We start from the raw sequence: 115,343 nt of genomic DNA, 5'->3' as shown, positions 1-115,343 counted from the left end.
CCTGCGCTTCCCACGAGACGACCTCTACCGGATAAACCGCCTTGAACGGGAACCCAAAGTCAACAGCCCCGTTGCTGCGGTCGACGATCGAGCCAATCCCGACCACCACGCCGCCCAACGATTTCACCAGCTCGGCAACCTCTTTGACCGAACCTCCAGTGGTCACAACATCTTCGACGAGCAGGCAGCGCATTCCAGGCGTGACCTCAAACCCGCGGCGCAGTTCCATCTTACCGTCAACCCGCTCGGTGAAGAAATTTTCGCACCCAATCTGCCGGCTGACCTCGTAGGCCATCTGTACTGCTCCCATCGCGGGACCAATCACGACATCAATTTTTTCATCCTGATAAAGCTCTGCAAGCGCACCACAAAGCTCCTCACTATATTTCGTATGCCGGAAGATTTTGGCACACTGCATATATTTGTTGGAATGGCGGCCGGATGTCAGAAGAAAGTGCCCTTCCAGCAGCACACCGGACTCTTTTAAAATCTCTTCTACTCTTTCACGTGTAATCATATATACAACCTCTTTCTGAATTGTTATGGCGGCGCAAACCTTTGCTTCTGCGCATATTATAGCAAATCCTTCGTTTTTTGCCAATAGAATCTACCGTATTTTAAAAAAATATGCTATAATGGCTGTAAAAAGAGCTGGTATCACAATTACGGCCAGAAGATATGCAGGTTTCCGCTCTGGTAGCCAATTCCAGCAAACTGCTGCAAAAGCAGCGTTTCGAATCCTGAGAACGGAGGAACTTATGAAGGAATTCACAATCAATGCCAATGATGCCGGCCAGCGGGTAGATAAATTCCTAACCAAAGCGGTCCCGCTTCTGCCGCAAAATCTGCTTTACAAATATATCCGGCTAAAACGGGTAAAGCTGAATGGCAAGCGCTGCGAAATTTCCACTCGTTTGGCGGAAGGGGACCTCCTTGCCCTCTACATCAACGATGAATTCTTTTCTCCTCCGCAAAAATGTCTGGAATTCTTATCGGCTCCCATGCGGCTTGACATTTTATATGAGGACGACAACCTTCTGCTGGTAGACAAGCGCCCGGGGCTTGTCGTACATGAGGACGACAGCCGCCTTCCTGATACCCTGATTAATCGAATCCTGCACTATCTCTATCAAAAAGGAGAATACCAGCCCGGGCAGGAAAACAGCTTTGTCCCCGCTCTCTGCAACCGGATTGACCGGAACACCGGCGGGATCGTGATTGCGGCAAAAAATGCCGCCTCCCTGCGCGTGCTGAACCAGAAGATCAAAGACCGGGAACTGCAAAAACTCTATCTCTGCATCGTCCATGGAAGGATGCCAAACACTTCCGATACCCTCAAGGGATACCTTGTCAAAAACAGCGAAACCAATACCGTTACGGTTTCAGAGCGCCCGCTCAAAGACGGCCGGACGATCCTCACCCGTTATCGCGTCCTTGCAGAGCATGGCCACCGGTCCCTGCTTGAAGTCGATCTGCTCACCGGCCGTACCCACCAGATTCGGGCACACCTGGCTTCTATCGGGCATCCGCTGCTCGGGGATGCAAAATATGGACATCAACGCGACAATAAGGGAACCGGACACAAGTTTCAGGCGCTTTACTCCTATAAACTAACCTTTCGATTCCGCACTGATGCCGGGATTCTCAACTATCTGGACGGAAAAACATTTACGGTCCCAAAGGTCTGGTTTCAGGACGAATTTAATGATATCGAAAAGACATCCCATCGGATCATATGATCCGATGGGATGTCGCTTTCTTATGCACTGACGGGGATCGACTCACAGCGGGACTCGCAGGTGACGATAGCACCGGTGGGGCATCCTGTGACGCACTTGCCGCAGTTGATGCATTTCTCCGGATCAATCGAAGCGACATTATCTGTCACAGTAATCGCGCCCTGCTCACAGGCTTTCTCGCACTTCTTACAGCCGATGCAGCCATTTTTACAGACCTTGCGTGTTACAGCGCCCTTATCCTTGGAACTGCATCCAACATAGATCGTGTTGGTAGCAGGGATCACCGAGATCAGATGGTTCGGGCACACCTTGGAGCACATTCCGCAGCCGACGCAAACCGACTTATCCACAACCGCGATTCCGTTTACAATCGCAATCGCTCCATACTGGCAGGCGTTCATGCAGTCGCCAAATCCGAGACAGCCGAACTGGCAGCTCCCCTTGCCGTTATAGAACATCTTGCTTGCCGCACAGGTCTGTTTGCCCTGATAATCCATGCTGTCCTCGGTAACATTACAGTTTCCCGAGCAGTGGACAACCGCGTACTGCGGCTTGACCTCTTCGGCTACAACACCCATTGCAGCGCTGACTGCCGCCGCAGTCCCTGCACCGCCAGGGATACAAAGGTTGGTTTTTGCACCGCTGTGCGCGACCGCTTTTGCATAGTCATCGCATCCGGCGTATCCGCACGCACCGCAGTTTGCGCCCGGAAGCTCTGCGCGGATCGCATCAAACAGCTCATCGGCGGGCATTGCCATCACCTTTGCGGCAATCACGAGGATCACAGAGCAGACAAGGCCGATCCCGCCAACAATTACGACTGGTAACAACATCTTTACTACCCCCTATCAATGGAACAGGCCGTCAACGATGCCGCTGAAGCCCATAAAGCTGACCGAGCAGATCGCTGCCGCAGTCAGGGTGATCGGGATTCCCTGATATGCCTTCGGGATCGTCCTGGCTGCGTCAACACGGGAACGGACGCCCGAAAAAAGCACCATCGCCAGCATGAAGCCCAGACCGGAACCGACCGCATTGACCATCGACTCGGCAAAATTGTAGCCTTCATCCAGATTGAGGATGGTAACGCCGAGCACCGCACAGTTGGTGGTAATCAGCGGAAGATAGATTCCCAGTGCAGCATGCAGGGATGGGATGTACTTTTTCAGCGCAATCTCGATGAACTGCACTAACGCCGCAATAATCAGGATGAATGCGATCGTCTGGAGGTAGGCCAGCCCATTTGGGAGCAGAATGTATGTGTAGATCGGCCAGGTTGCAGCAGTGGCCAGCGCCATGACAAAAGTTACCGCAACGCTCATGCCGAAAGCGGAATCCAGCTTTTTGCTGACGCCCAGAAACGGGCAGATTCCAAGGAACCGGGAGAGCACGTAGTTATTGAGCAGTACCGCGCTGATCAGAATAATTGCAAATTGTTTCATGCGTTACAGCCTCCTTTTTGGGCAGCTTTGCAGGCCGCAGCCGACGGGCAGCCTTCACAGCCAAACTCTTTTTTCTTGATCGCTTTGCCTTTGGTCAGGAAGTTGACCAGCGCAACCAGCGCTCCAAAGACCATGAAACCGCCGGGAGCGAGCAGGAATACGATGATCGGATTTTCCCAGTGGAGGTTGATGCCATTCTGAATGCCGATCCAGGAAGCACCGGACATCCAGGTCCCGTTGCCGAGGATCTCACGGACAGAACCCATGCAGAAAAGCGCAAGCGTAAAGCCGATGCCCATGCCAAGGCCATCCAGTGCAGAGGAGATTACGTCGTTTTTGTTTGCGAACATCTCGGCGCGGCCGAGGATGATGCAGTTTACAACGATGAGCGGCAGGAATACGCCGAGCGCGCTGTCAAGCGCCGGGGCATATGCCTTGACCAGGAACTGGACGATGGTCACAAACGCCGCAATGACAACGATATAGCAAGGGATGCGGACGGTGTCCGGGATCACCTTTTTGAGCAGAGAGATTACGATGTTGGAGCAGATCAGAACAACGGTAGCCGCAAGGCCCATGCCAAGCCCATTGATCGCCATGGTGGTGACCGCAAGGGTCGGACAGGTACCGAGGATCAACACCAGAACAGGGTTTTCTTTGATAATACCATTGGTCAATGTTGCCAGATAACTTGGTTTCGCCTTTGTAGAATTAGCCATTATACACCCTCCCCTACGCGTTTACGCTGTCGAACGCGGTATAAGCAGTCTGTACGCATCTTTTAAATGCATTGGACGAGATGGTTGCGCCGGTGATCGCCTGCACGCCCTCAACACCGCTGGATTCCACCCCAACAAACCGCTGGATGAAATCCGCCGAACCGGTTTTGGAACCAAGTCCCGGGGTTTCACTGTTGTCAAGCAGCTTTGCGCCCGTGACCTTTCCATCAGAGCTGATGCCGACCATAATCGTATATGCACCGCCAAACCCCTTGTCCTGCACTTTAAATGCATAACCAAGCCCACTGTCGTCCTTGGCCACAGTAAGCACGCCTTCCAGTTCAACTGGAATCTCGGTAAACGATGCCGCACCCGGCAGCACCTCGATCATCGCCGCATCCGAAGCTGCTTTTTCAGAAGCCGCAATCAGAGGAGCTGTCGCGGTATAGGTTGCGCCGAGCAGCGCCGAGCAGACAATACAGATAACCGTCAGAACAATTACAGGTTTTGTCATATTCATAAATCGCACGCCTCCCCTTATTTGTTTTTCTCTGCAAAGACAGCGCCAAACGGTTTGGTCATCGTGAGGCTGTCGATGTGCGGAGTCAGAATGTTCATCAGAAGGATCGCAAAGGACATTCCTTCCGGATAGGAACAGAATGTGCGGATCACCATCGTGATGAAGCCGATACCGATACCAAAAATAATCTGGCCTTTCGGAGTGACCGGGCTGGTCGAATAATCGGTCGCCATGAAGAATGCACCGATCATAACACCGCCGGTGAGGATTGAGAAGATCGGATCCTGTCCAAAGAGAAGCGCGAACACAAAGACGCTGCCGATCACCGAGACCGGGATATGCCAGGTGATGATGCCGCGCCAGATCAGGAATACACCGCCGATGATGAGCGCGATCGCGCAGGTCTCACCCAGCGAACCACCATGCTGCCCGAGCAGAAGCTGCATAAATCCGGGTTTTTCGACAACATGGCTGCTAAGCGGGGTCGCCGCTGCAAGATAATCAACACCCATGACATTGCACATCGCACGACCGGGGGTAGCACTTGCAACGGTATCCGCAACGCCATGCAGGGGCGCAACCCAGTTGGTCATTGCGGTTGCGAACGAAACCAGCAGGAAGATACGGGCAGTAGCCGCCGGGTTTGCGAAGTTGCAGCCGATGCCGCCGAACAGGCATTTGACCACAACGATCGCAATAAACGAACCGACAATGGCCATCCAGAGCGGAAGCGTAACCGGGACATTAAATCCAAGGATCATGCCGGTGACAACTGCGCTGCAATCATGGATACTGCTCTGGGTTTTGGTCACCATACAGAAAAGCTGCTCAAAAACCACACAGGAAATCACACAGGTTGCCACCAGTACGAGTGCAGGAAAGCTGAAATAATAGAGCGCTGCCAGAAGGGACGGAAGCAGGGCGATTGCCACTGTGAGCATGACCTTCTGGGTATTGATCGAATCTTTGACATGTGGGGACGGGGTCATCATCAGCTTGGAGCTGACCGCCGATTCCGTCTGTACCACCTGATTTTCAGTGTTTGTAGCCAAAATAAGCCCTCCTATCTTATTTTTTCGCCGAAGCCGCACGAACCTTCTGTTTTGCCAGTTTGTTTGAGAAGGTCAGGTTCCGTTTGGCGGGGCAGACATACGAACAACAACCGCATTCCATGCAGAGCATGACCTTCAGCCGGTTCAGCATTTCGATATTGTCGTTTTGGGCGGCAAGTTCGATCTGACGCGGCTGGAGCTGGTAGGGGCAGGTGTTCATGCAGCGCCCGCAGCGGATGCAGGGGCTTTCCGGCTCGATAATCGCGCGCTCCGAGCTGAATGCGAGCAGAGCATTGTTGTTTTTGAGTACCGGATAGCTGTCGCTGTAAACGAGAATGCCCATCATCGGACCACCCATAATCAGCTTTTTGGCAGGCTTTTTATAACCGCCGCAGAAAGCGATAACATCCGCATAGCGGGTACCGATCGGGACAACCACATTTTTCGGCTCAGCGATCGCATCCCCATCGACGGTCAGGCATTTGGTGACCAGCGGCATCCCTGTGCGCAGGTACTGCCCGATAAACGCGACCGAAGTCACATTGTCCAGGATGACGCCAGCATCCGCAGGCAGCATCCCCTCTTTGACCACCCGCCCGGTCGTCTCGAAGATCGTGACTTTCTCGGCCCCCTTCGGATAGAGGGATGGCAGACTGCAAACTTCGACGCTGGGATCGTTCGCAGTTTCTTTTTTGAGCAGTTCGATCGCCTTCGGTTTGTTGTTTTCAATGCCGATCTTCACCTGTTTGACCCCGATGAACTTTTTGATTGCCGCAATTCCGTCCAGAATATCCTGCGTACGCTCAAGCATCGTGCGATAGTCGGAAGTAATGTAGGGTTCGCACTCCGCCGCGTTGATGACCAGTGTATCGACCGCATCCAGATTTTTGGGGTTCATCTTGATGTGGGTCGGAAAACCTGCGCCGCCAAGCCCCACCAGACCGGAATTCTTGATCGCCTTGACAAAATCCGCGTGGGTTTCCACAACAGGCGGCTTCACATTTTCATCCACTGTCTGCTCGCCGTCAGCCGCAATGACGACGACCTGGCATTTCGACCCGTTGGCGACCACGATCTCGCTGATCTCCTTGACGGTGCCCGAAACGCTCGAATGGATCGGTGCGGAAAGGAACGCATCACTGTCGCCAACCAGGGTCCCGACCTTTACGGTATCCCCCTTTGCGACGACCGGCTTACACGGCGGTCCCATGTGCTGTGACATCGAAATGCAGACTTCCTGCGGGATCGGCATCACAACACTAGGGCTGTTTTCCGTGTTTTTGAAGTGTCCGATTTTCGCACCCTTCATGGTTTTTTGCAAAAAACTCATTTCCCTTTTCCTCCTTGAGATTTACATTGCAAATTATCATTGAAGCACTTGAAAAGAAGCATTCTGATTCTTTTCAAGCCTGCGGCGAGACTGCCGCAGGCGGCTGCTGACAGCAGCCCTGTTCAGATTACAGAATCATCCAACACGCCCTGCGTGCTTCTGCCTGCCGCTTAAAAACAAGCTCTTCTCTTTCAGTATGTTGACTATATCACAATTCTGGCGTTGGAACATCAAAAAAAGATTCTGTTCAGATGCGGCAGGAGCTGCCGCAAGAGTATGCCGGTCAACAGCCCCATCCCCACTCCGGAGATCATCAAAACCGGCAGGTAATAAAACACCGCGCTGCTTTCAAGGATCAGAGCTGCCACAGAAATCTGCCCGACATTGTGGGACACCCCTCCGGAAATGCTCAAAAAGGTATGGCTCAATCTGTTGCGGCCCAGCTTTTTCAGCAGCAGCATCATCGCCACCGAAAGCAGCCCCCCGGAAAGGCTCAGACACGCACCAACCAGTCCGCGGGTCAGGAGGACAAAAAACGCCTTCAGCCCTGCCAATAAAAAGGCTTCCCGCTTACCCATGCAGAACAGGCAATACATGGTTACGACATTGGAAAGCCCCAGCTTGATCCCCGGAATCGGGACTAGTCCGGAAAATCCGGCTTCTACAAGGTTAAGCACAATCGAAAGCGCGAACAGAAGCCCCAGAAGCGCAGGTCTTGCCGCTTTGTATCTCATGGCGTCCCCTCGAACTGGTAGACACCAGTCTGATCTGCCGGAAAAAATCTGTCTTTCAGATTTTCCGAAACATAAACCCGGTTTTCCAGATCAACCGCCACCAGGCCACAATCAAAGTTATTCAGATTCTCAACCACAAATTCACGCCCCATGATGAACAGCCAGGTTGACATAAAATCGGCGTACGCACCGTCCGGAGAGATTACCGAAACCGACATCAGCCCCTCCTGGGCAGGATAACCGGTTCTCGGGTCAAGGATGTGGTGGTAACGAACCCCACCCTGCTCAAAAAAGCGTTCGTAATCTCCTGACGTAGCGATCGTAAGATCTGGGATCGTGACAACCCCAAAATATTGGTTGGGCGTGCCTCTCGGGTCACGGATGCCAAATTTAAAGGGGGTTTTGTCCGGCTTTTCCCCGATCACCATGATGTTCCCCCCGATCGACAGATATCCGGACTTGACACCGCATTCCTGTGCGATTCTTCTGGCAACATCGCAGGCATACCCTTTGGCGATCCCCCCAACATCCACCGCCTGCCCTTCCCGGGCAAGCCGGACAGATGCAGAATCTGGATCGAGCTGAACGTCCTGATAGCCCACCAACGCGAGCAGTGCATCAATCCGGCTCTGCTCCGGAACCTGCGGATGATCGGAGGTAATCCCCCATGCAGAAGCGAGCGGCGCGATGGTCACATCAAAAATGCCGCTTGTTTGTTCCGCATATGCAACGCTGCGGGAAAGCAATTCATATGTATCTTCCGAAAGCTGGACTGCGTTTTTCCCCGCATTCCGGTTCAACTCGCTGATCTCTGAATCCTCCAAATGCATCGACATCCGGGATTCAATCGAGGAAAGCTCCTGCGCAACCATATCTCTTGCCTCTTGCGCATGCTTCCCATAGAAACTATATTGCACGACAGTGTCCATCACGAATGAGGTTCCTGTTACCAGACGGTTTGCAGACGCCCGTTCCAGCGCTCCAAGCACCAGGGCGATCCCCAAAGCAGAGATCAGGAGTGCAACCCATTTCTTTTTTACCATTCCGTCCCCTCATTCAACTACTTTTTCCCAGCCTGCCCTCACGAAAACACCCCGCGGGCAAGCGGGGTGTTTCCCTAAGATACAAGCCGAACAGCTTATTTATCGCAATCGCAATGATCGTCCCCGCAGTCCTCTTCCAGATCGAACTCGAGCAGTTCACCGCAGTTCGGGCAGGTAGTCTGCCCCTCTTCCAGCATGTCGGAGTCGATGCAGACAGTGTCCCCGCAGGTCGGGCAGCAGACTTCGTAGAGGTCGCCGTCCAGATAATCGTCATCCTCATCGTCCTCACAGCCGCAGCCACACTCATCATCGAGGTCATAGAAATCCTCTTCCAGGCTCCCCAGATCCTCGTCGATCGTTTCCACCTGCTCACTCAGTTCATCAATCTGAGCCTCCAGGTCGGAAATGGTAAGAGACATATCATCTATCGCACCAATCAGCGCATTGATAATCTTCCCCTCTTTGGTAGAATCATCAATGCCCAGCCCCTCGGCCAGTCCCTTGATATAAGCAGCTCTTTCGGTAATTGTCATAGCAGTTACCTCCCTTTTTTATAAAATATCACAATAATCGAAAAAATCTGTAATTATGCGCGCTCCATATATTCACCGGTACGGGTATCCACTTTGATGTGATCCCCTTCCTCGATAAACAGCGGAACCTTGATCTCAGCGCCTGTCTCGAGCTTTGCGGGCTTGGTAGCATTGGTCGCGGTATCGCCTTTAAAGCCGGGATCGGTCTCAACGACCTCCAGCTCTACAAAGAACGGGGGCTCCACACCGAATACATTCCCCTTGTAGGAAAGAACCTTGCAGTCCATATTTTCCTTGACAAACTTGAAGTTGTCCCCAAGGGTATCTGCGGAAATCGGGATGTTCTCATAGGTCTCATTATCCATAAAATAATAGAGATCGCCGTCCTGATACAGGTACTGCATGTCCTTTCTCTCGACAAACGCAGTCGGAAATTTTTCGGTCGGGCTGAAGGTTTTCTCAGTCACCGCACCAGAAATGACATTCCTGATCTTGGTTCTGACAAACGCTGCGCCCTTTCCAGGCTTCACATGCTGGAACTCGATGATCTGGACAACATTTCCATCCATCTCAAAGGTCACGCCATTCCTAAAATCGCCGGCAGAAATCATATTGTTACCTCCAAAAGTTATGATACAATCCTTGATGTTCCCCGATTCCAGGCAGGGCAACGCTGTATCAATGATTAACACTCTAATTTTATAGCAAAATCACAAATATTGCAAGCCCTTTTGCGGGGAATCTGATAATTTATTCTGTATATCCATACAAAATCTTACAGTTTCAGGATGTTGAGAAGATGTCGCAAACCTGATGCGGGCTATTGCCTGTACTCGCCTCAACGGATGGCTATTATGGGAGGACCAGCAGCTTTTTTTCGGATGCGGTCAAATTCTCGCATCCATCCGCCGTAATATGGACGAGGTCCTCAATCCGCACACCAAACTTCCCCTCCAGATAGATGCCAGGTTCCACCGAAAGCACCATGCCTGCCTCGCAGATCGTTTCGTCAGACTTTGAAAAGGCTGGCGGCTCATGGATCTCAATTCCCAGAGAATGCCCGGTCCCATGTCCGAATGCCTCCCCATATCCGGCCGCTGTAATCAGGTCCCGCGCAGCCGCATCGACAGTCTTACAGGAGACTCCCGCGCGCACCGCTGCGATCCCCGCAAGCTGGGCATCCAGCACTGTTTGATAAACCCGGTGCTGCTCATCCGAAAGCGCACCTACTGCGACAGTCCGGGTCATATCCGAGCAGTAGCCGTCGATCATGCAGCCGAAATCCATCGTGATAAAATCTCCTCGCTCTACCGGCTTTTCCCCCGGCACTCCGTGAGGCATGGAGGAATTTTTTCCAGAAACCACGATGTAATCAAAGGAAGGGCGCTCGGAACCATGCCGGTAACAGAAATCCAGCAGCTCGCCGGCGATCTCACGCTCGGTTCGGCCTTCCTTAATATAACCGCAGATGTGGGAAAATGCATCATCGGTGATCTTCTGGGCCGCTCTGACCGAAGCGATCTCCTCCGGCGATTTAATCATCCGCATCCGCCGGATCGCCGAGTCAATCTCCGGCTTCGAAACCAGAGAAACCTTGGGGAGGCCTTCTTTGAATCGGGCGTATTGAGAAAGGTTCAGATAATCCCCTTCGACTGCCGCCGTCCGGACGCCATGTCTCTGGAACCATTCGCTGACCTGCTCAAACAGTTTCTCCTGTAAAACGACCTCGCATCCATGGATGTCTTTTTTTGCACGCTCGTAATAACGCGAATCAATCAAAAAGACCGCTGGCGCCTGTTTGAAAACCAGCAGGGTACCCGCTGACGAACGCAGCCCGGTGAAATACTGCCGGTTGACCGCTTCGCAGATCAGCATTGCATCGACATCATCCGGCAGCTGCTGCGCAAGCCTCTGTAGCCTGTCTTCCATTTGGATATTCCCTCCTCATTCGATCCGCGACAGTGCATCGACTGCCAGCAGATAGCTTCCCTTTCCAAACCCAAAGATACCGCCCTTGCAGACCGGCGCGATCACCGAAACATGCCGGAATTCCTCCCGCGCATGAACGTTTGACAGGTGGACTTCGATCACCGGAATACGGATGGCCGCGATTGCGTCTCGGATCGCGATGCTGTAATGGGTATAAGCGCCTGCATTGAGGATCACCCCGTCGTAAACGCCCCGCGCCGCATGCAGACGGTCGATCAACGCCCCTTCGCTGTTCGATTGGAACACATCACATTCCATCCCCAGACGGTTTGCATATGCGACCGTCTCCTGATTGATCGAATCAAAGCTCTCGGAACCATAAATTCCCGGTTCCCGCTCCCCCACCAGATTGATGTTGGGTCCATGCATCAGCAGTATCTTTTTCATGTGATATTTCCCCCCGCTGTCAGATAAAGCTCCTTCATTGCAGCCGCATCCTCTGCCTGTGTTCCTGCGGATTCGCAGATAATCGTCGGCGTGCAGCCCTTCTTCACGATCAGTTCGGCAACCGGTTCAAACTCCGGTCCGAATTCAGTATCCGCAAAGGTCAGATGGCATTTTTCACCGCCTGGGATGGTGTAGGCAATCTTGCTGAAATGGGAATGGAACATCCGCATCCGGTCGATTCCGATTTCATTTTCCATCTTCTCAAAAATTTCAGCGAATGCCGCCGCCGTGTTCAGGCTGCCAAATGTCCGGGCGTTCAGGTGCCCAAAGTCAATACAGGGCAGGATCCGTTCATCGAGCCTGCAAAGCGCGAGCACCTCTTCCAGCGTGCCAAGCTGGTTGACCTTGCCCATTGTTTCCGGACACATATGGATGTGGGAAAGCCCTTCCCCGTCGAGTGCCGCTATGCATTTTCTGGTGGTGTCAATCGCCAGCTCAAGCGCCTGCTCCCGACTGATTTTTCCACAGGAGCCGGTATGGATAACCACCCGGTCGCCCCCCAGTGCGTCAACCGCCCGCGCTGACTGCAATACATAGTCAACACTCTTGTCCCGCTTTTCAGGGTCGACACTCGACATCGAGATATAGTAGGGGGCATGCAGGCTGAGCTGAATGTCCTGCTCCGCCGCAACCTGCCCGAATGCTCTCGCAGCGGCCTCCGAAATTTTAACACCCCGTCCGCACTGGTATTCGTAGGCATTCAAGCCCCATCTCCCCAGATATTCCGGGATCTGTGTATTTTTTTTATAGCCCAGTTCAGAAAAGCTTTGCGCATTCCCTGCCGGGCCAAACCTGGTTTTCAAATTCATAATTCTTTTCTCCGATCTCTGCGCAGAACCACTCGCTCGGCTGCGCGTTTCAATTTAAAAAACAGGAACCGCTCCAACTCCATTGGCTCAACCAGAATCGAGACGATCCCCGCCAGATTACCGCAAAGTATATCGGTAAAAATCTGATCTCCAATCAACGCCATTTCCCGCTTCTGGACCCCCAGCCGCTCGCCTGCACGCCGCACGCCCCGCGTCAACGGCTTTGCCGCGTTTGCGATGCATCCCAGCCCCAACTTTCTGGCGAACGGCTCTACCCGTTCAGGGCGGTTGTTCGAGAGGATCAGCAGCTTGATTCCCGCCTTTTGCATCTGTGCGATCCATCTCCGGGCCTCATCCGGGACCTCGGGGTTATCATGAGTGGTCAATGTATTGTCCACATCAAGCAAAACCACCGAGATCTGGTGCACCGTAAACCATTCCGGAGCAATCTCCCAAATCCGGCGGAACCTGTAACAGGGGTAAAAAAGCGACATATGCGCCCCTCCATTGTGCTGTTTTGCGCATCCCGGAATAAATCTTCAACGAGTGCTTCACAGCATTTCCATAGCAAAGCTGCTTATAATAATCTTCTTCGAAGATCCCGCCACGGGCTTGAAAAGAAGCACTCTGATCCTTCTCAAGTGCTTCGATTATAGCACAGACGTCCGATTTTTACAACTATGGAAAAGGAAAAACCGGCAGGAGATTCCCGCCGGTTCCTGTTCACAATATGCAATTATTTGAACTTGCGCTTGCGAGCAGCCTCAGATTTCTTTTTGCGCTTGACAGAAGGCTTCTCGTAGTGCTCTCTTTTACGGACCTCAGCGAGAACGCCGGAGCGGGCACAGGAGCGTTTAAATCTACGCAGCGCGCTGTCCAAAGACTCATTGTCTTTAATTCTGATTTCTGACATTTACCAATTCCCTCCCCACGCCTTAAGGCCGGAGTTATCATCCACAGTTTGTGGATAACATAGTTAATTATACAATGCATCTGTGCAATTTGTCAAGCCATTTACTTCCAACCAAAAAAATTTCATGATTTCGCCACAAAACTACGGTTATGCAAGCATCTGGTATATTTTTTATTTGCGGCTGTTTTCCTCAAAATACTGGTCGATCGCTTCACGCAGCCGCTGCCGCGCCTCATCCATCGTGATCCCGGGAGTCTGTGCACCTGCCATCGTGTGATGTCCTCCACCGCCGAGCTTTTCCATAATAATCTGGACATTGAGCTGTCCCATACTGCGGGCGGAGTAGGAAACTCCCTTGCCCTGCTCGAACATCAGGAACGATGCCTGCACACCGCTGATATTGAGCAGTTCGTCAGCGGCCTGTGCCGCTGTGACCTGGATTTCTGTATCGTCCCGTTCGGTCGACCATGCGATCGCACACCCCTTGTAAACCTGCGCATTCGCAACCAGTTTGGCTTTGCGCTGGTAGGCTTCCATCGTTGAGGCGAACAGCTTTCTCACCTCTACTGTATCCGCACCCATCTTACGCAGATAGGCGGCAGCTTCGAAGGTACGCACGCCGGTTTTGATGATAAAATTTTTAGTATCAAGCATGATTCCCGCAAGCAGGGCCTCTGCTTCCGGCCGCCCGATCTTGATCTTTTCATTAAAATACTGCACCAGCTCGGTGACCATCTCGGACGCGCTCGACGCATACGGTTCGTGGTAAAAGATTACAGCATTGTCGATGTGTCCGACCATCTTTCGATGATGGTCGATCACGACAACCGTATGACACGCATTGTACAGATCCACCGACTCGATGATGTTGGTTGTGTGGGTATCGCAAACCACCAAGAGGGTTTTTTTAGTCGCCCGCTGGAGCGCATCCTCGGGTTCAATCAGCAATCCATGGTAGCCGTTCTCGAGCATCCGGTCATAAATCTGGTTGACCAGATTTTTTTCCCGGCGGATCGCGATATATGCTTCTTTGCCCATCATCTTTGCGGCCTTCATGATTCCCACCGACGCCCCAAAACAGTCGAGGTCAGCCATCCGGTGTCCCATAACGATCACATTGTCGCTGACCTTCATCAACTCTTCAAGCGCATTTGCTACAATACGGGTTTTAACTTTGGTGCGCTTCTCAACCCCGCTCGATACGCCTCCAAAGAATTCATAACCGCTCGCCCCGCGCACCGCGGCCTGATCCCCGCCGCGCCCAAGCGCCATGTCCAGAGCCTGCCGCGCAATCTGCTCGCTTTCAGGCAATGTCTCCGCATCCCTTCCGACGCCGATCGAAAGGGTGGCAACCATATGGCGGTCGGTCTCGATCGCCCGGATCTGTTCAAGAATCTGAAACCGTCCCGAGATGATCCCCCGCAGATACCGTTCCTCCAGCACCGCAGTGAACCGGTCCCGTTCTGCCCTGAGCAACAGCCCGCCATTATCGGTGATATACTTGCTCACCGTATACTCGATCTGCCCCATCATCCGGGTGCGCTCATTGTCAGGCAAGCCCTGCTGAATCTCCTCGTAGTTGTCCACAAGGATCAGCATAACCGACGGACGGCTCTCGAAATATTCCTGTGTATACTTTTTCAGCTCGGTGTTTTCATAGAAATACACCATATAAAGCGTATCGCTCTCGCTGACTGCCGGGACAGTATAAACCGCGTAGTTTCTGTCGTGATAGGAAACATCATATCCGCCAATTGGGCAGGGGTGGGTAATCTCGCCGCCCGCAAGGATCGTATAGATGCTGCGGGAACAGGTCTCCTCGCCCTTCAGCACAATTTTTTCCGCCAGAGGATTACACCAGAGGATTTCTCCATCCGCGGCGCAGACAAAAACAGGGATCGGATAATCCCGCAGGGCATCCCGCTGGATCGTATTAAGGGCATGTGCACTCTGCATGAGAAATGTGTTGATCTCCTGCCTCGCGTTACAGATATGCCAATAGGTGAGGCCGACACAGGCACAGGATACAAACGCACAGATGTAGAACAGCCGTACGTCGAAGAATGCCGCCGAAACCGACATCGCGATACAGCAGCCCGCAACAATATATAAAATTGGTTGGATCAGGGTTTTGTTTCTTTTCACAGGGATACCTCGCCCGTCTCTGAGATTGGATTCTGCATAAGCCCAATCTATATTTATGTAGATGGATTCTGTGGAGCCATCCGATCAGCATACGATTTCTCGTCCGCAGACAGCACCCCAACGGCATACTACGATTATGATACCACAATCGCAAAGCGATGCGGTATCATCGTCCAGGCCATAGCTCTGGTATAATAGCCGCTTTGCAGCTATTATACCATGGCTTTTGCAATCTTGCAATCCCTCCGCCCCTCTTATTGGAAAGGGCACCCAGTCTTGAACTGTAAAATCTGTATCGTATTTCTTTCCCTGTAAACAGCAAAAGGGCGGCTGCCTGACTTCGGCAGCCGCCCTGAATCATAAACTGTATTTATTATGCGTAGGTGTCGATTTTTTGCGGTTCTTCCTCTTTCTGAGCCTCTTTGTGCCTGTTTCCACTCGCATCTTCGGCCTTCCCCGGATCTTTCGCTTCCAAACTTTCGTCCTCGGTTTCCTTGCTCTCCTCGAGCAAATCTCCCAAGCGCCCACTAATGTCCATTTCCATCTTGCGCACCTTGCTGTTCAGGCTTTCCAGCTCATCTCGATTGACCTGCAAAGCGCCGCCCCATTTGCCAAAGGTTGCGTCATCTGATTCGATCGTGCGTGCAAGCGTTTTGGCCGCACGCGCAAGACCGTTCTTCACCGAATTCAGCTGTTCGACCGTATCTAGGCTTGTGCTGGAAGAAATCAGGCCATGCACCGTCTTGGTGTCCACATGCCGCGTCTCTTCCGGCGTTTTCTCCGGCTCAGACTTCTGAGACGATTCGGACGATTTTTTGTTCGACTGCTCCTCCCGCAACTCCTGAATTCTCTGCTGCTTCTGCGTGATCTGCTGCTGATAATTTTCAATCTCGCTCTCCAAAAGCTTCTGTTTGGCTTCTCTCTGCGCATCGCTCAATGTCTTGTCTTTGCTCAGCTTGCGTATATCGATCCGCCGCTTTTTCACTTCTTCCTTGAGAGACTGAATCTCTTTATTCAGATTCTGAATGGCATTTCCATTTTTTCCGCCGCGCCCGGCCTGCTGAGCCTGCGCAGTCCCAACTGCCCCAACTGCCCCAACATTCATTGTTTCTCCTCCTTAAACGGTTATATTGAAAACAAGCAGATACCCGCCTGTTATATACGGATGTTCACTGATTTGTTCGAAAAAACGAGCTTATTTCCTGACTTCACAAGTGCATGATCCACAGATTCTCTTGTCACACTGTCCAGAATACTTTTATCAAACGGCTGCCCTGGCTCCCAGTTTGGATTGACGGCCTTAACAGCATCCACAAATGCCCGCGTGTATGCCCTTTCATACTGTCCGAGCGTCCATGTCCCCTTTAGCCTGTCTTCTTTTGGGATACTAAGCTGGAACGCCCGGAACACTTCCGACCGCTTGGTGGTATCCCCATTTGCAACGCCATATTCCTGAAGAAAATGCCGCTTGGTTTCATCGAACATTTTTTGGCGCGCATCCTCCGAAACATTGATAATCTGGTGTCTTTCGGATTCCGGTATCCCAGTTGCAATCATTCCCGGCACGACAATCCCGCCCGGCCCGACATAATCCCCATCGGCGTTATATTGTCTCATCCTGTTTTTGATCGCGCTAACAGTTGTGTACCCGGCCCTTCCGTCGAGCGCACCCATCATATCCTTCATAACAGCCTGATACTGCCTGCTGTTGACATCAATCCCCGCCGCTTTTAGTTGGTTCTGCACCTCGGGCGATGACAGGGACGACACCGAGAGCTTCGACATGGGGGACATCGGTGAGGAAATCCCCAACATCTGCTGTAAAAATGTAATGTTATAGTTGCCGCGGATCATGTTTTGTCCCTCCCCTGCTGACCATTCCTAGCTATGTTCTCTCAATTTTAATGATCGACCGGCAGATTAAAAAGGAAATGCTCCATCAAAAAAAATTTCCGAAGATCAAGCCCGCGTCGCCGTACTGTCAGGTTTTGGAAGGTGCAAAGGCTGTTTGACCGCTTCCTGTGCCACCTGCACACTTTTTGCGACCAGGAGCACGATGTCCTTGTTCTGTTCCGAAAGTGCGTTGAAGATCATCAGCATATCTGATCTCCTGTTTCTTTCCATGTCGAATCCTCCTCCCTGTTTTATCTTTTATTGATTTTATAGTTTTATTTTACATCAATAAGAGTTTAAAGTCAACCCGTACATGCTATTTTTCTTGACTTTTTTATCATTTATTGATATTATGAGATTGGAGGTGCTGCAAATGAATAATCGTATCCGCGAGCTGAGAAAAACACTTGGCCTGCGCCAAAGGGAATTTGCGGAACGGATCGGCTTAAAGCAGAACGCGATCAGCTATATGGAGAAAAATGGTTCTACAGTCACTGAACAGAACATCAAATCCATCTGTTCTCAGTTCAACGTCAATGAACACTGGCTACGCACCGGATTGGGTCAGATGTTTCTTGAAAATGAGAAAAAACAGAAGGAATTTTTTGAGATATTTGATGCACTTCTGCCGGATCTCCAGGATTACCTGATTAAGACCGCCAGAGACCTGCTGGATACCCAATCCCGGCTGCTGCCGGATTTGAACAGAGAAAATTGACTAACATCCTCTCAGGAAATCTGCGTTGTTTTCAGGTCTGCTGACTATACCGGTATTTTCCGGCAACACTATGGTCAGTGATTTGAAAAGGAGTGTTTTTCATGCTGTATCCAATCCTCAACGATGCCCGGGCAGTGATTGATCTTGGCGGCATCTGGCGGTTCCGGCTGGATGACGGGTCCGGTGTCGAACAGGGGTGGCAGGCCCGTCGATTGGAAAACTGTGATACCATCGCCGTTCCCGCTTCCTACAACGATCAAAAGGAAGGAGAAGCCTTTCGAGACCATTATGGACTGGCGTTTTACCAGACAGAATTTTCGGTTCCTTCCCTGCTCACGCAGGAACGGCTGGTACTTCGGTTTGGTGCGGTGACCCATCATGCACAGGTATACCTGAACGGCAACCTGATGATCTCCCACAAAGGAGGATTTCTGCCATTCGAGGTGGAAATTGGCGGGATGGTCCGGGATGGTTCCAATCTGCTGACTGTCGTGGTTGATAACCGGATCGACCACAGTACCCTCCCGGTCGGATGCGAAACGCCCGGGCAGCTCGGCGGTATGATTCCCGCCGACCCGGAAATTACCCTGAAAAAACAGAACTATCCCAACTTTGACTTTTTCAACTATGCCGGGATCGTCCGTCCGGTCAAACTTTACTCGACTCCAAAAGCGTTTATCGAGGACCTGACTGTGGTGCCCTCTGTACACGGAAACGATGCGGAACTTTCTTACGAGGTCAGGACCTGTGGTTCCGGTGAAGTTTCACTCACCGTGACCGACGAGGACGGAATCGAGGTTGCGCAGGCATCCGGCGCATCCGGACAAATCACCATCCGGAATGTGCGGCTCTGGCAGCCGGGAAACGCCTACCTTTATACGGTCTGTGTGCGGTTTGGGACAGACTGCTACACGCTTCCGGTTGGGGTGCGCACTGTCGAACTACGGGGAAACCAGTTCCTCATCAACAGCCGCCCATTCTATTTCAAAGGGTACGGGAAGCATGAGGATTCCTACTTCCGCGGACGGGGGTTGGACGAGGCACTCAATGTCAAAGACCTCGCATTGATGAAATGGCAGGGAGCCAACTCGTTCCGCACCAGCCACTATCCCTATAGCGAAGAGATGCTCCGATTGTGCGACCGGGAGGGGATCGTCGTGCTGGACGAGGCTCCAGCCGTAGGAGTCAACCTCAATTTTGGACTCTCAAACCACGGAAATGCAATCAACACCTATGAGACCATCCGCACGCATGAGCACCACCGGGAGGTGCTCCGCGACCTTGTGGCCCGCGACAAAAACCATGCCTGCGTCGTCATGTGGATCGTTGCCAACGAAGCGGATACAGCTTCCCACCCGGACAGCGCAGTGGACTATTTTCAGCCTCTTCTCTCGCTGGTCCGGGAGTGTGACCCGCAAAAACGGCCGGTCTCCCTCGTCGCAATCCAGAACGATTATCGGAAAGACAAGGCGATGCTGCTTTCGGACGTGGTCTGCCTCAATCGTTACTACGGCTGGTACGTTTACGGCGGTGATCTGGAAGCGGCGAAACAGGCGCTTGCCAAGGAGCTGGATTATTGGGCGCAGACTGGCAAACCGGTCATGTTCACCGAATATGGCGCGGATACAGTAAGCGGCCTGCATTTGGCCACCCCGACCATGTTTACCGAGGAATATCAAGTGGACTACTACCGAGCAAACAACGAAGTTGCTGACCGATATCCCAACTTCATTGGCGAGCAGGTCTGGAACTTCGCTGATTTTGCAACTTCGCAAGGCATCCTGCGGGTGGATGGAAACAAAAAAGGGCTGTTCAGCCGAGATCGCAGACCCAAGCTCGCGGCGCATTATTTCCGCCAACGCTGGCACGAAATCCCCGATTTTGATTATAAGCACTAGGAGCTGCTTGAAAAATCGAAACAGCCGTCTTTTTCTACAAAAATTGGAAGCGGCCGAAACATGGATGTTTCGGCCGCTTCTATTTCATGCCGCTCCTTTCTTCAACGCCGATTTCATAAGAGATTGTTTTGCAGTACATCTCCCATACACTGCGGCAATGATCCAAAAGCAACAGGCCCCCATTCAAAAGCCACACGGCTGGTACTCTGCCTTGTACATAGTACAGAGGGGCATCCTGGAAATCCCATTATTTTCGCAATTTCAAAAGATATTTTCGCAAATATCCCCCAGACAGGGGTTTTCATTTGATATGCTAAATCTATGATATATACTTTAAAATCGCTCGAAAATGCCCCCACTCCGTTTGCACACTATTTGCAAAAAATTCGGGCGTTTCGCATCTTTTCGAACTTTGTAAAGCTCATATAACGGCTTCAGAATCCACTTTGCAAAGGATTCAGTAAAATTAAGTAGTTCTAAAGGTGCGGAACTATTTTTGTATTTTGTGCGCAAAGCTACAGAGGAAAACTTGCTCTTCTTTCAGCGGTAAAAAACAAAGCGGCGGTAAGGAATAATCCACTTCCCTACCGCCGCTTGCTGCGTTTATATGGAATCATCCGGGCGCATTTTTCAGACGATCGAATCCAGTCACACACTGGCACCTGGCAACCTTTTTCAGCGGCGCAGACGATGTAAAATTCTGTCTTTATAGAGAATCCCCACCAGACCAATCGCAGCGGTCAGCAGAAAGATCAAAACTGTCATCTCCCAGTTCCCACTGCTCATCGTCGACCCCATTAGCGTAGAAGTAACCACAGATGGGATGCGCGCAAACGTCGAAAGGAACAGGAAAGATGCTGGTTTTATCCTGCTGATACCTGCCAGATAGGTCAACATATCTTTGGGAGTTCCTGGAATCAAGAAAAGGATAAACGTCACAACCTCAGCCTTTTCCGCGCTGTTGAAAAACTTAAACTCGTCCAGTTTTTCCTTGCCAAAAATTCGTACAACAGCTGGATAACCCAGTTTTCTTACAGCAAAAAAGATCGCTGTAGAAGCCATCAGAATCCCTGTCAGACAGATCATCAGCCCGCCCCATGCACCGTATAACATCCCGGCAAGCAGCTCGACCGGCTCCCCCGGGATAAAGGCAATGATGATCTGGAAAATCTGGATGCCGAGCAGGATCAAGCACCCCTTCCAGCCAAGAGAATAGACCCATTTCTGAAACTGTTGCTGAAACTCTGGCTCCTCAATCTTTGCAAAAAATGGCATACAGAGCAATGCCAACGCGCCAATTACCAATACTGTGCCTGCAACCAGCAATCCCAGTCTAATAAATTGTTTTTTCTCTTGTGAGGACCAATGCCTCATTCCTTCAAATCCTCCTTATTCGGCAGATATCAAGGCCTTCTGTCGGTTCTGCCTCTGAAAGCCACAAAACCGTCCAAAGGAACACGGCTGCAGCGGCTATTCTGTTATTTTTTTTATTAATATCTTCTTTTCAATAGCAGCTCTGAAAACTCAAGAATTTGTTACAACCGAAGCTCCAAACGGCATTAACGCAAGTCTAGCGATCTTAAAACACTGCATTCCGATCGGAATGCCTATAATCGTCAGGCTCCACAGGCATCCGATCAACGCGGCCTCTGCCGCAAGCAGCAAGCCGCTGGCTATCAGCCAGAGGATATTCAGCAGCATCGTCCCCGCTCCCCCGCCATACCGCACCTCTTTCCCAAAGGGAAAAAAACTGAGCTGCGCGAACTTAAAGCACTGTATGCCCACCGGGATTCCCACAATGGTGATGCACCAAAGCACTCCTGCCAAAACCCAGCCGAGCCCGAGCCAAATTCCACCAAATAGAAACCAGATCAAATTTCCAAGACATCCCATTTAGATTTCCCCTTTGTCAATATCATCAGAAGACGGAGCACTTCTGTTGTCTGCGAAAACCATAGAGCGTCGTTCCAAACTCTAGCAGTTTATTCAAGGATAACATATCTCCCGAGAAACACCTGCTTTTTAGCCTTTGGAGAATTCCCTTTCTAACGCAGGAAGTGGCCACTCTAAACATAAAACGAGCAAAAGTCCAAAGAGACTTCAAAATTCGGAAAGATGTACAGAAAGGACGCTCCGATTTCCAGAGCGTCCTTTTGAAAAAGCAACAGCTAAAACTTATTCGTTGATCTTGATAACAACACCCGAACCAACGGTACGACCACCCTCACGAATCGCAAAACGCAGACCTTCTTCGATCGCGATCGGAGTAATCAGCTCAACATCCATCTCAACGTTATCGCCAGGCATACACATCTCAACGCCCTCGGGCAGTGTGATCACGCCGGTAACGTCAGTGGTACGGAAATAGAACTGCGGACGATAGTTGTTGAAGAACGGGGTATGACGGCCGCCCTCATCCTTTTTCAGGATATAAACCTGTCCACGGAATTTGGTGTGGGGATGGATCGAGTTGGGCTTACACAGAACCTGACCACGCTCGATCTCGGTTCTCTGAACGCCGCGGAGCAGTGCACCGATATTGTCGCCTGCCTCAGCATAGTCAAGGATCTTGCGGAACATCTCGATACCGGTAACGACAGTCTTTCTCTTCTCATCGGTCAGACCGACAATCTCAACCTCATCACCAGTGTTCAGCTTACCGCGCTCAACACGACCGGTCGCAACGGTGCCGCGCCCAGTGATGGTGAAGACATCCTCAACCGGCATCAGGAACGGCAGATCAGCCTTACGCTCCGGAGTCGGGATGTAGTCGTCAACTGCCTGCATCAGTTCGAGGATCGGCTTATAAGCGTCATTGCTGATATCATCCGGTGCCTCAAGAGCCTGGAGTGCAGAACCCTTAACGATCGGAATATCATCACCCGGGAACTCGTAGCTCGAAAGCAGCTCACGGATCTCCATTTCGACCAGCTCAAGCAGCTCGGGATCGTCAACCTGATCCGATTTGTTCATAAAAACAACGATATAAGGAACGCCAACCTGACGGGAGAGCAGGATGTGCTCACGGGTCTGGGGCATCGGGCCATCCGCAGCAGAAACAACCAGAATCGCACCATCCATCTGTGCAGCACCGGTGATCATGTTCTTAACATAGTCAGCATGTCCCGGGCAGTCAACGTGCGCATAGTGACGGTTGTCGGTCTCGTACTCAACGTGAGCGGTATTGATCGTGATGCCGCGCTCTCTCTCCTCCGGGGCCTTATCGATCATGTCGTAAGCCTCGTATTTCGCCTGGCCTTTCATTGCCAGCGTCTTGGTGATCGCCGCGGTCAGCGTGGTTTTGCCGTGGTCAACGTGACCGATGGTGCCGATATTTACATGCGGCTTGTTTCTTTCAAAATGTGCCTTTGCCATCGTAAATGTTCCTCCCTTGTAATCCTTATTTTTTATCATAGGTCTCTTGGTCTTATTCTACCAAGTTAAGCTGCAAAATGCAAGCCTAAAAGACAGATTATTCCGCTTTTTTGCCGCGGGAACTCATGATGTCCTCGGCAATCGACTTCGGAACCTCGATATAGTGGCTCGGTTCCATAACATAACTGCCGCGTCCCTGGGTTTTGGAGCGCAGATCGTTGGAATAACCGGCCATCTCGGAGAGCGGCACAAACGCCTTGATCTCCTGCGCACCGAACACCGCTTCCATTCCCTGAATCTGTCCGCGGCGGCTGTTCAGGTCGCCGATAACATCGCCCATATAGTCCTCCGGAGTGTTGACCGCAACCTTCATGATCGGTTCGAGCAAAACAGGGTCAGCTTTCGACATCGCCTGTTTGAACGCCATCGAAGCGGCGATCTTGAACGCCATTTCAGAGGAGTCAACCTCATGGTAAGAACCGTCGTAAAGGGTGACCTTCACGTCAACGACCGGATAGCCGGCGAGCACTCCCGCCTGCATTGCGCCCTGAATACCCTGGTCGATCGGACCAATGTACTCTTTGGGGATCGCACCACCAACGATTGCATTGATAAACTCATATCCCTTGCCGCTCTCGTTCGGCTCGATCTTGATCTTGACGTGACCATACTGGCCTTTACCGCCCGACTGACGTGCATATTTGTGATCGACATCAGCAAGCTTGCGGATGGTCTCCTTATAGGCAACCTGCGGTTTACCGACGTTCGCCTCGACCTTGAACTCACGGAGCAGACGGTCGACAATGATCTCCAGATGGAGCTCGCCCATGCCTGCGATGATCGTCTGACCGGTCTCCTGATCGGTCCAAGTCTTGAAGGTCGGATCCTCCTCGGCGAGCTTACTCAGGCCAATGCCCATCTTTTCCTGACCAGCTTTGGTCTTAGGCTCGATCGCCAGGTTGATAACCGGCTCCGGGAACTCCATCGACTCGAGAATGATCTCGTGTTTCGGGTCGCAAAGGGTATCGCCAGTGGTCGTATTCTTCAGGCCAACTGCCGCAGCAATGTCGCCTGCATAAACCGTATCGATATCCTTGCGGTGATTGGCATGCATCTGAAGGATACGGCCCATACGCTCGGAATTCTGCTTGCTCGAATTATAAACAGTCGCTCCTGCATCGACAGTACCCGAATAGACGCGGAAGAAGCAGAGCTTGCCCACATATGGGTCGGTCGCGATCTTAAACGCCAGAGCCGCAAACGGCTCTTTATCGCTCGCATGGCGAACCTCGGACTCTTCAGTCTCGGGGTTGGTCCCCTTGATCGCCTCAATATCGGTCGGAGCCGGCATAAAGTCGATCACCGCATCGAGCAGCTTCTGGACACCCTTATTTTTATAAGAGGTACCACAGCAGACCGGAACAATGTCGTTATTAATTGTCGCCTTGCGCAGCGCAGCTTTGATCTCTTCGATCGTAATTTCCTCGCCCGCGAGGTATTTCTCCATGATCCCCTCATCGGTTTCGGAGATCGCTTCGAGCATCTGCTCACGATACTCTTCCGCCTTCTCCTTCATCTCCTCGGGAATCTCCTCGACGCGCATATCCTTGCCGAGGTCGTCGTAATAGATGTCCGCCTTCATCTCGATCAGGTCGATGATCCCTTTGAAAAAGGTCTCTGCACCGATCGGGAGCTGGATGGGCACCGCATTACATTTGAGGCGCGCGCGCATCATATCGACGACACGATAGAAATCCGCGCCCATGATGTCCATTTTATTGACATATCCCATACGCGGGACATGGTATTTATTTGCCTGGCGCCAGACGGTTTCCGACTGAGGCTCAACGCCGCCCTTTGCGCAGAATACGGTGACCGAGCCATCGAGCACTTTCAGCGAGCGCTCAACCTCAACCGTGAAATCAACGTGTCCAGGGGTGTCGATGATGTTGATTCTGTGGCCCTTCCAGTAACAGGTGGTCGCAGCGGAGGTGATGGTAATACCACGCTCCTGCTCCTGCGCCATCCAGTCCATTGTCGCCGTACCCTCGTGGGTCTCACCAATCTTGTGGTTGATGCCTGTATAATACAGGATTCGCTCGGTAGTGGTGGTTTTTCCGGCGTCAATGTGGGCCATTATGCCGATATTACGGGTTAATTCCAAAGAGACGTCTCTTGGCATAGTGTCCTCCCTTATTTTTTGCGCACCGACGCCGGTTCAGCAAAAGCTGACCCCGCCGGGTGAAAGATAAAATAGACCTGCGAAAACCCGTAGCGCATTACCAGCGGTAATGTGCAAACGCTTTGTTTGCATCCGCCATCTTGTGGGTATCCTCGCGTTTTTTCACCGCGCCGCCGGTCTGGTTCAGCGCGTCCATGATCTCCCCGGCCAGACGCTCTTTCATCGTCTTTTCGCCGCGGTTTCTGGAATAGTTGGTGATCCAGCGCAGACCGAGGGTCTGACGGCGTTCCGGACGGACCTCCATCGGAACCTGATAGGTGGCGCCGCCGACACGGCGTGCTTTTACCTCCAGCACAGGCATGATGTTTTCCATCGACTGCTCGAAAGCCTCCAGCGGGTCCTTGCCGGTTTTTTCTTTGACAATATCGAATGCACCGTATACAATCTTCTGGGCAACGCCCTTTTTCCCATCATACATGATGTTGTTGATCAGGCGTGTCACCAGCTTGGAATTGTAAACAGGATCAGGCAAAACGTCACGTTTTGCAATGCGACCTCTTCTTGGCACTTCGCTTCCCTCCTTCATAATTGTAATGAATTCATTGGTACTCGAAAGTGACAAAACTTCCGTACGTGCCAGTTTTCAGCCGCTCATCTATTATGATAGCCTGAAAATGGCAAAATACTCGAAAAGTTTTATTACTTCTTGGCACCAGCCTTCGGACGTTTGGCACCGTATTTGGAACGGGCCTGCATCCTCTTCGCAACGCCCTGCGCGTCGAGCGTACCGCGGATGATGTGGTAACGGACACCAGGGAGGTCCTTAACACGACCGCCGCGAATCAGAACCACGCTGTGTTCCTGCAGGTTGTGGCCGATGCCCGGAATATAGGACGTGACCTCAAAACCATTGGACAGCCTGACCCTTGCAACTTTTCTGAGCGCGGAGTTCGGCTTTTTCGGGGTGGAAGTTCTGATAGCAGTGCAGACGCCCCTCTTCTGCGGCGAATTCTGATCGATCGCAACCCGTTTTTTCGAGTTCCATCCTTTCAGGAGCGCAGGCGCAGTGGACTTCTTCACCGTGACCTCTCTACCCTTGCGGACAAGCTGGTTGAAGGTTGGCATATTTGCACCTCCTTAAATAAAAATTTTATTTCAAGGGGCAGAGGAAATCCCCTGCCCCGCTGAAACCAGAACCATGAGTAATCTCACAGTTTTTTATTATATCCTGTGACCGCACCCCTTGTCAATACATACATTTAAATTTTACAATTTTTGTACAGATGCACAACAAACAGGCGCGTATCCACACCGATGCTGGAGAAAATCCGGAAAATCAGACCGTTTGAGCGGCGTCTGAAGGTTCGCCGTCCAGCTCGGTAATGAAGTCATAGTCTCCTTTTTCGGCGTTCGAATCCATGCTGACCAGTTCGAGCGTGTCATAATCGACCGTACCGGTACCAGCCGGCACCAGCTTACCGATGATAACATTTTCTTTAAGGCCAGTCAGCTTGTCGATCTTGCCTTTGATTGCAGCTTCGGTCAGCACACGGGTAGTCTCCTGGAACGAAGCTGCTGACATAAAGCTCTCGGTCGCCAGCGAAGCCTTGGTGATTCCCAACAGGACCGGAATCCCCTCCGCATGACGGCGAATCCCACCGTCCGCCGCGTTCAGCTCGTCGACCTCGCGGTTGACCTGTGCCAGCTCGCTCTTTTCAATATTCGAACCGGAGATCAGCGCGGTGTCGCCGCCGTCTGCAATCTTGACCTTGCGCATCATCTGGCGGACAATGACCTCGATATGCTTGTCGTTGATGTCAACACCCTGTGTACGGTAGGTGCGCTGCACCTCTTTGATCAGATAATCCTGCACTGCGAGATGTCCACTGACCGCAAGGATTTCGTTCGGCTCAATCGCGCCTTCGGTAATCATATCGCCTTTTTTGACACGGTCACCTGCCGAAACACGCAAGGTGGAACCATAGACCACCTGACGCTCGAACCGTTCGCCATCATCCGCAGTGACGACCACAAAGTCGCCGCCCTTGGGATCCTTCTCGAACGAGACTTCCCCATCCAAATGGGAGATAATCGCGCTGTTCTTGGGCTTGCGGGCCTCGAACAGCTCTTCAACGCGCGGAAGACCCTGTGTAATATCCGAGGTGGACGCAATACCGCCTGTGTGGAAGGTACGCATGGTGAGCTGGGTACCCGGCTCACCGATCGACTGTGCCGCTATGATACCGACCGCCTCACCGATCCCAACCGGCTGACCGTTGGCAAGGTTGGATCCATAGCATTTCGCACAGACGCCGATCTTGGACTCGCAGTTGAGCGGGGTCCGGATTTTGATTTCAGTGAAGCCCGCATCACGGATTTTGATTGCATCCGCTTCGGTCATCATCTGGTCGCGGGAGACGATTACCTCGCCGGTGGCCGGGTCTACCACGTCGTCCGCCACGTAGCGGCCAATCAGACGCTCGGTGAAGTCCTCGATGACACGCCCGCTGTCCACGATGTCGCAGACCACAAGCCCCTCATGGGTGCCGCAGTCGTGCTCTCGGATAATGACCTCCTGCGAAACGTCAACCAGACGTCGGGTCAGGTAACCCGAGTCAGCGGTACGCAGCGCGGTATCGGCAAGGCCCTTACGTGCGCCTCGGGAGGAGTTGAAGTATTCGAGGATGTTCAAGCCCTCACGGTAGTTCGCCTTAATTGGGATTTCAATCGCACGTCCGGAGGTATTTGCAATCAGCCCGCGCATACCGGCAAGCTGCTTGATCTGGTCCATTGAACCACGCGCGCCCGAATCTGCCATCATGAAGATCGGGTTGCTTGAGGTGAACGTATCGGTCAGTGCATCCTTAATCTTGGCCGAGCAGTCGTTCCAGGTGGTAACCACCCGCTCGTAACGCACATCGTCCGAGATAAATCCGCGGTCGTACTGCCGTTTGATCGTCTCGACCTTCTTCTCCGCCTCTGCGATATATTCCGCTTTTTCGGGCGGGATCACCGCATCGTAGACCGCAACAGTGATCGCGCCTCTGGTAGAATATTTGAAACCCTGCGCCTTGATCCGGTCGAGCACCTCGGCCGTTTTCGCGGTGCCGTAGGTACGGATACATTTATCAATAATTTTTCCAAGCTCTTTCTTGCGCACCAGAAAGCTGACCTCAAGGTCAAACATCCGCTCAGGGTCATCGCGGTTGACATAACCGAGATCCTGTGGAATCGGATCGTTGAAGATGATGCGCCCGACTGTCGCGTCGATGATTTTGGAAAGGGACCGGTCGCCCACTTCACGGGTCACACGGACTTTGATTGGCGCATGCAGTCCAACCGCACCCGCCTGGTACGCCATCAACGCCTCATCACAGTCACGGAACACCTTGCCCGCGCCCTTTTCATCCTCACGCAGCATGGTGAGGTAGTAGGAGCCAAGCACCATGTCCTGCGTCGGGACCGCAACCGGCTTACCGTCCGACGGTTTGAGCAGGTTGTTGGCCGCGAGCATCAGGAACCGCGCTTCAGCCTGTGCCTCGGCAGAAAGCGGGACATGCACCGCCATCTGGTCGCCATCGAAGTCCGCATTATACGCAGTACAGACCAGCGGATGCAGTTTGAGCGCACGTCCTTCGACGAGCACCGGCTCGAACGCCTGGATTCCTAGGCGGTGAAGGGTCGGTGCGCGGTTGAGAAGAACCGGATGGTCCTTGATAACCACTTCAAGACAGTCCCAAACATCCTTGACAGTGGCGCGCTCGACCATCTTACGCGCATTTTTGATGTTAGTGGCGACCTTGAGATCGACCAGACGCTTCATAACGAACGGCTTGAACAGCTCGAGCGCCATCTCCTTGGGCAGGCCGCACTGGTACATCTTCAGCTCCGGGCCGACGACGATAACCGAACGCCCTGAGTAGTCGACACGTTTGCCGAGCAGGTTCTGGCGGAACCGGCCCTGTTTGCCCTTGAGCATATCCGAGAGGGATTTCAGCGGGCGGTTATTCGGGCCGGTGACCGGGCGGCCGCGGCGGCCGTTGTCGATCAGCGCGTCGACCGCCTCCTGAAGCATCCGCTTTTCGTTGCGCACAATGATATCGGGTGCACCCAGTTCAAGCAGTTTTTTCAGACGGTTATTGCGGTTGATAACCCGGCGGTAGAGGTCGTTCAGGTCGGAGGTGGCGAACCGTCCGCCGTCCAGCTGAACCATCGGACGGATGTCCGGCGGGATAACCGGCACCACATCGAGAATCATCCATTCAGGCCGGTTTTGGCTCTGGCGGAACGCCTCAACCACCTCAAGCCGCTTAATCAGCTTGATCCGTTTCTGTCCGGCAGCGGTTTCGAGGTCGGTTTTCAGCTCTGCAGCTAGCTTGTCGAGATCCAGCTCGGCAAGCAGCTCCTTGATCGCCTCCGCACCCATGCCGGCGCGGAAATCGTCCTCATACGCTTCCTTGAGATCGCGGTATTCCTTTTCAGAAAGCAGGGTATATTTTTTCAGGTTGGTCATGCCGGGATCAATGACCACATAGGATGCGAAATAGAGCACCTTTTCGAGCAGGCGCGGGGACATGTTGAGCAGCAGCCCCATACGGGAACTGGTGCCTTTGAAATACCAGATGTGGGAGACAGGCGCAGCCAGCTCAATATGGCCCATCCGCTCGCGGCGAACCTTGGAGCGGGTGACCTCGACGCCGCAGCGTTCGCAGACTTTTCCCTTGTAGCGGATACGCTTATACCGTCCGCAGTAGCACTCCCAGTCCTTGGTGGGTCCAAATATCTTTTCACAGAAAAGCCCTTCCCGTTCGGGCTTTAACGTGCGGTAGTTGATGGTTTCGGGCTTCTTGACCTCTCCGCTCGACCATTCACGAATCAGGTCGGGCGACGCCAGTCCGATTTTGATTGATTCAAATACGTTAAATTCCAAATGCGAACCCCTCTTTCTTGTTTATGGCAGAATCTTTCCGGCGAGCTGCGCAGGGATTCCCGCGCGATCCTGCCTAGAAATTGTCGTCATTCGGGATGTTGTCCAGCCCGAGTACCTCGAGCGGGTCAAAGCTGTCCTCCAGGTCGAGGTCCGGCTCCATGTCGAGCAGGTCGAGATCCGGTTCCGCATCCGGATCAACGTCGGGATGCTCAATGTCAAACCCGTCCTCAAACTCCCCGGCAACCTCTACCCCTTCCATGAGGGAATCGTCCACCGGTGTGAGGCCCATGTTGTCGTCATCGTCAAACGTCTGCTTGAGATCGATCTCCTGATCGTCCTTATCGAGCACCCGCACATCAAGGCCGAGCGACTGAAGCTCCTTAATCAGAACCTTGAATGACTCGGGAATGCCCGGTTTCGGCACATTCTTGCCCTTGACGATCGACTCGAACGTCTTGACGCGGCCCACCACGTCATCCGACTTGACAGTCAGAATCTCCTGAAGGGTATAAGCGGCGCCGTAGGCTTCCAGCGCCCAGACCTCCATCTCTCCAAACCGCTGTCCGCCGAACTGTGCCTTACCTCCCAGCGGCTGCTGGGTGACCAGCGAGTACGGGCCGGTCGAGCGGGCATGGATCTTATCATCAACAAGATGATGGAGCTTGAGATAATACATATAGCCGACAGTGACCGGGTTGTCAAACAGTTCACCGGTACGCCCATCGCGCAGCCAGGTTTTACCATCTCGGGACAATCCGGCCTGCTCAAGGCAGTCGGCGATGTCCTCTTCGTTCGCACCGTCAAAAACCGGGGTCATGACCTTCCAACCCAGCTCTGCGGCAGCGCGGCCCAGATGCACTTCAAGCACCTGTCCAATGTTCATACGGGACGGAACGCCCAGCGGGTTGAGCAGGATGTCGAGCGGACGCCCATCAGGCAGATAGGGCATATCCTCCTGCGGCAGTACGCGCGAGACAACACCTTTATTGCCGTGGCGGCCCGCCATCTTATCTCCAACGCTTAATTTACGCTTCTGGATAATGTAGCAGCGAACAACCATGTTCACGCCGGGTGACAGCTCGTCACAATTCTCGCGGGTGAATACCTTGACATCGACCACCGTACCATATTCGCCGTGTGGGACGCGGAGTGAGGTGTCGCGCACCTCACGGGCCTTCTCGCCGAAGATCGCACGCAGCAGCCGCTCTTCAGCATTCAGCTCGGTTTCACCCTTGGGTGTGACCTTGCCGACCAGAATATCGCCTGCACGCACCTCCGCACCGATTCGGATAATACCGCGCTCGTCCAGTTCCTTAAGGGCATCGTCACCCACGTTAGGGATATCGCGGGTGATCTCCTCCGGGCCGAGTTTGGTGTCACGGGATTCGGTTTCAAATTCCTCGACGTGAATCGAGGTGTAGATATCATCTTTGACCAGACGCTCGTTGATGAGAACCGCGTCCTCGTAGTTATAGCCCTCCCAAGTCATGAAGCCGATCAGCATGTTGCGTCCAAGACTGATCTCTCCGCCGTCGGTCGAGGGACCGTCGGCAATTACCTGCCCGACCTCTACCCGCTCGCCCTTTGCGACAATCGGACGCTGGTTGATGCAGGTACTCTGGTTGGAGCGCATGAACTTGATGAGGTGATAGGGGTGGCGCTCGCCCTGCGCGTCACGGATAACGATCTCGTTGGCACAGACCGATTCAACTTCGCCGGAATGTTTGGAAACGACCGCAACACCCGAGTCAACTGCGGACTTATACTCCATACCCGTTGCGACAATCGGGGCCTCCGGGATCAGCAGAGGTACCGCCTGACGCTGCATATTCGCGCCCATGAGTGCGCGGTTGGCGTCGTCGTTCTCGAGGAACGGGATCATCGCGGTCGCGACCGACACCACCATTTTAGGCGAAACATCCATATAATCGACTTTTTCGCGTTCGCAGACCATTACCGCATCACGGTAACGGACGCTGACCCGCTCGTTGGCAAAGGCCCCTTCGGACGTAAGCGGCTCGTTCGCCTGTGCAATGACATACATGTCCTCAATATCGGCGGTCATATATTCCACTTCATCGAGCACCCGCCCGGTCGCCTTGTCAACCCGGCGATAAGGCGCTTCGATAAAGCCATATTCATTGATTTTTGCGAAGGTTGCAAGATAGGAGATCAGGCCGATGTTCGGGCCTTCCGGAGTCTCGATCGGGCACATCCGCCCATAGTGGCTGTAGTGGACGTCGCGGACCTCGAATCCGGCGCGGTCACGGGACAGACCACCGGGGCCGAGGGCGGAAAGGCGGCGTTTGTGGGTCAGCTCGGCGAGTGGGTTTGTCTGATCCATGAACTGGGAGAGCGGAGAGGAGCCGAAAAACTCCTTGATCGAAGCGACCACCGGCCGGATATTGATGAGCGCCTGCGGGGTAATGACATCCATATCCTGCGCCTGGGTGGCCATCCGTTCACGGATGACACGCTCCATACGGGAAAAACCGATCCGGAACTGGTTCTGGAGCAGTTCACCGACCGAACGGATGCGGCGGTTGCCCAGATGGTCGATGTCATCGACCGTTCCGACTCCTCTGCCCAGTCCGCAGAGATAGTTGATCGAAGCGAAAATGTCGTCCTTGATGATGTGTTTGGGGATCAGCTCGTCATGACGTGCGACGATCTGCGTTTTTTTCTCATCATCGGTGGCGCAATTCTCAAGGATTTCGCGCAGCACGACAAACCGGACCTTCTCATTGACGCCCAGTTCGGAGCAGTCAAATCCAACGAAGTCGTGGATATCAACCATGCCGTTGGAAAAGACCTTGATTTCACCGTCCGCATCATCCTTGAGGTAAACGGTATCCACGCCCGCTTTTCCAATCCGTTCAGCGAGTTCACGGGCAAAGACATCGCCTGCATCGGCAAGCAGTTCGCCGGTGAGCGGGTCGATAACCGGACGGGCAGCTGTGCGCCCGAGGATGCGCGGCGCGATCGCAAGTTTTTTATTATACTTGTAGCGTCCCACCTTGGAGAGGTCATACCGGCGCGGGTCGAAAAAGAGCGCGTCGATGTGGCTCTGAGCGGACTCAACGGTCGGCGGCTCGCCAGGGCGCAGCTTGCGGTAGACCTCGAGCAGCGCCTCTTCGAGATTGACCGTCGAATCCTTCTCGAGTGTCGAGAGGATCAGCGGGTCGCTGCCGAACATCTCCAGAATCTCGTCATTGGAGGAAAGACCCAGCGCCCGGACAAAGGTGGTCACCGGCAGTTTGCGGTTTTTATCAATACGGACGTTGTAAACGTCGTTGGAATCGGTTTCATATTCGAGCCATGCGCCGCGGTTGGGGATGACCGTGGCAGTAAAAAGCTGCTTTCCGCTCTTGTCGTGCGCCGCACCGTAGTAAACGCCCGGAGAACGCACCAGCTGCGAAACAATAACACGCTCCGCGCCGTTGATGATGAAGGTTCCGCTCTCGGTCATCAGCGGGAAGTCGCCCATGAAAATGTCCTGCTCCTTGACCTCCCCGGTCTCTTTGTTGAGCAGGCTCGCCCGCACCCGAAGAGGGGCCGCATAGGTCGCATCGCGTTCCTTGCACTCCTCAATCGTGTACTTTGGCTTATCGTCGAGGTGATAGTCGATAAAATCCAGAACCAGGTTGTCCTGATAGTCGGAAATGGAGGAAATATCCTTAAAGACTTCCTTCAGCCCTTCATCCAGAAACTGCTTGTACGAATTTTTCTGAACCTCAATCAGGTTCGGCATCTGAAGCACTTCATTGATGCGTGAAAAACTCATACGGGTGGTTTTGCCCTGTGTAACCGGCTTGACATTCACCATAGGCTTTGATCACTCCATTCATCTGATTTGCCCCCGGGCTGGGGGCATGTGTGTCCGCCGCGCCAGAAAGGCGCTGTGAATTCCCCGGCTCCCCTTTCGGCAAACTCTGCGGTGACGCACAGCGAAAATTGCAAAAAAAGGTTGCCAAACCTGTCGAAATCTGTTATAATTGATTACGGCAGATTACAGAAAACGCCATTTTGATACAGTATATTATTTTACCATGGTTGGTCAATCATGTCAAGCGCAATTTTGTAAATAATCCAAAAAACCCTTTTTTTGCAAACGATAATGGAAATTTACGTAAAAGCTCCGGCAGAATCGTCTGTCGGAGCTTTTGTGCTTTTTGAAATAAAGATACCTTTTAACAAGCAGGCGTAGATGCATCTTTGAGTCTGCCTGAAACCAGCCTTCTGTCCGCCCTCATCCCCATCCCTTTGTGCAGGTAAATAGCACTTTTCGCCACAGGCTTTTCCAAAGACTGGCATCACATTGACAAACACTACTCCTTTGAGCGGATGTACGCGTCGATCGCTTCCGCCGCAGTCTTCCCCGCACCCATTGCCAGAATGACAGTAGCAGCTCCGGTGACTGCGTCACCTCCGGCAAAGACCCCTGGTTTGGTGGTCGCGCCGCGCTCGTCTGCGACCAGGCAGCCGCGCCGGTTGGCCTCCAGCCCAGTGGTAGTCGAGCGGATCAACGGGTTGGGGCTGGTTCCGATCGCCATAATCACCGTGTCTACTGGGAGAAAGAAGTTGCTCCCCTCCTTAACGATCGGACGGCGGCGCCCGGACTCATCCGGCTCTCCAAGCTCCATCTCGACACATTCCATGCCGGTCACCCGTCCATCCTGATCCCCGGTGATCCTGACCGGATTGTTGAGCAGCTTAAAGACGATCCCCTCTTCCTTGGCGTGATGGACCTCTTCCGCACGCGCAGGCAGCTCCTCCATCGAACGGCGATAGACGATATAGACCGTCTCGGCACCCATCCGCTTGGCACAGCGTGCCGCATCCATCGCAACATTGCCGCCGCCGACCACCGCGACCGCATGGCTCTTTGCAATCGGGGTATCATATCCCTCCTGGTATGCCTTCATCAGATTGATACGGGTGAGGTATTCATTGGCCGAATAAACGCCGAGCAGGTCCTCCCCCTCGATATGCATAAAACTGGGAAGTCCCGCGCCTGAGCCGATAAAAACCGCCTCATAGCCCTGTTCAAACAGCTCATCCACCGAGTCCACCCGGCCGATCACCATATTGGGGCGGATTTCTACCCCCATCTGCTCGAGCTTGCCGACCTCCTTCGCCACGATCGACTTGGGAAGCCGGAATTCCGGGATTCCGTAAATCAGCACGCCGCCCGCCGCGTGGAACGCTTCATAGACGGTGACCGTATATCCCATTTTGGCGAGATCTCCCGCACAGGTCAGCCCGGCGGGGCCAGCTCCCACAACTGCCACGCGGTGCCCGTTGGGGGCCGGCTTTTCCACCTTGTCCTCCCCATAGGCTAGCTGCCAGTCAGCGACAAACCGTTCGAGCCGGCCAATTCCGACCGGCTCCCCCTTGATTCCGCGCACACATCTGCCCTCGCATTGGGTTTCCTGGGGGCAGACCCGTCCGCAGACCGCCGGAAGCGAGTTTGTCAGCGCAATCTCCTGATAAGCCCCGGCAAAATCCCGGTTGGCAACCTTCTCGATAAAGGTGGGGATATGTACATTGACCGGACATCCCGCAACACACGGCTGATTCTTACAGTGGAGGCAGCGCGCCGCTTCTTCGACCGCCATCTCTTCGGTATAGCCGGTCGCAACCTCAAGGAAGTTATGGTTGCGCACATCCGGCTGCTGTTCCGGCATCGGAACCTTATGAGGTGCCATATTAGCCATTTCGTTTCCCTCCCGTCAGGCGGCAGACATGCGAACGGTCCGCCGCTTCGCGCTCTTTGTAAAAGGTGTTGCGCTTCATCAGCTCATCAAAATCCACCTGATGCCCGTCGAAGTCAGGCCCGTCCACACAGGCAAACTTGGTCTCTCCGCCGACCTTGACCCTGCATCCGCCGCACATACCAGTCCCGTCCACCATGATAGGGTTAAGTGAAACCAGCGTCTTGATTCCATACGGTCTGGTGGTCTCGGCGACAAACTTCATCATGATGACCGGGCCGATCGCGATGACCTCGTCGTACTGCCGGCCTGCCTCAATCAGCTCCTGGAGCTTGTTGGTCACCAGACCCTTCTCGCCATAACTGCCATCATCGGTCATGAGGTAGAGATGGTCGGTGACCGCCTTCATCTCCTCTTCGAGGATCACAATATCTTTGGAACGGAACCCCGCGATCATGTCCACCTGTTTGCCCGCATCATGCAGTGCTTTTGCCTGTGGGTAGGCGATCGCGTTGCCCACGCCGCCGCCGATCACGCAGACCCGCTGCACCTCCGGGGCGATCTCGGTTGCAACACCGAGCGGCCCCACAAAGTCAAGGATCGAATCCCCTTCCTCCAGTGCGTTCAGCAATCTGGTCGAAGCTCCGACCATCTGGAAAATAATCGTCACAGTGCCGCGTTCGCGGTCATAGTCCGCGATGGTCAGCGGGACGCGCTCCCCCTGTTCATCCACGCGGAAGATGATGAACTGTCCGGCCTTTGCCTTGCGGGCAATGTGCGGCGCTTCCACCTCCATCAGTGTCACGGTGGGATTCAGTGCGCGCTTGGTCACAATTTTATACATATAGCCCTTCCCCCCAGCTACAAAATAGTCCAAAAAATAGTCCAAAAAATAGTCCAAAAATAGTCCAAAAATAGTCCAAAATGTTGCTCAATTTTTCAAAAAATCATGGTTTTCACGGCGAGCCGCAGCCCGTCACAGGCGGGATATCAGCACGAGATCCGGCAGAACCCCGCAGGACGCGGAACGCTTTGTCCCATGAGGCACTTTTTGCTCCGGCCTAAAAGGTCAGTTTTCCTATGTAAGCCGGCAGTCGGGTGAATTGCTAGCCAAAGGGCAGCAGGAGGGGACTTTTTGCAAGCGAAAAAGCCCCTGCAAAAGACACTCCAAACAAAGCCGCCTGTCTTTTAGATATTATAGCAACCTTTCAGGCGGACTGCAACAAGGAATTTGTACAGGCCCGCAGCTTCATGGCTGTTCCTCATCCTGCCTCTGGAGCAGACCCGGACGCCCCGCTCACCTCGACCTCACATTCAGCGGTATATCCGCCCTCCTCGGTCGTGACCCGAACCGTCGTCCTTCCCTCCGAAACCGCGGTCACCGTCCCGGACTGGTCGACACTGGCAATCCCTGCATCCGCCGATTCCCAGACCACCTTCTGGTTTTCCGCTTCCGCAGGCTCAATAGCCGCCTCAAGCGCCGCATTCCCTCCCGCTTCCAGATTCAGCTGGCTGGTATCAAGCGATACGCCGGTCACTTCAACCGGTGTATCCGGCTGATCCTCATCATCCCCGCTGCCGGTCCCGCCGCCCGACCAGGCCCCGGCCAGATAGCTGCTGATCCCGCTGGCAATCCCCTGCGCGATCCGGTTCTGATACTTCGAGTTAATCAGTTTGCTGTATTCGGATTCGTTCGAGATAAAGCCTGTTTCGATCAGCACACAGGCGAATTGGGACTCCCGGGTCATGTAGTAAAGCCCGGACTTTGCGCCGCGGTTGACAGTATCGAGCGCAGCGGAAACATTTGCCGAAATCAGCGCTGCAAGCTGTTTCTGGAACGGATAGAAGTAATAGACCTCGCTTCCCTTCGCCTCTGGATTCCAGTTGGTGTTGTTGTGCACACTTACCAGGACCTGCGGATTGAACGCCCGCGCCGATTCCAACCGTGAAGCCATCGTGCTGCCGGGCGTAACCATCAGCACCGACGCACCCTGGCTCTTCAGCTCGTCGGCAAGCCGCTGGGCAATCTCGAGGTTGATATCCGCTTCATCCTTGTCCGGATAGAACCCGAGTGCGCCAGGGTCGTTTCCGCCATGCCCCGGGTCCACGACAATCCGCGCCCCTGAAAGCGAACCGGGAGAATTGTTAAACCGCAGCACCAACCGGGTCTCCTCCTCATAGTACGCCCGGTAACCGATAAATCCGCCCGGCTTCTTGAGATTGAGTGTCAGATCGGAGCCGCTCCATTCAGCGGAGGTAAAGAGCGCGTTGTCGCTGCCCAGCGTCCGGGATTCGGGTACAGAAGCAGTGTAGGCAAACTTGAACACGATCCGGTTTCCGTCGTAAGCGACGGTATAGGGAATCTTGCTTCCAGTCGTGAGCGAAACGGTGGTATACCCTCCCGAAGATTTGATGCTCATACCTGAAATTTTGTTGTTGTCCGGCATCTGTCCGCCGGTCGTGATGTCCTTGGAGTAGACCCGCACGCCTGATTGCAGTTTCCAGTAGCTCTTAGTCGTGTTGCCGTTTTTATAGATGATTTCGCTCCCGTAGGTGCGGTCGACCGTTCCCCGCGGCAGTGGATAATATCCAGAGTGTGAGCTGTCGTCCAGGGACGAGATCGGGAAGGTCTCCGCCTGATCCGCTACCACCTGCACCACGACGCCGTCCCCCATCTTAGCTTTCTTGTTGACCGTCACTGATGCTCCTTCCAAGGTCATCGAATGCCCGTCCGACATGACCGCCGTGACTGAGATCGCGCCGAGCTTTGTCGCCGATTCGGATGCAGAAGGCATGGTGAATACCCCGGTATAGGTACGGTATCCGGAATCGCGGTCGGTGTCGTCCCCCTCGAACTCGGTCTCGATGAGGGTGATCTGCTGCCCGCCAAGCGACGCAGTGACCGATGAACCCTCATAAGCCAGCGCGGTGACAGTCACAGCCATACCGCCATCCACACTGATCGCACCGGTCGGCTGTATATCCTTCAGAACAATGACCTCGCGGGTGATCTGATAGGTGAACGTCTTGTTTTTATGGGAGATTGCAAAGGTGTTCAGGCCCTCCGCCAAATCCTTCCGGACTGTGAAATAGCCGCTCTCATTGCGGGGAATCTCCTCCCCGTTGATCGTGACCTTCTCCCGCGGGTCGGACGCGCCCTGAAAGGTGACAGTCGGTTCCCGCGTCTTATAGACCAGCTCGGCCGGTTTGCTGATCGAAAGCTGCTGGAGAACATAGGTCTCGTCGATCTCGTTGTTCATGTACTGCACCAGCATAGTGGTCGTGCCGCCGGGATTGTCCGCAAGGGCTTTCAGCGAACGGAACGCGCTTCCACTGCCCACACCGATGTCCCGCAGGTCGATCACCTGCTTAGTGAGCTGCTCCATCACCTGCCAGCCATACGGCTCGACACCCAGCCGCTCGTTGGCGTGCATCGTGTAGAGGGTCACACCCGCGCCCTCCGCGACCCCTTTCCACCAGCGTGCAACCGTCCGGAACTCCGCTTTCGGATCGGTGGTTGAATCGAAGTTGCGGACCATCACAAAATCGAACTGTCCACTTTCGACAAACTTTCTGGTATCCGCGTTGCCGGTCCCGAGCGAGGTAGCATCGGCCGCCGTCTCGCTCCCGTCCGGATTGACCGACTGATTTTCCCAGACTGCGTCTACCATCAGGCCCACCTGCGTTCCCGGCGCGGCCTGACGAATCGCATCCGCCGCCGCCAAAACCATCGCCTCCGGAATCTGCCGGAGATAGTTTTGGTAGCCGATTCCGCCGCCGCTTTGCAGATAGGACGCATAACGCTCCGCACCGGATGGGGCGTCATAGTTTTGCAGAAGGATGCCGTCAAACTGGTATTTCCCGGCGAATTCCCCAATGCTGAACCGGATGCTGTCAAGCGTCTCCCCGTCGGCAGAGAATCCCCGCAGAAAATTTCCATCCGCATCCGCGAGGTCGGAGACATCGTAAGTCGCATAGACAAAAAAACCCATTTCCCGCGCCTGCGCCGCGAGGTAGTCTACACAGTCAAGCTCTGTCTGCGCCATCTGGAGCGCCGAGCTGGTGAACAATACGCTGCCCTCCCACTTGGTGTCGATAATGATGCTATTCATCGTCAACTCCTGTGCCTGCTCCAGCGCCTGGTCTATCTGTGCGGCAACTGCGGCGCGCGAGCGGTCCTCTCCGGTCAGGTAGTCCCGCCCTGCGGTGATCTGCACCGCGCGCATCTCCTCCGGAACGTTGAAATAGACCGGTTCTTCCGGCTCCTGCGGCTGTTCAGATGGTTCGGATTCGTCCGATGTCTCGGATTCCGAAGGGATATCCGTTTCCCCTTCCGGCAGGGACGGCGAATCCGGTCCGGACATGGAGGAATCCGGCGTCGGCTCGCCTTGTGAGCTGCTGCTTCCCCCCCGTTCTGGCAGCACCGTCTCAACCGGCGAACTACCGGATGCCTTGCCGTAAGGATTTCCCTGCAACAACGCCAAAACGCCCGTCAGCAGTGTGATCGCAACGAGCACTGCTGACAGGACGATTGCCATTTTCTTCTGATTTGGAGCCGGTTGTTTTGCCATAGGCGCCCTCCGATGCGCGGGAAAAGCCGTTTACAGGATTTTTTTCAGGTTTTCCCGCTCGATGCGCACCTGAGGCGTATCGGTGGAGAAGAGAGAATCGTAACTATAGATCGCGAACCCACCGTAATGGGACGCCTTTCGCGCGGTCTCGACCATCCGGGCGAGGATGTCCTCGGTATTCAGCCATTCCCCGCTGCCCGCGCCTGCCCACTGATCTTCGGTGCCGAGCTTATAGGCTGCGATTCCAACGTAAAGCTTGATGGTCGGGACTTTTATCATTCGGTCCCATTTTTCAACCGTCTGCGCATAGGGATTGGTGCCGTTCTCAAACCCGTAGTAAATCTGCGGGCAGATGTAATCGAGATAGCCGGGATTCGCAAGCCATTTCTCAACATCAATGAACTGGCCGTTGTAGTTGTTCTGGGTGTTTCCCTGCGGGCTGATCCCGAACAGGCAGTTGGGATCTATCGACTTGACCGCCGCATACACCTCCCGCACCAGCTGATTGACATTTTCACGGCGCCAGTCCGCCTGCGGAAGGCTGCTCTTTGCCGCACGCCAGGTCGCCTGATCGAATGCCATATCGGTGGTGGGGTAGAAATAGTCATCAAAGTGAATTCCGTCCACATTATAGTTCGCAACGATCTCCTTCACTCCGTTGACAATCAGTGCCCGCGCCTGTGCACTCCCGGGATTGTAGTAGATGCCGCCATTCCATTCGACCACGCTGTCGCTGCCCGATTTGAGCCATTTCCGGGCCTGATTTTTGCTGGAAAGCGCATCCTTATAGCCACTCAGCCGCACCCGATAGGGATTGATCCACGCTTCGATCCGCAAACCATGTTTATCCGCGATCTCGCACATGATCTCAAGCGGGTCATACCCAGGATTTTCCCCCTCGGTCCCGGTCAGCAGATAGGACCACGGAAAATAATCCGACTGGTAGAGGGCATCTGCAAACGGGCGCACCTGTGCAAATACGGTGTTAAACCCCTCGTCCGCAATCTTGCCGAAAGCGGTGTCGATGTTGCTGGTAAACTCCGCTTGGGTTTTGTTTTCCGCCAGCGGCCCCAGGGTGAGGTAGGAGAACCAGACCCCGCGCGCTTCCCCCTCGACCGGCTGGGCGGGCTGGGTCCGCTTGGCGAGCATTACCGCCTCCCCCTGTTCCGGCATCCCCTGCGAAGCGGCAGATTCCTCCTCCATCTCCGGTTCAGATGGTTCGGACGGTACCTGGTCTATTTCCTGGGAAACGAGCAGGCGCCCATCCTCTGCGGAAGGGGCCTCCACCCCATAAACGCTCCGGCTCTCTGACCGGCTGAGCAGAATTTCAGCATCCTGTGCGTCCGACACTCCAGGCTCTGCGGAGGCGCCCGAAGAGACAGAAGCCCTATCCGGCCCGCTGCATCCGGCGAACGACAGCACCATACAAGCCGCCAACAAAAGCAAGCCGGACAGAAGCAATATACCACACCATTTTCTCACATTTTTCACAGGCAAATCTCCTCCTGCCGCATGACATCATTCAGAATTTATGTTCATTTTACACATTTCGACCGTTTCGGTCAAGTGCAAAAGAATTGACAATTTCAAAAAATCAGATACACTAAAAGAAAGAGCGTTCTATTCCGCACTTGAAAAAACGTTTGAAAATGGAAATGATTGCTTTTGGCAAGGGCGCAGCATCGGCCATGTCCGCCTCCTGCCAAGGCTCCGTCGATCTCTCTATTTCCAAACAATCCCTGGACTGGAGGACACAATATGTTTTTTATAGGTATATTCGGTACAGATGCAAAAGTAGTACCCGTTGGCCAGATTTCAGGCGTCCCCTGCGCTGCCTGCGGCCGTCAGGCAGATTTCAGCGTCTGCCGCCAGTACAGCTATGTCCATGCATTTTTCATCCCGTTGGTCAAATATGGGGCATCTTACCTCGCCACCTGTCCGCATTGCGCCAGCGTCTACGAGCTGAACCCCGAATCCGGTAAACAGATGCTGCGCGGTGAACCAGTGCACCCCTCCCCGTCTGACCTGCACCTTCTAAAAAACAACTGTGTCCCGCGCTGCGCATCCTGTGGCGCTCCACGTCAGCAGGGGGATGTCTTTTGCAGCAAATGCGGCACAAAATTGTGAGTACACATTTTTTTAACGTCATATTTTTAACGTCATAGAAAAACGCATCATCCAGAACTGGATGATGCGTTTTTTATGTTTCGTCGATCATCTTTTCACAAAGCCTGCGCAACAGTGTAGAAGCGGAGGACAGCGCCAGACAGAGCGTCAGAAGCTGTTCCCGGTCGGAGAGATCCGGTTCGGAGCCGAACGTCTCCAGCAGAACCTGTTCCAGCTGTCCACGCAGGTTCTCTTTCAGTGCGAGTGACGCTCCATAGGCGCAGGCAAATCCGGAAAAATCCGCTTCATGGGCAGTAAGGGTGCGAATATCCGACATGGAAAGCGTCTGTTTCAGATTTAACACACAAAGCAGCTGAAAAACCTGCTCCCGAGAATATTTCTTGCCTTTCACAGGCATAATAAGCTGTTCCTTGCTATAATTGTGAATCATCGACTTGGTGAGCAGCTTGTCCTGCGGGCGGCGTTTGTTGGCAGAAAGCCCATCCTCCACCAGCGTCAGAATCTGATCCATATACAGATCGATCGCCGGGATCGACTCCACCGGGAGATTGGCGTCGGAAAATGCCTGTTCCAGCAATTCAGGAAATGATTTCATGATCTTACCTCACTGATTGATCTTTTTTGCCTCTATCATACCTCAAATCAGATTCTTTTTCAATCATATCTTGCAATTTCCTATGATATGCAGTATAATAATCCTATAAAGTAGTTTTAAAAACCATATTATAAAATATCAAAAACGAGGTGATCCTATGCCACACATCTTTTTAAAAGCACGTGACCCTATCAGCAGCTATTCTCATTTTATCGGCGCAGGACTTTCCGTCCTAGGGCTCGCGGTGATGATCCTGCATCTGGCTGTCTCTGGCCCGGTTTCCTTGATGACCGTGATTTCGACCCTGCTTTTCTGCCTCTCTCTGATCGCACTCTACAGCGCAAGCGGATTTTACCATTTTTCCCGGGCTTCTGCCCGTATCATCGCCCTTCTGCGCAAGCTCGATCATGCGATGATCTACGTGCTGATTGCAGGAACCTATACCCCGGTACTGCTCAATCTGCTCCCTCCCACCAAGGCAATCCTTTTTACCAGCGCGATCTGGGCGGTTGCACTCGGCGGGATCGTAATGAAGCTCTGCTGGATCAATGCTCCTCGCTGGCTTGGCACCTCCCTCTATCTATTGCTTGGATGGGCCATTCTGATCGATCTTCCCGCAGTTGGTACCCTGCCCGCCCCAGGGATTGCGCTGCTCCTTGCAGGTGGACTCTGCTACACTTTTGGCGGTGTGATCTATATGCTCAAGCATCCCAATTTTTCAAAAACATTCGGATTCCACGAACTGTTTCATATTTTTGTAATCTTAGGGAGTATGTTTCACTATTTTATGGTGTTGTTTTTTATCGCCTGATGGTATTTCCTCTCCTGATGTGGTATAATTAAGATGCTTGAACCCGATTCTGTTTTCAAGCATTGGGCATATGCTATATGCCCGCTGACTGTACAAGGCGAACCCGATCTGCCTTTGGCGGTTCCCTTCTAGGGGAAGGGTTCGATTCCGGGATGCAAACAGATGAACACAATAACAACATAGGAGACGGCAAAAATATGGATTTCAAACTTGGTTATGGAACGCTCGGATTGATCGCGCTGCTGCTTACCGCAACGCTGATCTGGTATCAGGTCGAAAACGCACCGCTTGAGGTCCCTGCCGTAATCGAGTTTACCCCGCCGCCGGTGCTTGACCCTTATCCTGAACTGGCTGGCGTAAAGATCAATATCAATACTGCCACGGCAGAGGAGCTGGACCGCCTGCCAGGAATCGGCCCGGCAAAAGCGCAGGCAATCCGTGAATATATCGCTTCTCACGGACCGTTTGTCTCTGTGGAGCAGCTCCTTGAGGTCGACGGAATTGGTAAGGAAACGCTTGGGGAAATCCGCAGATATATCACCTTGGAATAGAGCTGATCCATGCCCTGATTACAGCCCCCCCTGCTCCTCGGAGCGGAGGGGATTTTTGCAGCCAGATCTCCGAAAGCCTGTCTTTATCCCTTGTCTTTCCACCCTCAATATGGTACTATTTTCAAAAAAGGGAGATGGTGCGATGGACGTAAAGACCCAAAAACAGCTTTTGGAATATCTTGGCCCCGAATATGAACCCAAAGTGATTGATGGCGAACCCTGCCTGTATAGAAGGCTGAACGAGCTCTATGAGATCGAAATTTCCCGGTCCGAATCTCTGTTCCATACATATGGTGTCTATATCTGGCATCTGCTGCGTGAAGGGCGCTGCCCTGTAGAAATGGTTGACATGAAAAGCGATATTTTCAGCCGCTCCACTCTGAAAAAACATCTTGATGCAATGGTCAGCCAGTATCAGAACCGGGTCTGATACCAAACTGACCGCCCAAATACCAATCCTGGAAACAGGATTGGTATTTTTTATGGAAATAACCGGTTTTCCAAACAAAAAACAGGTTTCCCCTTGAGATTTTCCACCGCCTGTGCTATGCTTAACAGCAATGTGGCTCCAGCCGCAGCCTGGCAACCATGATGCATTCTGTGCATCCGGTGAATTGACTCTACCATGGAGGACGTTGCTATGTCTATTTTTTTTGATGAAAAAAAACAAACATTCCACCTATGCAACAACGAAATCAGCTATATCATGGCTGTCCTTCCAAACGGGCAGATGGGACAGCTCTATTTCGGGAAACACATCCACCCAGAACGGGATTACTCACACCTGCTGGAACTTGCAACCCATCGGCCGGTCACCGCCTATCTTCGGGAGGACGACCGCACCTTCTCGCTGGAACACGTCAAGCAGGAATATGGCGTTTATGGGACAACCGATTTCCGGCAGCCCGCAGTCGAGATTTTGCAGGAAAACGGAAGCCGTCTGTCTGATTTCCGTTACAAAGGGCATCAAATTGCCTCCGGGAAACCCCGTCTTGCCGGACTCCCCGCAACCTATACCGAGCGGGATGACGAGGCCGAAACCCTGACATTGACATTGGAGGACCCTGTTACCGGTATCACGCTCGAACTGCTTTATACCATCTTTTCAGAGGGAGGTGCTGTCGCGCGGAGCGCCCGGTTCACCAATCGTGGTAAAAAGGCGGTCCATCTGCTCACTGCGATGAGCCTCTGTCTTGATCTGCCGGACTGTAATTATGACTGGATGCAGTTTTCCGGTGCATGGGCGCGGGAACGGCATCTCATGACTCGAAAGCTCACGCCGGGAATCCAGTCGGTCGGAAGCCGGCGCGGCCACTCCTCTCCCCATCACAACCCGTTCATCGTTCTAAAACGTCCTACTGCAGATGAATTCCAAGGGGAAACGATCGGTTTCAGCCTAATCTACAGCGGCAACTTTCTGGCACAGGCCGAAGTCGACACCTACAATGTCACCCGTGTGCTGCTCGGCATCCACCCATCCGGGTTCGACTGGAAGCTCGAACCACAGGAGTCGTTCCAGACTCCCGAAGCGGTTATGATCTACTCGGATAAAGGCCTGAACGGCATGAGCCAAAACTTCCACCAGCTCTACCAGACCCGCCTCGCCCGGGGCATCTGGCGTGACCGGGAGCGCCCGATCCTGATTAACAACTGGGAGGCCACCTATTTCGATTTCACCGAGGATCGGTTGGTTGAGATCGCCCAGAAGGCCATGGAATGTGGCGTCGAACTCTTCGTGCTTGATGACGGCTGGTTCGGCAAGCGCTGCAACGACCATGCCGGGCTGGGGGACTGGGTTGCAAACCCTGAGCGGCTCCCAAATGGAATATCAGGGCTTGCACAGCGCATTGAAGCACTTGGGATGCAGTTTGGGCTCTGGTTTGAACCGGAGATGATCAACAAGGACTCGGAGCTCTATCGCGCCCACCCAGACTGGCTGCTGGAAACACCCGAACGCCCCGCCTCCCACGGACGGTTTCAGTATGTTCTGGACTTTTCCCGTAAAGAGGTGGTTGATCACATCTACCACATGATGGCCAAAATTTTGGAAGAAGCGAACCTTTCCTACATTAAATGGGACATGAACCGCAGCATCACCGAATGCTTCTCGAATGCGCTTCCCGCCGACCGCCAGGGCGAGGTCTTTCACCGGTATATTTTGGGCGTTTATGACCTGTATGAGCGTTTGACCTCCCAGTTCCCGGAGGTTCTGTTTGAGTCCTGTGCGAGTGGCGGCGGACGTTTCGATCCCGGTATGCTCTATTACGCGCCGCAGGCTTGGGCCAGCGATGACTCGGATGCGGTCGAGCGGTTGAAAATCCAGTATGGCAGCTCATTCTGCTATCCGATCAGCAGCATCGGCAGCCATGTCTCGGTTGTCCCGAACCATCAGGTATTCCGCATCACCCCGCTGCACACCCGGGCGAATGTCGCCTGCTTTGGTACTTTTGGCTACGAGTTGGACCTCAACCAGCTGACTCTGTCGGAACAGGAAGAGGTTCGCCAGCAGATCAACTTTATGAAAGCACACCGCCGCACCCTTCAGTTTGGCCGGTTCTACCGCTTAAAAAGTCCGTTTGAGGGCAATGTGACCGCATGGATGTCGGTGAACAGGGATCAGTCCGAGGCAGTTGTAGGATGGTACCGGGTGCTTAACGATGTGAATGCACCATTTACCCGGATCCGTTTGCAAGGGCTTGACCCTGACCGCTGCTACCAGATCAATGACAGCGAAAGTTTCTACGGGGATGAGCTGATGTACGCAGGATTGATGATCAGCGACCCCTCTGCCGGAGAGGTTCCGGCTGGCGGGACCCCAAGCTGCGATTTCGATTCGCGTATTTTTGTCCTGAAAGCACTCTGACAGGCAAACGCTGCCTCCAGACAATCCATACCGGGGCAGGGCTTCCGGCAGCCTGCCCCGGCGCCTATCGTCCTACGAGCAGCTTTTGGAGCGATTGGCAGTTATTTTACCCTCTGTTTTAAAGATTCACCCATCTCTTTGATGAAATTTACCGAAAGATGTTGAAATTTTCTATATTTTTTTGTAGAATAGAAGGGGACGTTGTTGAATCCAACTCTTTTTGCTTTCTGTTCGAGGAGAAAATGGTGTTTTTCCCACAGCAATGCCGGCTGGCATTTCCAACGGGGGAAACGTGATTTTTGTTGAATACACCCTTGTTTTCAGCAAGATGGATTCTCTTCCCGGAGAGGTGCAACGCATCGAAAGGATAGGTTATGAAAATGAAAAAAACGATGAACCAGTCTACAAGATCCTATATTCTGAATGGTTTTTCCATTCTTGCCCTGTTGATCACAGCACTCCTGCTGTTGTTTTACAGCAATATGAACAGTAGGCTTTATACTGCAAACCAGGAGCGGTTTGATCTAACCTACAATGCCAACCGGTTCATGAACGGTTCATCTTATCTGACCAACGAGGTACGCGCTTATGCTGCAACCGGGGATACAGTCCACTATGACAACTACTGGAATGAAGTCAACAATCTGAAAAACCGGGATCAGGGCGTCGCGGCGATGCAGGAAATCGGCATTACCAAAGAGGAACAGACGCTGATTGATGCAATGTCCAACCTTTCCCAAGAATTGGTCCCCCTTGAAGAAAATGCGATGGAAAATGTCAAGGCCGGTAACATGAAGGAGGCCGTTGATTATGTTTACGGGAAGGATTACGATGCGGCGATTACACAGATCAACAGTCTGAAATCCCAGTTTCTTGAGACATTAGATTCCCGTACCTTCGCAGAGGTACAGGGACTGCTTCAGCTCTGTAATGTCATCAAGGTTGCCATCTTTCTGGCACTGGCGCTTGTCTGCATCCTTTTGGTGGTAAGCATACGATCCACTCAAAAACGGGTTCTGCGTCCGCTTGTGATTATCCGCGACCAGATGGGGGAAATCTCCAGCGGAAATCTTTCCTCCGAGTTTCCTCTGGAATCTGATACCTCCGAAATCGGGATGCTGGTGAAAGCGATCCACGAAACCAAACGGGATCTGAAGACCTATATCCATGACATTGACTCCAAACTTGCACAAATGGCAGATGGAAAGATGAATCTTGCGATCGATCTGGATTACCATGGGGAATTCCTGCCTATTCAGAAGGCGATGCGCCAAATTCTGGATTCGCTCAACAATGCGCTTGCGCAGATCCATGTGACTGCTGAACGGGTGTCTGCAAGCTCGGAACGGATGGCGTCCGGTGCTCAGGTTCTCTCTCAGGGCGCAATGGAGCAGTCTGCGAGTATTGAAGCGCTTGCATCCAGCATCCAGGAGCTGTCTCACCAGGTAACCAACACCTCCGAAGATGCCGAAACTGCCCATGCCTGTTCGACCCAGGCGGCAGGCGCACTGATGGTCTGTGACCAGAAACTCCGTACCCTGATTTCTGCTATGCAGGACATCTCAAATGCGGCGAGCCAGATCGGCGGGATCATCAAAACCATTGAGGACATCTCGTTCCAGACCAATATTCTGGCACTCAACGCTTCGGTGGAAGCAGCTCGTGCCGGTGAAGCCGGAAAGGGCTTCGCAGTTGTGGCAAACGAGGTGCAGAGCCTGGCAAATAAGAGTGCGGAAGCTGCGCAGAACACCTCCAATCTGATTGAAAATTCGCTGCGCATGATTAAGCAGGGGACCGCTTTGACCACAGATACTGCCAACTCGATGGACGAAGTGATGACAGGGGCGAAAAAAGCAACCGAACTGATCGCGCAGATCGCCGAATCTGCGGTACAGCAGGCGCAGTCGCTCAACCAGCTGACCAGCGGCATGGAGCAGATTTCCAGCGTGATCCAGACCAACAGCACCACCGCTGAAGAATCCGCACAGTCGGCACAGGAGCTTTATGGTCAGGCCGATGAGTTGAAGCGCGCAGTTCAGCATTTCCAGCTCCGGGAACAATCTGCTGTCGGAACCGGGTATCTGCGATGATTCCGGCACATAGCTGAAAACCCAAAACAAACCGAGATGCCGCGCCATCGTTTCAAACGGGTGGCGCGGCATCTCGGTTACACGGGTTCTGCCGGGAAATTCATAGGATTAGTTCGCAGCTTTCAGACGAAGGCGCAGTTTGTCGGCAATCATTGCAACAAATTCCGAATTGGTCGGCTTTCCGCGTCCATTGTGGATCGTATAGCCGAAATAGCTGTTAAGCGTGTCCACATCGCCGCGGTCCCACGCGACCTCGATCGCATGACGGATGGCACGTTCCACGCGCGAAGCGGTCGTATCAAACCGTTTGGCGACGGTCGGATAAAGCAGCTTGGTTACCGAATTGATCATTTCAGGAGATTTGACCGAAAGTATAATCGATTCTCTGACATAGTGGTATCCTTTGATGTGTGCAGGCACACCAATCTGATGGATGATCTCGGTGACCATCAGTTCAAGGTCAGGCTCGCTTGCGGCGGTCGTTTCCGGCAGGCCGCTGGCGGTCGAAATCGTTCCTCCCGCGATCTTGACGATCCGCTCAACCATCTGGTCGACATCGAACGGCATCAAAAAGAAGTAACAAGCTCCGGCGCTCATGACTTCCTGTTCCAGCATAGGAGTGCTAAATGTAGAAGTCACCATGAAGCGCGGCGGATGTAACAGCCCCATCTCTTTGACCGCTTTCATGACGCCGATTGCGTCTAACTGAGGCATAAAAATGTCCATCAATACGACCTGAGGCAACGCCTCTCCAACTACGCGGGTAACAGCAAGCCCGTCACGAGGAGCGGTGATCGTCTCAAATCCATAGGTCCGAAGCGCCAGTGCGCATTTACTGCAATAATCCCCATTACCTTCAACAATCAGCACTTTTGTGTGCTCTTTCATCCAGCTCTCTCCTTAATCTCACGTCCCTGTCGGTATTTTACCATGATTTCCGGCACATTACAACGGCATTTGCAGACGAAAGCTTTATAAATTTTAGATAAAACTTTGTTCAAATTACCGCGTGTTTTTATGACTATTTTCGACTCCCTTTGACATTTTTTCCATATTTTCTGCAAAAATCCCGTATCCTCGAGTAGGATCGTTGACGAAAACGTGCGTAACTGCCCCCACCAGTTTCCCATTTTGCAGGATGGGGCTGCCGCTCATTCCTTGTACAATCCCCCCGGTTTTTGCCAAAAGCTGTGGATCGGTCACCCGAACAATCATGTTTTTTGTCGGATTGTTCTCGGTAATACTCACCTTTTCGATCGAAATGGTGTATTCCCGCGTCTGCCCATCGTCCAGTGTGCAGAGGATTGATGCGGGACCTTCGGTCACCTCATATTTCATCGCCAGCGGAACAGGTTTCGCGTTTCGCAGTGGGCGCTCTCCTACCCCAAAAATTCCAACCTGTGAGTTGATGAGCAGTTCCCCGGTATGCTCCCCGGTGAAGCTGCCGCGCAGCTCGCCTGGTGAACCGCTCTCGCCGCGGTTCACCCCAGTGATCTCTACCCCGACAATTTCACCTGAATGCAGTGGCATAATGTCCCCAGTATCAACATCGCAAATCGCATGTCCCAACCCTGCGAATACGTTGCTGGTCGGGTTATAATAGGTCATGGTGCCAATCCCGGCTGAACTATCCCGCACCCAGATGCCGGCGCGATAAATACCGTCATCCCCCCGGACCGGCTGCAGATGGAGGAGCATCTCCTCCCCTGAGCGCTCCAGTTCGACGCTGATCTTCCCGCCCGAGCAGGAGGAAACCACTGCCCCAACATCCTCATTGGTCTGAACCGACTGCCCATTCATGGAGGTAATGATATCCCCCACCTTAATTCCTGCTTCTTTTGCCGGATTTTGAGAGGTGCCGCCGCTGGCAATGTCGCTCAGACCGACCACAATCACCCCTTCGGTAAACATTTTAATCCCAAATGGGTTCCCTCCCGGAATGACCATCTCGCGATCAACCACCTGCACCTGCACCTGCTTGATTTCTACCCCATACGGCAGTTTAAGGTTCACATTATAGCTGTTGCCCGGGGCAGCATACGCTTCGGCCGGCAAGCTCCCCTGGCTGCTTCGGGTGGTGATCGGAAGGCTGGAACGTATGTTGAGGGTTTCTCCCGCCGCTACATAGTAGTGGTCGGGCAGGACCGCCTGTGTATAGAGAGCGACCGACTGCACCGCGACAATCGCAAGTGACAGCAGCTTCGCAAACCGTTGATATTGCTTTCTCATCGGATGATTCCCCCTACAATTTTTTTGAATGTCTTTCATGCCTTTACTGTTCCACCCCGCACAAATTTTATAGCGGGGAATAACTGCAAGCATTTTCGCCAGAGGGAAAAATGGCTGCTCGCCCCGATCCGAAATTTTCCGTAAAAATTTTGAAAAAGCATGGTGAAACGGTTTATGTTATGTTACAATATTCGAGGACAGCCGACAGAACCCGCTTATCATACAGTTTTGGGGCGAGTCGTCAACGGCAGACCAAAACCGGGCGGAACGTCTGCCAACTTTCCAATATCATTTTCACAGTGCGTGAGCGTTATAATCGAAGCATTTGGTCAGATTCTATAGCCATCGAATCTGCCTGCGGGCTTTTGCCGTATAAAACTCGTACTTATTTTTATCTATTCTGGCTATAAGTACGGAATTGAGAACAGAACTGTAATAGGTTGTCCAGTCAGCATGTGAAAATTCCTATTTTTAAAAATGGGAAGTAAAATTTCCCATTTTATTGCAGAGAGGTGTCGGTAGATGCGGATTGCCATTGTTGGGTCTCGAGATGTAAAAGGGTTCACCCTCGAGCGGATGCTACCGCACATTCCGCCGGAAGCTACTGAACTGGTAAGCGGAGGCGCATATGGGATTGATCAGATGGCAGAGCAGGCTGCTCAGATTCTGGGACTGCCTATCCGGATATTTCGTCCCGACTATAAAACCAACGGACGCCTCGCACCGCTCGTCCGCAACCGACAGATCGTCGAATATGCCGATCAGATTTATGCGTTCTGGGATAATCAATCCCGTGGAACCGCATATACGCTTAAACTCTGTATCGAGCAGGACAAACCGTTTCGGATCATCCCTCTGAAATAATCCGATAGGATGCCCCCAACAAAATCAAAAAGTTCGGCAAAAAAACAACGTCCTCGAAGAGGGACGTTGGATTTGTTATTGGGTGAAACTATGCTGAAGTGTTGGTCGGCCTGCATAACAGGTTTGTTCCCTGGTGTCTTGTTCTGCGAAGCCTAGTCCTCAATTCAATTTGACGTAAGTGCTGTCAAGTGGTATAATAAGCTATCGTACTAATGGTTATGGTCGGACCGGCACATGGGTGCTGCCCTGTTTCCATCCTGGTGGACAAGGATACCGCAATGGAATGTCCAGCAACTTTTGAATATCGGAGGTCACACATAAATGAAGAAACTGCTTTCCACCCTGCTCGCCTGCCTGGTTGTTGCAGGCTCTCTTTCCGCATGTAAACGCACGACTCCCGAGCCGGAGCCTTCCAGTTCTGCCCCGGAGGAACCGCCGGTCGTCAGTTCCATCTATCAGGATGGCGCATATTCGGTTAAATATTCTGTGCCCGCTGGGGACAGCACCCTCGATTACCTGACCATCTCGGTTCTGGACGACGAAATTACCGTCCAGGATTATGGCTTTGAGCCGTACGAGAACCCCGACGCTTCCGAACCGGCGGACGAATCAGAAGCAGCTGTGCAGCCAGAACCGTCTTCTTCATCCGAACCGGAAGGTGAAGATACCGAGCCGGTCGACTACGCTGCCGAGATCAAATCGGCCTATCGGGCGGCAGATGGCGATCTCGATACCATTGAGCCGGTGGAAGGGGCCGAAGAACACAGTTATCGGTTTGTGCGGATGATGCGTACTGCACTCGAATCCGCCAAGGAGGGAAATACCTCCACAGTTACCATCGGCACCCGGTTCCTGGATGGCAACTATGAAGGACGAATGGAGTCCGCTAATCGCGATGGATGGCAGGAATTTGTTACGCTGACCGTCTCAGGCGGCGAAATCACCGAAATCATCTATAATGCATCTGGCGAGGAGGATTCCTCCAAACTGATTACCGAAGATTCCGAATTGAACGCGCAGGCAGACGGCCCTGCTGATTACTACCCGGCGATTGCGCAGAGCTGTCTTGACAATGGTGGAGATTTCTCCAAGGTGACTGCCCCGACCAATGGCGGCGCAGCGACCAAAACGTTTGGAAAACTCATGCGTGCATTGACTGCACAAATGACTTCAGGCGGTGAAAGAAAGATCGCTGTTTCTCGTCTCGCCGATGGCCTTTACACTGCCCGTTTTGCGGACTTTGACGAGAACGGCTGGAAAGAATACGTTGTACTCAAGATCAAAAACGGCAAAGTGACGGTCGATGAGTTTGACGCAATCTCCGAGAAGGATGATGCAGCCAGACGCTCCGCCGATACCGCACTTTCGGATCGGATGCGAGAGGCCACTGGCCTTTCCTACAGCGATGCTGTTTCTGCACTTGTGAATAACTGGGAAAAGGCTGAAAATGATGTTACCCAGGTGGACAATGTCGCAGGTGCTACCGTCTCTTCGAACAGTTTCAAACTGCTGGTTGGCCAGCTCCTCGCCACAGCCGCTGTAGAGGGAAATGCGGAAGTTCCCATTGAAGTCGAGCGTCTTCCGGAAGACGCCGAGGAATAAGAACCTGTATTCATAATCAGAGGATGCCGGATGGGCGAGGGATTTTGCTGCCCTGCAAGGCGAAAAAACGCAGACAATACTTTGTGTATTGCAAGATTTTTCAACGCGGCAGGCTGACAAAAAAACCGCTCAGACGGTGTCGAATGGTTGTGAATACGGGTTCTTAATGCCAGGATGTTGGTCTGGAAAGCAATATCCTTAATTACTCGGGTGATTTTCTCAATCTCAGCAGAGGAGTGGGCGATATTGTCCATAGCACTGGTCAGTCCGCACATTGAAGTGATCCCCAAAAGTTAGACAAAGTTTGAGACAAGAGATTGTTCAAGGAGCCGAAAGGGCTTGTTGTCTGTGAAGCGCAGGCGGCAAGCCCTTCAGCTTTGCCTTGATACGGCAGTTGCTGTAGTAATCAAGATATTCCAAGAGTTTTTCCCAAACATCTTTTCTGTGCCAACGGATGAACCTCTGATGAACACTGCCCCACTTCCCGTAATCGGGAGGCAGGTCACGCCAGGGCGCTCCGGTTCGCAATACCCAAAATATCGCATTGATAAAACGGCGGTTATCCTGAGCAATCCCGCCCCACTGGCCTCGTTGCCCCGGCAAATGTGGTTCGAGCAACTCCCATACTTTATCGTTTATATCATGTCTGTGATAGGATGCATCCATCTTTCTGTCCCCTGTCTTTTTAAAATAGTTCCATTCTATCACAATTCCCCCATCTTATATAGATGCTATCTATAAAAATGCAGAAAATATACAATATAGATTGGGATACTGTTCAAAAAGGCAGTGCTCAATTGAACAAGCCATAGAAAGCGGTATACTGGTATTCAAATGAATCAAAGGCATTATTATGACCATCCTGAAAAAAATGAAGCATTGTTTTCGGGGCAAGCACGCAGCCTCAGCGCTGGAGAAGCATTCTGCCTTGCAGATGGGCGGCTGGAACGATTATAGGCAAATTTTTCCCGGTTGCTGACATTTCCAAAGAAATATGCTATAATATTCGATAAATCTGCTTGGAATGGATTTTGTATACTTGAAAATCGTTGCAAAATTCCTCATTGCATTGATGATGTAATTCTGTAGTCGAAAAGAAAGGATGCTCAACTACTGTGTTCAGAAGAAAACTGCTCTCTTTTATGCTTGCTCTTGCGCTCCTGCTGCCGTTTGAAACACTCCCTGTTCTGGCCGCCGAGCAGCCTGAAGACACACTGAAAATCGAAACCACCGGCGAAACACTGCCAGGAACATCGGTCTACCGTTCCCCTGTAACCCTCACCCTTTCGGCTGAGCCAGGCGTACGGGAGGTTCTGATTAAAGAAGATGGGTTATGGATGTCCCTTTCGCTCGGCGAGGACGGGACATGCACTCTTAACTTCCAGAACGATGGTGTATACCGGTTCCGATTCTGCACCGAGGACGCCGATGGCCTGCGCAGCAAACCGCAGGATGTTTCGTTTATTATTGATGTTCAGCTTGCCGGTGTGCTGGATGCCTGCCGCGCGCTTCCCTCGCTTGACGCCTCGAATGACCAGATGGTTGAAGCCCGGCGTGCGGAGATCATGTCAGTACAGGGACAATTCAGTGACCTGACCGATGTACAGCGCGCCTACTTCCCTGCTGACGAAGAGGAGCACCTTTCTGTGCTTGTGCGGTGGTTGAACCGTATGCGTCCCGGAATCGACGTTTTCCCGCCCGAAACACCGCTGGTAGCAGTTTCGGAAAAGAAAATCGGTGACTCAAACATCTATCCCGAGGGCACACAGATCAAAGTCTACACTGAAATCATGCATGACGTCGACCATATGGCGATCCGTCGCGAAGATGGCGTCTGGCAGCCGATCGAAAAACAGTGGGATTCCTACATAGAAACCTTCAAGGAGCCGGGGGTCTACACCTTCGACATCTGCTCCCAGGATGCCTACGGTAACCACAGCCCTGCCCGCGAATTCACCATGATTATCTCTACCGAGCTTTATGAGTTTATGCAAAAGGCAGAGGTCGCTGTTGAGCTTGACGCAGAACAATCCCTGCTCGACTATTACGCACTGGATATGCGAAAGCGCAGTATGGTTGGGCAAACCATCTGGCGGCGGCTGTCCACCCTTTACGAGATCAACTGCAATGTGACCGGGGTAACCTGGAAGGCTGAAGTGGATGGACAGCCAGTCGATGCGATTGGGATGCTGCGCGGCTTCCCATTAGGCAACGCCGTCTTTTCCATCGACGGCGCAGAGAGCGCACGTACCCTTCCCAATATCACCAAGAAAATCTTTTATGAATATTCGGTCACTTTCCAAGATGCGAAGAATGGAGAAAAAAAAGATCCTGCCCAACCGGTACTAATCCGGCTGGGCATCCCCCCCTTCCTGCGCAGTCACAAGGGGGTTGCGGTCTATGACAGCACAGGCAATGCGGTCGAATCCCGCATTCGTAGCGAGGACAGCGGCCTGGTGCTCGAGTTTTTGGCCGCACGTTCAGGCGCCTATTATTTCGCCGCAGATTCCTGAAGCTCACTGTCATTTTTCCTAAAAATCCGGTTTTCAATTTGTCGAAAGCCGGATTTTTTACACTACTGTTCATACTGTACAAAACTATAGATTGACTGTTTGTAAATTTTGTGATATAATATCTGAAAAATGGATATTAGATTCGAATTATGTTCGGGATGACACGGAAATAGGTTTCGTGTCGCAATCAAACGGTCATTTTTAAGGTTGGATATTTGGATATATTTGGGTTTGTCTGAAAACAGTGAAATGCAAACTATCGGTTTTTAGACGGCTCTCAGGAAAGGGGGCGGGTATGGCATTCAGATCCAGCCTGCATTTTGCAGAAAGGTCGGTGCAGCATGTATCGAAAACAAAGCAATTCAGATTTTTCTATCGTGATTCCAACATTGACGCTCTCGGCTGTGATCGCTGGGACTCTCATCTTTTTTCCAGATACGGCCAGGCGGATCATCTCCATGCTCTATTCCATGGTGGTCGGTCAATTCGGCTGGATGTATATCCTCGCATGCCTCACCTCGTTTGCTTTCCTTGGATGGGTGACCTTCTCCAAGTTCGGGGACATCACCTTTGGCAAACGGGGAGAAAAACCTGTCTATTCCAACTTCGCGTGGGCAGGGATGCTGTTCACCTCCGGTGTTGGATCGAGCGCGGTCATACTCGGGTTCGTCGAACCGCTCTATTACCTCAAAGACCCTGCACTTTCAATCGAGCCGTTCAGCGAGCTGGCGTATGAATACGCCCATATGTATGGACAGTTTCACTGGGGACTGAGCGCCTGGGCGTTCTATATCCCGGCAATTACCGCCATCGGATTGATTGTTTTTAAAGATAACGAGCATCTTCTGCGGCTTTCGGTGGTCAACAACCATCTCCATCCTGGAAGCATCAGCCGATTTCTGGGAAAATGTATCGACGTGCTTGTCATGTTCGCGATTCTTGCAGGAATTTCCACTTCACTGGGGTTAGCTGTCCCGGTCGTCTCCAATCTGATCTCCGGACTGTTCCGCATCCCGAATACCCTGCCCTTGCAGATCGTGATCCTCATGATCTGGATTTCGATTTTCACATTCAGCGTCTTTCGCGGCCTGGACAGAGGGATTAAGCTCCTTAGCGACATCAATGTTGTTCTGTTGATTCTCTTTGGATCTGTCCTGCTGATTCTCGGGCCGACCATCGACATCCTGAAGATGGAGGTCAACAGCATCGGTCTGTATCTACAGGATTTTGTCCGAATCAACACCTGGCTCGACCCATTTGGAAGTGGGGAATTTCAGGAGATGTGGACGATCTTTTACTGGGGCTGGTGGCTGACCTTCATGCCGCTCATGGCGCTTTTTATCGTCCGTACCTCGCGCGGACGCACGCTGCGCAGCGTCGTCTGGCAGCAGATGCTGTGGGGGACCCTCGGCTGCTGGTTCTGTTTCAGCATCTTTGGCGGATTTACGCTCCATCTCCAGCAGACCGGTACCGTCGACTATGCCGCGATGCTTGAAACGCAAGGGCAGGAGGCAGTTGTCGTCTCGCTGCTGCGTGCAATGCCGCTCGCCCCGCTGATGATCCTGCTCTTCTGCCTGTTGGTTTTTATCTTTCTCGCCACAACGATTGACTCCGCCGCCTATATCCTCGCGAGCAGCAGCGCCAAAACCCTTTCGGTTGACAGCCAGCCCAGCCGGCCAATGCGCATCTTCTGGGCCGGAGTGCTTGCGGTCCTCTCGATCGGCCTGCTGGCCATCAATGAGCTGAAAGCGGTTCAGACCATTTCGCTGATCGCCGGACTGCCGATGATCTTTGTCCAGTTTTACATGGTATTCGCGGGATACAAACTGGTCAAGCGGTTCGGTGCGCCAGCAGCGCAAAAACGTGACCGCGCGCGGGAGATGGCCGAATGAATGGGTTCTCCGGCTGGTTCGACCGAACCAGCGGTTATGCGCTTCATCGCATCCATGCTGCCCCCCTCTCAGGCTGCTGTAAAGAAGCCCGTCCGGACGGGCGCGTCGCTCGGATCCCCGGCCTGCCGCAGCCTTGCCCACTCTATCAGTGCGCATTCTGCGGCAGGCTCTACGCCCGCTGCCAAGACGGATTTCTCCCGATCGACCATCCTCTCCGCTACCAGATTTTTTCCCTAAAATAACCAAAAAATCACCCGGCGTTCGGAAATCCCCGAACGCCGGGCTTCGTTCTCTCTCTCCTTTCCCCGGACAGGCAATTTTGTGGGTTCAAACACCGGTTCCCATTCCCGGCTGGGCTGCATAGGATACACCAGGAGCAAACCCAAGCGGTGGCAGTATGGGGGTGGCGACAGCCCTTGAATAGCCTGCGTATGAAGACCTGCCGCTTCAGATAGAATCGGTGCGCGAAACACGCTTCCGACTGTGTCATCCATCCACAGATCGGATGGCATTGCCCCGCTCCGGACATCTCTGTCGGGATTGTCCAGCATCAATCCCGACAGAATCCGGCTTGTCTATCAGCACTGCTTGTGCCGTTTGCAGGGCCGGCAGGTTTGGTGGCTTGTAAATCCGGACAGGTCCCTATCCGCTGAGTTGGGCGCGCAGGGCTGCAAGAATTTTTTTCTCCCTGCGGGAAACCTGCACCTGAGTCATTCCCAGTGCTTGCGCAGTCTGGGTTTGGGTCTTTTCTGAAAAATACCGGAGGACAATTAGTTTGCGATCATTGGGTTCCAATTCTCCGACCACCTGCTTGAGTGCGATGAGATCGGAAAGCAGATCCTCGGGGGACTCGACCGGCAGATCAATCTGCATCCCTCCATCTTCGTCACTCCCAGTCAGCGAAATCGGTGGTGCGGACGCACAGACTGCCTCAACCACCTGTTCCTCGGGCAGATCAAGGGACTGCGCCAGTTCGGAGATGCCCGGCTCCCGCCCCCAAAGGTTGGAGAGCCGTTCCCGTTCCCGATTTACCCGGATGGACAGTTCTTTGAGTGTACGCGAAACCTTGACCGCTCCCCCATCCCGGAAGAGGCGCCGCATCTCTCCGAGGATAACCGGCACTGCATAGGTTGAGAAACGCACCCCGCGCCCCTCGTCGAATGCGTCCGCTGCCTTGCATAACCCCATGCATCCCGCCTGAAACAGATCGTCATACTCGATCCCCCTGCCTTTAAACCTGTGGGCGCAGGAATGCACCAGACCAATGTTGTTGGAAATTGTCTCCTCTCTTTTGGACGCGGATGTCTGGCATTCGATCATCGGCATCATTCCCCCTTACAGCGGATACTCCTTTCCAGCGTCACCGTCGTCCCCTTCCCTTCCTTGGAGATGACCTTTACCCGATCCATCAGGCTTTGCATGACCGCAAAACCGAGACCGGCGCGCTCCTCCTCGGGAACCGAAGTATACATCGGTTCCATCGCCCGCTGGATGTCCGGAATGCCGCAACCCTTGTCACGCACCTTGATCTGGATCCGGCGGTCCGGATAGAGACTGGCGGATATGTAAACGATTCCCAGACGATCACGGTAACCATGTACGATACAGTTGGTCACCGCTTCACTGACCGCTGTTTTGATATCTGCCAGCTCTTCAACTGTTGGGTCCAGCTGCGCCACAAATGCCGCGACTGCCGTACGAGAAAATGATTCATTCACCGACCGCCCTTCGAATTGCAGCTTCATTGTGTTAACCGGTTTCATACTTCCTCCCCCCCAATCCCGAATGGAATTTCCTCCAGTTCTTCCTCAAAGTTCCCGGCTTCCTGCATCTCTTCCGGCGCTTCCTCCGGAACAGGTTCCGCGGGAGGCCTACGTCTGCGCTGTTCCGGCCTGTCCAGAATCGCAAGGCGATCCAGCCCCGCGAGCATCATCACCTTTTTGAGGTGCCCTGCAATATTGATCAGATGCAGGCTTCCGCCCAGCTCCTGCATCAGCTTATATCGTCCCATTACCAAACCAATCCCCGAGGAATCCATAAAGCTGACTTCCCGGAAATCCAAGTCCAGCTCCCGCACCTGCCCGGTCATAACCGCATTGTCGATTGCATCACGGAGTTCCTTCGCGTTGTGATGGTCGATCTCGCCGATCAGCCGCGCAATGCAGTATTCTTCAGCAATCTCAATTTGTACAGACATCGTTTCTACATCCTTTCTATCCTCAAACGGCTGCAAACTGCTTTCTAGCCAAAACACTTCAAAAAAACAGGCGCTTTGTTTTTCAGCAGCGGATAAAGGCCCGCCAGCACAGTTTGTGTGCTGGATGACTATGTAAGGCTACTTGTTGCGGTAGAAATCGCCACAGGCTTGAAAAGGATTATCCCGGTTCTTTTCAAGTGTTTCGATTCTAAAAAACAAAAAGCCCTATCACACAGGATAGAGCTTTTGACATAAAAAAGTTGTCGCAGATGGTCGGGCAGTGCAGATTTTCCGCTGGGAATCTGTTTCTCATGCGGCTGCTGTCCCAAAAGCATACCGAGCCCAAAATTTCGCCAGTCTTAAAGAAAGACTACGAGTCCGGGACGCGAAAAGAGAAGGCTTTTTACGAACAAAAAAGCCTTCTCTTCAAAGATTCTCTAAATACCGCCCATAACCAGCTCGAGCACAAGCGGAGTCAGATATCCTTCTGCCAGTCCCGCAAGAACCAGCAGCGGGGTAACAATCAACAGGAAAAACCGCGCTGTCTCCATCAACAGTTCGGGAAACGTGTGGGTGCAGGGCTTACGAAGGATCCGCCGGATCATCTCGAGGCAGAGCCGCACTCCCATTGCACCCGCAAGCAAAAGCGCTGGCAGTTCGAATATTCCATGCGGCAGGATGCCCGCCAGAATAAAGCGCCAGCCGAGCAGTTGAATGGAATAGGCGCCCAACCCACCGATCACCGCCGCATTGATCGCCAATGTCACAAGCGGCAGAAAAAGGAATGGGATCAATCCGAGCAGCATCCCTTCCGCACTTGCAATCAGATTGTTTGCAAGCAGCAGAAGCGGGCTGATGTGCCCTTCAATTTCAAGATTCTTTCCCTCAAACAGGGTAAAAATCTGTTCTGTGGCCTGTTCAAGCAGCTCTTGATTTTGCTGGAATACCCAACCGCTCAAAAAGACCACTGAAAAGAAAAACAGAGTACAGAAAAGTGTCGGGAATGCGAGTTTCTTCCGAAAAAAGGCACCCGTCTCCCGATATTGGGAACCGATCAGCCGCATCCGTCTGCCTCCTTTTCAAGCAGGAGTTTACGCGCCTGCGCCGCCAGGTAAAGCGACCCGCAGACCACCACCGCTCCCCGTTCGGACTTTGCGACCGCTTGCGCGAGTGCCAGTCCTTCCTCGAGTGTGTGCGCTGCCGACGACTGCAATCCCAGTGCGTCCGCCCGCGCCGCTAGATCGTGTGCATCGAGCGCGCGGGGATTATCCGGCGTGACACAGATCAACCTCCGGAACCGCGGCGCAAGGGCATCGAGCGCACCGGCACTGTCCTTATCGGAGAGCACCCCCATCACCCCGGTGACCGGGGTTTCGTCGAGCATCTCAAGTGCGCAGGCAAGGGTCTGCGCCCCCTGCGGGTTGTGTGCGCCATCCAGGATGGTCAGCGGGTCGGTACAGACCGTCTCGATCCGCACCGGGAACCGCACCGATTCCAAACCGCTCCGGAGTGCGGACGCTTGCGCCGCTTTGGGAAATCCTTTTTTCGACAGCTCGTGCAAAGCGGTAAACGCTGTCCATGCATTCAAAATTTGGTGTTCCCCCGCAAGCGGCAGATGCAGCTTCAAGCCGTTCAAGCTGATCTCACTGCCCGAAATGCGCATTTGGGCGGTCGCAAGCGTTTGTTCCAGCTCGAAGTCGGACACGCTGACCACCACTGCACCATTCCGCCCGACAACATGCTGCCGGATGATCTCGAATGCTTCCGGAGCCTGCCGCGCGCTGACCACCGTACGCACCCCCGGTTTGCAGATTCCGCACTTTTCTGCGGCAATCTGTGCGAGGGTATCCCCAAGAATCTCGGTATGGTCCAGCCCGATCGAGGTAATCACACAGAGCAGCGGATGTTGAATCACGTTGGTGGCGTCCAACCGTCCGCCCAGGCCGGTTTCCAGAACGACAATGCCGCAACCCTGCTCGGCAAACCAGCAAAACGCAAGCGCGGTATTCAGTTCAAACTCGGTGAGTTCCCCCGCCTGTTCGGCAAACGGCTGTATCCGCTCGACCAGTCGCACCAGCGCATCTTGCGGGATCATCTCGCCATTTACCTGTATCCGCTCCCGGTATTCCAGCACGTACGGCGAAATATACATACCGGTTTTATAACCTGCTGCCCGCAGGACGCTTGCAATCATCGCAACGGTCGAGCCTTTGCCGTTGGTGCCCGCTATATGCACGCACGAAAGCTGTTCCTGCGGGTTGCCAAGAAAGGCGAGCAGTTCCCGCATCCGCTCGAGACCGGGTTTCGCGCGGAACCGCTTGTGGGAATGGATGTAATCCAAAGCTTCCTGATAGTCCATAGTAACCCCCTTTAGAAGATGGAGCCTGTCAGCCGGTCTTGTTAAAAAGAACCGTCTGCTCCTTCATCGAGATTTTCCCAACCTGATAACCGTATTCGCTCAGTTCTTTTTTGTAACTTAGGAAAGAGTGGTCCATCCGCACTCCGGCAATCTCCTGTATTTCCGCAAATGTCAATTTCAAAGACGGGCTGCCTGTGCCCTGCACATATTCCCACAATGCCTTATATTTGCTCATTGTTTTCCCCCTAAGAACCTGTTCAAAATCGAAAAATTGCGGGAGCGGGGGCAGAGCCCCCGCCGCCTTTGAAAAGTCTGGCAAAACTTTTTCGTCATGATCTTTTGACTACCGCCGCAACGCGGTCTAAAAACAATCTCAAACGATCTGTTCGATACTGCCGGACTGGATTGCCGCGATATTTTCGGCAATCCGCTCCTCCGGCCAGTCCCACCATTGTAACTGTAACAGTTTCTGTACCGTTGTTTCGGGGAAACGCCGGCGGATCGGTTTCGCCGGGACCCCGCATACAATGGTATATGCTGGTACATCTTTTGTTACAACCGCGCGGGAGCCGATAATCGCGCCATCCCCAATAGTGACTCCCGCCAGAATGACTGCCTGATACCCAATCCAGACATCATTACCAATCACAATGTCCCCCTTGTTGTCCCAGGAATCGGCTACACATTCTTTTTGCAAACCCCATTCTTCGAAAAACAGGGGAAACGGGTAGGTGGATAATGACCGGAGGGTATGGTTGGCACTGTTGAATAAAAATTTCGCACCACAGGCGATTGAGCAGAATTTCCCGATCACCAGCCTATCGTGGTTGATTGGATAATGATAAAGCACATTCTGACATTCAAACCGGGTTGGGTCGTTTTCAAAATCGTTGTAGATGCTGTATTCCCCTACCAGAATGTTGGGCTTGGTAATCACATTTTTCAGATAAACCGTCTGGGTATCCCCTGTTCGAGGATAGATTTTCTGTTCCGGTATCGTCATGGAAAATTCCTCCTGTATTTGTTTCGATGGTTTGTGTGACGACACCGGCTGCCACAATGCAGCGCCTCAACCCTTTTCCTTCCTTTCTTAGAAATAGAGAATCTCCCTTATGCAACAAAGGTTCCGCCCCGCCTTTTTACAGGAGGGCGAAACCCTTGCGGATTGCTTATTGGAATACCGCGATCGACTCTTCGATCCGGGCAAGACGCTCCTTCTGCTGCTGGAGCTTGGCGCGCTCGCCCTCGACAACTGCTGCCGGCGCTTTGGAGACGAAGCCGGGATTATCCAATTTTTTAGAGAGGGCCCCAATCTCCTTCTCCACCTTCTCCTTCTCCTTGTTCAAACGGGCAAGCTCCTTTTCCTTATCGACCAGCTCATCCATCGGGATGAAGATGCGCGCCGCATTGGTGATGACCTGAACCGCACCTTCCATCGAGAAGCTATCCGCCACTGTCACCTCAGAAGCGGACGCCAGCCGCTGGAGGAACGGGCGTCCCTGCTCGAACACCTCCGGTTCCCCGGTGGCGATACAGAGCTGCGCCTTTCTGGAGGGAGGGACATTCATCTCGGCGCGGCGGTTGCGGACTGCGCGGATCGCATCCATGACCTTCTCAAAGTCAGCCTCCTCCTTGGCGAAAGCGAGCGACGGGTCATAGACCGGCCATGCGGAAACCATGATACTCTCCCCTTCGTGCGGGAGCGCCTGCCAGATTTCCTCGGTGATGAACGGCATAAACGGATGCAGCAGCTTGAGAGTGCCCTCCATGACATAGACCAGCACCTGCTGTGCACCAAGCGAAGATGCTCCACCCGCTTGCAGCCGGGATTTGCAGAGCTCTATATACCAGTCGCAGAAGATATCCCAGATGAAGTCATAGAGCTTCTGTACCGCCATCCCCAGTTCAAATTTCTCGAGATTTTCGGTGACATCCTTCACCAGCGTATTGTATTTGGAAAGTACCCACTTGTCCTCAACTGTGAGGGTATCCGGTAACTTGACCACATCCACCTCGTCCGAGAGGTTCATCAGGATAAACCGGCTGGCGTTCCAGAGCTTATTCGCAAAGTTGCGGGAGGCGTTGACCTTCTCGTCCGAGAAACGCATATCATTGCCCGGACTGTTTCCGGTCGCGAGGGTAAAGCGGAGCGCATCCGCGCCATACTGGTCAATAATCTCCAGCGGGTCGATCCCGTTGCCCAGGCTCTTGGACATCTTGCGTCCCTGCGCATCACGCACAAGGCCATGGATCAGCACCGTATCAAACGGAACCTCCCCCATATGTGCAATACCGGAAAAGATCATCCGCGCAACCCAGAAAAAGATGATGTCATAAGCAGTGACCAACGTGTTGGTTGGGTAGAAATATTTCAGCTCTTCGGTTTTGTCCGGCCATCCAAGGGTCGAAAATGGCCAGAGCGCCGAGCTGAACCAGGTGTCAAGGGTGTCGGGGTCCTGATGGACGTTCCCGCTGTGGCAGTGGGCGCACTCGTGAACCTCCTCTTTGGAGACGGTGATCTCCCCGCAGTCGGCACAATGCCATGCTGGAATTCGGTGTCCCCACCAGAGCTGACGGGAGATGCACCAGTCTTTTACGTTGTCCATCCAGTTGAAGTAGATTTTGTCGAACCGCTCGGGGACAAACTTCGTTTTGCCCGCCCGCACAGCTTCGTTAGCGGGCTTGGCAAGCGGCTCCATCCGGACAAACCACTGCTTGGACACGCGCGGCTCGATGATGGTGCTGCACCGATAGCAGCTTCCGACGTTGTGGCTGTAGTCCTCCACCTCTTTGAGGAATCCACCCGCTTCGAGATCAGAGACGATCGCTTTACGGCATTCCTCGCGGGTCATGCCAGCATATTTTCCACCGTTCTCGTTGATGGTCGCATCCTCATTCAGCACATTGATAACCGGCAGGTTGTGTCGCAGGCCAACCTCGAAGTCGTTCGGATCATGCGCCGGGGTAATCTTTACCACACCGGTGCCGAAATCCATCTCGACATAGGTATCAGCGATAATCGGAATTTCCTTGTTCACGATCGGCAGCAGAACCATCTTTCCTATCAGGTCCTTGTACCGCTCGTCATCCGGATGCACTGCGACTGCGGTATCGCCGAGCATCGTCTCCGGGCGGGTGGTCGCGACCTCGAGCATCCGGTCAGTCCCCACAATCGGGTAATTGATATGCCAGAAGTGCCCCGCTTTTTCCTCGTAGGTGACCTCTGCTTCGGAGATCGAGGTTTTGCAGTGGGGGCACCAGTTGATAATCCGTTCGCTGCGGTAGATCAGGCCCTTTTCATAGAGATTGACGAACACCTCCTTGACCGCCTTGTTGCAGCCCTCATCCATCGTGAACCGCTCACGTTCCCAATCGCAGGAGGAACCCAACTTTTTCAGCTGGCTGACAATCCGCCCGCCATACTGTTTTTTCCATTCCCATGCGCGTTCTAAGAACTTCTCCCGGCCAATCCCCTCTTTGGTCAGCCCTTCGGCGCGCATCGCCTCGACGATCTTCGCCTCGGTCGCGATCGAAGCATGGTCGGTCCCCGGCAGCCAGAGCGCACTGCGCCCCTGCATCCTGCGCCAGCGGATCAGGATGTCCTGAAAGGTTTCGTCAAGGGCATGTCCCATGTGGAGCTGTCCAGTAATGTTAGGCGGCGGGATAACGATGGTATACGGCTCCTTTTTGGGGTCCACTTCTGCATGGAAGTAGTTGCCGTCCATCCAAAATTGATAGGTTCTGTCCTCGACCTGTTTGGGATCGTAAACCTTTTCCAGTTGCTTGCGCATGTATCTTTTCCTCCAATATAGGCAGATTTACAGGTTATTTTTCTATTATATCGGAGAGTGCAGGTAAATTCAAGGCGTATTCTCTGTTCAAGCGCTGAATTTCTTTGTTTTTTACCGTATTTTTCTGGCATGGCACAGATGTTACATCCGGTTGCGGGAATGTAAAGTCGATGCGGTAGACAAAATACAGGAAAATGATATAATGAGGGAAATCAGCTCGGAGGTGTTTTGAATGAACTTTGCAGAAAAACTCCTACATCTGCGGAAACGGGAAGGGCTGTCCCAGGAGGATCTGGCCGCACATCTGGAAGTGTCGAGACAGGCTGTCTCCCGTTGGGAGATGGGTACAGCGCTTCCCGACGCGCCGAACCTGCTACGGATCAGCAAACGGTTTGGTGTGACCGTCGATTTCCTGCTGAATGACAGCGAGCCGGAACCCCCGGACGTAGCCGAGGACCAAATCAGCCGGTACACAAAACAGAAACAGCAGGCGGCAGTCCTGCTGCTGGTCGGGATGCAGTCGCTCGCGTGCCTGTGCGGGCTGATAGGACGGTTCATTCAGTCCGAACTGATGGTTTGGATTGGTCTGACGCTGAATCTCGTCGGAGTGATTGCCTTTGAAGCCGGTTTTCTCGCATATTTCGGTACCCGCGCAGTGCAGGACTCCCGCGGACTGTTTTACCGAATTTCAGTCTGGTTTTTCGCCTATTCCCCAGTCCATATGGCTGTGACAGCCCTTTGGCGGCTGTATCCCAGGCCCCACCTGGCCTTCCTGGAGTGGGGAAGCGCCCTGACCGTTTATCTCCTGATCTGCGTTTTCACCTCTGTTCGCCTGACCGCCCCCTCTCCGAAAAAAGACGAAAAAGAAAGCCCTCCTGTCAACCACGCAGAAGGGTAACCGCTAGATAGCCCGCTGTCAGCAGGAGGGTGTAGTTTCCCTGTGCAGCCAGGTAAAATCCATAGGCGAAAAGCGGTGTCAGCACCAGAAATCCAATCCATTTTTGCAGGCGATCGGCGTGTTCGGGAGAGCAGCCCCGTCCCAATGCCAGCCGCAGGAGCTGTCCACCGTCCAGCCGGCCGACCGGAAGCAGATTGAACAGGATCAAGCCCAGGCTCACGATGGTAAACAGATTCCAGCCGCAGAACAGCCAGACGATTCCTCCGGTAAGCAGATTCGCGAGCACGCCTCCGAGATAGACCGCCGCTTCCCGCCCGTCCGGCAAAAGCCCCCAACGCTCGATCTGCACTCCAAACGGGCTGAACCGCATCTCCGGAATCTGATAACCAGTCAACCGCATCAGGACGATATGCCCGCTCTCGTGCAGGACAACCGCTGCAAGTGCAGGAAGCCCAATCCCTTCCCGGTCGACCAGCATATAAACCGCGAGTACCGCGAAAAAACCGAATGAAAAGGACACCCTTGTCCCGCCTGCTCTAAATTCCATAGCCTTCCATCCCATCCACGACCCATGCAGGATTAAAATAAACCCCATTTTTCTGCACCTCAAAATGCAGATGCGGGCCGGTCGAAATTCCCGTACTTCCCACCCGCGCGATCAGCTCCCCCTTGCGCAGGTTGGCCCCCTGCTCCGCGATAATCTCCGCACAGTGGCAGTAGGTGGTCTGGCAGCCATTTCCATGATCCAGCGTGACATAGTTGCCATAGATCGCCGATTCCCCAATCTCGGCCACTCTGCCGGGAAGCGGGGTATGAATCCCTGCGCCAGATGGCGCCGCAATATCCAGCCCCCGATGAAAGTCGTCTGCCGCGGTCAGCGGATGGATGCGGAACCCATAAAACGAGGTCACCCGCCCGCTGACCGGCGGTTCCACCTGTGCGGAACAGAACAGCGGCGCGAGGGAACAGGATGCAGGAAGGTGGGACTGGTCGTCAGTCCCCGTCCAGCCGCCCACGCCGTTCAGCTCCTCCCCGGCTGTCTCCTGTACAGCAGCGGGATGCCGGTTGTCGCGCAGCAGTAGTTCGATCCATCCAAGAACGGTTTCACGGGTGCGGTTCCAAAGCATCTCCCCCTGTTCCTTTGCCGCTATGACCGCCTGTTCCGGCAGTGTGACCTTTTCTGCGGTCATCAGCAGCTGAATCTTTGGAGAAACGGCCGCAGCCTGCATTGGGTTCGCTGTGGATAGCCCCAGTGCCACCGCTACCGCTGCCGCACAGATCACAATCTGCCCCAAAAGCAGCCCTGCTCCTGTATCCTGCTGTCTGTCCCGTCCTGGAATCCTCCGGCGCGCTCTCCGTTCTGCCATCCTGCATACTCCCCTTTTCTTCCCTTTGTTTCAATCTATGCAGAAGGGGGACAAGAAATGCACCCGCCTGTCAGGGTTCTCTGCCTGACAGGCGGGTACTGTTTTCCCGTTAATGGTTGGATTCCGTTGGTTTATGTGGGTGCTTGTCCGGCTTCTGGAAATACATGAAAAGCTGGCAGCGAATCGAACCGTTGTAGAGCTTCCGGCGGCGGGCGGCAGGCCGCCCGAACAGCTCTTCAAACGAGTCGTGCGGGCTGATGATATAGTAACCGGTTCGGTCTCCGGGAACAAAGACCTCCCCCATCGTGCGGCAGATCTGTTCCGCCTCCTGTAAGTCAAGCAGACGCTCCCCATAAGGCGGATTGGTCAGCACAATTCCTGGCCGTTCGGTGTCCAGCGGACGGAAGTCCGAGAGGTCCGCCCGCTTCACCTTGATCCGGGAGGCTACCCCGGCTTTGACGGCGTTCTCCTGCGTCAGACGAACCGATTCTGGATCGTTGTCCGAAGCGTAAGCCAAGAATGCAGCATCCCGCCGCACCTGCGCAACTGCTTCCCGCCGTTCCCGCTCAAAGATGCCATCCTGAAAACACCGCCAGTCCTGCGCGGTGAACCTGCGGCGGATGCCCGGCGCGATGTTCAGCGCCTTCATCGCCGCTTCGATCACCAATGTACCTGAACCACACATCGGATCATAGACCAGCGAATCCCCGCGCACCCGCGCCAGATCGACGATCCCGGCTGCGAGCGTCTCTTTGATCGGCGCTTCATTCGCATTGCTGCGGTAGCCGCGTTTATGCAGGCCCGCACCGGTCGTATCAAGCAGGAGGGTTACCATATCCTTATAGATAGAGCACTGCACCTGATAAAGTGCACCCGTCTCGTTGAACAGGCTTTGGTGATAGACCTGCTCAAACCTCCGCACGATCGCCCGTTTGACAATCTTCTGGCAGTCCGGGACACTGTGCAGTTTGGAATTGAGCGACGAACCTTTCACCGGAAACCGGTCGTCCACACCGATGAACCGTTCCCAAGGGAGGGCCGCAGTCTGGTCGAACAGCTCGGTAAACGATTCCGCGCGGAACCTGCCGATTACAATTCCCACCCGTTCGGCGGTGCGAAGCCAGAGGTTCGCGCGCGCGACCATCGAAAGGTCCCCATCAAAAAAGATGCGGCCATCCGTCACCTCCAAATTTTCTCCGCCGATCTTTTTAATCTCAAACGAAAGTACACTTTCCAGCCCAAACAAACAGGGGCAGCACAATCTGACCTGATTCTCCACGCGAAATCCCCCCACTTTTCCTCCAGCATTACATTTCTTTTTTCTTCATCTGTCCTGTGCTCACGCAGGCTCTTCCTCGAAAAGCGGTTCGATCATCGTCTGATAGACATGGTGGTAGAAGATCAACGAAAGCAGCAGAGAAACCGCCTCCGCGATCGGGAACGACAACCAGACCGCATTCAGGCCAAACTCGCGCGCCATCAGCCACGCCACCGGCAGAATAACGATCAGCTGGCGCGCAACCGAAGTCACCAGACTGAGCACGCCGTTCCCGACCGCCTGGAAAACCGACGAAAAGACGATCGATACGCCCGCCCCCAAAAAGCTGATGCTGATCAGCCGCAGGGCAGGCACACCGATGGCCAGCATCGAATCGGAGGCTTTGAACATCCGCAGGAGCTGCACCGGCATTGTCTGAAAGATCAGCAAACCCAATGCCATGATGCTGAATGCATAGAGCGCCGCATCCTTGACCGCATGAATGATCCGTTCCTTTTTGCGCGCTCCATAGTTATAAGCCACGATCGGCACCAGCCCATTGGTCAGTCCGAACACCGGCATAAAGACAAAGCTCTGCAGCTTGAAATAGACGCCGAACACCGAAACCGCTGTTTCGGTAAAGGGAATCAGGATTTTGTTCATCCCGATTGTCATGACGGTTGCGATCGACTGCATAATGATCGAAGGCACACCGACCTTATAGATTTCCCGGATAATGCGCAGGTTGGGACGGAACCCTTTGAAGCTGATCCTGACGTCATGGTTGAACAGGACGTTGAAGAGCAGACCAAGCACCATCGCCAGAATCTGTCCCACCACGGTTGCGGCCGCCGCACCGTTGACGCCCATCGCGGGCATCCCGTACAGACCAAAAATCAGGATCGGGTCAAGGATAATATTGGTGATCGCGCCGATCCCCTGTGTAATCATATTGTAGATCGTGTTGCCTGTCGACTGCATGATCCGCTCGGCTGTGACCTGTAAAAAAATCCCGAAGGAAAACACTGTGCAGATGGTAAGATAACCGGTCCCCATCTCGACAATCTCCTTGGTCTGGGTAAACAGCCGGAAGAACTGCTCTGAAAACAGCCCGCCAAACAGGGCAAACAATGCCGCGCTGATGACCGCCAGGACAAGCCCATTTTCCGCGGTAGCATTCGCGTCCTCGAAATTGCGTTCCCCCAGCCTGCGGGAGAGCAGCGAGTTGATACCCACACCGGTACCCACCGATACCGCGATCATCAGGTTTTGAACCGGAAATGCCAGAGAAACCGCAGTCAGGGCATTCTCGCTCACCTGCGCCACAAAAATACTGTCTACGATGTTGTACATCGCCTGCACCAGCATCGAAATCATGATTGGGAGCGACATACTGATGAGCAGCCTGCTAACCGGCATAGTGCCCATCTTGTTCTCTTTTCTTGCCTCCATCTTCTCATTCCTTTCTGTCATGGCATGTCTACAGATTTCAAGATTAACTTTTCTATATTAGCACAATCCATCATAAAAGTAAACCCCTGCACCAGAACGATGCAGGGGGTCGAAAGCTCTTATTTTCTCAAATCAGTACATGCCGCCCATGCCGCCAGCAGGCATTGCAGGAGCCGGATTCTCCTCTTTCTCGTCAGCAACCAGCGATTCGGTGGTCAGAACCATCGCTGCAACCGAAGCCGCATTCTGGATTGCGCTTCTGGTAACCTTGGTCGGATCTACGATGCCGAGTTCGATCATATCGCCGTAAGTCTCTTTGTAGAAATCGAAGCCATAGCCAACCTTCTCGGAACGCTTGATCGTGTCAATGATGACCGAACCTTCCATGCCGGCATTCGCAGCGATCTGGCGGACAGGCTCCTCCAGCGCGCGCAGGACGATCTTTGCACCGGTTTTCTCGTCACCGTCGAGGGTCGGGATCAGTTTCTCAACCGCCGCAGTCGCGTTCAGCGGAGCGATACCGCCGCCTGCAACGATGCCTTCCTCTACGGCCGCCTTGGTCGAAGCCAACGCATCCTCAATGCGGAGTTTCTTCTCTTTCATCTCGATCTCAGTCGCTGCACCGACCTTGATAACCGCGACACCGCCCGCCAGTTTTGCCAGGCGCTCCTGCAGCTTCTCTTTGTCGTAATCGCTGGTCGTGGTTTCGATCTGTGCGCGGATCTGGTTGACCCGATCTTTGATCTCCTTGCTGTCGCCTGAGCCATCAACGATGATCGTGTTCTCTTTCTGGATCACGACCTGACGTGCACGTCCGAGCTGGCTGAACTGGGTATCTTTCAGTTCGAGACCCAGCTCCTCGCTGATGACCTCGCCGCCGGTGAGGATCGCAATATCACGGAGCATATCTTTCCGGCGGTCGCCGAAGCCCGGAGCCTTGACTGCAACACAGGTGAAGGTACCGCGCAGGCGGTTAACGATCAGGGTGGAGAGTGCCTCGCCCTCGACATCCTCAGCGATAATCAACAGCTTTTTGCCGCCCTGAACCACCTGCTCGAGCAACGGCAGGATTTCCTGGATGTTGGAAATCTTCTTGTCGGTGATCAGGATGTAAGCGTCATCCAGAACTGCTTCCATCTTCTCGGTATCGGTGACCATATACGGGGTGATGTAGCCGCGGTCGAACTGCATTCCTTCGACTACCTCGGTATAGGTCTCGGCGGTCTTGGACTCTTCAATTGTGATAACGCCATCAGCCGAAACTTTCTCCATCGCTTCCGCAATCAGTTTGCCGATAAACTCGTCACCCGAAGAAACCGAACCAACGCGGGCAATGTCCTCGCTGCCTTTGACCTTCTTGGAATTCTCCTTGATCGCCTCAACCGCAGCATCCACAGCTTTCGCCATGCCTTTTTTTACGATCATCGGGTTTGCACCGGAAGCGACATTCTTCATTCCCTCGCGGACGAGCGCCTGTGCCAGCAGGGTTGCGGTGGTGGTACCGTCGCCGGCTGCGTCGTTAGTCTTGGTTGCAACCTCTTTCACCAGCTGTGCGCCCATATTCTCGAACGCGTCGCCCAGCTCGATCTCTTTCGCGATCGTCACACCGTCATTGGTAATCAGCGGGGCGCCGAACTTCTTATCCAGAACCACGTTGCGCCCTTTGGGGCCAAGGGTAATCTTAACAGTATCCGCGAGTTTATCAATACCGGCCTGAAGCGACTTTCTGGCTTCCTCGCCGTAAGCAATTACTTTTGCCATAATGGTTCATCTTCCTTTCATTCCATAAAAAATTGACTGAGACAGGCTTATTCCACGATCGCGAGGATGTCGCCCTGACGAAGAATGGTATATTCTTCCCCGTCCACCTTGACCTGGCTTCCAGAATATTTGCTCATGAGCACCTTATCGCCCACTTTGACTGTCATGGTGACTTCCTTGCCATCCACCATGCCGCCCGGCCCAACTGCCAGCACTTCCGCGATCTCCGGTTTCTCTTTCGCCGAACCTGCGAGGATGATGCCGCTCTTGGTGGTCTCCTCGGCCTCTACCATCTTCGTGACAACTCTGTCTGCCAATGGTTTGATTGTCATTACAATTCCTCCAATATAAAAATTAAATTGAAAACTCGCTTTAGCACTCATTATTCTCGAGTGCTAATATTATAATAATACAAATTTTCTAAAAATCAACCCCCTTTTTTGATCTTTTCTGAATTTTAACAGTTTTGTTACAATCCCGCTTCCAATTTCCCTGTACATCCTCTGGAAACAGGAGACGATTCTAAAAAGCTACAGATTCTACACTCCATAAAAACCGTATTAACGCAGCCCGCGTCAATACGGTTTTTATCTTCCAAACTTCTATTTTCCGAATTTAAGAACCTGTTTTGTATTTGCTTATGCAGGGGGCTTTTTCTCTTGCAAAAAGCCCCCTCTTGCCGCTTCGCGACAATTCGCCCGAAAAAAGCGCTTCACAGGATAAAGCATTCCGCCACGTGCGCGCGGCGGCAGGGGCTCTGCCCCTCGACCCCGCGATTTTTTGAAAAAAATCGAGTAAAACTTTAGGTGCTAAACAGGTTCTAAGAAGCGCTGTCCCTGCGAGGACGGACCGGACGCCGGGCTGCTGTAATCTGGAGCCTCTGCGGACGCCGGGCCGGATCGAATTCGCAAACCGGCTTCTCTTCTTCGGTCACGCAGTTTTTGGTTATCGTAATCTTTTTAATGGTATGATCCGAAGGTGACTCGTACATCAAATCTCCCAGTACATCCTCCATGATTGCATGCAGGCCGCGTGCTCCAGTTTTCCGTTCGATCGCGCGGTCAGCGACCGCCTCCAACGCTTCCGGTTCAAAAACCAGCTCGATGTTATCCAGCCTGAAGAACTGCTGATACTGCCGGACGATCGAATTTTTGGGCTCGGTGAGGATGCGGACCAACGCTTCCCGGTCGAGTGCTTCGAGGACAGTAATCAGCGGGATGCGCCCGATCATTTCGGGAATCATCCCAAAACGGATCAAATCCTGCGGCGTAACCTGGTGCACCAGCTGGTCGATCGCTTTTGCATCTTTGATGGTCGATCCAAACCCGAGGGAACTCTTATCTGTACGGCGTTCGATGATCTTTTCGATCCCCTCGAACGCGCCGCCGCAGATAAACAGGATGTCCCTTGTGTCAATTTGGATAAATTCCTGCTGAGGGTGCTTCCGCCCTCCTGCGGGCGGGACGTTCGCAACCGTACCTTCCAGGATTTTCAGCAGTGCCTGCTGCACACCTTCACCCGAAACATCACGGGTGATCGAAGGGTTCTCACTCTTGCGGGTGATCTTGTCGATCTCGTCGATGTAGATAATCCCTTTCTGCGCACGCTCCACATCATAATCTGCCGCCTGAAGCAGCCGAAGAAGGATGTTTTCAACATCCTCGCCGACATAGCCCGCTTCGGTCAGGGTGGTTGCATCCGCGATGGCAAACGGAACATTGAGCATCCGCGCGAGGGTCTGCGCCAGCAGGGTTTTGCCCACGCCTGTCGGGCCGAGCAGAAGGATATTCGACTTGTTCAGCTCAACATCCCCCATGTCCCCGAAATAGATGCGCTTATAGTGGTTATAGACCGCGACCGAGAGCGCACGCTTCGCTTGGTCCTGCCCGATCACATATTCATCCAGTTTTTCTTTAATCTCACGCGGCTTATATACAGTAATCTGTTGCTGCTCCGGCCGCTGGTGACGGCTGGAGCGCTGCGGAGGGGCATCGTCATCCAAAACACTCTGGCACAGCTCCACGCATTCGTTGCAGATGCAGACGCCCGGGCCGGCGATCAAACGCTGTACCTGCGCCTGCATCTTACCGCAAAATGAACAGCGCAGTTCCCTTTGATCCTCCATTCTTGCCATGTGACACCTCCTAAAATCGTCGGCTTCACGCAGATGCCAACTTTTAACGATGGTCGATGATCTTATCCACCAGACCGTAATCCACTGCCTGCTGGGCAGTCATAAAATTGTCGCGTTCGGTATCGCGCTCAATCACCTCAAGCGGCTGTCCCGTTTGTTCCGACATAATACGGTTCAGTTTCTCCCGCGTGCGGATCACCCAGTCGGTGCGGATTTTCATGTCGGTCGCCTGCCCCTGTACCCCGCTCGACGGCTGATGGATCATGATTTCGGAGTTGGGCAGGGCGAGACGCTTGCCTTTCGCGCCCGATGAGAGCAGGAATGCACCCATTGAGGCTGCCAGGCCCATGCAGATGGTTGATACATCGCATTTGATATAGTTCATTGTGTCGTAGATCGCCATGCCCGCGGAGATCGACCCGCCCGGGCTGTTGATGTAGAGGCTGATGTCCTTGTCGGGGTCCTGTCCTTCCAGATACAGAAGCTGCGCAACCACCAGGCTTGCAGAAGCATCGTTCACCTCGTCGCAGAGCATGACAATCCGATCATTGAGCAAACGGGAAAAAATATCATACGACCGCTCGCCCCTGTTTGTTTGTTCCACTACCATTGGCACTAAGCCCATATGAATTACCTCCTAGATGGATTGGATCTGCCGCAAAACATCCCTCTACAATCCAAAATGACGGTTTCAGAGCATACTGCCCACACATTTGGACAGCTTGCCGCTAGAATATCAATGCGGCATTACTGCCGCATTGATATGTAACCTGCGCGATCACTCGGCAGGGACTCCCTCTTTGAGTTTGTGGGAGACCGTTTCCGGTCCCTTTCTCTGTCCTCGATAGTGCCTTGCTCAGTCAGCGGTTTTTTCGGGGCTGACTTCGGAAATTTCCGCGCTCTCGCGGATCATGTCGAGCGCCTTGTTCATCGCGATGCCATGAGAAACTTCGGAGGACGGAACGATCTGCTTGACCCGCTCAAGATCGGTGTTGTATCCTTTCGCGATGTCTTTCAGCTCTTCCTCCAGTTCCTCATCCGAAACCTCGATCCCTTCCAGCTCAACAATCTTCTCAAGCGCCAGACGGACCTTTACCTGAGACTCCGCCTCCTGCCGGAACCCATCCCGGAACTCACTCATCTCCTTGCCGGCATACTTCAGATAGGTCGGCAGGTTGAGGCCCTGCGCCTGCAAACGGTAATCGAACTCCTGCACCATATCATCAATGCGGTTCTCGTACATGCACGCCGGGATATCCGCCTCCATGCTGTTCGAAACCATCTCCATCAGCTTGTTTTCAACCTCGGTCTGGCTCTGGTCATCCAGACGCTCCTGCTGTTTCTTCTTGAGGTCTGCTTTCAGCTCGCCGAGTGTGTCAAATTCACTGACATCCTTCGCAAACTCATCATCCAGCTCGGGCAGCTCTTTGGCGCGGATCTCATGCAGCTTACATTTGAACACTGCCGCTTTGCCTTTCAGCTCCTCCGCGTGATAATCCTCCGGGAAGGTGACATTCACATCAAACGCATCACCGGCATTATGGCCCGCGACCTGCTCCTCAAATCCGGGAATAAAGCTGTTGGAGCCGAGCTGGAGCGGGTGGGACTCCCCTTTGCCGCCTTCGAACGCGACACCGTCCAGGAACCCCTCAAAATCAATGACTGCGGTATCGCCGGTCTGAGCTGCGCGGCCTTCAACGGTAATCATCCGGCCGTTCTGCTCCTGCATCCGCTTGATCTCCGCATCGACGTCCTCATCGGTCGCAGTGCGCACAACCTTCTCGACCTTGAGGCCCTTATAATCCGCAACCTTGACTTCCGGCTTGACCGCAACCGTTGCCTTAAAGATATAGCCCTCAGCGGCGGAAGCATCCTCCACCTCAATGTCCGCGCGGTCGACCGGTTTGATACCGGTTTCAATGATTGCCGCCTGATATGCCTTCGGATAGGTGCTGTTAATCGCGTCCTCAAAGAAAACGCCCTCGCCGTACATCTTTTCAATCATCTTGCGGGGGGCCTTTCCTTTCCGGAATCCCGGCACCTGCATCCGTTTGACATTTTTTCTGTAAGCAGCGTCAATCGCCTTGCCGAACTCTTCTGCACCGACCGAAATTGTCAGTTCCACACGTTTGTCATCATTTACTTTCTGGGAAATAACTGCCATTTTATACTTCCTCCTGAAAACGTACTTTAAACTGCTCCTGCCACTTTTCATGGAGGAACGTATTTGGGCTTTTTGCCCACCAATTTAATATTATAGCAAATAGAACCGTCAATGCCAAGAGATTTTTTATGAATTCAGGAAAATTCTTCAGGGAATTCCACCAGAACCGGGGTAAACCTGAGAAAATCACTGCTCACCAGCCGGAAATGGATGCCCAGATACCGCCCTTCGACTGCATAGCGGCAGCCCGCGGCATGGATATGGCCGTAATAGCAGCGGGAAACCCGGTGCCTGCAAAGCACATCCAGAATCTGCGGGGACTCATTTTCTCCATAGACTGGCGGATAGTGCAGGAATACAACCGGCGGCTGCCCTATTTTTTCCGCCTCGGCGAGCGAAAGCTCGAGCCGGATCGCCTCCCGATTGATGATCTTCGCGTCAAACGCCTCGCCTGTCTCGAACAGCCAGCCCCGCGAACCGCAGATCGCCATTCCTTCTACCACAACGCTGTTATTATGGAGAATTTGCAGGGAATTTAATCCATGTTCTGAAAAAAAACGCTCCATCTTGTTTTTTGTGGTCCACCAGTAATCATGGTTCCCCTTGAGCAGGATTTTTTTCCCAGGGAGGCGGTCAATGAAAGCGAAGTCCGCGAGCGACTCCTCCAGGGAAAGCCCCCATGAGGTATCGCCGGGAAGCACCACCGTATCTGCATCCGTGATGTGTTCCCGCCAGTTTTGCTCGATCCGCTCGACATACCCCTGCCATCCCGGAAACACATCCATCGAATGGTCCCCCGAAAGGGAGAGGTGCAGATCGCTGATCGTGTAGACCGCCATTTACATCCCCCCTTCCCAGCGCGCAAAGAAGTCTGCCGCATTGGTAAAGAACAGCTTGTCGGCGATCCCCTGCCCGAACCCGCCGCAGACCTCCCGGTAGAGGTCCGGGAATTTTTCCCCGGAGCCGAGCCAGGAGGGGACATCACATCCATCAAAGTCGGAGCCAAGCGCAACCACATCCTCCCCACCCAGCCGGAGAAACCGCTCCAGATGCGCCGCCAGCCGCGGGAATGCCGGGTCGGGGTCATTCGAGAGGAAACGGACACAGAAGTTCAGCCCTACGAGCCCGCCGATGGAAACGATATGGCGGAACTGGTCGTCGGTCAGGTTGCGGGGATGGTTCTGTACCGACCGGGCGTTGCTGTGGGTCGCGATGAACGGGCGGCGCGCAAACCCCGCCAGCTCTTCAAATCCCCGGTCGTTCAGGTGGGAGACATCCGCGACAATCCCGGCCCGCTCCATCTCAGCCACCGCTTCCCGTCCAAATCCCGAAAATCCATGGGTGGTTGCACTGCCGCTCGCCAGTTCATTCTCGCCGTTCCAGGTCAGCGTCACCACCCGGACCCCGCATTCCGCCAGCCTGCCTATCCGCGAGAGGTCACCGCCCAGAGCGGAACCGCCTTCTACCGTCAGCATGGCGGCAGCTTTGCCGTCCGAAAGCGCGGATTTCAGCTGTCCGACCGTCTGCACCTGCGCCAGCCGGCCGGCATTTTGCGCAAGCTGGGTCTGAAAATACCGGTAACAGCTCTCAAAATAGGCGACCGCGTCCGGGCCCCGGTATTGGTCCGGCATAAAGACCGCAAAACACTGGCACCAGTCGATCCCTGCCATCCGGTCGAGCGCAAGATGCCCGTGGTTGTGCAGCAGCGTGTCCGTTTTGGGGAGACTCCCCTCGGTCAGAAATACCCCTTCAGACAGGAATGAACCCTCCCCCGGTTTGAGACAGATGTTGTCGTGCAGCCGCCCGATCGTGTCACAGTGCAGATCAAATAAAAACATCAAACCCCTCCGTATCATAGGCGGACGTCAGATGACGGTACCGCACCACCTCGGGCGAACCAGCACAGGCGGTCACAACCTCGAACAGGTCGAACCGCGGCTGGAACATCCCTGTATTGTATATGCCCTTTCCCCGCAGATATGCCACCGCCGCCAGTATGATCCGCCGCTGCTGGCTGCGGGTCAGCGCCTGTGACGGTGTGCACCACCCATCCTGAGCGCGGGTCTTTACCTCGATGAATGCAATCACATTCCCTTTCTGGGCGATTAGGTCGATTTCGCTTTTGCCGCTGCGCCAGTTGCGTTCCAGAATACGATATCCGTCCTCAAGCAGGCGCGCACAGGCAAACGCTTCCCCCAGTGCCCCCCGCTGACGCGTTGTCGCCATCCCGCTATCTCCCGGCTTCCCATTTTTTCAGGAACGTCCGGCGGTGGACCGGGGATACCCCATTCTCATCCAACATCTGATAATGGAGCTTTGTTCCATAGCCTTTGTGCTTGGAGAATGCATAGGCGGGATATTTGGCATCCAATGCCTTCATATACCGGTCCCGCGCGACCTTCGCCAGAATCGACGCTGCCGCGATCGAGCCTGATCTGGCATCCCCGTGGACGATCGTCCGGCAGGCAAGCCCGTCCGGGAAGGCCGGGTCCCGGTTCCCGTCAACCAGCGCAAGATCAGGACATATGGAAAGCCCCGCAACCGCCCGGCGCATTGCCAGCATGGATGCTTGCAGGATGTTCAGCCGGTCGATCTCCTCGACGGTCGCCGAGGAGATGCAGTAAGCCGCTGCCTGTGTGCAGATCTGCTCGTAAAGCTGTTCGCGCTTTTTGGCGGAGAGCTTTTTGGAATCGTCAATCCCCGGAATTTCCAACCCCTGCGGCAGGATCACCGCCGCTGCGTAAACGTCGCCCGCCAGCGGGCCGCGGCCTGCCTCATCCACCCCGCAGACCGCCCGAAATCCCTGCGCATAGGCTTCCTGTTCGTATTCGTACATCTCCACACCTTCCATCTGCCCAGAACGGATTTTTCATCGAAACAGTTTCCCCGATTTGCCAGTGCATATCTTTAACAGCGGCAAAAAGTAGGCTTGGCGGGCGCCCCCTGACATCAGAATTCAGGAACGCGGCGGAAGCTCGAGGGTCAGACGGCCCATCTTCCCGCTCCGGAACTCGTCCAGAACAGTGATTGCCGCCCGTTCTGTATTGACCTCGCCGCCCGAAACCAGCATACCGCGCCGGCGTCCAACCAGTTCCAGCAGCGCATATGCATCCAAACCGTCCGCTTCCCCCTCCCGGAATTTATACCGCCGCGCAAGCAGGTCAGGATATTCCTCCTGAAGCAGCAGGAGCAGCCGCATCGCCAACAGTTCGATGTCGAGGACATCGTCCTTGACCGCGCCGGTGAACGCCAGCCGCTCCCCAACCAGCGGGTCCTCGAACTTGGGCCAGAGGATACCCGCCATATCAAGCAGCTCGATCCCGCCCTCGAGCGACACCCACTGCCGGCCCCGTGTCACACCTGGACGATCCTCCACCTTGGTGCGGCGCGAACCCGCCAGACGGTTAATCAGCGAGGACTTGCCCACATTTGGAATCCCGACAATCATCATGCGGATCGGCTGTCCGGCCATCCCGCGGGCGGCGCGGCGCGCGAGCTGCTCCGAAAGGGTCTGCCGGACAAGCGGCAGAAACGCTTTTAATCCCTTGCCGCTGCGGCAATCGGTCGCAATCGCCGGGATGCCCTGCTTCGCATAACAGGCAAGCCATTTTGAGGTTGCAGACTCGTCTGCGGAATCGCACTTGTTAAGCAGAAGCACCCGGGGTTTGTTCCCTACCAGCCGGTCGATCTCCGGATTGCGGCTGGATGCGGGAATCCGCGCATCGGTCAGCTCCACCACCAAGTCCACCAGGCGGAGGCTTTTCTCCATCAGCCGGCGGGTTTTGGTCATATGCCCAGGAAACCACTGGATCGATGGCAACGGCGCCATCGGCTGGTTTGGGGTCTGTTCCAATTCTTCCATGCTAAAACTCCTTCCCAGTATTCAGGACACGCCGCCAATCTTCCCAAATGGGAAAAAACGAAAGACCGCTTTGCCCATCACCCGCCGGACATCCACCATCCCGATCTCGGAGGCGCGGCTGTCGAGCGAATTGTTGCGGTTGTCCCCCAGCACAAAGATGCACCCTTCCGGCACCGTCACCGGGAACTCCACATCATAACCAAGCTCGGTCGGCTCATTGACATATGGCTCGTCGAGCAGTTCCCCATTGCGCCGGACAGTATGTGCGGTAAAATCAATGTCGATCGTGTCCCCTGCCCGCCCGATCACCCGTTTGACAATCGCCGGTTCCCCGGTGCCGGTGCGGTCGATCACCACGATGTCCCCATACTGCGGGTCGTGGTATCCCGCCTGCTGTAGGATCAGCCGGTCTCCGTCGTGCAGGGTTTTCATCATCGACGGACCGTTGACCGTCGCCGGACGCACTATCAGGGTGAAGAGCAGCAGCATTCCCACCACTGTCACGATCCCCGATTCCAGCCACTCGTAAAGCTCGAGCAGCGGATTTTCCTGTTGTTCCATCTCCGAACTCCTTCAGTTGATACTGCCCACCCTGGCAAACGGCGTCAGGCGGAAAAAGGCCCGCCCGATGATCTCCCGGACATCTACCATCCCAATATCAGGGGAGCGGCTGTCCTTGGAATGGTTGCGGTTATCCCCCAGCACAAACAGATGCCCTTCCGGCACCTGTACCGGGAAGTCAACCCCCTCCCAGGTCCAGGTCGGCTCGTTGATATATGGCTCATCAAGCAGCTCCCCGTTGCGCCGCACCTCACCGGTATCAAAATCAATCTCGATCGTGTCTCCGGCAAGACCGACCACCCGTTTGATAATCACCTTTTCTGCAAGATCGGGCGCGTTGACCACAAGGATGTCACCATAGGAGGCGTTCCCACATCCTGCCACCTGCAACAGCAGGTTTTCGCGATCCTCCAGCGTCGGGAACATCGACCCACCGTCCACCGTAGCGGTCCGCACAAAAAAACAGCAGACCACCAACAGCACCCCCAACATCCAGACAAACGACTCCACAAGCTCATAAAGCTCGCTGATCTGGCCCTCCTTTTTTTCCATCGCTGTCATACCCTTCCTTGTCATACTTTTCACCCGATACAGCCTGCCGCCTCAAACGGGTAAAGCCGAAATACTGCCTTGCCCATGATTTGACGCAGGTCTACCATGCCGATCGAGCTGTCCCGGCTGTCGAGCGAGTGGTTACGGTTATCCCCCAGCACAAAAACCGTCCCATCGGGCACAACAGCCGGAAAATCCACATCCCGGAAAGCGTGGGTCGGCTCGTAAATATACGGCTCGTCAAGCAGCTCCCCATTGCGCCGCACCTCGCCCGCTGAAAAGTCAATGTCAATCCGGTCACCCGCACGTCCGATCACCCGCTTGATGACCGGTGTTTCCCCGGTCCCAGTGCGGTCAACCACCACGATGTCCCCATATTGCGGGTCATGATAGCCCGCCTGCCAGAGCAGCAGCCGCTCCCGGTCATGCAGGGTCGGTACCATCGAGGAACCGGAAACGGTAGCAGTACGCACCAGAAAAACGAACGCCAGCAGAATCAGGACGAGGGCATCCACACAGGATTCCACCCAGTCAAATAATTCCCTCCTGCGGGTGCGCCGCGCCGAAATCCAGTTGAGCGAACGCCTGATCCCGTAATGAAACGTCTTTTTACGCCGGGATGAACCGCTCATCCTCTGCACCGCCTTTCCGCATCCTGAAAAATCAAAAAAAGTTTTTCCACTGTTTCGATTATTAAGATGCCCGGAACCAGGGCCTGTTATCTGCCGCATTTAAAAGGAAAAGCAGCCGCAGAAATCGCGGCTGCTTTTTTGCATCAGAATCAGATTAGCGGATGATGTCCTTGACCTTGGCAGCCTTACCAACGCGGTCACGCAGATAGTAGAGCTTGCTGCGGCGGACACGGCCTTTGCGGACCAGATCCACCTTTTCGATATTGGGGGAGTGGATCGGGAAAACCCTCTCAACTCCGCAGCCATGTGCCACCCGGCGGACGGTGAAAGTCTCGGAGATGCCGCCGTGTTTCTTCGCAATCACGGTGCCCTCAAAAACCTGAACTCTCTTCTTCTCGCCCTCTTTGATCCAGACGTGCACCTTCACGGTGTCACCGATCTCGACTTTGGGCATCTCTGCTTTGATGCACTCGCTTGCAATCTGCTTTAAAGCGTCCATACTGTTCCTCCTAAATTTTATCAGACATTCATTCCCGAACACACGGCAGAGGACTGTCTGGCTTACATGTGCAGCCGGTTGGCTGGGCATGAAGACCCGTTGCAGGATCACAACGTCCATTACATGCAATAGCTAGTCTACCATATCGCGCCAAAAAAAGCAAGCATTTTTTCCTTGGCCGCACAAAATTTTATGCATTGACAATCAGAGCCATAAATACCAGCGGCTCCGAACCGATATTTTCGATGCTGTGGCCCTCTCCGCTCGGGCAGTAGGCGCAGTCGCCGGCTTCCAGCTCGACCTCTTTTCCATTGTCGCTGTACAGCCCCTTGCCCTGAAGCAGGAAATAGGTCTCACTCTCACCCTGATGGGTATGCCAGCCGAGCGAGCATCCCGGCTGGATCGTCACCTGATTGAACAGCCGGCCATGTCCACAGAACTGCTCGGGCTGGAGAACCTGCCGCATCTGCACTTCGCCCTTCCCGTCAAAAAACGGCTTGGAAAATGTGTTCAACTCGTTTGCTCTGGTAATCATACGCTTTTCCTCCATTTTATCTGAAATCGTGGAACGTCCCGTCCAGAATGGCGGTGCGTACCACCCTCTGCCAGCCGGCGGCTGTGCCGGTCTCGGCGGCAAATGTATCGAGCACCAATGTCGGGTTGATGTTCAGCGACGCGCCTGCCGCTGCACGCACCGAAAGGGTCAGGACATTGTTCTGTGCCTCTACCCCCTGTACCGAAAAATACGGCTTGACATCAACCATCCGTTCCCCTTTTTTTGTCTTTTTCAGGACGGGCAGCGCAGGACGCGCGCACCAGTCGGAGAGCGTCCGGGCAGCCTGTTCCGCAGGGATATGGTCAAACTCCTGGATGATCCGGTAATCGGCCCAGCAGATCGCCTCCGGTTTCTGCACCGCCGGAGCCGCATGGTAAGCGGCCATCCCTTCAGGGAACACCGCATTCAGCCGGTCGACCACCTCCTGCATCGGAACCTGCTCGGTCAACCGGAAATCGACCGATTCACACTCGCTCTCATAGCCGAGCGCAAGCGGCAGGGCGAAGGTGGTATAGATGTGCGGGTTAAACCCGAGCGTGTGCCAGACCGGGAGCCGCGACCGTTTGAGCGCACGCGCCATACAGCGGTTGATATCGAGGTGGGAGATGTATTTTATCCGGCCTTCCTTCTTCCAGAACACCCGGACGGTCGTCTGAAACAGTTCAGCCAAAACATGCACCCCCTAACAGACGGTTTGCCCCGCATCCCGCGCAGTGATTCCGGCAGTGCGGGGTTGTGGCGTCCTGATGCGCCCGCTCATTCTCACGGATCAGGAACGCCTTGCTCACCCCGTAATCAAGGTGGTCCCACGGCATGATTTCATCATAGCTGCGGGTTCGGTTGGCATAGAACGCGAGGTCGATTCCGCATACCTCCGCCGCATCCTCCCAGCGCTCCATCCGGAAATAATCGTTCCAGCCATCCAGCTTGGAACCGCTCCGCCAAGCGTATTCCACCATCGGGCAGAGCCTGCGGTCGCCGCGCGCGAGCACCGCTTCCAGAAAGCTGGTCGGGCTGTCGTGGTATTTGACGTTAATCTTGCGGGAACGCACTGTTTCGAGCAGGATTTTCTGCTTGCGGCGCAGATTTTCCATCGTATCCTGCGGTTCAAACTCGAATGGGGTGAATGGCTTTGGCACAAAACAGGCGACCGACACGTTCACGCTGACCCCTTTGCCCTTCGGCTTATCCGGAAGATGGTAGAACAGGTCGACCACCTTCTGCGCCAGATGGACGATCCCCTCCACATCCTCGTCTGTCTCGGTTGGGAGCCCTAGCATAAAATAGAGCTTTACATTGGTGAACCCGCCTTCAAACGCAGTCCGGCAGGTCCGCAGAACCTCCTCCTCGGTGATATTCTTGTTGATAACATCCCGCATCCGCTGGGTGCCCGCCTCGGGCGCAAAGGTCAGAGATGACTTCCGCACCGCTGCAACCCGGTCGATCAGCTCTTTCGAAAAGTTGTCCACCCGCAGGGAGGGAAGCGCGATATTGACCGCGTCCGGCTCGGTCCAGGTGAGCATCCCGTTCAGCAGCGGTTCCAGCTGGGAATAATCGCTTGTAGAAAGCGAGGTCAAGGAAACCTCGTCATAACCGGTATTGTCGCAGAGCGTGTGCGCATTGCGGTTAATCGTGTCTTCCTGCTTTTCGCGGAAAGGGCGATAGATAAACCCGGCCTGACAGAACCGGCATCCCCGGATACAGCCGCGCAGCACCTCGACCATCGCGCGGTCGTGCACCGCCTGCGTAAACGGCACCACAAAATTTTCAGGATAGAACACCTTGTCCAGATCGCGGATGATCCGTTTGTGTACGACCGCAGGCGCACCCTCCTGCGGAGCAACTGCGGCGACCGTCCCGTCCGGATGATAGCGCACCTCGTAGAGGGACGGGACATAAATCCCTTCAATCTGTGCCGCGCGCCGCAGGAACTCCTGCTTGGAACATCCCTCTTTTTTGCAGACGAGATAGAGGTCCATCAGTTCGAGGTTGACCTCCTCCCCCTCCCCGAGGATAAACAGGTCGATAAAATCGGCGACCGGCTCCGGGTTGCAGGCGCAGGGGCCGCCCGCTACCACCACCGGCCAGAGGTTGCGGCGGTCTTTGGAGCGCACCTCCAGCCCCGCCAGATCGAGCATGTTCAGGACCGCAGTAAAACTCATCTCATATTGCAGGGTAAAACCGATGAAATCGAACTCCCCGATCGCGTCGAGACTCTCCAGACCGTAAAGTGGAATTCCCCGCTCCCGCATGAGCTGTTCCATATCCTGGTCGGGCGCGAAAACCCGTTCGCACCAATAGTTTTCCCGCGCGTTGGTCAGCGCATAGAGGATTTTCATGCCTAGGTGGGACATCCCCACTTCATAAACGTCCGGAAAGCAGAACGCAAACCGCACATCCACCTTTTCCGGGTCCTTGACAACACTCCCCAGTTCCCCGCCGGTATATCTGGACGGTTTCTGCACCTGCAAAAGAATCCGTTCCAGGTCTTTTTTCACATTCCTCAAAAGATCACAACACCCCTTCTTCACACAAACTGTCCCGTATTTTTCCATCATACCATAGATTTCTTCCCTTCACAAGCCCCCAAGAAACCCGCTTTATCCATGGGACCGGGTGTAAAGCCGGTTGAACGGGATCGAAATGCCGTTACGGTCGAACTGCTCCTTGACCTGTTCGAGCAGGTCAAATTTGAGGTTCCAATAATCCGGTGTAGCGCACCAGACCCGGCATCCAAGCACCACTGCTGACTCTCCATGCCCGACCATCCGCACGATCGGCTCCGGATCAGCATACGCCTGCGGATGCTGCGCGATCATCTCCGTGACCAGCTTCTGCGCGAGCGCGAAGTCATCCTCATAGCCGATCGAAAAATCGAGGTCAAGCCTGCGCATCGGCTCGCTTGTAAAATTGGTGATCTGTGCTTTTGCCACATCCCCATTCGGCACATGGACCACCTTATTATCCACCGTCTTGATCACCGTATAGTTGAGCCGGATGTCCTGGACTGTTCCCTCTCTGCCGCCGATGTCCACATAGTCCCCGATCGAGAACGGCTTGGTGAACAGCACCGAGATGCCGCCTGCGAGGTTGGAGAGGGAGTCCTGGATGGCGAGCGAAACCGCCAAGCCGAAAACGCTCATCAGGGCAACCACCCACCCGATCGCGTCGGGGATCAGGATGGTCAGCGCGAGGATGCCGAGCAGGGTATAAAGGCAGATTTTAAAAATAGAAAGGATGAAGCTATGCAGGGTGACCTCCAGCTTTGACTTCTCGAGCAGCCTGCGGGAAACCCGGATCACCATGCGGATCAGCAGGGTCCCGATCAACAGGATCAGGACAATGGTAAGCAGCTTGGGCGCGAGCCTTTTCAGGCCCTCCAACAGGAATCGCCACCGGTTGGGCGTGTCCATCCCGACGATCTCGCTGACCGCCTCCTGAATCCCCTCGGCGGCAGAACCGGCCCCCACTGTATCCAGCCCCATAACAGAATTCAGTTCCATAATATTCCTCCCTGTCTGGTTTGTAGCTTCTGCTGTTTATACTGGGTGGGCGGCAGGCCGATGACCTTCTTGAACACCCGTGAGAAATAGAGCTGGTCGCTGTAGCCGACCGATGCGGCGACCTCTGCCATCGAAAGAGTGGACCGCTCAAGCAGTTCGCACGCCTGTGTGACCCGGAACCGGGTCAGATAATCGTTTGGGGAAACATCCACCTCCTGCATGAATACCCGATAGAGGTGGCTGCGGCTGATCCCGACATTAGAGGCGATGTCCCCCACGTCGATTGGATGGGAATAGTTGTGGGTGATGAACCGCACCGCACTTTCAAAATATTCCCGCATCAAATCGCCTGAAGGTTCCTGACCACCCTGCTCCACCAGCAGGGCCAGAAAGAGATAAAGCTGTCCGATTGCCCGCAGTTCGGAGGCGGAAGAGGTGCCCGACGCCGCATAGATCGACTGGATCGCATCGCGAACCGCGTCCGGATCGCTGAACCGTACCACCGGCTGCTCCCGGGTGAAGGGGGTCTGTGTGAGCAGGATTTTGGCGTCCGGACCGTTGAACCCGACCCAGCAGTACCCCCATGGATCCTCAACGTCAGCAGTATAGGAGACCACCGTCCCCGGATAGACCAGAAAGGTATCCCCCGCCCCCACCTCGTAGACCGCATCCTCCACGCGGAAAACCCCTTTTCCGGAGGTGACATGGTGGATCAGGCAGTGGTCACGCAGGCCCGGCCCCCAGGTATAGCCGGGGTCACACTGCTGAAGCCCGCTGTTATAAACCGCGACCGGCAGGCTTTCCCGGGTTTTGGTCTTGTAGGAGCGCTTAAAACTTTCGGATGGCATAATGTCTCCCCCTTTCTCTATAACAGAATAGTGTGTGCTGCCGGTGATTTTACTGCAACAAAAATCCATCAAAAAGGGAAAAATTTAGGTTGAAATTTCGTTTAAAATGCGCTACGATATAAGGAAAGAACTTGAAAACATCCGGTTGTTTTCACGAGGCGGGCAGCTCCCGCCATCACACAAAATCTGCTTTTGGCGGTGCAATCCAGAGCGATTCCGTTTTGGGCCGGCTGGAAGGCCGGAATGGCTCTGTTTTCAGCCGCCCGCGGGATGGAGGAAAAGACAACAATGCGTACCAAAGAGTTGCAGGAGCAGATCCGGTCGGGCGCGCTGTCCGGCACATTCGAATACCTTTATAAAAACGATGCGGCACGTCAGGCCGAACGTTATGCCGGCGCGGCAGCGGAATTTGAACGGCTGTTCGGGGAACGGGAAGCCGAACTGTTTTCCGCGCCCGGACGTACCGAGGTGGGCGGCAACCACACCGACCATCAGCATGGACGGGTGCTCGCGGCAGGGGTCAACCTTGATGTCATCGCAGTCGCCGGCAAAAACGACGAAGGCGTTATCCGCATCCAGTCGGCCGGCTACCCAATGGATACCATCGACCTTTCCGATCTTTCGGTCCGGCAAGAAGAAACCAACTGTGCCGCTGCGCTGATCCGCGGGGTTGCCGCGCGGTTCCGGGAGCTGGGGATGGAGATCGGCGGATTTGACGCCTACACCACCAGCGACGTGCTCAAAGGCTCGGGGCTTTCCTCCTCGGCGGCGTTCGAGGTCCTGGTCGGCACCATCCTCAACCACTTTTACGCGGGACAGAAAGCATCGGCGGTGCAGATTGCACAGATTGCGCAGTATGCCGAGAACGTCTACTTTGGCAAGCCCAGCGGGCTGATGGACCAGACCGCTTCTTCGGTGGGCGGATTTGTGACCATTGATTTTGCGGATGTCGCGCATCCGCAGGTCAAAAAAGTGGAGGTTGACTTCTCCAAGTCGGGGTATCAGCTCTGCATTGTCGATACCGGCGGAAACCACGCCGATCTGACCGGCGACTACGCCGCCGCGCCCGCCGAGATGAAATCGGTTGCCGCGCAGTTCGGCAAACAGGTGCTTCGAGAGGTCTCCCCAGCGGAGTTTTATGCAAAGATCGGTGAGCTGCGCAAAAGCTGTACCGACCGCGCCCTGCTGCGTGCGGCGCACTTCTTCGCGGATGATGCGCGGGTCCCACAGGAGGTTGCCGCGCTCGAAGCGGGAGACTTTGACCACTTCAGACAGCTTGTGATCGAAAGCGGGCACAGCTCGTTTATGTACCTGCAAAACGTTTACACCTGCAAGAATCCCGATGAACAGGGCCTGTCGCTCGGTTTGGCGGCGAGCGAGCAGATCCTCTCCGGGCAGGGTGCATGGCGGGTGCATGGCGGCGGCTTCGCCGGGACAATCCAGTGTTTCGTGCCCGACAGCCTGCTCTCAGACTATCGGTCCGGCATCGAATCGGTATTCGGCCAGGGCAGCTGTTACGTACTTTCGATCCGTCCGGTTGGCGGGGTGAAGGTGACACCTGACCTGTATAAAACCGGCCGGTAAAAAACGGTACAAATCCGATTGAAACAATGGAGGAATCAATATGGCTGAATTGAGATGGCATCCCCTCACCCAGGACTGGGTCATGATCGCTTCCCACCGTCAGGCGCGCCCGCAGATGCCGAAGGATTGGTGTCCGTTCTGTCCGGGTTCGGGCAAAGTCCCGGATGACTATGAGGTCTACGAGTACGACAACGACTTCCCTGCGTTGAGCCAGCAGCCCCCTGAGCCGGACGATGTATCGAACGAGTTTTTCAAAACCGCACCTGCTTATGGCAAATGCGAGGTCGTCCTCTACTCGCCGGGCCATACTACCACTGTGCCCGAACTGAGTGACGCGCATATGGGCAAGCTGGTCGATCTGTGGTGTGAGCGGTTCGATGCTCTCCGCGCGGACGAAAAGATCAAATATGTGTTCCTGTTTGAAAACCGCGGCGAGGCGGTAGGCGTGACCATGCCGCATCCACACGGCCAGATCTACGGCTATTCCTTTATCCCCAAAAAAATCCAGCTGGAAACAGCGTCCGCCAACCAGCACCACACCGCAAAAGGGCGCTGCCTGTTCTGTGATATGCTTGAAGAAGAGCGCAAGGACGGCCGCCGGATCATCTTTGAGAACGAGCATTTCACTGTCTTCCTGCCGTTCTTTACCGAATATCCGTACGGGGTGTACATCATGTCCAAGGCGCATAAATGCTACATCACCGATTTTGACAAGGAAGAACGCGCGGCGCTGGCAGCCACGATCAAACAAACGGTTGGGATGCTCGACAGCCTGTTCGGATTCCGTTTCCCCTATATGATGTGTATGCATAACGCGCCGGTCAACAGCGGCGACTACAGCGAAACCTACCATTTCCATATTGAATTTTTCCCGCCCATGCGGTCGGCGGACAAGATCAAGTTTAATGCCTCCTCCGAGACGGGCGCGTGGGCACACTGCAACCCCACCTGCCCGGAGGTCACCGCCGAAGAGCTGCGGCAGGCCTATAAACGGTTCCTCGAGAACCAGAAAGACTGATCCTGATTCTATCAAAAACAGCGGACGCTTCTGCGCCCGCTGTTTTTTGCCTGTCCGTAAAACGCCCAAAAACCGGTAACCCTCTTTTGAGACCGTTTGTTGTGGCCAGTCACCGGATCAGCCCCGCCTCAAGCACCGTCTGGGTGCAGCGCAGGGTGAAATATTCCGCAAGTTCCATTCCATAACGCACAAAAAGCGGATCGTCCTCCCGTTGGCAAAGCCGGGCGAACACCTCCCCGATTGCTTTGGGATCGCTCGGGGAGGAACGCGCTGTCAGGATATACATGGTGAACGCCACCGAGTCGAACAGCATCTCGCTGGTCTCGGGGGATTCCTGTTCGATCTTGTTATAAAACGATGACATCGCCGACTGCGCTACAATCGAATTGGGGAACAGGTCGGCAATCACCTGGTTGACCACATAGGAAAACAGGATTTTTCGTTGGGTAACCGTCCGCGCATCGTCGAACGCCCCTACCCCAAACGAAGTCAGCCCCCCTTCCTTGCAGATCAGTTCCTGTGCAAACCGGAGGCCAAGCGCACGCGCCTTATCCATGTTGCCGTTTGCTTTTTCCCGGGCAAAGGCGACCGCCGCACCCTCCGCAGAATCGAACACTTTGGACACCCGTTCGGGCATAATCTTCATATCGCTGTCGTCACAACGCATGTTGGAACCCTCCTCCCTCAAAAAATCGGTTCTTATTATCAAAGGTATGCTCCCATACATCCAGAACCTGCTTCGCATCTTTGGCGAAGGCTTTTTTCATAGAGCGCCGTATCCTGGACCGCACTCTGCACACCGGAAGGCCGCAGGATCACATCAAGCCTGAAATTCCGAAGCAGGCTGCGGCAAAAGCTGCTCCGCCGCTTCAAGCGAAAAGATTATTCCGAAACAGGCTGGCCCGCATTCTCCGCGAGTGCGCGGGCGAGCTGATCCGGGCAGGACGTGGATTTGAAACCGCATCTGATCCCCTGCAGCAGGTCGATCACCTCAGCCACCGGCCTTCCCTGGACAAGCCTGCTGACCCCCTGCGCATTCCCCGGGCATCCGCCCTCAAACACAACCTCGCGCACAATACCGTCTTCCACCTCGATGTGGATCACCCGCGAGCAAACACCTTTTGTACGATAATCAAACCTCATCTAAACCTGTCTCTCCTTACTCTGCTGAAATCCTTGCAGTGCCTGTCCGGACCGCTTCCTCCGCAACCGCTTGGGCAACTCTGTCGGCGACTGCCTTGTTAAGCGGGTCGGGCAGAATTTTGTCAGCGGAAAGTTCGGATGCAGAAACCATTTCGGCAATCGCTTTTGCGGCAGCGACCTTCATCTCCTCGGTGATGCCGCGCGCACGCACTGCCAGCGCCCCCTTGAAGATGCCCGGAAATGCAAGCACATTATTGATCTGGTTGGGATAGTCGGAACGCCCGGTGCCGATTACCGCCGCGCCGCCCGCCTTGGCTTCCTCGGGCATAATCTCGGGAACCGGGTTCGCCATCGCAAAGACGATCGGTTTGTCCGCCATTGAGCCAACCATCTCCCTGGTCACCAGCCCCGGACGGGAAACCCCGATGAACACATCCGCGCCCACAAGCACCTCTGCAAGCGAACCTTTCTGTCCGGCATGGTTGGTGACCTTCGCCATCTCCGCCTGCGGGACGGTCATACCGGGAGCGCCATCATAGAGCGCACCGTCCTTGTCACACATCACAATTTCGCCGAATCCCATCCGGAGCAGCAGCCTGGCGATCGAGATGCCGGCCGCACCTGCACCGTTAATCACGATTTTGAGCTTGCCCATCTCCCGGCCGGTGACCTTGATCGCATTGAGCAGCGCTGCGCTCGCGATGATCGCGGTGCCATGCTGGTCATCATGGAATACCGGGATTTCACATTCTTCCTTGAGCCGCCGCTCGATCTCAAAGCAGCGCGGCGCCGAGATATCTTCGAGGTTGATCCCTCCGAAGCTTTTGGAAATGAGTTTGACTGTGTTTACAATCGTATCGACATCCTTGCTGTCGATGCAGACTGGAAACGCATCCACATCCGCAAACGCCTTGAAGAGCGCGCATTTCCCCTCCATAACCGGCATCGAAGCCGCCGGGCCGATGTCTCCCAGCCCCAGGACAGCGGTGCCATCGGTGATGACCGCCACCATATTGCCGCGGCGGGTCAGCGTATACGAAAGGCTCTCATCCTTTTCGATCTCAAGACAGGGCTGCGCCACCCCCGGCGTATACGCAAGAGAAAGATCCTCCCGGGTATTGATCGGCGCACGCGAAACCACCTCGATCTTTCCCCGCCATTCATAATGCTTTTGCAGTGCTTGTTCTTTTACGTCCATTCTGTCTCCTCCAGTATTTTAGAACCTGTATCCATAAGCAAGAGGTACCGTATGGGCGGGGGATTCACCACTCTGCAAGGCAAAAGTCTGCTATGCGGTTTTTCAGCGCAGCAGGCTAAAACCTGTCCAAACGGTATGAAACGGTTGTGAATACGGGTTCTTAGATTCCTCTATACGCCGCGTGCATCATGTGATCCACTGGCCGATCTGCTTTGCCAGCTTTTGCAGCGCAGAAAGCTGCTCCTCTCCGGCAAGAAAGAGTACGTAACTGTCGCTGTCGATCCCAAAGTCAGCTACACGGACCTTTTCCGCGCTCCATTGCCTCGCCAGAATTTCGCACCATGCATCAATGCCATCGTCCTCGTCCAGCTCGTCCTCCTGAATTGAGAGTCCAAGCGCTGCAAACGGGCGAAGCTGGGATAAAAAGTATATAAAATCCTCTTTTTCGTCCTTCCAGTCCCGCTCCGCGGCATACCCATGCTCGATCAGGATGTCCGCCACTCCCAGCCACTGGAGATCGTTTCCCGCTGCATCCGGGAGGTCGATACCGCGTTCCCGATATCTGCCGCGGTACCGCTGCTGGTAGACCTGCGGTTCCCGGGTGCACAGCCGGACCTCTTCCATTGCCCGCTGGTCATCCCCGGTAATGATTCCGGCGATCTGCTCCAGAATCTGCAATCTGGCTTCCTCTGTCATACGATCCATCCTTTCCCACAATCAATTCCGGCTTTTGGAAAGCCGGAACAACCGCTCAAGCGGCTCCTGCATGGTCAAACAACTGCCCAGCGGACTGGGATGCCGTGTATTGCCGCCATGGAAATCGGTGCCGCCGGTCGGGATCAGCTGATACTGACCGACCACTGCGTCGATTACAGGGATGTCCTCTTCCTTTACACGGGGATGGTACCGTTCCACCCCGTCGATCTCCCCATTTTCGGCAAGCTCCTGCATCAGGTCGATCGAATCATAGGAGGACGGATGCGCAAGGATACAGATCCCGCCCGCACTCCGGATCAGACCGGCAATCTCGTGCACATCGGGATATTCCTGCCGTACAAAGCAGCTCCCGTCCGGCCCGAGGAGCAGCTCCCGATAGAGGTCCCCATAAAGGCTTTCGGTATAACCAAGGTCGCGCAGGGCAGCCATAATGTGCACGCTGTAAACCGCAGCCGCCCCCTGTGCGTGGCGCAGGATGTGTTCTTCTGTCACCGGGAAAAAGCGCATCACCTTTTTCATGCTCTCGCGCATCGCGCGGTCGCGGCCTTCCAGCGTACGGCGGAAGGTCCCCTCCAGCCGGTCGGGACGTTTCGGCAGCAAACAGAGGAGATGCACCTTGCGTCCCCGCGCGCTGTCCCAGGCGGAAAACTCTGCACCTCCAATCACACCGATCCCGAACCGCCTGCCGAGCTGCTCGGCCCGGCGTACCCCGGCCATAGTATCATGGTCGGTCACCGCGACGAAATCCAGCCCGCCCCGTCTGGCGTAGAGAATCAGGTCATCTACCCCCAGCGCGCCGTCCGACATTCTTGTGTGGCAATGCAAATCTCCGATCATCTTTGACCCCCTGTCCCCGCAAACCCTGACCATTATGATCTGAAGCTGGCCTGCTGTCGGCATCCTGCCGCAGGCTTGAAAAGAATCATTCCGATTTTTCAAGTGCTTCAGCATATAGTCTTTTTTTATTATACAACGGCTTGCGGATTTTTCGCAACTTATATTTTGTAAATTTCGGCTGGATATGTTATAATATTCGCAGAAGAGAACCCGAAGGCGGATTTTTCCGGCCTGTGGACAGACAGATGCAGGGCGAAAAATGGCTGCCGTCAGTACAGCGTCTTCCCTGTTTGCGTCAAAAACGGGATTTCCGCTCTTCCTTCCTGAACGGTTCTTACTACGATATACTATAATATACATATGGAGTTTGCCATGTCTTATATGATTGATTCCGGTATCTGGTCTTCGGTTTTTGCCGTACCCGCTTCGGTGGTCGATGACCATATCCGAATGTGTTCCCCACTCTCCCTAAAAATTCTGCTGGTTATGCTGCGCCATCCGGGCGTCCCGGTCGATGCCGGATGGCTCTCCGCCCAGCTCAATATCTCTCCCGCTGACATCACCGACGCGCTCGGCTACTGGATCGGCGCGGGCATCGTCTCGGATTCCAACCGTCCGGCTGTCCCCGCGCCTGCTCGCCCGGAGCCTTCCGCCCAGGCGCCCGCCCCCGCAGCCTCTGCGCCCGCCGTTGTTTCGGAACGGAAAAATACCGAAACAGGACAGAAACTGGTTACGATCTCTTCCCGTCCGAAGATTTCGCGGGAAGACATTGCCGAACTTTCCAGCGCTAATCCCACCATTGGCCAGCTCCTTCAGGAGGCCCAGCAGGTGCTCGGCGCACCGCTTACCCCGGTCGAAAGCGAGATTCTTACCGCACTTTGCAGTTATTACGGCCTGCATCCGGATGTTGTTCTGATGCTGCTGCAATACTGTGTTTCGATCGGTCATAAGAGTATGAATTTTGTGGAAAAAACCGCTGCTTCCTGGATCGAACTGGGGATCACTACCCATGAGCAGGTCGAACAGGAGATCGTAAGGCTGACACGGGACAATGAGAACGAGTCCAAGATTGTCCGGGCGTTCCAGCTCTATGGGCGCGGGCTGACCTCCAAGGAAAAAGAGTATGTTGCCCGGTGGTTCGCCCTCGGCCTGGACGAAAAAATCCTCTTTCTCGCCTGCGAGCGGTCGGTCGAAAATACCGGGAAAGCCTCTTTTGCCTATGCGGACAAGCTTCTTACCTCCTGGAAATCCAAGGGGATTTCCACCATCAAGGCCGCGCTGGACGATCTGAATGCGGGTACCTCCCGTTCGTCTGCGGCGCAGAACAAGTCCGCCCGGACCGGCGGCGATTCCTCGATCGACATGTCCAGGCTGCATGAGATGCTGCACAGTGAATTCCGCGACTAGGAGGCGAACCGATGGGCTATACCAGAGAAACCTACCAGAAAGCACAGCAGGCGCTCGATGCGCGCCGGGCGGGTGCTATTCGACAGGCGGAGGAACGCCGGACGGCGCTTCACGCCGCTCTTCCCGAGCTTGCCGAGCTGGAACGCTCGCTCGCCTCAACCGGGCTTGCGGCTGTACAGGCGGCGATTTCTGGCGGAGGACGCGCGCCTGACCTGATCGCCCAACTGAAGGAGCAGAACCTCGCCCTGCAAAAGCGACGGACAGAGTTGCTCACCGCCGCTGGTCTGGAGCCGGATTTCCTTGATGTGCATTACACCTGTCCACGCTGTCAGGACACCGGCTATATTGTGGAAAAACAGTGTGACTGTATGGCGGAGCTGCTTCGCAAGGCCGCCTACGAACAGCTTGGGGACTGTTCCGGCATCCGTGACTGCCGGTTTGACAACTTTTTGCTTGACTATTACCCAACCCAGCCGGTCGGCCCCTACAACATCGTTCCGCAGCGCGCGATGGAAAAAGTCCTCTCGATCTGCGTCGATTATGCCCGCAGTTTTTCCCTGCAAAGCGAAAGCCTGCTGCTCTGCGGCGGCACCGGCCTGGGAAAAACCCACCTTTCACTCGCGATCGCCGGAGCGGTGATCCAAAGGGGGTTCGGTGTGATCTATACCACCTCCCATCGGCTTCTGGGGAAACTACAGGAGCAGCAGTTCTCGCGGAACAGCACCGAAACGGACGATTACCAGTCGATGGCGCTCGGCTGCGATCTGTTGATTATCGACGACCTCGGCGCAGAGTTCTCGACCAATTTTACTGTTGCGGCACTTTATGGGGTGATTAACGAGCGGCTCAACCTCCAGCGCCCGACCGTCATCAACACCAACTTTGATGAGACCATCCTGCGCGAGCGGTACGGGGACCGCATCCTCTCCCGCCTGTTGGCGACCTACCGGCCATTGCAGTTTTACGGGGAGGACATCCGGATGCGCAAACGGTTCGGAAGATGAAACCGGCCGCCATTTTCTGATTCCGAGCTATGTTCATGAAATAGACACAAACATCTGCTATAATCGAAGCACTTGAAAAGCATGAAGAACCTGTATTCATAATCAGAGGATGCCGGATGGGCGAGGGATTTTGCTGCCCTGCAAGGCGAAAAAACGCAGACAATACTTTGTGTATTGCAAGATTTTTCAACGCGGCAGGCCGGCAAAAGACCCGCTCAGACGGTGTCGAATGGTTGTGGATACGGGTTTTAAGCAATGCTTCTAAAACCTGTGGCCCTTTGGCCGCAGCGAAAGCCGCCAAACGGGTTCTATTTTGCATCTGGCAAACAAATCAACAGACCCTTTGCGTGGAACAGACAGGAGGAAATCGTATGAAAAAAATTCTATCCGCGGTTGTTGCGGCAGGGCTGGCCCTGGGGTTAAGCATTTCCGCATTTGCGCTGGATGGCGGCGGGATTGTGAAACCGCGTGCAGGTTCAGAGGTCGCACTGACGATCAGGAGCGGCGATACCAAGGTCGCGGGGATTCACTTCTATGCGGACAACGATCCGGATCAGTTCTATTTCAATGTCAATACCGACATGGATGACTGTAAATTCAAAGACCTGTTTGCCGATCAGGAGGCGTATTACTACGAATTTGTGGTGGACGGGCGGATCCCGTCTACCAGCCTGCCGACCGTACGGATTTTCAGCCCTTATCGCGAGGAGGTCGATGGCGGTCTTGCCGACCGTTGGTACCGTTTGAAAATTTATGAGGTCGATGGGGACACCCTCACCGATGTGAGCGGCGATTTTGCAGCAATGGCGGACGACGATGGAAACTATTTCTTCGACATCCGCACCCGCACCCCCGGCACCTACATTCTCGCCGAAAAAGCAGTACAGGAAACCGTTTCGGCTGCGGTAAACGCGGATTCGCCGCAGCTGAAATCATCCGGCAATCAGGCCGCTTCCGAGCAGCAATCCACTCAGCCTGCAAAGCTGCCGGAAAAACGGGTCAAACGGATGCAGCCCCAAAAAGATTGAATCGCTGCGGCTTCAGGACGCTCTCATTTTGGGGGCGTCCTCCTTTTTTCTTTGCTTTTGCCTGACGTTTTTCGCGCTTTTTTGGTTGACAAACAGGGGGACACCGGTTAAAATTGAATCTGATTTTCAATTTCATAGTCAAAGCACTCCAAAACAGGTGCATTTGATTTTCACTTCACAGGAGGTAGAAGGATGTCTGAAATCGGGGGCTACAAAACCCGTCAGCGGGAACGGATTTTACGCCTGCTGACCGAAAACGCCGGCCGTCACCTCTCGGTAGACGAGGTGGTTGACCATCTGCGGGGACAGGGAGAGCCGGTTGGAAAATCGACTGTATACCGCTATCTGGACCGGCTGGTGGAGCAGGGATTGGTTCGGCGGTATTTTCTGGAGGAGAGGACCGGCGCATGTTATCAATATGCCGGCGGTGAGGAGCGCTGCCGCGAGCATTTTCATCTGAAGTGTATCGGCTGCGGAGTGCTGCTGCATGTGGAATGCAGTTACCTCGACGAGGTGGCGCAGCATGTCGCCAGCCATCACAGGTTCGCGATCGACCATACCAAAACCGTTTTATATGGGCTGTGCGAGCTCTGCGCAGCCAAACAGGAGGGGGTGCCGGTATGCGCAGGCTGATAGCGCTGTTTTTGGCAATGGCGTTGTTGGTGTCCGGCTGTTCGGGTGCAGAAATGTCAGAGGAGAAACCGGATGGACGGATTCAGATTGTGGCGACCCTCTTTCCGCAGTACGATTTCGCGCGGCAGATTGCGGGAACATTTGCCGAAGTGACCCTTCTGCTCCCCCCAGGCGTGGAAAGCCACTCGTTTGAGCCGACCCCGGCGGACATCATCCGGATCAACAACGCAGACCTTTTTATCTACACCGGCCCGGAGATGGAACCGTGGGCGGAAAATCTGATTGACGGGTTGGAAGGAAATCCAACCGTGTTGGACATCTCACAGAATATCCCATTGTCTGAAATCGACCCGGAGGCGGAGCACGATGGTCACACCCACAGCGGAGCTGACCCGCATATCTGGACCGACCCGGCCAGGGCGATGCAGATGGTGGATAATCTTGCTGCGGCGCTCTGCGGGGTCGATCCGGCACATGCAGGGTCTTATCAGACCAACGCTGCCAGCTACAAGGCCGAGCTGGATCAGCTCGACCAGCTCTTGATGCAGACGGTTGAACAGGCGGAATATCAAGAGCTGGTATTTGGCGGGCGGTTTGCGCTCACCTACTTCGCGGAGCGGTACGGATTGCGCTGGAAAGCGGCGTTCGACTCCTGCTCCGGGGAGACCGAGCCGAGCGCGGGCGCTGTGGCACAGATCATAGACGCGATCCGCAGCGAAGGGATTCCGACCGTCTTTTACGAAGAGCTGACCGATCCAAAAGTTGCCCGGATGATCTCGGATGAAACCGGTGCGCAGATGCTCTTGCTGCATTCCTGCCACAATGTTTCGCAGGAGGAGTTTGCCGAGGGGGCCACCTATCTTTCTCTGATGCGGCAGAACGCGGAAAATCTCAAAAAGGGGCTGAACAAATGGCGCTGATTGCCTGCAAAGGATTAAGCCTGCGGTACGAAAACCGGTTGGCAGTGGAAGATGTCAGCTTTGAGATCGAAGCGGGGGATTACGTCTGCATTGTAGGGGAAAACGGTTCGGGCAAGAGCACCTTGCTCAAGGGCCTGCTGGGACTAAAAACGCCGGACGCGGGCAGCATCTCCTATGGGGAGGGGCTGAAACAGCGGATGATCGGGTATCTGCCGCAGCAGACCGTGGTGCAGAAGGATTTCCCCGCTTCGGTTTACGAGGTGGTGCTCTCGGGCTGCCTCAACCGGCGGGGGATGCGCCCATTCTATTCATCCGCCGAGCGGCAGATCGCCGAGCGAAATATGGAACGCCTTTCAGTCGGGGCACTGCGTAAAAAATCCTATCGAGACCTTTCCGGCGGCCAACAACAGCGCGTCCTGCTGGCGCGCGCGCTCTGCGCCACCGAAAAGCTGCTCCTGCTTGATGAACCGGTGACCGGTCTGGACCCGGTCGTGACTTCCGAACTATACACAATGATCCGCCAGCTCAATCTGGAGGGGGTCACTGTGGTGATGGTCAGCCATGACATCACCTGTGCAGTGCACAACGCGGGCAAAATCCTGCATATGGGCACCGGCGTGCTCTTCTATGGACCGGCACAGGACTATCCGGACAGTGCGGTTGGCCGGCGTTTTCTGGGAGGTGGCCACCATGCTTGAACTGATTTCACAGATGTTTTCTTACGGATTTCTCAACCGGGCACTGCTTGTCGGCATGTTGGTTGCACTCTGTTCCGCTTTGCTCGGGGTAAGCCTGGTACTCAAGCGGTATTCGATGATCGGGGACGGGTTGTCCCATGTCGGATTCGGCGCGCTCTCGATCGCAATGGCAATGCGGCTCGCACCGCTTGCCGTTGCCGCACCGGTTGTGGTGCTGGCGGCCTTTCTGCTGCTTCGGATCAGCGAGAACAGCCGGATCAAAGGGGATGCTGCGATCGCCCTGATCGCTTCCAGCTCGCTCGCAATCGGTGTCATTGTCACCTCGCTGACCTCTGGGATGAACACCGATGTGTATGGGTATCTGTTCGGGAGCATCCTCGCGATGGGGGTCGGAGATGTGGCGGCTTCGGTCGTGCTGTCAGCGGCGGTGCTTCTGTTGTTTATCCTCTTTTACAACAAGATCTTTGCGATCACATTCGATGAGGCGTTCGCTCAGGCGACCGGTGTCAACGCCCGCGGGTATACCCTTCTGATCGCCCTGCTGACTGCGGTTACGATCGTTGTCGGGATGCGGATTATGGGGGCAATGTTGATTTCCAGCCTGATTATCTTCCCGGCACTGACCTCCATGCGGGTTTGCCGCAGCTTCAAAGGGGTGGTCATCTCTTCCGCACTGGTTTCGGTCATCTGCTTTTTTTGTGGGATGGTCGCGTCGTTTGCGTTCTCCACCCCCGCGGGTGCTTCGATCGTAGCCGCAAATCTGGTTGCATTCCTGCTCTTCGCATTGGTGGGGGCTCTTCGGGGCAGGGTCCTGCGCCGCCCCGAAGGCCGTTCGAAAATCCGGAAGGATCGGCCTTCCTCAAAAGAGCATCCGGACCAGCAGCGCTGACAGGAAAAAACCGGTCAGATCGGCGCTCAAGGCAGCGGGAACCGTGTGCCGGGTCTGCCGGATCTCCGCCGCGCCGTAATAGACCGCTATCGTGTAGAATGTGGTTTCGGTAGAACCTTCCATAACGCTGGCGATCCGTCCGATCAGGCTGTCGGGACCATGGATGCGCAGCAGGTCATCGAAAATTGCCATTGCCCCACTGCCTGAGATCGGGCGGAGCAGTGCGAGCGGGAGCAGATCACGCGGCAAACCGAACAGCTTTCCCAGCGGCTCGAGCGCAAAGGAGAGCAGGTCGAGCGCTCCGCTGGCTTTGAACATCCCTACAGCGGTCATCAGCGCTACCAGAGCGGGCAGGATGCGTGCTGCTGTGAGCAGGCCGTCTTTGGCCCCCTCGATAAACAGGTCGAATACCGACAGGCCCTTGGAAAGCCCATGTCCAACAATCATCACGACGACCAAAGGCACAATATAGGAGCCGATCTGCATCATCCGCATTTCCTCCAAACCTTTTCGAGTGTTTTCGCCATCACAACGCCTACCGTGATCGAACCGATCGACGCCAGCCAAACCGCCGGCAGAATATCCAACGGTGCAGCAGAGCCATATTGCATCCGCAGCATGGCAGTAGTGGTGGGAATCAGCTGTAGGGACGCTGTGTTGAGCACCACAAACATCGCCATCTCATTGGTTGCTGTCCCCTTCGTACCCTGCTCCTTTCTCATCTCGCAAATCGCCTGGATTCCGAGCGGGGTTGCGGCATTTCCCAGCCCGAGAAAGTTCGCCACAAGGTTCATTGTGACCGCGCGCATCGCCCGTCCCCCCGGTTTTAAACCGCGAAAAAGGCGTCCGGTGACGGGAGAAAGCGCTTTACTTAATTTTTCAGTCAATTTTGACTCCTGCGCAATCCGCATGATTCCGCCCCACAGGCAGAGCATCCCAAGCAGCGATAAAACCAGTTCTACCGCGTTTCCCGCCTGTTTGAGCACCGACTGGGAAAGCTGATCAACCCGCCCGGTGAGCACCGCAAAAACGAATGAAAAAATCAGCATTCCTGAAAAAATGAAGTTCATCATACTTTTTTACCCTCCAAGTTTCGTCATTTTATACACTTTTGATTGTTGAATATTTACTATTCCTCCAAAAAGAAAAACTTTCTACGTAAATTTGTTTACATTTGTGCAATTTTAGGATATATTGTTAAAGATAACAGGTATCAAAAAATGGATAGGAGGTTATTTGTGTATGAAATCCACAGGCATCGTGCGCAAGGTAGATGAGCTGGGTCGTATTGTCCTTCCCATCGAGCTGCGTCGTACACTCGACATCAATGAAAAAGACTCCCTTGAAATCTACGTGGACGGCAGCCATATTATTCTCAAAAAGTATGAGCCGGCTTGCATCTTCTGCAACAGTGCAAACGACATCATCAACTTTAAAGGGAAAAATGTGTGTTCCGAGTGTGCAAAATCCATGAGCGAAGCCCGGCAAGGCTAAAAAATGTTTGATGCACATACAACGGGATGGGGGAAAAAAGAGGACAGGGCATCAGCCCTGTCCTCTTTTTTCTGCTCATTGATGCGACAAAAATACCCATGAAGGCCCTTTATTCAGCCTCTTCCGGCGCCTGCCCGAACGGTATCTGTAGGGATTCATATTCCCGTGTCGCATTCGCTTCTCCATCCTCCGCATCGGCGCTCGGGTCATTTACCCCGTCTCCATCCTCCTCGGCGTGCTGGATCAGATACCGGGCGTAGACCGCAAACGAAATCCGCATATACGGAAGCAGATAAACGCATAGCCCGCCCTGAATTGTCAGAAGGGTGAGCTGCATACCGGTCAGATTCCGGAACGGCTGCCCAAACGGCAGGAACGGCCATGCAACGGTCAGCACAGCAGCTATGACAGCAGGAGTCCACCAATGTAAAAACCGCAGGAAAAAACCAAACAGCTCCGCCTTATAGCCGTACACATATCGTATCCCCTGTTTGATCGCAGTTCTGGCCCGCATTTCGGGGTGTGCCGCCAACAGATAGGGAGCAAGAAAATAGCGAAGCCGCACAAACGCCAGCAGAAGGGCTGCAAGGACGATCCAGACCAACGCAAGCAACAGGACCCCAACCTCTGCCGGGCGGGGCAGGGCGCCATAGCGGGCGCTGTAGAGGCCGAGAAAGAGTGCTCCACCGGTCAACGGTGTACAAACCAGCACACTCCAGAAAAACAGCCGCAGACAGATCTGAAGCTGTAGCCAGAGCGCCCTGCCATACGCGGCAGCGGTCTCAAAATAGTGGAATGCTTCATCCACCCCATCCTGTTCTCCTCCGGTCCGCCGGTAGTACCAGCGGACGATCCCCTGACAGAGCGGACGCTCGACGATAAACGCCAGCAGGGTTGTCAGCAGGGTGAGCAATACCGAAGCGAACGCGACGTTCGCCAGATCATCAAACGCCAGCCCGGGCGTGCCGCGGTAGTCTACATAGGCAGGAATGCCACCCATCGAGCGGATCACCTGTTCGAGGATACGCACAAGCGAGAGCGGCAGCGCGGCAATCAGCATCAGGCCGATCGCCTTCCCCCATCCCCCCGCAAGCGCACGTTTTGCATTTTGTTTCACCGTTTTATAAAAAGACATCCTGTTTTGTCCCCCTGCATTGTTCAATCTTCCAAATCAATAAAAAGAGGCTCTTCAACCTCGTTCGGCTCGTATGGAATCTGAGAATAAACTTCAAACTTCTGATCCCGCATCCACATCTGGGTTGTCAACAGCAGTGTGTATCCCCTGCCGTTCAGGGCGGTCCACTGCACCATCTTGCGTTCAGGCAGCCCCATCGCGGCCAGCAGGTTCATAATCAGCCCGCCATGGGTAATCACCGCAACCGACGAGATCCGCATCTCCATCATCTGTCCGAAGATATACGCGATCGCCTGGATTGCGCGCTGTTTCAGCTCCTCCCCGCTCTCACCGCCGGGAGTCCGGGCGCTCTCGGGCGACGCAATCCACTCCCGAAAGGCCGGGTCCCGTTCGAGATCGTGTATCTGCCTGCCTTCGAACTCCCCAAAATCCAGTTCCCGAAGGTTGTCCACCACTTCGGTGTATCGGTCCGGATAGAGCAGTTCAGCGGTTTCCTTGGCACGCGCCAGCGGGCTGGTATACACCCGGTCAACCCGCGGATATTCGCACCGTTCCCGCAGCGCCAAAAGCTGCGCGCGTCCCTCCTCGCAAAGCGGAAGATCGGTGCTGCCTATGTACCGCCCTTCGAGATTCGCCTGTGTAAAGCCATGTCGGAGGATGTGTATTTTGTATGTTAGCATAAAATTTACCACCTTTTTTGCTTTTAATCTACAAATATTTCTAAGATTCGACAGAGTGTATTTACAAATCGTTTTTGGTGTTATATAATTTACTTTATGTAGAGCAAACCGTTTTTGAGGAGTTAAAGACAATGAACGCTGATTTTCCGCGCATCCTGACCCTGCTGCGCAAAGAGCGGGGCATCAGCCAAAAACTGGCTGCATCTAATCTGGGTATTTCACAGGCATTGCTGTCCCATTATGAAAAGGGCATCCGGGAGTGCGGGCTGGATTTCCTGCTCCGCTGCGCCGACTTTTATGGGGTTTCGTGCGATTACCTGCTTGGACGTTCCCCCGACCGTACTGGTTCACAGATCACTGTCGAAGAGATTCCCGAGCCGGAGCAGGTAGGGAAAGAGAATGTCTTTCGTGCCGGTGTTCTTCCAGTGCTCAATAAGAAGCTGATCGCAAATTCGCTGAACATTCTGTTTGACCTGCTCGCCAAGAGCAACTGCAAGCCGCTGATTAACGAGGTTTCTTCGTTTCTGATGCTAGCGGTCTACCGAATGTTTCGGCTGGTTTACAGCGCGAATCCGCGCAACCAGAATGCGCTTTTTACCATTCCAGATACGGTCTCCCAGCAGTATGCCGATGCCGCCATGCAGATCCACTGCGCCAATGCGCTCTCGATCTCGAAAGGGGATCCGGCGGTGGATATGGAAAAGATTAAGGATCTTGAGCCTCTTATGGTCACCACCGAGGGGCTTTCCAAAGCATACCCGCTGTTTGCCTCATCCCTGCTCAATCTGATCCAGAACGCCGAGACCCGGGTAAACTATCCGGGCCAGACCCGAAAGTGAATCCCACCGCTTCCCTTTTCAGTATGCCATAAATGCGGTGCATTTATGGCATTTTTGTGCAGAAAATTTAAAAAACAGGAGGATTTTCGACGGTGAAAGAACTGAGAAAAAAACACGCAGTTGCAACTGCATTCCAAAATCCGTATGGAGGTGACTGCGAAAGATAGGGCCAACGCACTGAAAGACAACATATCCGTTTTTCAGTGGCGGGCAAAAATCTCGGCCGCACGCTTGACGCATCGGATGGCCTATGTAATCTGAAGCAGGGCCGCTATACGCAGCCGCCTGCGATGGTCTCGCCGCAGGCTTGAAAAAAATCACCGCACCGGCAGTGTCACCACCTACCCATTCAACGTATTTGGCGGTGTCTGGGAAGAAAATACACCGCCGCATCTTCCCGCTCTTCCAAGAAAAGGGGACACAATGGTTGGAAATGACGTCTGGTTTGGACGGGAATTCCTGATTCTACCAGGCGTCTAAATCGGGGACGGGGCGATGATTGCAGCGCGATCGGTGGTCTCCATCAATATCGAACCAGATACCATTGCTGGCGGAAATCCGGCCCATCCGATCCGCAAGCGGTTCGATGACGGGTGAATCGACCTGTTGCTGCGCCTGCGCTGGTGGGATTTCGAGCCCGAACCACTCGCAGAACTTCTGCCGCTCCTCTGCGATCAGGACCTTGAGCGGGTCCGGCAGACGCTCACCGGGATGCTGGCTTAAAAAACAGCGACCTTTTGTCGACCGCACGCATGGTCGCAAGGATGCCGTCCAGATGGTCGTACTCGTGCTGGATCAGCTCGGAGAGATCATCCTCGAATGTAAAACAGCATTCTCTCCAATCAAGATCGCGGCATCGAACTGTACACCGCCGGTACCGCTCTACCTTCACGAGCAGTCCGGGAAATGACATACAGTCATCCAAAAGCTCCATCCGTTCTGGATCGGGGAACTCGAGTGTTGGATTCAAGAATACCACCGGACGGTCAATATACATATAGATCAGCCGTTTCGGAACCCCGATCTGTGGTGCGGCGATCGCACGTCCTGCGTGATATTTTTCACGGAATGCCATCAGGGTATCATGCAGGTCTTCTACTGTGCGCCGCAGATTAGGTAAATCTTCCTGACTGACTGGGCTGCTGTTCTCGTATAAACGCGGGTCGCCGAGCAAAAGGATGGGTTGCATCATCGCTGTTATTCCTCCCGTTTTACTGCTTTCAGGCTAAAGTGCGCAGGTCTTATTGGGCTTCACAGCCAATTTGGAGCCTCTGGTTTCATTGTACCACGAAATGATCCAATCTTCAACGCCCAGCGAAGCCTTGAGTGCAAGGTTTCGCTGCGTTTTTTCACCAGTAAAGTCGACTGAATCAGGAGACCGTGAACGTACCCCATGAAAAATAAAAAAGCCGGCGTGGTTTCATCCCACGCCGGCTCTTTTTTATAAATCGTTACCATCCAAAAAGGCCGTTTCACCGGATCGCAGCATAGACAAAGTATGTGGTGATCCCCTCCTCAAAAATTGGATTGGCATCCGCATGCGGCAGCTTCTCAGGGGAGCTGGAATGCCCGAGCCGTACCATTGTCAGCTCCTGTTCCTGCACAAGATAGAGCAGCGTGCTCAACGACTGTGGGGAATCGACGTTGCTGTCGGTGAACCCAAGGACCCGGCCGATCTCACAACGTTCGATCGCACAGGCAGTTTCCCTGTCCCGTTCTGCTGACTCCCCAGGCGTCAGATAATGGGAGCAGTCCGCCGATACGACCAGCAGGACATCCCCCTCCCTGCAAAGCGCCTCCACGCTCTCCCAGAACAAGGATAGGCGCTCCTGGGAAAGACGATTGGAGAGCAGGCAGGCGGTTAGCTTTGCTTCGGGCAAGTAACGGCGGACAAACGGGAGCAGTCCCGCTACTCCATGGTCATACTCTACTGCGTCGGGGTCATCCAACACTCCCAGTGCCGGATTTTCGAGCAGGTGTGCGGCAGACTCTAAATCCGGCTCCACCCTTCCATAAGGGGTGTCCCATCCGGCGGCCGCGATCACAAGATCACTGCTGCATCGCTCGGGATAGTGGGACGGGGAGAGCAGCAAAACCCGGTTAAATTGGTCAGGCTGCTCCCCCACCATCCGGAAAAAGCCCGCTATCATGTCAGAAGCCAGCAGATGATGGGGCACCAGTCCACCGGCCAGTTCCCCCTCCACTGTATATCGCTCTGGAGATGCAATCCCACCGGACACCAATTCCGGATCATAGTAAAGACTGCGCAAATAGCGCATCGGACGGTTCGCCTCTCCTGATGCTGCCTGTTCCGGGGGACCTTCGAGGGCAGAAACCTGAGGCGGATTGCGCTCAGATACATCTCCACAGCCCGCCAGCAACAAGGCTGCCAGCAGCGCCAGCAGACGTCTCATGAGATTTCCACCTCGGAGCGCTCGCTCATCCCCCAGGTGTCGTTATAGAGGCTGTTTATATATGCGCTCTCCACCGTATAGGTCCCATTGGTGACGCATCGTGCGTAATAGACGATCGGAGAAATCCGGTTGAAGAAGTATTTCCCATAGGCCCGGAATCGGACCCTCTGTTCCTCCCGCCGGTCGAGCGTCCAGCCACGCCAGCCAGAGGCATCCAGATCAAGCGGATCGTTCTGGGCCTTTTCATACCGCATCCCGGCGGGGATCATGTCATCGATCACCACGTCGATCTCCCCAATGTTCGGGTCAAACCCGCTGAAATCGGGGGTCAATGTGATCCTGACCAACTCCCCCTGGCCGAATGTTCCGTTGACCGGCTCCACCGTTTTTGTCAGCCCGATCCTGCGGCTGGACGGATCGAGCTGCTCCGGGCCTCCGATGTAGGAGACATCCGCCTGTACCAAGCCCGACTCCACCTGGAACGCTGCCTTCTCCAGCTGCTCCTTGGTGAAACTCAAAAACCGCTGTTCGCCATTGCTCAGATCGATCGTTTCCCGTTTACCATCCTTCTGATAGCTGAAGGAAACCGTCCGTTTCTCCGCGGAACGGAACTTCCCAAGATAGTAGAGCTGCTCAATCAGGTAAGGCTCATACGGCGACCCTTTCTCCAACAGGTACCGTGTCAGCCCTTCCGCATCCGGCAGATGCAGGGCGGATGCGAGCATCGAAGCCGCAGCGGTGCATTCGACCTGTTGCAAGCCGCTCCCTTCCGGGGCAGCCAGTGCAAGCGCCTTTTCACCCGATACCCCCTCAAACGGAATCAATGCAGGGGTTACCAGTGTGTCATACAGCTCTTTCGCTGCCTGTGTCTCTTCCAGCTCGGCTAGAACACATCCTAAGTATAGCCGGTCGGTCAGCGTGAGGTTGTGCTCCGACTTGAGGAAATCCTCCACCATCCGTGCATTGGAAAAACCGGACAGCGCCTGCATTGCACAGTAGGACATAGGACTGCATCCGCTGTCATTGAGGTTGCGCGCAAATTCCTTCTGGTTGAACAGATCCGGAAAGGCGAGATAAGCCCGCAGGGTGAACCATTCATCCAACTCCATATGAGGAAGAACCGACAGCATCCCATAGTAACCGCCAAGCTCAAACGCGTCCAAATCCTCCTTGCTGTAATCCGCGCCCTGCGCCTTCTGTGCCCGCGCCAGATAATAACGCACGAGCTGCTGGTCGGTACGCATCCCTTCACTCCAGCTGCGCAGGTTGCTCCAAACCTCATGGAGGGTTTTGTCTTCTCCATCGTAGAACTGGATGGTAACCGGGTAACGCAGGGCGTCAATCTGAATCCCATCCTTCAGGTCAAACTGCCTGATCTGCGCAGTTTCAACCCCGGTACGCTCCACTGTAAATGGCAGCTCCACCGCGTCGGCATACGTCCCACAGCTTCCGGAGAGCCGCACAAAATATGCCCCTGCGGACAACTTCCCGTCAAACAGGAGATTGGTATAGACCCCTGCTGCGGCCTCTGCTTCTACCGGAGCCAGCCCGGCTTCCGACCCATCTGCGCGGAAGACTTCGGCAGTATAGCTGACCGGGTCCTCTGCCGCAATTCCCGTTCCGGTGCTGCGCAGGCTGACCGAGAGGTCGTCGCCCTCGAGCAGCGTCCTATTGACGATCGGGTTGAGGAAGTAAGGCAGTGTTGCCGAAACAGCCGACCTGGTGTTGCCTGCCTGCCCATCATCGGTCAGGGCAAGAGCCGTCGTACGCCAGCTGGTCACGTTATCCGGAAGAGCGAACCGGAAGGTTGCCTTCCCTTCGCTGTCAGTCTCTCCAGCACCGAACCAGGCGGTATCCTCAAACGCTTTCCGCGGATTCTGACCACCTCCGCCGCCCTTTTCGTGACCTCCTCCATAATTTTTCTGTTCGTAGGAAGTATAGGTCTGCACATAAGCATAATGATCTGTCCAGCTGTAGTAGCCATCTAAAAGATTAACATACTGCTCCTGCATCGCAAAGACTGCTTCATCCGCCACACCGAGTGCGACCGCTGCGTTCCCGGCAGGCGTCCCGGTCTGCTTGTTGACCACGCGTGCTTCGAGCACAACCGGGTCTCCCGGCTGGTAGCTCTCCTGGTCCGGGGTCAGCGTGATCTCCAGTTCCCGCCGCGCCGGGTCAAACCGCATCTGGTTGGTTTGCAGTGCATAGATATGTTTTCCGTCAAAATAGCCGCCGGCAACCGCATAGCTCGGGAGCAGTGATTCGCTGAACGGCAGGGTGATATGGTTCTGGTCGGTGACAACCGGCTGTCCGAACTCCTTCTGTGCCAGTGAATAGAGCACCCGTCCGGTCATCGACTCGACCGGCTGGTCGTTGTCCGAAAGCTGGAAGGTTACCGTCTCCCCGTCCTGGAACTCGTTCTGCCATGCCTGATAGTAATCCTTGATTTCGGTGTCCGGGCCGGGCAGACGCTCAAACAGGTAGCGGTGTTCCCCATCCTCATCCCGATACCGGTAAACCCCGGTGGTGAGCATACAGGTTTCCTCCACCGGATTCCCATGGGAATCCACCGCACGCATAAGTAGATAATAGTAGTCGTTCTCCTCCTTGCTGGGAAGCCCATCCAGCATCCCAATCCCGTTCACAATCCGCAGCGTGCGGGTCTCGGTGATCTCGTCCCGCTGCTGGTAGGCAAACGTGTCCTTACGGGTATGGCTGATGTGGTCGTAGTAGGAGCCGGTCTTTTCCGCTTCAAAATAGACCCGGTGGATCTCCGCTTCCGCCTCACAGCTCACCGGCGCGCCCCGGAGCAGTTCCACGTCACCGGCCTGTTCTGCCGAGGTGACCCGCGAAAGGTCGATCCGATTGGCGGAAACTTCCACCTGACCATCCGCAATCTTGCGCGGTTGGAGCATCAGGTCGCGGTGGATGACCTGCACCCACTGCCAATAGGAAAAGCTCTCGGACTCCGCGTCCGCGTTGTCCACCGAATAATAGTAGCTCTGCGGTCTCCAACTGTTCTCGTCTGCAAGGATCAGCTTGTTGGAGACCGCCCGGCCCTGTGCATCGGTCAAGACAACGGTATTTTCGCTGTCGGTATCTGCCAGGCCTTCGCTGTTGCCCGAGATGTTCACCGCCAGATTGGAGGCGGGCGTCCCATCAAATGTGGTCACATCCACGATCACCTGTACGGATGGATTTTCTTCTGAAAGATAGATCGGCCGATCGGTATATGCTTCGGTGGTGTAAACCGGCTTGACAAAATCCTCCACCCGCAGTGAAGTGTTGCAGAGGGAGGTGTCCCCAAGCCATAGCTCCAGCCAGCCCCAGTCGTTCGATCGCAGGCCGGAGAACGAAAGCGATGTGGTAAAGGTACCGTTTTTCTGCGGCTGGACTGTCTGCTCGGCTGCGCCGTCCAGCAGGCGCACCGTCACCTCTTCGGGCATCCCCACCGCTGGATCTCGCGGACGCACAACGCCCCATACCCGGACGGTGTCGGTCGTCCGGTAGATCGGTCGGTCGCAGTAGAGGTAGCTGTAATAGTCCCGCGGGTCATATTCGGTGGTTCTGACCGTCTGATCCGAATAGAGAAAGCTCGCGTCGATGAACGTCCGGTCGCCCGCTGTGATCCGGAAGATGCTGTTTTCTTCTCCGCTCATCACCCCATCCCATGTACTGCCCCGCTCAAGCTGTAACTGTCCATCGGGAATGTGCAGAACACCATCTGCGTCGGTCCGCCCGGACGCCGCAAAGCTGCCCGCCATCTCGAACGATGCATCCGCCACCGGACCACCGGTAGCTGCGTCGTTGAGCCAAAGGACTAAGTCGTCCGACATCCGCATAAAAAAGACTGAAAGGTCGCTTGACTGCACAAGAATCTGCCGCTTGAGCGGGAATCCGTCAACTTCAAGGCCGATCTCAGCAAGATACCAGCCTTCCGGCAGCGGCTCTGGAAAGAGCAGCAGCCGTGTTGTCGCCCAGTTGGAGTTTCCCTGCACCAACGCGGCTTCAAATTGCGCTGCCTGTTCCAGCCCTCCGGTATCAAGCAGCAGGGTGGACGGAGCCTGTTTGTAATAGTTATTCTGGGCCTGCTGGAGCCCAAGCAGATGTTCATAGTACGGCTCCCATCCGGGAAACCGGTAAACGGTGACCGAAGCCTTCGGCTCCTCCTCTACCATTACCGCATCTTCATCGAGATAGACCTCCAGGAACGGCGGCTCGTCGGTCAGCGTGTTGATGCTGGTTGCCGTACCCGAGATGCGAAATTTCTGTTCTGCCATCGTCTGTTGAGGAGATACCGCAGTAAACGAAAAGTGGAACGGCTCCGCCAGTTCGGCCCCGCTCTGAGAGGTGAGCGGCGGATTGACCGTTACCGTGTAGCGGGTGTCCGGCTTGAGGTCTTCCTCCGGATAAAAACTGAATCGTCCGTTGTCCCAGCCTCCGCCAATTCGCAGGGAAACCGGCGGATCGACTGTCACCGCCCGGTCGACCATCTGCAATGACACTTCAGGCTGGTTGAATAGGATCTCGATCCCGGTGTTGGTCGGCACCCGTTCGCTCCCATCCGCCGGGAAGCAAGCGCGTACCGTCAGACGGTTAGCCACATGAAACCGGAATACCTGATCGCCGTAGCGCACCGCTGCTTCACTATCCGGCGCGAAGCCTCCGGTCGGTCTGACCGAAAATCCACCGTCTTCCAGCTGTTCTACATGATAAGACTTTCCCGGCTCAAATCGCAGCAGTTCACGGAGCTGCGCCGGTGTGACGTCCGCTTCTGTCCGGACAGTGAAGGAAGTATCCGGCAGGATATCGGTGCCCTCGGTCCGGTCAGGGACAATCTCAATCCTGCTTTTTGCTCCCCAACACCCTCCAAGAAAGATACAGAACATCGTTGCCAAAATCAACGGCAGGAGACGAAACCTACGTTTCACTTTCATTCCTCCTCTGAAAGAATCGGTTCCACATCTCTCGGACATCGAAGAAGCAGGGCCTTGGATGCAAAACAGATCCCAAAACTTGTGATTCTGTTATTATACACCATTTTCAGGTAGCTTTGGGGACATTGTTTTCCCTTTCCACAAAAATTTCATCTCTCTCGGCGGGATACATCCTCCTTCCTGACAGTTGGTGGGCTGATTCACTTTTTAGAGCAATTCGACGATGAGATGCCAGTCCACATGGATTTTGACAACGGCTACACTTATGGCGGCTTTGATGAACACCGCTTTGAGGAAACAGATATTGAAGAAGACGAAGAGGAAGATTTTTAATGCGAAGAAACAAAGAACGGTACGGTTATGATGGAGCTCAATCAGGATTGCAAGTTGAAGGGCGAAACAAGGAGGCAACTGAAGTGAAAGAAATCAAGGTTGCATGGTGTGAAAACTTCATCAAAGCTGCATTCGCAAAGATCTACTTTGAGAACGGTGGCATCGAAGCTAATTGCTGTTGGATCGAATGGAGATCACTCTGAACAATGTCAAATCTGACACCGAAGTCCTGAAAGAGATCGTGAGCTGGCATTCGCAGGACATAAAATCTCTGAAACAAGCCTGATAAGAGGAAGAAAATCTGTGAGCAGTGCCAGGTATTTGCCTGGCACTGTTTTTGCACAAGCACCGTTTGAAGAGCAGCCTATTATGCGGGCTGCTCTTTATTTTTACGAATTACGCCAGCCATATTATGTCCTATACGCATAATTTTTGCAGAAAAAACGACAAAATTCTACAATTGGAAGTCGATTTCCTGTATATTATATCCAATCTTCTTTATTTTTAATATAGAAAGCAGATAGATACTATCCTGTCTGCTGCAAGTCTATATAATAGGAGGTTTTCAACATGGGAAAAATTGTGTTATTTGATCACAAGAAATTTGGTAATGTTATCAGGGAATCGAATCTGAAGCAGGAGCTGCTGGCAGAGCGCCTGAATATCTCCGCACGCCATATACGAAATCTGAAAAGCGAAGATACTTCCGTTTCCGCCCCTCTTCTCTATAAAATCAGTCAGGAATTCCAAAAGCCTATGGAATACTTTCTTACCTTCCGGGAGGAGGACGAATCAATCGAATAAAATAAAACATGTTCTACATACTATAAAAGCTCATAAATAAAAAATCTCCCGAAGTGGAATCTTCTATATGAGATACATCCACTTCGGGGGATTTCTCTTGCATTTATCCCTCCCTGCACTTCGCAGCCAGAGTTAGAAGCTGTATTCATAAGCGTTTAAGCAAGGTATGGAAATGAGAAATTTTGACGATAGTCTCAGCAGATGAGACGGATACCTCATAATCTTTACTGAGACGTCTGAAATGATTGAGCCAGGAGAGGGTGCGTTCAACTATCCAGCGCCAAGGGAGTCTTTCTCATTGGTGGGGCTTGATTTTCTCTGAAATATCGACATTAGGCCTTGTTTGAAAAATAAATATTGCACAAATCGTTGGCAAGAGCGAAAATAGGAATATGAAACGGTAT

107 protein-coding genes and 2 pseudogenes (1 of these 109 running past the window's edge) are annotated in these 115,343 nt (G+C 54.1%); 28 read left to right on the top strand and 81 right to left on the bottom strand.

All coding sequences use genetic code 11. From position 1 onward, the window contains the following. A protein-coding gene (gene pyrE / locus D5269_RS01405) for an orotate phosphoribosyltransferase (RefSeq protein ID WP_016315423.1) crosses the window boundary here: on the bottom strand, positions 1-517 show its 5' portion. 68 nt of this gene lie to the left of the window's left edge; 517 of the gene's 585 nt are visible here — the first part of the coding sequence; its start codon is at positions 515-517; the stop codon falls past the left edge of the window. A 241-nt stretch (positions 518-758) separates the two neighbouring features. On the opposite strand from pyrE, the gene D5269_RS01400 reads away from it, so the two are divergent. Beyond that, the gene (locus D5269_RS01400; protein ID WP_120481776.1) at positions 759-1,739 is read left to right on the top strand and encodes an RluA family pseudouridine synthase; all 981 of its coding nucleotides are present in this window, start codon (positions 759-761) and stop codon (positions 1,737-1,739) included. A gap of 20 nt (positions 1,740-1,759) precedes the next feature. On the opposite strand, the gene D5269_RS01395 is transcribed toward D5269_RS01400, so the two are convergent. The 19 genes from D5269_RS01395 to D5269_RS01305 form a co-directional block, all read right to left on the bottom strand. Continuing rightward, positions 1,760-2,572, bottom strand: coding sequence for an RnfABCDGE type electron transport complex subunit B (locus tag D5269_RS01395; protein WP_120481774.1), 813 nt, complete (start codon positions 2,570-2,572; stop codon positions 1,760-1,762). Between the two features lie 15 nt (positions 2,573-2,587). Then, on the bottom strand, positions 2,588-3,181 hold the full coding sequence (locus D5269_RS01390) for an electron transport complex protein RnfA (RefSeq protein ID WP_016315420.1): 594 nt from the start codon (positions 3,179-3,181) through the stop codon (positions 2,588-2,590). Continuing rightward, positions 3,178-3,900 carry an electron transport complex subunit E gene (locus D5269_RS01385; protein WP_016315419.1) on the bottom strand — a complete coding sequence of 241 codons (723 nt, stop codon included), beginning with the start codon at positions 3,898-3,900 and terminating at the stop codon, positions 3,178-3,180. The genes D5269_RS01390 and D5269_RS01385 overlap by 4 nt, the downstream gene beginning before the upstream one ends. Before the next feature lie 13 nt (positions 3,901-3,913). Further along, positions 3,914-4,420 (bottom strand): FMN-binding protein, encoded by a 507-nt coding sequence (locus D5269_RS01380; RefSeq protein ID WP_016315418.1) that lies wholly within the window; start codon positions 4,418-4,420, stop codon positions 3,914-3,916. Between the two features lie 17 nt (positions 4,421-4,437). Next, on the bottom strand, positions 4,438-5,472 hold the full coding sequence (locus D5269_RS01375; protein ID WP_347707280.1) for an RnfABCDGE type electron transport complex subunit D: 1,035 nt from the start codon (positions 5,470-5,472) through the stop codon (positions 4,438-4,440). Positions 5,473-5,488: 16 nt separating this feature from the next. After that, complete coding sequence (rsxC, locus tag D5269_RS01370; RefSeq protein WP_120481772.1) at positions 5,489-6,802, bottom strand: electron transport complex subunit RsxC; 1,314 nt, start codon at positions 6,800-6,802, stop codon at positions 5,489-5,491. Positions 6,803-7,032: 230 nt separating this feature from the next. After that, complete coding sequence (locus tag D5269_RS01365) at positions 7,033-7,536, bottom strand: Gx transporter family protein (protein ID WP_120481770.1); 504 nt, start codon at positions 7,534-7,536, stop codon at positions 7,033-7,035. Further along, positions 7,533-8,579 (bottom strand): FAD:protein FMN transferase, encoded by a 1,047-nt coding sequence (locus D5269_RS01360; protein ID WP_120481768.1) that lies wholly within the window; start codon positions 8,577-8,579, stop codon positions 7,533-7,535. The genes D5269_RS01365 and D5269_RS01360 overlap by 4 nt, the downstream gene beginning before the upstream one ends. 95 nt (positions 8,580-8,674) lie before the next feature. Continuing rightward, positions 8,675-9,112 carry a CD1247 N-terminal domain-containing protein gene (locus D5269_RS01355; protein WP_120481766.1) on the bottom strand — a complete coding sequence of 146 codons (438 nt, stop codon included), beginning with the start codon at positions 9,110-9,112 and terminating at the stop codon, positions 8,675-8,677. A 53-nt stretch (positions 9,113-9,165) separates the two neighbouring features. Continuing rightward, complete coding sequence (gene efp, locus D5269_RS01350; protein ID WP_016315412.1) at positions 9,166-9,723, bottom strand: elongation factor P; 558 nt, start codon at positions 9,721-9,723, stop codon at positions 9,166-9,168. A gap of 241 nt (positions 9,724-9,964) precedes the next feature. Continuing rightward, positions 9,965-11,041 (bottom strand): Xaa-Pro peptidase family protein, encoded by a 1,077-nt coding sequence (locus tag D5269_RS01345; RefSeq protein WP_120481764.1) that lies wholly within the window; start codon positions 11,039-11,041, stop codon positions 9,965-9,967. Between the two features lie 15 nt (positions 11,042-11,056). Next, positions 11,057-11,488, bottom strand: coding sequence for a type II 3-dehydroquinate dehydratase (gene aroQ, locus D5269_RS01340; RefSeq protein ID WP_016315410.1), 432 nt, complete (start codon positions 11,486-11,488; stop codon positions 11,057-11,059). After that, positions 11,485-12,357: a TIM barrel protein gene (locus D5269_RS01335; RefSeq protein ID WP_347707279.1), complete on the bottom strand. Its 873-nt coding sequence runs from the start codon at positions 12,355-12,357 to the stop codon at positions 11,485-11,487. The genes aroQ and D5269_RS01335 overlap by 4 nt, the downstream gene beginning before the upstream one ends. Continuing rightward, positions 12,354-12,851: a YqeG family HAD IIIA-type phosphatase gene (locus tag D5269_RS01330; protein ID WP_016315408.1), complete on the bottom strand. Its 498-nt coding sequence runs from the start codon at positions 12,849-12,851 to the stop codon at positions 12,354-12,356. The genes D5269_RS01335 and D5269_RS01330 overlap by 4 nt, the downstream gene beginning before the upstream one ends. Positions 12,852-13,093: 242 nt before the next feature. After that, positions 13,094-13,270 (bottom strand): 30S ribosomal protein S21, encoded by a 177-nt coding sequence (gene rpsU, locus D5269_RS01325; protein WP_006875892.1) that lies wholly within the window; start codon positions 13,268-13,270, stop codon positions 13,094-13,096. Between the two features lie 171 nt (positions 13,271-13,441). Then, on the bottom strand, positions 13,442-15,415 hold the full coding sequence (locus tag D5269_RS18985) for a DHH family phosphoesterase (protein WP_016315407.1): 1,974 nt from the start codon (positions 15,413-15,415) through the stop codon (positions 13,442-13,444). A 373-nt stretch (positions 15,416-15,788) separates the two neighbouring features. Next, positions 15,789-16,520, bottom strand: coding sequence for a hypothetical protein (locus D5269_RS01315; protein ID WP_120481762.1), 732 nt, complete (start codon positions 16,518-16,520; stop codon positions 15,789-15,791). A 50-nt stretch (positions 16,521-16,570) separates the two neighbouring features. Continuing rightward, entirely contained in the window at positions 16,571-17,269 is a 699-nt protein-coding gene (locus tag D5269_RS01310; RefSeq protein ID WP_120481760.1) for a DUF3879 family protein, read from the bottom strand. Positions 17,270-17,374: 105 nt separating this feature from the next. Further along, positions 17,375-17,539 (bottom strand): hypothetical protein, encoded by a 165-nt coding sequence (locus D5269_RS01305; protein ID WP_016315404.1) that lies wholly within the window; start codon positions 17,537-17,539, stop codon positions 17,375-17,377. A 142-nt stretch (positions 17,540-17,681) separates the two neighbouring features. Here D5269_RS01305 and D5269_RS01300 point away from each other — a divergent pair, with 142 nt between their 5' ends. Together D5269_RS01300 and uidA are read left to right on the top strand one after the other, a co-directional pair. Then, positions 17,682-18,026, top strand: coding sequence for a helix-turn-helix transcriptional regulator (locus tag D5269_RS01300; protein WP_016315403.1), 345 nt, complete (start codon positions 17,682-17,684; stop codon positions 18,024-18,026). 101 nt (positions 18,027-18,127) lie between these two features. After that, on the top strand, positions 18,128-19,924 hold the full coding sequence (uidA, locus tag D5269_RS01295; protein WP_120481758.1) for a beta-glucuronidase: 1,797 nt from the start codon (positions 18,128-18,130) through the stop codon (positions 19,922-19,924). Positions 19,925-20,599: 675 nt separating this feature from the next. Here the strand turns inward: uidA and D5269_RS01290 are convergent. The 12 genes from D5269_RS01290 to D5269_RS01235 form a co-directional block, all read right to left on the bottom strand. Then, a complete protein-coding gene (locus tag D5269_RS01290) occupies positions 20,600-21,298 on the bottom strand; it encodes a VTT domain-containing protein (protein WP_120481756.1) in 699 nt (232 codons plus the stop codon). A gap of 150 nt (positions 21,299-21,448) precedes the next feature. After that, entirely contained in the window at positions 21,449-21,817 is a 369-nt protein-coding gene (locus D5269_RS01285) for a YccF domain-containing protein (protein ID WP_120481755.1), read from the bottom strand. 282 nt (positions 21,818-22,099) lie between these two features. Further along, the gene (gene tuf / locus D5269_RS01280) at positions 22,100-23,299 is read right to left on the bottom strand and encodes an elongation factor Tu (RefSeq protein WP_016315399.1); all 1,200 of its coding nucleotides are present in this window, start codon (positions 23,297-23,299) and stop codon (positions 22,100-22,102) included. 97 nt (positions 23,300-23,396) lie between these two features. After that, complete coding sequence (fusA, locus tag D5269_RS01275) at positions 23,397-25,481, bottom strand: elongation factor G (RefSeq protein WP_016315398.1); 2,085 nt, start codon at positions 25,479-25,481, stop codon at positions 23,397-23,399. A 97-nt stretch (positions 25,482-25,578) separates the two neighbouring features. After that, positions 25,579-26,049: a 30S ribosomal protein S7 gene (rpsG, locus tag D5269_RS01270; RefSeq protein WP_016315397.1), complete on the bottom strand. Its 471-nt coding sequence runs from the start codon at positions 26,047-26,049 to the stop codon at positions 25,579-25,581. A gap of 131 nt (positions 26,050-26,180) precedes the next feature. Next, entirely contained in the window at positions 26,181-26,606 is a 426-nt protein-coding gene (rpsL, locus tag D5269_RS01265; protein ID WP_016315396.1) for a 30S ribosomal protein S12, read from the bottom strand. Between the two features lie 211 nt (positions 26,607-26,817). Next, positions 26,818-30,411 carry a DNA-directed RNA polymerase subunit beta' gene (gene rpoC, locus D5269_RS01260; RefSeq protein WP_016315395.1) on the bottom strand — a complete coding sequence of 1,198 codons (3,594 nt, stop codon included), beginning with the start codon at positions 30,409-30,411 and terminating at the stop codon, positions 26,818-26,820. Positions 30,412-30,484: 73 nt separating this feature from the next. Continuing rightward, on the bottom strand, positions 30,485-34,237 hold the full coding sequence (rpoB, locus tag D5269_RS01255) for a DNA-directed RNA polymerase subunit beta (protein ID WP_016315394.1): 3,753 nt from the start codon (positions 34,235-34,237) through the stop codon (positions 30,485-30,487). Between the two features lie 502 nt (positions 34,238-34,739). Beyond that, positions 34,740-36,128 (bottom strand): NADPH-dependent glutamate synthase, encoded by a 1,389-nt coding sequence (gltA, locus tag D5269_RS01250; protein ID WP_120481751.1) that lies wholly within the window; start codon positions 36,126-36,128, stop codon positions 34,740-34,742. Then, positions 36,121-36,969, bottom strand: a complete 849-nt coding sequence (locus D5269_RS01245) for a sulfide/dihydroorotate dehydrogenase-like FAD/NAD-binding protein (RefSeq protein WP_022788264.1) — start codon at positions 36,967-36,969, stop codon at positions 36,121-36,123. Before D5269_RS01245 ends, gltA begins: the two co-directional genes overlap by 8 nt. 418 nt (positions 36,970-37,387) lie before the next feature. Continuing rightward, positions 37,388-40,696: an N-acetylmuramoyl-L-alanine amidase gene (locus D5269_RS01240; protein ID WP_120481749.1), complete on the bottom strand. Its 3,309-nt coding sequence runs from the start codon at positions 40,694-40,696 to the stop codon at positions 37,388-37,390. Between the two features lie 30 nt (positions 40,697-40,726). Further along, complete coding sequence (locus D5269_RS01235) at positions 40,727-42,187, bottom strand: family 10 glycosylhydrolase (protein WP_120481746.1); 1,461 nt, start codon at positions 42,185-42,187, stop codon at positions 40,727-40,729. A 267-nt stretch (positions 42,188-42,454) separates the two neighbouring features. Between D5269_RS01235 and D5269_RS01230 the strand changes: the two genes are divergently transcribed. Next, positions 42,455-42,823: a zinc-ribbon domain-containing protein gene (locus tag D5269_RS01230; protein ID WP_120481744.1), complete on the top strand. Its 369-nt coding sequence runs from the start codon at positions 42,455-42,457 to the stop codon at positions 42,821-42,823. A 73-nt stretch (positions 42,824-42,896) separates the two neighbouring features. Here D5269_RS01230 and D5269_RS01225 read toward each other — a convergent pair whose 3' ends face one another. Further along, a complete protein-coding gene (locus D5269_RS01225) occupies positions 42,897-43,418 on the bottom strand; it encodes a DUF1836 domain-containing protein (protein ID WP_016315388.1) in 522 nt (173 codons plus the stop codon). Between the two features lie 157 nt (positions 43,419-43,575). Here D5269_RS01225 and D5269_RS01220 point away from each other — a divergent pair, with 157 nt between their 5' ends. The 5 genes from D5269_RS01220 to D5269_RS01200 all read left to right on the top strand — a co-directional run bounded on the left by D5269_RS01220 (position 43,576) and on the right by D5269_RS01200 (position 49,733). Beyond that, positions 43,576-44,229, top strand: coding sequence for a hemolysin III family protein (locus D5269_RS01220; protein WP_120481742.1), 654 nt, complete (start codon positions 43,576-43,578; stop codon positions 44,227-44,229). Positions 44,230-44,426: 197 nt separating this feature from the next. Further along, a complete protein-coding gene (locus D5269_RS01215) occupies positions 44,427-44,780 on the top strand; it encodes a helix-hairpin-helix domain-containing protein (protein ID WP_016315386.1) in 354 nt (117 codons plus the stop codon). A 142-nt stretch (positions 44,781-44,922) separates the two neighbouring features. Further along, on the top strand, positions 44,923-45,210 hold the full coding sequence (locus D5269_RS01210) for a hypothetical protein (protein WP_016315385.1): 288 nt from the start codon (positions 44,923-44,925) through the stop codon (positions 45,208-45,210). 210 nt (positions 45,211-45,420) lie between these two features. Next, positions 45,421-47,643, top strand: coding sequence for an alpha-galactosidase (locus D5269_RS01205; RefSeq protein WP_120481740.1), 2,223 nt, complete (start codon positions 45,421-45,423; stop codon positions 47,641-47,643). 380 nt (positions 47,644-48,023) lie between these two features. Next, the gene (locus D5269_RS01200) at positions 48,024-49,733 is read left to right on the top strand and encodes a HAMP domain-containing methyl-accepting chemotaxis protein (RefSeq protein ID WP_120481853.1); all 1,710 of its coding nucleotides are present in this window, start codon (positions 48,024-48,026) and stop codon (positions 49,731-49,733) included. Between the two features lie 108 nt (positions 49,734-49,841). Here the strand turns inward: D5269_RS01200 and spo0A are convergent, their stop codons facing one another. Both spo0A and spoIVB read right to left on the bottom strand, forming a co-directional pair. After that, entirely contained in the window at positions 49,842-50,621 is a 780-nt protein-coding gene (gene spo0A / locus D5269_RS01195) for a sporulation transcription factor Spo0A (RefSeq protein WP_016315382.1), read from the bottom strand. A gap of 114 nt (positions 50,622-50,735) precedes the next feature. Next, positions 50,736-51,962, bottom strand: a complete 1,227-nt coding sequence (gene spoIVB, locus D5269_RS01190) for a SpoIVB peptidase (RefSeq protein ID WP_158604801.1) — start codon at positions 51,960-51,962, stop codon at positions 50,736-50,738. A gap of 522 nt (positions 51,963-52,484) precedes the next feature. On the opposite strand from spoIVB, the gene D5269_RS01185 reads away from it, so the two are divergent. Further along, complete coding sequence (locus D5269_RS01185; RefSeq protein WP_120481736.1) at positions 52,485-52,826, top strand: hypothetical protein; 342 nt, start codon at positions 52,485-52,487, stop codon at positions 52,824-52,826. A gap of 321 nt (positions 52,827-53,147) precedes the next feature. Continuing rightward, the gene (locus D5269_RS01180; RefSeq protein ID WP_120481734.1) at positions 53,148-54,428 is read left to right on the top strand and encodes an FMN-binding protein; all 1,281 of its coding nucleotides are present in this window, start codon (positions 53,148-53,150) and stop codon (positions 54,426-54,428) included. Positions 54,429-54,592: 164 nt separating this feature from the next. On the opposite strand, the pseudogene D5269_RS01175 reads toward D5269_RS01180, so the two are convergent. Both D5269_RS01175 and D5269_RS01170 read right to left on the bottom strand, forming a co-directional pair. Next, a pseudogene (locus tag D5269_RS01175) lies at positions 54,593-54,694 on the bottom strand (methyl-accepting chemotaxis protein); the annotation flags it as partial. 55 nt (positions 54,695-54,749) lie between these two features. Next, positions 54,750-55,094 (bottom strand): transposase, encoded by a 345-nt coding sequence (locus D5269_RS01170; protein ID WP_347707278.1) that lies wholly within the window; start codon positions 55,092-55,094, stop codon positions 54,750-54,752. Positions 55,095-55,543: 449 nt separating this feature from the next. Here D5269_RS01170 and D5269_RS01165 point away from each other — a divergent pair, with 449 nt between their 5' ends. The 3 genes from D5269_RS01165 (at position 55,544) to D5269_RS01155 (ending at position 59,075) form a co-directional block, all read left to right on the top strand. Beyond that, positions 55,544-56,941: a hypothetical protein gene (locus D5269_RS01165; protein WP_120481732.1), complete on the top strand. Its 1,398-nt coding sequence runs from the start codon at positions 55,544-55,546 to the stop codon at positions 56,939-56,941. Between the two features lie 341 nt (positions 56,942-57,282). Beyond that, the gene (locus tag D5269_RS01160) at positions 57,283-58,833 is read left to right on the top strand and encodes a BCCT family transporter (RefSeq protein ID WP_120481730.1); all 1,551 of its coding nucleotides are present in this window, start codon (positions 57,283-57,285) and stop codon (positions 58,831-58,833) included. Further along, positions 58,830-59,075 carry a hypothetical protein gene (locus tag D5269_RS01155; RefSeq protein WP_016315376.1) on the top strand — a complete coding sequence of 82 codons (246 nt, stop codon included), beginning with the start codon at positions 58,830-58,832 and terminating at the stop codon, positions 59,073-59,075. The genes D5269_RS01160 and D5269_RS01155 overlap by 4 nt, the downstream gene beginning before the upstream one ends. Before the next feature lie 400 nt (positions 59,076-59,475). Here D5269_RS01155 and D5269_RS01150 read toward each other — a convergent pair whose 3' ends face one another. The 8 genes from D5269_RS01150 to D5269_RS01115 all read right to left on the bottom strand — a co-directional run bounded on the left by D5269_RS01150 (position 59,476) and on the right by D5269_RS01115 (position 67,180). Next, positions 59,476-60,162, bottom strand: coding sequence for a sigma-70 family RNA polymerase sigma factor (locus tag D5269_RS01150; RefSeq protein WP_081644910.1), 687 nt, complete (start codon positions 60,160-60,162; stop codon positions 59,476-59,478). Next, positions 60,159-60,596, bottom strand: coding sequence for an anti-sigma F factor (gene spoIIAB, locus D5269_RS01145; RefSeq protein WP_016315374.1), 438 nt, complete (start codon positions 60,594-60,596; stop codon positions 60,159-60,161). Before spoIIAB ends, D5269_RS01150 begins: the two co-directional genes overlap by 4 nt. Continuing rightward, a complete protein-coding gene (locus D5269_RS01140) occupies positions 60,593-61,030 on the bottom strand; it encodes an STAS domain-containing protein (RefSeq protein WP_120481726.1) in 438 nt (145 codons plus the stop codon). Before D5269_RS01140 ends, spoIIAB begins: the two co-directional genes overlap by 4 nt. A 437-nt stretch (positions 61,031-61,467) precedes the next feature. Beyond that, positions 61,468-62,094 carry a stage II sporulation protein M gene (locus D5269_RS01135; RefSeq protein ID WP_120481724.1) on the bottom strand — a complete coding sequence of 209 codons (627 nt, stop codon included), beginning with the start codon at positions 62,092-62,094 and terminating at the stop codon, positions 61,468-61,470. Then, positions 62,085-63,389, bottom strand: coding sequence for a folylpolyglutamate synthase/dihydrofolate synthase family protein (locus D5269_RS01130; RefSeq protein ID WP_120481722.1), 1,305 nt, complete (start codon positions 63,387-63,389; stop codon positions 62,085-62,087). Before D5269_RS01130 ends, D5269_RS01135 begins: the two co-directional genes overlap by 10 nt. Positions 63,390-63,417: 28 nt before the next feature. Further along, positions 63,418-63,624 (bottom strand): hypothetical protein, encoded by a 207-nt coding sequence (locus tag D5269_RS01125; protein WP_120481720.1) that lies wholly within the window; start codon positions 63,622-63,624, stop codon positions 63,418-63,420. A gap of 138 nt (positions 63,625-63,762) precedes the next feature. Next, positions 63,763-64,392, bottom strand: coding sequence for a CatB-related O-acetyltransferase (locus tag D5269_RS01120; protein ID WP_120481718.1), 630 nt, complete (start codon positions 64,390-64,392; stop codon positions 63,763-63,765). A gap of 166 nt (positions 64,393-64,558) precedes the next feature. After that, positions 64,559-67,180, bottom strand: coding sequence for a valine--tRNA ligase (locus tag D5269_RS01115; RefSeq protein ID WP_120481716.1), 2,622 nt, complete (start codon positions 67,178-67,180; stop codon positions 64,559-64,561). A 232-nt stretch (positions 67,181-67,412) separates the two neighbouring features. Between D5269_RS01115 and D5269_RS01110 the strand changes: the two genes are divergently transcribed. Then, positions 67,413-68,078: a helix-turn-helix transcriptional regulator gene (locus D5269_RS01110; protein ID WP_120481714.1), complete on the top strand. Its 666-nt coding sequence runs from the start codon at positions 67,413-67,415 to the stop codon at positions 68,076-68,078. Here the strand turns inward: D5269_RS01110 and D5269_RS01105 are convergent. The 23 genes from D5269_RS01105 to D5269_RS00995 form a co-directional block, all read right to left on the bottom strand. Then, positions 68,059-68,625, bottom strand: a complete 567-nt coding sequence (locus tag D5269_RS01105; protein WP_120481712.1) for a site-2 protease family protein — start codon at positions 68,623-68,625, stop codon at positions 68,059-68,061. The genes D5269_RS01110 and D5269_RS01105 overlap by 20 nt on opposite strands. Further along, positions 68,615-69,445: a M23 family metallopeptidase gene (locus tag D5269_RS01100; RefSeq protein WP_120481710.1), complete on the bottom strand. Its 831-nt coding sequence runs from the start codon at positions 69,443-69,445 to the stop codon at positions 68,615-68,617. Before D5269_RS01100 ends, D5269_RS01105 begins: the two co-directional genes overlap by 11 nt. Positions 69,446-69,554: 109 nt before the next feature. Then, a complete protein-coding gene (locus D5269_RS01095) occupies positions 69,555-70,724 on the bottom strand; it encodes a class I SAM-dependent RNA methyltransferase (protein ID WP_120481850.1) in 1,170 nt (389 codons plus the stop codon). A 60-nt stretch (positions 70,725-70,784) separates the two neighbouring features. Further along, a complete protein-coding gene (locus D5269_RS01090) occupies positions 70,785-72,155 on the bottom strand; it encodes an MATE family efflux transporter (protein ID WP_120481708.1) in 1,371 nt (456 codons plus the stop codon). 132 nt (positions 72,156-72,287) lie between these two features. Continuing rightward, entirely contained in the window at positions 72,288-73,916 is a 1,629-nt protein-coding gene (gene groL, locus D5269_RS01085) for a chaperonin GroEL (RefSeq protein WP_120481706.1), read from the bottom strand. Between the two features lie 47 nt (positions 73,917-73,963). Further along, positions 73,964-74,248, bottom strand: coding sequence for a co-chaperone GroES (locus D5269_RS01080; RefSeq protein ID WP_016315362.1), 285 nt, complete (start codon positions 74,246-74,248; stop codon positions 73,964-73,966). A 488-nt stretch (positions 74,249-74,736) separates the two neighbouring features. Then, on the bottom strand, positions 74,737-76,050 hold the full coding sequence (clpX, locus tag D5269_RS01075) for an ATP-dependent Clp protease ATP-binding subunit ClpX (RefSeq protein WP_016315361.1): 1,314 nt from the start codon (positions 76,048-76,050) through the stop codon (positions 74,737-74,739). Positions 76,051-76,093: 43 nt separating this feature from the next. After that, positions 76,094-76,675 carry an ATP-dependent Clp endopeptidase proteolytic subunit ClpP gene (gene clpP, locus D5269_RS01070; protein ID WP_016315360.1) on the bottom strand — a complete coding sequence of 194 codons (582 nt, stop codon included), beginning with the start codon at positions 76,673-76,675 and terminating at the stop codon, positions 76,094-76,096. A 231-nt stretch (positions 76,676-76,906) separates the two neighbouring features. After that, on the bottom strand, positions 76,907-78,214 hold the full coding sequence (tig, locus tag D5269_RS01065; protein ID WP_243126532.1) for a trigger factor: 1,308 nt from the start codon (positions 78,212-78,214) through the stop codon (positions 76,907-76,909). A 134-nt stretch (positions 78,215-78,348) separates the two neighbouring features. Then, on the bottom strand, positions 78,349-79,053 hold the full coding sequence (locus D5269_RS01060) for a metallophosphoesterase (RefSeq protein WP_120481701.1): 705 nt from the start codon (positions 79,051-79,053) through the stop codon (positions 78,349-78,351). Further along, complete coding sequence (locus D5269_RS01055; RefSeq protein WP_158604800.1) at positions 79,054-80,052, bottom strand: membrane dipeptidase; 999 nt, start codon at positions 80,050-80,052, stop codon at positions 79,054-79,056. Continuing rightward, on the bottom strand, positions 80,039-80,440 hold the full coding sequence (locus tag D5269_RS01050; protein WP_120481696.1) for a YraN family protein: 402 nt from the start codon (positions 80,438-80,440) through the stop codon (positions 80,039-80,041). The genes D5269_RS01055 and D5269_RS01050 overlap by 14 nt, the downstream gene beginning before the upstream one ends. A 4-nt stretch (positions 80,441-80,444) precedes the next feature. Next, positions 80,445-81,050: a ribonuclease HII gene (locus tag D5269_RS01045; protein ID WP_243126531.1), complete on the bottom strand. Its 606-nt coding sequence runs from the start codon at positions 81,048-81,050 to the stop codon at positions 80,445-80,447. A 120-nt stretch (positions 81,051-81,170) separates the two neighbouring features. Further along, positions 81,171-82,043 (bottom strand): ribosome biogenesis GTPase YlqF, encoded by an 873-nt coding sequence (gene ylqF, locus D5269_RS01040; protein WP_120481848.1) that lies wholly within the window; start codon positions 82,041-82,043, stop codon positions 81,171-81,173. 54 nt (positions 82,044-82,097) lie between these two features. Next, a complete protein-coding gene (lepB, locus tag D5269_RS01035; RefSeq protein WP_016315353.1) occupies positions 82,098-82,637 on the bottom strand; it encodes a signal peptidase I in 540 nt (179 codons plus the stop codon). 12 nt (positions 82,638-82,649) lie between these two features. Continuing rightward, on the bottom strand, positions 82,650-83,189 hold the full coding sequence (lepB, locus tag D5269_RS01030) for a signal peptidase I (RefSeq protein WP_243150697.1): 540 nt from the start codon (positions 83,187-83,189) through the stop codon (positions 82,650-82,652). A 29-nt stretch (positions 83,190-83,218) separates the two neighbouring features. After that, positions 83,219-83,821: a signal peptidase I gene (gene lepB / locus D5269_RS01025; RefSeq protein WP_016315351.1), complete on the bottom strand. Its 603-nt coding sequence runs from the start codon at positions 83,819-83,821 to the stop codon at positions 83,219-83,221. A 154-nt stretch (positions 83,822-83,975) separates the two neighbouring features. After that, positions 83,976-84,320 carry a 50S ribosomal protein L19 gene (gene rplS, locus D5269_RS01020; RefSeq protein ID WP_016315350.1) on the bottom strand — a complete coding sequence of 115 codons (345 nt, stop codon included), beginning with the start codon at positions 84,318-84,320 and terminating at the stop codon, positions 83,976-83,978. Positions 84,321-84,510: 190 nt separating this feature from the next. Beyond that, positions 84,511-84,855 (bottom strand): cupin domain-containing protein, encoded by a 345-nt coding sequence (locus D5269_RS01015; protein WP_016315349.1) that lies wholly within the window; start codon positions 84,853-84,855, stop codon positions 84,511-84,513. Positions 84,856-84,871: 16 nt separating this feature from the next. Further along, positions 84,872-85,546 carry a TIGR03936 family radical SAM-associated protein gene (locus D5269_RS01010; RefSeq protein WP_158604799.1) on the bottom strand — a complete coding sequence of 225 codons (675 nt, stop codon included), beginning with the start codon at positions 85,544-85,546 and terminating at the stop codon, positions 84,872-84,874. Next, a complete protein-coding gene (locus tag D5269_RS01005) occupies positions 85,539-87,374 on the bottom strand; it encodes a TIGR03960 family B12-binding radical SAM protein (RefSeq protein ID WP_347707282.1) in 1,836 nt (611 codons plus the stop codon). Before D5269_RS01005 ends, D5269_RS01010 begins: the two co-directional genes overlap by 8 nt. Positions 87,375-87,476: 102 nt before the next feature. Beyond that, positions 87,477-88,379 (bottom strand): mechanosensitive ion channel family protein, encoded by a 903-nt coding sequence (locus D5269_RS01000; protein ID WP_016315346.1) that lies wholly within the window; start codon positions 88,377-88,379, stop codon positions 87,477-87,479. Further along, positions 88,370-89,227, bottom strand: a complete 858-nt coding sequence (locus D5269_RS00995; RefSeq protein WP_016315345.1) for an AraC family transcriptional regulator — start codon at positions 89,225-89,227, stop codon at positions 88,370-88,372. Before D5269_RS00995 ends, D5269_RS01000 begins: the two co-directional genes overlap by 10 nt. Positions 89,228-89,470: 243 nt before the next feature. Here D5269_RS00995 and D5269_RS00990 point away from each other — a divergent pair, with 243 nt between their 5' ends. Both D5269_RS00990 and galT read left to right on the top strand, forming a co-directional pair. Continuing rightward, positions 89,471-90,811, top strand: a complete 1,341-nt coding sequence (locus D5269_RS00990) for a galactokinase family protein (RefSeq protein WP_243126530.1) — start codon at positions 89,471-89,473, stop codon at positions 90,809-90,811. A 40-nt stretch (positions 90,812-90,851) separates the two neighbouring features. Then, the gene (galT, locus tag D5269_RS00985; RefSeq protein WP_016315343.1) at positions 90,852-91,829 is read left to right on the top strand and encodes a galactose-1-phosphate uridylyltransferase; all 978 of its coding nucleotides are present in this window, start codon (positions 90,852-90,854) and stop codon (positions 91,827-91,829) included. 109 nt (positions 91,830-91,938) lie between these two features. Here the strand turns inward: galT and D5269_RS00980 are convergent, their stop codons facing one another. From D5269_RS00980 to D5269_RS00960, 5 genes are all read right to left on the bottom strand, one after another. Then, positions 91,939-92,496 (bottom strand): hypothetical protein, encoded by a 558-nt coding sequence (locus D5269_RS00980; RefSeq protein ID WP_016315342.1) that lies wholly within the window; start codon positions 92,494-92,496, stop codon positions 91,939-91,941. 215 nt (positions 92,497-92,711) lie between these two features. Then, a complete protein-coding gene (locus tag D5269_RS00975) occupies positions 92,712-92,972 on the bottom strand; it encodes a TIGR03905 family TSCPD domain-containing protein (RefSeq protein ID WP_120481689.1) in 261 nt (86 codons plus the stop codon). A gap of 16 nt (positions 92,973-92,988) precedes the next feature. Continuing rightward, a complete protein-coding gene (locus tag D5269_RS00970) occupies positions 92,989-94,170 on the bottom strand; it encodes a malic enzyme-like NAD(P)-binding protein (RefSeq protein ID WP_016315340.1) in 1,182 nt (393 codons plus the stop codon). A 186-nt stretch (positions 94,171-94,356) separates the two neighbouring features. Further along, on the bottom strand, positions 94,357-94,866 hold the full coding sequence (locus tag D5269_RS00965) for a DUF6630 family protein (protein WP_120481687.1): 510 nt from the start codon (positions 94,864-94,866) through the stop codon (positions 94,357-94,359). A gap of 21 nt (positions 94,867-94,887) precedes the next feature. After that, on the bottom strand, positions 94,888-95,724 hold the full coding sequence (locus D5269_RS00960) for a PHP domain-containing protein (protein ID WP_016315338.1): 837 nt from the start codon (positions 95,722-95,724) through the stop codon (positions 94,888-94,890). 372 nt (positions 95,725-96,096) lie between these two features. On the opposite strand from D5269_RS00960, the gene D5269_RS00955 reads away from it, so the two are divergent. The 7 genes from D5269_RS00955 (at position 96,097) to D5269_RS00925 (ending at position 102,303) form a co-directional block, all read left to right on the top strand. Further along, on the top strand, positions 96,097-97,131 hold the full coding sequence (locus D5269_RS00955; protein WP_016315337.1) for a DnaD domain protein: 1,035 nt from the start codon (positions 96,097-96,099) through the stop codon (positions 97,129-97,131). Positions 97,132-97,142: 11 nt separating this feature from the next. Continuing rightward, on the top strand, positions 97,143-98,135 hold the full coding sequence (locus D5269_RS00950; RefSeq protein ID WP_120481685.1) for an ATP-binding protein: 993 nt from the start codon (positions 97,143-97,145) through the stop codon (positions 98,133-98,135). Between the two features lie 371 nt (positions 98,136-98,506). Continuing rightward, complete coding sequence (locus D5269_RS00945; protein WP_120481683.1) at positions 98,507-99,163, top strand: hypothetical protein; 657 nt, start codon at positions 98,507-98,509, stop codon at positions 99,161-99,163. A gap of 192 nt (positions 99,164-99,355) precedes the next feature. Next, the gene (locus D5269_RS00940; RefSeq protein ID WP_016315334.1) at positions 99,356-99,796 is read left to right on the top strand and encodes a Fur family transcriptional regulator; all 441 of its coding nucleotides are present in this window, start codon (positions 99,356-99,358) and stop codon (positions 99,794-99,796) included. After that, positions 99,784-100,716 (top strand): metal ABC transporter substrate-binding protein, encoded by a 933-nt coding sequence (locus tag D5269_RS00935; RefSeq protein ID WP_120481681.1) that lies wholly within the window; start codon positions 99,784-99,786, stop codon positions 100,714-100,716. Before D5269_RS00940 ends, D5269_RS00935 begins: the two co-directional genes overlap by 13 nt. Beyond that, the gene (locus tag D5269_RS00930; RefSeq protein ID WP_120481679.1) at positions 100,707-101,414 is read left to right on the top strand and encodes a metal ABC transporter ATP-binding protein; all 708 of its coding nucleotides are present in this window, start codon (positions 100,707-100,709) and stop codon (positions 101,412-101,414) included. Before D5269_RS00935 ends, D5269_RS00930 begins: the two co-directional genes overlap by 10 nt. Then, complete coding sequence (locus tag D5269_RS00925; RefSeq protein ID WP_120481677.1) at positions 101,407-102,303, top strand: metal ABC transporter permease; 897 nt, start codon at positions 101,407-101,409, stop codon at positions 102,301-102,303. The genes D5269_RS00930 and D5269_RS00925 overlap by 8 nt, the downstream gene beginning before the upstream one ends. On the opposite strand, the gene D5269_RS00920 is transcribed toward D5269_RS00925, so the two are convergent. After that, positions 102,274-102,792, bottom strand: a complete 519-nt coding sequence (locus D5269_RS00920; RefSeq protein ID WP_120481675.1) for a nucleoside recognition domain-containing protein — start codon at positions 102,790-102,792, stop codon at positions 102,274-102,276. The two genes, D5269_RS00925 and D5269_RS00920, sit on opposite strands and share 30 nt — an antisense overlap. Beyond that, positions 102,789-103,376 (bottom strand): nucleoside recognition domain-containing protein, encoded by a 588-nt coding sequence (locus D5269_RS00915; RefSeq protein WP_016315329.1) that lies wholly within the window; start codon positions 103,374-103,376, stop codon positions 102,789-102,791. Before D5269_RS00915 ends, D5269_RS00920 begins: the two co-directional genes overlap by 4 nt. Before the next feature lie 169 nt (positions 103,377-103,545). Here D5269_RS00915 and D5269_RS00910 point away from each other — a divergent pair, with 169 nt between their 5' ends. Continuing rightward, positions 103,546-103,797, top strand: coding sequence for an AbrB/MazE/SpoVT family DNA-binding domain-containing protein (locus tag D5269_RS00910; protein ID WP_016315328.1), 252 nt, complete (start codon positions 103,546-103,548; stop codon positions 103,795-103,797). Between the two features lie 109 nt (positions 103,798-103,906). Here D5269_RS00910 and D5269_RS00905 read toward each other — a convergent pair whose 3' ends face one another. Both D5269_RS00905 and D5269_RS00900 read right to left on the bottom strand, forming a co-directional pair. Then, positions 103,907-104,932: a DUF975 family protein gene (locus D5269_RS00905; RefSeq protein ID WP_120481673.1), complete on the bottom strand. Its 1,026-nt coding sequence runs from the start codon at positions 104,930-104,932 to the stop codon at positions 103,907-103,909. Positions 104,933-104,955: 23 nt separating this feature from the next. After that, positions 104,956-105,612 (bottom strand): histidine phosphatase family protein, encoded by a 657-nt coding sequence (locus tag D5269_RS00900; RefSeq protein ID WP_120481671.1) that lies wholly within the window; start codon positions 105,610-105,612, stop codon positions 104,956-104,958. Positions 105,613-105,743: 131 nt separating this feature from the next. Here D5269_RS00900 and D5269_RS00895 point away from each other — a divergent pair, with 131 nt between their 5' ends. Further along, positions 105,744-106,451: a helix-turn-helix domain-containing protein gene (locus D5269_RS00895; protein WP_016315325.1), complete on the top strand. Its 708-nt coding sequence runs from the start codon at positions 105,744-105,746 to the stop codon at positions 106,449-106,451. A 703-nt stretch (positions 106,452-107,154) separates the two neighbouring features. On the opposite strand, the gene D5269_RS00885 is transcribed toward D5269_RS00895, so the two are convergent. The 3 genes from D5269_RS00885 to D5269_RS00875 form a co-directional block, all read right to left on the bottom strand. Then, entirely contained in the window at positions 107,155-107,643 is a 489-nt protein-coding gene (locus D5269_RS00885) for a peptide deformylase (RefSeq protein WP_120481667.1), read from the bottom strand. Positions 107,644-107,923: 280 nt separating this feature from the next. Further along, on the bottom strand, positions 107,924-108,865 hold the full coding sequence (amrB, locus tag D5269_RS00880) for an AmmeMemoRadiSam system protein B (protein ID WP_120481663.1): 942 nt from the start codon (positions 108,863-108,865) through the stop codon (positions 107,924-107,926). Beyond that, positions 108,862-113,796, bottom strand: coding sequence for an Ig-like domain-containing alpha-2-macroglobulin family protein (locus D5269_RS00875; protein WP_158604798.1), 4,935 nt, complete (start codon positions 113,794-113,796; stop codon positions 108,862-108,864). The genes amrB and D5269_RS00875 overlap by 4 nt, the downstream gene beginning before the upstream one ends. Positions 113,797-114,134: 338 nt before the next feature. On the opposite strand from D5269_RS00875, the gene D5269_RS00870 reads away from it, so the two are divergent. Both D5269_RS00870 and D5269_RS00865 read left to right on the top strand, forming a co-directional pair. Beyond that, on the top strand, positions 114,135-114,338 hold the full coding sequence (locus tag D5269_RS00870; RefSeq protein ID WP_120481658.1) for a hypothetical protein: 204 nt from the start codon (positions 114,135-114,137) through the stop codon (positions 114,336-114,338). Between the two features lie 367 nt (positions 114,339-114,705). Continuing rightward, entirely contained in the window at positions 114,706-114,939 is a 234-nt protein-coding gene (locus tag D5269_RS00865; protein WP_016315319.1) for a helix-turn-helix transcriptional regulator, read from the top strand. A gap of 196 nt (positions 114,940-115,135) precedes the next feature. Here the strand turns inward: D5269_RS00865 and D5269_RS18980 are convergent. Then, a pseudogene (locus D5269_RS18980) lies at positions 115,136-115,228 on the bottom strand (IS5/IS1182 family transposase); the annotation flags it as partial. Positions 115,229-115,343 lie beyond the last annotated feature (115 nt).

It is taken from the genome of Anaerotruncus sp. 1XD42-93 (assembly GCF_009917605.1).
Lineage (GTDB): Bacteria > Bacillota > Clostridia > Oscillospirales > Ruminococcaceae > Anaerotruncus.
This window is presented reverse-complemented; position numbering and strand designations above follow the sequence as displayed.

Coding starts and splice junctions, on each gene's coding strand:
- D5269_RS01390 (WP_016315420.1), bottom strand. CDS start 3,181: ATGAAACAATTTGCAATTATTCTGATCAGCGCGGTACTGCTCAATAAC.
- D5269_RS00995 (WP_016315345.1), bottom strand. CDS start 89,227: ATGCCATCCGAAAGTTTTAAGCGCTCCTACAAGACCAAAACCCGGGAA.
- gltA (WP_120481751.1), bottom strand. CDS start 36,128: ATGGCTAATATGGCACCTCATAAGGTTCCGATGCCGGAACAGCAGCCG.
- D5269_RS01160 (WP_120481730.1), top strand. CDS start 57,283: ATGTATCGAAAACAAAGCAATTCAGATTTTTCTATCGTGATTCCAACA.
- D5269_RS01015 (WP_016315349.1), bottom strand. CDS start 84,855: ATGATTACCAGAGCAAACGAGTTGAACACATTTTCCAAGCCGTTTTTT.
- D5269_RS01330 (WP_016315408.1), bottom strand. CDS start 12,851: ATGTCGCTTTTTTACCCCTGTTACAGGTTCCGCCGGATTTGGGAGATT.
- groL (WP_120481706.1), bottom strand. CDS start 73,916: ATGGCAAAAGTAATTGCTTACGGCGAGGAAGCCAGAAAGTCGCTTCAG.
- D5269_RS01225 (WP_016315388.1), bottom strand. CDS start 43,418: ATGAAATCATTTCCTGAATTGCTGGAACAGGCATTTTCCGACGCCAAT.
- D5269_RS00900 (WP_120481671.1), bottom strand. CDS start 105,612: ATGCTAACATACAAAATACACATCCTCCGACATGGCTTTACACAGGCG.
- D5269_RS01245 (WP_022788264.1), bottom strand. CDS start 36,969: ATGTATAAAATTGTGACCAAGCGCGCACTGAATCCCACCGTGACACTG.
- D5269_RS01200 (WP_120481853.1), top strand. CDS start 48,024: ATGAAAAAAACGATGAACCAGTCTACAAGATCCTATATTCTGAATGGT.
- lepB (WP_243150697.1), bottom strand. CDS start 83,189: ATGGAAAAAAAGGAGGGCCAGATCAGCGAGCTTTATGAGCTTGTGGAG.
- D5269_RS00970 (WP_016315340.1), bottom strand. CDS start 94,170: ATGGACGTAAAAGAACAAGCACTGCAAAAGCATTATGAATGGCGGGGA.
- D5269_RS01110 (WP_120481714.1), top strand. CDS start 67,413: ATGAACTTTGCAGAAAAACTCCTACATCTGCGGAAACGGGAAGGGCTG.
- D5269_RS00935 (WP_120481681.1), top strand. CDS start 99,784: ATGCGCAGGCTGATAGCGCTGTTTTTGGCAATGGCGTTGTTGGTGTCC.
- D5269_RS00920 (WP_120481675.1), bottom strand. CDS start 102,792: ATGATGCAGATCGGCTCCTATATTGTGCCTTTGGTCGTCGTGATGATT.
- D5269_RS01290 (WP_120481756.1), bottom strand. CDS start 21,298: ATGAGGCATTGGTCCTCACAAGAGAAAAAACAATTTATTAGACTGGGA.
- D5269_RS01105 (WP_120481712.1), bottom strand. CDS start 68,625: ATGGAATTTAGAGCAGGCGGGACAAGGGTGTCCTTTTCATTCGGTTTT.
- D5269_RS01170 (WP_347707278.1), bottom strand. CDS start 55,094: ATGGATGCATCCTATCACAGACATGATATAAACGATAAAGTATGGGAG.
- D5269_RS01000 (WP_016315346.1), bottom strand. CDS start 88,379: ATGGAACTGAATTCTGTTATGGGGCTGGATACAGTGGGGGCCGGTTCT.
- rsxC (WP_120481772.1), bottom strand. CDS start 6,802: ATGAGTTTTTTGCAAAAAACCATGAAGGGTGCGAAAATCGGACACTTC.
- rpoB (WP_016315394.1), bottom strand. CDS start 34,237: ATGGTGAATGTCAAGCCGGTTACACAGGGCAAAACCACCCGTATGAGT.
- spoIIAB (WP_016315374.1), bottom strand. CDS start 60,596: ATGAAACCGGTTAACACAATGAAGCTGCAATTCGAAGGGCGGTCGGTG.
- D5269_RS01155 (WP_016315376.1), top strand. CDS start 58,830: ATGAATGGGTTCTCCGGCTGGTTCGACCGAACCAGCGGTTATGCGCTT.
- D5269_RS00910 (WP_016315328.1), top strand. CDS start 103,546: ATGAAATCCACAGGCATCGTGCGCAAGGTAGATGAGCTGGGTCGTATT.
- D5269_RS01205 (WP_120481740.1), top strand. CDS start 45,421: ATGTCTATTTTTTTTGATGAAAAAAAACAAACATTCCACCTATGCAAC.
- lepB (WP_016315351.1), bottom strand. CDS start 83,821: ATGAGCGGTTCATCCCGGCGTAAAAAGACGTTTCATTACGGGATCAGG.
- fusA (WP_016315398.1), bottom strand. CDS start 25,481: ATGCCAAGAGACGTCTCTTTGGAATTAACCCGTAATATCGGCATAATG.
- D5269_RS01135 (WP_120481724.1), bottom strand. CDS start 62,094: ATGCGGCTGATCGGTTCCCAATATCGGGAGACGGGTGCCTTTTTTCGG.
- spo0A (WP_016315382.1), bottom strand. CDS start 50,621: ATGAAAGAGCACACAAAAGTGCTGATTGTTGAAGGTAATGGGGATTAT.
- D5269_RS01365 (WP_120481770.1), bottom strand. CDS start 7,536: ATGAGATACAAAGCGGCAAGACCTGCGCTTCTGGGGCTTCTGTTCGCG.
- D5269_RS01240 (WP_120481749.1), bottom strand. CDS start 40,696: ATGGCAAAACAACCGGCTCCAAATCAGAAGAAAATGGCAATCGTCCTG.
- ylqF (WP_120481848.1), bottom strand. CDS start 82,043: ATGGCGCCGTTGCCATCGATCCAGTGGTTTCCTGGGCATATGACCAAA.
- D5269_RS00885 (WP_120481667.1), bottom strand. CDS start 107,643: ATGATGCAACCCATCCTTTTGCTCGGCGACCCGCGTTTATACGAGAAC.
- lepB (WP_016315353.1), bottom strand. CDS start 82,637: ATGGAACAACAGGAAAATCCGCTGCTCGAGCTTTACGAGTGGCTGGAA.
- D5269_RS01090 (WP_120481708.1), bottom strand. CDS start 72,155: ATGGAGGCAAGAAAAGAGAACAAGATGGGCACTATGCCGGTTAGCAGG.
- D5269_RS00955 (WP_016315337.1), top strand. CDS start 96,097: ATGTCTTATATGATTGATTCCGGTATCTGGTCTTCGGTTTTTGCCGTA.
- D5269_RS00865 (WP_016315319.1), top strand. CDS start 114,706: ATGGGAAAAATTGTGTTATTTGATCACAAGAAATTTGGTAATGTTATC.
- D5269_RS01125 (WP_120481720.1), bottom strand. CDS start 63,624: ATGAGCAAATATAAGGCATTGTGGGAATATGTGCAGGGCACAGGCAGC.
- D5269_RS00895 (WP_016315325.1), top strand. CDS start 105,744: ATGAACGCTGATTTTCCGCGCATCCTGACCCTGCTGCGCAAAGAGCGG.
- D5269_RS01305 (WP_016315404.1), bottom strand. CDS start 17,539: ATGGAAAGAAACAGGAGATCAGATATGCTGATGATCTTCAACGCACTT.
- D5269_RS01335 (WP_347707279.1), bottom strand. CDS start 12,357: ATGAATTTGAAAACCAGGTTTGGCCCGGCAGGGAATGCGCAAAGCTTT.
- D5269_RS01115 (WP_120481716.1), bottom strand. CDS start 67,180: ATGCGCAAGCAACTGGAAAAGGTTTACGATCCCAAACAGGTCGAGGAC.
- D5269_RS01220 (WP_120481742.1), top strand. CDS start 43,576: ATGCCACACATCTTTTTAAAAGCACGTGACCCTATCAGCAGCTATTCT.
- D5269_RS01120 (WP_120481718.1), bottom strand. CDS start 64,392: ATGACGATACCGGAACAGAAAATCTATCCTCGAACAGGGGATACCCAG.
- D5269_RS00965 (WP_120481687.1), bottom strand. CDS start 94,866: ATGACAGAGGAAGCCAGATTGCAGATTCTGGAGCAGATCGCCGGAATC.
- D5269_RS00925 (WP_120481677.1), top strand. CDS start 101,407: ATGCTTGAACTGATTTCACAGATGTTTTCTTACGGATTTCTCAACCGG.
- spoIVB (WP_158604801.1), bottom strand. CDS start 51,962: ATGAGAAAGCAATATCAACGGTTTGCGAAGCTGCTGTCACTTGCGATT.
- clpP (WP_016315360.1), bottom strand. CDS start 76,675: ATGGGCTTAGTGCCAATGGTAGTGGAACAAACAAACAGGGGCGAGCGG.
- tig (WP_243126532.1), bottom strand. CDS start 78,214: ATGGCAGTTATTTCCCAGAAAGTAAATGATGACAAACGTGTGGAACTG.
- D5269_RS01385 (WP_016315419.1), bottom strand. CDS start 3,900: ATGGCTAATTCTACAAAGGCGAAACCAAGTTATCTGGCAACATTGACC.
- D5269_RS00905 (WP_120481673.1), bottom strand. CDS start 104,932: ATGTCTTTTTATAAAACGGTGAAACAAAATGCAAAACGTGCGCTTGCG.
- D5269_RS01315 (WP_120481762.1), bottom strand. CDS start 16,520: ATGAATGTTGGGGCAGTTGGGGCAGTTGGGACTGCGCAGGCTCAGCAG.
- D5269_RS01210 (WP_016315385.1), top strand. CDS start 44,923: ATGGACGTAAAGACCCAAAAACAGCTTTTGGAATATCTTGGCCCCGAA.
- D5269_RS00990 (WP_243126530.1), top strand. CDS start 89,471: ATGGCTCTGTTTTCAGCCGCCCGCGGGATGGAGGAAAAGACAACAATG.
- amrB (WP_120481663.1), bottom strand. CDS start 108,865: ATGAGACGTCTGCTGGCGCTGCTGGCAGCCTTGTTGCTGGCGGGCTGT.
- D5269_RS01395 (WP_120481774.1), bottom strand. CDS start 2,572: ATGTTGTTACCAGTCGTAATTGTTGGCGGGATCGGCCTTGTCTGCTCT.
- D5269_RS01345 (WP_120481764.1), bottom strand. CDS start 11,041: ATGGAAGACAGGCTACAGAGGCTTGCGCAGCAGCTGCCGGATGATGTC.
- D5269_RS01050 (WP_120481696.1), bottom strand. CDS start 80,440: ATGGCGACAACGCGTCAGCGGGGGGCACTGGGGGAAGCGTTTGCCTGT.
- D5269_RS01140 (WP_120481726.1), bottom strand. CDS start 61,030: ATGTCTGTACAAATTGAGATTGCTGAAGAATACTGCATTGCGCGGCTG.
- D5269_RS01150 (WP_081644910.1), bottom strand. CDS start 60,162: ATGATGCCGATGATCGAATGCCAGACATCCGCGTCCAAAAGAGAGGAG.
- D5269_RS00945 (WP_120481683.1), top strand. CDS start 98,507: ATGAAAAAAATTCTATCCGCGGTTGTTGCGGCAGGGCTGGCCCTGGGG.
- D5269_RS01360 (WP_120481768.1), bottom strand. CDS start 8,579: ATGGTAAAAAAGAAATGGGTTGCACTCCTGATCTCTGCTTTGGGGATC.
- D5269_RS01185 (WP_120481736.1), top strand. CDS start 52,485: ATGCGGATTGCCATTGTTGGGTCTCGAGATGTAAAAGGGTTCACCCTC.
- D5269_RS01045 (WP_243126531.1), bottom strand. CDS start 81,050: ATGTACGAATACGAACAGGAAGCCTATGCGCAGGGATTTCGGGCGGTC.
- D5269_RS01060 (WP_120481701.1), bottom strand. CDS start 79,053: ATGGCGGTCTACACGATCAGCGATCTGCACCTCTCCCTTTCGGGGGAC.
- D5269_RS00980 (WP_016315342.1), bottom strand. CDS start 92,496: ATGCGTTGTGACGACAGCGATATGAAGATTATGCCCGAACGGGTGTCC.
- uidA (WP_120481758.1), top strand. CDS start 18,128: ATGCTGTATCCAATCCTCAACGATGCCCGGGCAGTGATTGATCTTGGC.
- D5269_RS01130 (WP_120481722.1), bottom strand. CDS start 63,389: ATGGACTATCAGGAAGCTTTGGATTACATCCATTCCCACAAGCGGTTC.
- D5269_RS00915 (WP_016315329.1), bottom strand. CDS start 103,376: ATGATGAACTTCATTTTTTCAGGAATGCTGATTTTTTCATTCGTTTTT.
- D5269_RS00870 (WP_120481658.1), top strand. CDS start 114,135: ATGCGAAGAAACAAAGAACGGTACGGTTATGATGGAGCTCAATCAGGA.
- rpsL (WP_016315396.1), bottom strand. CDS start 26,606: ATGCCAACCTTCAACCAGCTTGTCCGCAAGGGTAGAGAGGTCACGGTG.
- D5269_RS01400 (WP_120481776.1), top strand. CDS start 759: ATGAAGGAATTCACAATCAATGCCAATGATGCCGGCCAGCGGGTAGAT.
- D5269_RS01380 (WP_016315418.1), bottom strand. CDS start 4,420: ATGAATATGACAAAACCTGTAATTGTTCTGACGGTTATCTGTATTGTC.
- D5269_RS01355 (WP_120481766.1), bottom strand. CDS start 9,112: ATGACAATTACCGAAAGAGCTGCTTATATCAAGGGACTGGCCGAGGGG.
- D5269_RS00960 (WP_016315338.1), bottom strand. CDS start 95,724: ATGATCGGAGATTTGCATTGCCACACAAGAATGTCGGACGGCGCGCTG.
- rpsU (WP_006875892.1), bottom strand. CDS start 13,270: ATGTCAGAAATCAGAATTAAAGACAATGAGTCTTTGGACAGCGCGCTG.
- D5269_RS00975 (WP_120481689.1), bottom strand. CDS start 92,972: ATGAGGTTTGATTATCGTACAAAAGGTGTTTGCTCGCGGGTGATCCAC.
- D5269_RS01230 (WP_120481744.1), top strand. CDS start 42,455: ATGTTTTTTATAGGTATATTCGGTACAGATGCAAAAGTAGTACCCGTT.
- D5269_RS00930 (WP_120481679.1), top strand. CDS start 100,707: ATGGCGCTGATTGCCTGCAAAGGATTAAGCCTGCGGTACGAAAACCGG.
- tuf (WP_016315399.1), bottom strand. CDS start 23,299: ATGGCAAAGGCACATTTTGAAAGAAACAAGCCGCATGTAAATATCGGC.
- D5269_RS01180 (WP_120481734.1), top strand. CDS start 53,148: ATGAAGAAACTGCTTTCCACCCTGCTCGCCTGCCTGGTTGTTGCAGGC.
- D5269_RS01285 (WP_120481755.1), bottom strand. CDS start 21,817: ATGGGATGTCTTGGAAATTTGATCTGGTTTCTATTTGGTGGAATTTGG.
- rplS (WP_016315350.1), bottom strand. CDS start 84,320: ATGGACGCTTTAAAGCAGATTGCAAGCGAGTGCATCAAAGCAGAGATG.
- clpX (WP_016315361.1), bottom strand. CDS start 76,050: ATGGCAAGAATGGAGGATCAAAGGGAACTGCGCTGTTCATTTTGCGGT.
- D5269_RS00940 (WP_016315334.1), top strand. CDS start 99,356: ATGTCTGAAATCGGGGGCTACAAAACCCGTCAGCGGGAACGGATTTTA.
- D5269_RS01310 (WP_120481760.1), bottom strand. CDS start 17,269: ATGATCCGCGGCAACTATAACATTACATTTTTACAGCAGATGTTGGGG.
- galT (WP_016315343.1), top strand. CDS start 90,852: ATGGCTGAATTGAGATGGCATCCCCTCACCCAGGACTGGGTCATGATC.
- D5269_RS01100 (WP_120481710.1), bottom strand. CDS start 69,445: ATGGCAGAACGGAGAGCGCGCCGGAGGATTCCAGGACGGGACAGACAG.
- D5269_RS01215 (WP_016315386.1), top strand. CDS start 44,427: ATGGATTTCAAACTTGGTTATGGAACGCTCGGATTGATCGCGCTGCTG.
- D5269_RS00950 (WP_120481685.1), top strand. CDS start 97,143: ATGGGCTATACCAGAGAAACCTACCAGAAAGCACAGCAGGCGCTCGAT.
- D5269_RS01300 (WP_016315403.1), top strand. CDS start 17,682: ATGAATAATCGTATCCGCGAGCTGAGAAAAACACTTGGCCTGCGCCAA.
- efp (WP_016315412.1), bottom strand. CDS start 9,723: ATGATTTCTGCCGGCGATTTTAGGAATGGCGTGACCTTTGAGATGGAT.
- D5269_RS01080 (WP_016315362.1), bottom strand. CDS start 74,248: ATGACAATCAAACCATTGGCAGACAGAGTTGTCACGAAGATGGTAGAG.
- D5269_RS01055 (WP_158604800.1), bottom strand. CDS start 80,052: ATGTTTTTATTTGATCTGCACTGTGACACGATCGGGCGGCTGCACGAC.
- aroQ (WP_016315410.1), bottom strand. CDS start 11,488: ATGAAAAAGATACTGCTGATGCATGGACCCAACATCAATCTGGTGGGG.